Source organism: Novosphingobium sp. PhB55 (assembly GCF_004368805.1).
GTDB lineage: Bacteria > Pseudomonadota > Alphaproteobacteria > Sphingomonadales > Sphingomonadaceae > Novosphingobium.
In genome coordinates, this window is record NZ_SODQ01000006.1 from 1 (window position 1) to 115,343 (window position 115,343).

General features: G+C 63.6%; 86 protein-coding genes, 4 tRNA genes and 5 pseudogenes (1 of these 95 running past the window's edge). 30 read left to right on the plus strand and 65 right to left on the minus strand.

Features of this window, described 5'->3' with window-relative positions; genetic code table 11:
• Positions 1–377: 377 nt before the first annotated feature.
• Complete coding sequence (locus tag EDF57_RS15425) at positions 378–647, minus strand: short-chain fatty acyl-CoA regulator family protein (RefSeq protein ID WP_243841086.1); 270 nt, start codon at positions 645–647, stop codon at positions 378–380.
• Positions 648–649: 2 nt separating this feature from the next.
• On the opposite strand from EDF57_RS15425, the pseudogene EDF57_RS15430 reads away from it, so the two are divergent.
• The 7 genes and pseudogenes from EDF57_RS15430 to EDF57_RS15470 all read left to right on the plus strand — a co-directional run.
• Positions 650–1,018, plus strand: a pseudogene (locus EDF57_RS15430) (integrase core domain-containing protein); the annotation flags it as partial.
• A gap of 204 nt (positions 1,019–1,222) precedes the next feature.
• Entirely contained in the window at positions 1,223–2,830 is a 1,608-nt protein-coding gene (locus EDF57_RS15435; RefSeq protein WP_134094918.1) for a catalase, read from the plus strand.
• A gap of 195 nt (positions 2,831–3,025) precedes the next feature.
• Positions 3,026–3,662 (plus strand): annotated as a pseudogene (locus EDF57_RS26020) (integrase core domain-containing protein); the annotation flags it as partial.
• A 116-nt stretch (positions 3,663–3,778) separates the two neighbouring features.
• The gene (locus EDF57_RS15455; RefSeq protein ID WP_134094921.1) at positions 3,779–5,113 is read left to right on the plus strand and encodes an IS1380 family transposase; all 1,335 of its coding nucleotides are present in this window, start codon (positions 3,779–3,781) and stop codon (positions 5,111–5,113) included.
• A gap of 163 nt (positions 5,114–5,276) precedes the next feature.
• Positions 5,277–5,534 (plus strand): hypothetical protein, encoded by a 258-nt coding sequence (locus EDF57_RS15460; protein WP_134094922.1) that lies wholly within the window; start codon positions 5,277–5,279, stop codon positions 5,532–5,534.
• The gene (locus tag EDF57_RS15465; RefSeq protein WP_134094923.1) at positions 5,531–5,737 is read left to right on the plus strand and encodes a hypothetical protein; all 207 of its coding nucleotides are present in this window, start codon (positions 5,531–5,533) and stop codon (positions 5,735–5,737) included. The genes EDF57_RS15460 and EDF57_RS15465 overlap by 4 nt, the downstream gene beginning before the upstream one ends.
• A 58-nt stretch (positions 5,738–5,795) precedes the next feature.
• The gene (locus EDF57_RS15470; RefSeq protein WP_134094924.1) at positions 5,796–6,062 is read left to right on the plus strand and encodes a GlsB/YeaQ/YmgE family stress response membrane protein; all 267 of its coding nucleotides are present in this window, start codon (positions 5,796–5,798) and stop codon (positions 6,060–6,062) included.
• Between the two features lie 185 nt (positions 6,063–6,247).
• Here the strand turns inward: EDF57_RS15470 and EDF57_RS15475 are convergent, their stop codons facing one another.
• Positions 6,248–6,880 (minus strand): plasmid pRiA4b ORF-3 family protein, encoded by a 633-nt coding sequence (locus EDF57_RS15475; RefSeq protein ID WP_208324882.1) that lies wholly within the window; start codon positions 6,878–6,880, stop codon positions 6,248–6,250.
• Between the two features lie 136 nt (positions 6,881–7,016).
• Between EDF57_RS15475 and EDF57_RS15480 the strand changes: the two are divergent.
• Positions 7,017–7,901 (plus strand): annotated as a pseudogene (locus tag EDF57_RS15480) (DUF4113 domain-containing protein); the annotation flags it as partial.
• Positions 7,902–7,996: 95 nt separating this feature from the next.
• Positions 7,997–8,164 (plus strand): hypothetical protein, encoded by a 168-nt coding sequence (locus EDF57_RS25520; protein WP_166675286.1) that lies wholly within the window; start codon positions 7,997–7,999, stop codon positions 8,162–8,164.
• Positions 8,165–8,209: 45 nt separating this feature from the next.
• Here the strand turns inward: EDF57_RS25520 and EDF57_RS15485 are convergent, their stop codons facing one another.
• Entirely contained in the window at positions 8,210–8,392 is a 183-nt protein-coding gene (locus tag EDF57_RS15485; RefSeq protein WP_134094927.1) for a hypothetical protein, read from the minus strand.
• 158 nt (positions 8,393–8,550) lie between these two features.
• Between EDF57_RS15485 and EDF57_RS15490 the strand changes: the two are divergent.
• Positions 8,551–9,030 (plus strand): annotated as a pseudogene (locus tag EDF57_RS15490) (IS5 family transposase); the annotation flags it as partial.
• A 692-nt stretch (positions 9,031–9,722) separates the two neighbouring features.
• On the opposite strand, the gene EDF57_RS15495 reads toward EDF57_RS15490, so the two are convergent.
• The 9 genes from EDF57_RS15495 to thyA all read right to left on the minus strand — a co-directional run bounded on the left by EDF57_RS15495 (position 9,723) and on the right by thyA (position 20,035).
• Positions 9,723–11,963 carry a prolyl oligopeptidase family serine peptidase gene (locus EDF57_RS15495; RefSeq protein ID WP_166675287.1) on the minus strand — a complete coding sequence of 747 codons (2,241 nt, stop codon included), beginning with the start codon at positions 11,961–11,963 and terminating at the stop codon, positions 9,723–9,725.
• A gap of 315 nt (positions 11,964–12,278) precedes the next feature.
• Entirely contained in the window at positions 12,279–13,613 is a 1,335-nt protein-coding gene (locus tag EDF57_RS15500; RefSeq protein ID WP_134094929.1) for a tyrosine-type recombinase/integrase, read from the minus strand.
• A 316-nt stretch (positions 13,614–13,929) separates the two neighbouring features.
• Positions 13,930–14,006, minus strand: a tRNA-Asp gene (locus tag EDF57_RS15505).
• An 88-nt stretch (positions 14,007–14,094) separates the two neighbouring features.
• Positions 14,095–14,171 (minus strand) — tRNA-Asp (locus tag EDF57_RS15510).
• Positions 14,172–14,563: 392 nt separating this feature from the next.
• Positions 14,564–15,148 (minus strand): YdeI/OmpD-associated family protein, encoded by a 585-nt coding sequence (locus tag EDF57_RS15515; RefSeq protein WP_134094930.1) that lies wholly within the window; start codon positions 15,146–15,148, stop codon positions 14,564–14,566.
• Between the two features lie 23 nt (positions 15,149–15,171).
• On the minus strand, positions 15,172–16,515 hold the full coding sequence (locus tag EDF57_RS15520; protein ID WP_134094931.1) for a dihydrolipoamide acetyltransferase family protein: 1,344 nt from the start codon (positions 16,513–16,515) through the stop codon (positions 15,172–15,174).
• A 4-nt stretch (positions 16,516–16,519) separates the two neighbouring features.
• Positions 16,520–17,572, minus strand: a complete 1,053-nt coding sequence (locus tag EDF57_RS15525) for an alpha-ketoacid dehydrogenase subunit beta (protein ID WP_134094932.1) — start codon at positions 17,570–17,572, stop codon at positions 16,520–16,522.
• 5 nt (positions 17,573–17,577) lie between these two features.
• Positions 17,578–18,876, minus strand: coding sequence for a thiamine pyrophosphate-dependent enzyme (locus EDF57_RS15530; RefSeq protein WP_132262135.1), 1,299 nt, complete (start codon positions 18,874–18,876; stop codon positions 17,578–17,580).
• 154 nt (positions 18,877–19,030) lie between these two features.
• Complete coding sequence (gene thyA / locus EDF57_RS15535; protein WP_134094933.1) at positions 19,031–20,035, minus strand: thymidylate synthase; 1,005 nt, start codon at positions 20,033–20,035, stop codon at positions 19,031–19,033.
• A gap of 199 nt (positions 20,036–20,234) precedes the next feature.
• On the opposite strand from thyA, the gene EDF57_RS15540 reads away from it, so the two are divergent.
• Positions 20,235–22,367 carry a TonB-dependent siderophore receptor gene (locus tag EDF57_RS15540; protein ID WP_134094934.1) on the plus strand — a complete coding sequence of 711 codons (2,133 nt, stop codon included), beginning with the start codon at positions 20,235–20,237 and terminating at the stop codon, positions 22,365–22,367.
• 144 nt (positions 22,368–22,511) lie between these two features.
• On the opposite strand, the gene EDF57_RS15545 is transcribed toward EDF57_RS15540, so the two are convergent.
• From EDF57_RS15545 to EDF57_RS15570, 7 genes are all read right to left on the minus strand, one after another.
• Positions 22,512–23,399 carry an OmpA family protein gene (locus tag EDF57_RS15545; RefSeq protein ID WP_132262130.1) on the minus strand — a complete coding sequence of 296 codons (888 nt, stop codon included), beginning with the start codon at positions 23,397–23,399 and terminating at the stop codon, positions 22,512–22,514.
• 591 nt (positions 23,400–23,990) lie between these two features.
• Positions 23,991–24,773: a hypothetical protein gene (locus tag EDF57_RS15550; protein WP_134094935.1), complete on the minus strand. Its 783-nt coding sequence runs from the start codon at positions 24,771–24,773 to the stop codon at positions 23,991–23,993.
• Between the two features lie 97 nt (positions 24,774–24,870).
• The gene (locus EDF57_RS26025) at positions 24,871–26,247 is read right to left on the minus strand and encodes a TonB-dependent receptor (protein WP_243841087.1); all 1,377 of its coding nucleotides are present in this window, start codon (positions 26,245–26,247) and stop codon (positions 24,871–24,873) included.
• On the minus strand, positions 26,142–27,158 hold the full coding sequence (locus tag EDF57_RS26030; protein WP_243841088.1) for a TonB-dependent receptor plug domain-containing protein: 1,017 nt from the start codon (positions 27,156–27,158) through the stop codon (positions 26,142–26,144). Before EDF57_RS26030 ends, EDF57_RS26025 begins: the two co-directional genes overlap by 106 nt.
• Before the next feature lie 101 nt (positions 27,159–27,259).
• Positions 27,260–28,459 carry a helix-turn-helix domain-containing protein gene (locus tag EDF57_RS15560; RefSeq protein WP_134094936.1) on the minus strand — a complete coding sequence of 400 codons (1,200 nt, stop codon included), beginning with the start codon at positions 28,457–28,459 and terminating at the stop codon, positions 27,260–27,262.
• Between the two features lie 112 nt (positions 28,460–28,571).
• Entirely contained in the window at positions 28,572–30,761 is a 2,190-nt protein-coding gene (locus EDF57_RS15565; protein WP_134094937.1) for a TonB-dependent receptor, read from the minus strand.
• 273 nt (positions 30,762–31,034) lie between these two features.
• A tRNA-Pro gene (locus tag EDF57_RS15570) sits at positions 31,035–31,111 on the minus strand.
• A 354-nt stretch (positions 31,112–31,465) separates the two neighbouring features.
• Here EDF57_RS15570 and EDF57_RS15575 point away from each other — a divergent pair.
• Positions 31,466–32,044: a hypothetical protein gene (locus EDF57_RS15575; protein WP_134094938.1), complete on the plus strand. Its 579-nt coding sequence runs from the start codon at positions 31,466–31,468 to the stop codon at positions 32,042–32,044.
• A gap of 66 nt (positions 32,045–32,110) precedes the next feature.
• On the opposite strand, the gene recG is transcribed toward EDF57_RS15575, so the two are convergent.
• Positions 32,111–34,168 (minus strand): ATP-dependent DNA helicase RecG, encoded by a 2,058-nt coding sequence (recG, locus tag EDF57_RS15580; protein ID WP_134094939.1) that lies wholly within the window; start codon positions 34,166–34,168, stop codon positions 32,111–32,113.
• A gap of 110 nt (positions 34,169–34,278) precedes the next feature.
• Between recG and EDF57_RS15585 the strand changes: the two genes are divergently transcribed.
• The 3 genes from EDF57_RS15585 to mfd all read left to right on the plus strand — a co-directional run bounded on the left by EDF57_RS15585 (position 34,279) and on the right by mfd (position 38,707).
• Positions 34,279–34,701 carry a host attachment protein gene (locus tag EDF57_RS15585; protein ID WP_132262118.1) on the plus strand — a complete coding sequence of 141 codons (423 nt, stop codon included), beginning with the start codon at positions 34,279–34,281 and terminating at the stop codon, positions 34,699–34,701.
• Positions 34,702–34,836: 135 nt separating this feature from the next.
• Entirely contained in the window at positions 34,837–35,118 is a 282-nt protein-coding gene (locus tag EDF57_RS15590) for a succinate dehydrogenase assembly factor 2 (RefSeq protein ID WP_132262116.1), read from the plus strand.
• A gap of 103 nt (positions 35,119–35,221) precedes the next feature.
• Positions 35,222–38,707: a transcription-repair coupling factor gene (gene mfd, locus EDF57_RS15595; RefSeq protein ID WP_134094940.1), complete on the plus strand. Its 3,486-nt coding sequence runs from the start codon at positions 35,222–35,224 to the stop codon at positions 38,705–38,707.
• Between the two features lie 106 nt (positions 38,708–38,813).
• Here the strand turns inward: mfd and EDF57_RS15600 are convergent, their stop codons facing one another.
• Complete coding sequence (locus EDF57_RS15600) at positions 38,814–40,106, minus strand: HAMP domain-containing sensor histidine kinase (protein ID WP_243841089.1); 1,293 nt, start codon at positions 40,104–40,106, stop codon at positions 38,814–38,816.
• Between the two features lie 845 nt (positions 40,107–40,951).
• Between EDF57_RS15600 and EDF57_RS15605 the strand changes: the two genes are divergently transcribed.
• Positions 40,952–42,520 carry an arylsulfatase gene (locus EDF57_RS15605; protein WP_134094942.1) on the plus strand — a complete coding sequence of 523 codons (1,569 nt, stop codon included), beginning with the start codon at positions 40,952–40,954 and terminating at the stop codon, positions 42,518–42,520.
• Between the two features lie 68 nt (positions 42,521–42,588).
• Positions 42,589–43,452: a phosphatase PAP2 family protein gene (locus tag EDF57_RS15610; RefSeq protein WP_243841090.1), complete on the plus strand. Its 864-nt coding sequence runs from the start codon at positions 42,589–42,591 to the stop codon at positions 43,450–43,452.
• A 1,363-nt stretch (positions 43,453–44,815) separates the two neighbouring features.
• Here the strand turns inward: EDF57_RS15610 and EDF57_RS15615 are convergent.
• From EDF57_RS15615 to EDF57_RS15630, 5 genes are all read right to left on the minus strand, one after another.
• Positions 44,816–45,949 carry a GIY-YIG nuclease family protein gene (locus EDF57_RS15615; protein ID WP_134094943.1) on the minus strand — a complete coding sequence of 378 codons (1,134 nt, stop codon included), beginning with the start codon at positions 45,947–45,949 and terminating at the stop codon, positions 44,816–44,818.
• A gap of 607 nt (positions 45,950–46,556) precedes the next feature.
• A complete protein-coding gene (locus EDF57_RS15620; protein ID WP_134094944.1) occupies positions 46,557–46,925 on the minus strand; it encodes a hypothetical protein in 369 nt (122 codons plus the stop codon).
• The gene (locus tag EDF57_RS15625; RefSeq protein WP_243841091.1) at positions 46,922–47,482 is read right to left on the minus strand and encodes a glycosyl hydrolase 108 family protein; all 561 of its coding nucleotides are present in this window, start codon (positions 47,480–47,482) and stop codon (positions 46,922–46,924) included. The genes EDF57_RS15620 and EDF57_RS15625 overlap by 4 nt, the downstream gene beginning before the upstream one ends.
• On the minus strand, positions 47,479–47,628 hold the full coding sequence (locus EDF57_RS25525) for a hypothetical protein (protein WP_166675289.1): 150 nt from the start codon (positions 47,626–47,628) through the stop codon (positions 47,479–47,481). The genes EDF57_RS15625 and EDF57_RS25525 overlap by 4 nt, the downstream gene beginning before the upstream one ends.
• On the minus strand, positions 47,621–47,986 hold the full coding sequence (locus tag EDF57_RS15630) for a hypothetical protein (protein ID WP_134094945.1): 366 nt from the start codon (positions 47,984–47,986) through the stop codon (positions 47,621–47,623). The genes EDF57_RS25525 and EDF57_RS15630 overlap by 8 nt, the downstream gene beginning before the upstream one ends.
• Before the next feature lie 259 nt (positions 47,987–48,245).
• Between EDF57_RS15630 and EDF57_RS15635 the strand changes: the two genes are divergently transcribed.
• Positions 48,246–48,458 carry a DUF4287 domain-containing protein gene (locus EDF57_RS15635; protein ID WP_134094946.1) on the plus strand — a complete coding sequence of 71 codons (213 nt, stop codon included), beginning with the start codon at positions 48,246–48,248 and terminating at the stop codon, positions 48,456–48,458.
• Between the two features lie 602 nt (positions 48,459–49,060).
• Here EDF57_RS15635 and EDF57_RS15640 read toward each other — a convergent pair.
• The 32 genes and pseudogenes from EDF57_RS15640 to EDF57_RS15780 all read right to left on the minus strand — a co-directional run bounded on the left by EDF57_RS15640 (position 49,061) and on the right by EDF57_RS15780 (position 98,821).
• Entirely contained in the window at positions 49,061–65,740 is a 16,680-nt protein-coding gene (locus EDF57_RS15640; protein ID WP_134094947.1) for a PLxRFG domain-containing protein, read from the minus strand.
• 26 nt (positions 65,741–65,766) lie between these two features.
• Positions 65,767–66,894: a hypothetical protein gene (locus EDF57_RS15645; RefSeq protein ID WP_134094948.1), complete on the minus strand. Its 1,128-nt coding sequence runs from the start codon at positions 66,892–66,894 to the stop codon at positions 65,767–65,769.
• Between the two features lie 11 nt (positions 66,895–66,905).
• Positions 66,906–68,054 carry a tail fiber domain-containing protein gene (locus EDF57_RS15650; RefSeq protein WP_134094949.1) on the minus strand — a complete coding sequence of 383 codons (1,149 nt, stop codon included), beginning with the start codon at positions 68,052–68,054 and terminating at the stop codon, positions 66,906–66,908.
• Positions 68,055–68,056: 2 nt separating this feature from the next.
• Positions 68,057–68,488 carry an N-acetyltransferase gene (locus EDF57_RS15655; protein ID WP_134094950.1) on the minus strand — a complete coding sequence of 144 codons (432 nt, stop codon included), beginning with the start codon at positions 68,486–68,488 and terminating at the stop codon, positions 68,057–68,059.
• A gap of 63 nt (positions 68,489–68,551) precedes the next feature.
• On the minus strand, positions 68,552–68,830 hold the full coding sequence (locus tag EDF57_RS15660) for a hypothetical protein (protein ID WP_134094951.1): 279 nt from the start codon (positions 68,828–68,830) through the stop codon (positions 68,552–68,554).
• Positions 68,827–70,569, minus strand: a complete 1,743-nt coding sequence (locus EDF57_RS15665; protein WP_134094952.1) for a hypothetical protein — start codon at positions 70,567–70,569, stop codon at positions 68,827–68,829. Before EDF57_RS15665 ends, EDF57_RS15660 begins: the two co-directional genes overlap by 4 nt.
• Complete coding sequence (locus tag EDF57_RS15670) at positions 70,569–70,937, minus strand: hypothetical protein (protein WP_208324883.1); 369 nt, start codon at positions 70,935–70,937, stop codon at positions 70,569–70,571. The genes EDF57_RS15665 and EDF57_RS15670 overlap by 1 nt, the downstream gene beginning before the upstream one ends.
• Positions 70,938–70,940: 3 nt before the next feature.
• A complete protein-coding gene (locus tag EDF57_RS15675) occupies positions 70,941–71,234 on the minus strand; it encodes a hypothetical protein (RefSeq protein ID WP_134094953.1) in 294 nt (97 codons plus the stop codon).
• Entirely contained in the window at positions 71,234–74,338 is a 3,105-nt protein-coding gene (locus EDF57_RS15680; protein ID WP_134094954.1) for a Calx-beta domain-containing protein, read from the minus strand. The genes EDF57_RS15675 and EDF57_RS15680 overlap by 1 nt, the downstream gene beginning before the upstream one ends.
• Positions 74,338–76,758, minus strand: coding sequence for a glycoside hydrolase family 48 protein (locus EDF57_RS15685; protein WP_134094955.1), 2,421 nt, complete (start codon positions 76,756–76,758; stop codon positions 74,338–74,340). Before EDF57_RS15685 ends, EDF57_RS15680 begins: the two co-directional genes overlap by 1 nt.
• 9 nt (positions 76,759–76,767) lie before the next feature.
• On the minus strand, positions 76,768–78,918 hold the full coding sequence (locus EDF57_RS15690) for a Calx-beta domain-containing protein (RefSeq protein WP_134094956.1): 2,151 nt from the start codon (positions 78,916–78,918) through the stop codon (positions 76,768–76,770).
• A 10-nt stretch (positions 78,919–78,928) separates the two neighbouring features.
• Entirely contained in the window at positions 78,929–80,956 is a 2,028-nt protein-coding gene (locus EDF57_RS25805; RefSeq protein WP_208324884.1) for a cellulase family glycosylhydrolase, read from the minus strand.
• Entirely contained in the window at positions 80,922–81,518 is a 597-nt protein-coding gene (locus EDF57_RS25530) for a hypothetical protein (RefSeq protein WP_166675290.1), read from the minus strand. Before EDF57_RS25530 ends, EDF57_RS25805 begins: the two co-directional genes overlap by 35 nt.
• Entirely contained in the window at positions 81,518–82,246 is a 729-nt protein-coding gene (locus EDF57_RS15700; protein ID WP_134094957.1) for a DUF6682 family protein, read from the minus strand. The genes EDF57_RS25530 and EDF57_RS15700 overlap by 1 nt, the downstream gene beginning before the upstream one ends.
• Entirely contained in the window at positions 82,246–83,055 is an 810-nt protein-coding gene (locus EDF57_RS15705; protein ID WP_134094958.1) for a hypothetical protein, read from the minus strand. Before EDF57_RS15705 ends, EDF57_RS15700 begins: the two co-directional genes overlap by 1 nt.
• Before the next feature lie 71 nt (positions 83,056–83,126).
• Complete coding sequence (locus EDF57_RS15710; protein WP_134094959.1) at positions 83,127–83,570, minus strand: hypothetical protein; 444 nt, start codon at positions 83,568–83,570, stop codon at positions 83,127–83,129.
• Between the two features lie 12 nt (positions 83,571–83,582).
• Complete coding sequence (locus EDF57_RS15715) at positions 83,583–84,686, minus strand: N4-gp56 family major capsid protein (protein WP_134094960.1); 1,104 nt, start codon at positions 84,684–84,686, stop codon at positions 83,583–83,585.
• Positions 84,687–84,860: 174 nt separating this feature from the next.
• Entirely contained in the window at positions 84,861–87,419 is a 2,559-nt protein-coding gene (locus EDF57_RS15720; RefSeq protein ID WP_166675291.1) for an NB-ARC domain-containing protein, read from the minus strand.
• A 174-nt stretch (positions 87,420–87,593) separates the two neighbouring features.
• Positions 87,594–87,761: a carbon storage regulator gene (locus EDF57_RS15725; protein ID WP_134094962.1), complete on the minus strand. Its 168-nt coding sequence runs from the start codon at positions 87,759–87,761 to the stop codon at positions 87,594–87,596.
• 33 nt (positions 87,762–87,794) lie between these two features.
• Positions 87,795–88,757, minus strand: coding sequence for a hypothetical protein (locus EDF57_RS25810; RefSeq protein ID WP_208324885.1), 963 nt, complete (start codon positions 88,755–88,757; stop codon positions 87,795–87,797).
• A gap of 24 nt (positions 88,758–88,781) precedes the next feature.
• Positions 88,782–91,061, minus strand: coding sequence for a hypothetical protein (locus tag EDF57_RS15735; RefSeq protein ID WP_134094963.1), 2,280 nt, complete (start codon positions 91,059–91,061; stop codon positions 88,782–88,784).
• Between the two features lie 16 nt (positions 91,062–91,077).
• Positions 91,078–91,503, minus strand: coding sequence for a hypothetical protein (locus EDF57_RS15740; protein ID WP_134094964.1), 426 nt, complete (start codon positions 91,501–91,503; stop codon positions 91,078–91,080).
• Position 91,504: 1 nt separating this feature from the next.
• Complete coding sequence (locus EDF57_RS15745) at positions 91,505–93,082, minus strand: terminase (protein ID WP_134094965.1); 1,578 nt, start codon at positions 93,080–93,082, stop codon at positions 91,505–91,507.
• Positions 93,082–93,840, minus strand: a complete 759-nt coding sequence (locus EDF57_RS15750) for a terminase small subunit (RefSeq protein WP_134094966.1) — start codon at positions 93,838–93,840, stop codon at positions 93,082–93,084. Before EDF57_RS15750 ends, EDF57_RS15745 begins: the two co-directional genes overlap by 1 nt.
• Positions 93,841–94,844: 1,004 nt before the next feature.
• On the minus strand, positions 94,845–95,177 hold the full coding sequence (locus tag EDF57_RS15755; RefSeq protein WP_134094967.1) for a hypothetical protein: 333 nt from the start codon (positions 95,175–95,177) through the stop codon (positions 94,845–94,847).
• A 40-nt stretch (positions 95,178–95,217) separates the two neighbouring features.
• Complete coding sequence (locus tag EDF57_RS15760; RefSeq protein WP_166675292.1) at positions 95,218–96,345, minus strand: helix-turn-helix domain-containing protein; 1,128 nt, start codon at positions 96,343–96,345, stop codon at positions 95,218–95,220.
• A 2-nt stretch (positions 96,346–96,347) separates the two neighbouring features.
• Positions 96,348–96,836: a hypothetical protein gene (locus EDF57_RS25815; protein ID WP_208324886.1), complete on the minus strand. Its 489-nt coding sequence runs from the start codon at positions 96,834–96,836 to the stop codon at positions 96,348–96,350.
• The gene (locus EDF57_RS26035; RefSeq protein WP_347876956.1) at positions 96,833–97,210 is read right to left on the minus strand and encodes a DNA translocase FtsK; all 378 of its coding nucleotides are present in this window, start codon (positions 97,208–97,210) and stop codon (positions 96,833–96,835) included. Before EDF57_RS26035 ends, EDF57_RS25815 begins: the two co-directional genes overlap by 4 nt.
• Before the next feature lie 18 nt (positions 97,211–97,228).
• Positions 97,229–97,462: pseudogene (locus EDF57_RS26040) on the minus strand (DUF2312 domain-containing protein); the annotation flags it as partial.
• 13 nt (positions 97,463–97,475) lie between these two features.
• Complete coding sequence (locus EDF57_RS25535) at positions 97,476–97,640, minus strand: hypothetical protein (protein ID WP_166675293.1); 165 nt, start codon at positions 97,638–97,640, stop codon at positions 97,476–97,478.
• The gene (locus EDF57_RS15775) at positions 97,625–98,374 is read right to left on the minus strand and encodes a site-specific DNA-methyltransferase (protein WP_134094970.1); all 750 of its coding nucleotides are present in this window, start codon (positions 98,372–98,374) and stop codon (positions 97,625–97,627) included. The genes EDF57_RS25535 and EDF57_RS15775 overlap by 16 nt, the downstream gene beginning before the upstream one ends.
• Positions 98,375–98,626: 252 nt before the next feature.
• Entirely contained in the window at positions 98,627–98,821 is a 195-nt protein-coding gene (locus EDF57_RS15780; RefSeq protein ID WP_134094971.1) for a helix-turn-helix transcriptional regulator, read from the minus strand.
• A gap of 95 nt (positions 98,822–98,916) precedes the next feature.
• Between EDF57_RS15780 and EDF57_RS15785 the strand changes: the two genes are divergently transcribed.
• From EDF57_RS15785 to EDF57_RS15820, 8 genes are all read left to right on the plus strand, one after another.
• Positions 98,917–99,330: a helix-turn-helix transcriptional regulator gene (locus tag EDF57_RS15785; protein WP_166675294.1), complete on the plus strand. Its 414-nt coding sequence runs from the start codon at positions 98,917–98,919 to the stop codon at positions 99,328–99,330.
• 679 nt (positions 99,331–100,009) lie between these two features.
• Entirely contained in the window at positions 100,010–100,792 is a 783-nt protein-coding gene (locus EDF57_RS15790; RefSeq protein ID WP_166675295.1) for a Rad52/Rad22 family DNA repair protein, read from the plus strand.
• Complete coding sequence (locus EDF57_RS15795; protein ID WP_134094974.1) at positions 100,789–101,073, plus strand: hypothetical protein; 285 nt, start codon at positions 100,789–100,791, stop codon at positions 101,071–101,073. Before EDF57_RS15790 ends, EDF57_RS15795 begins: the two co-directional genes overlap by 4 nt.
• 28 nt (positions 101,074–101,101) lie before the next feature.
• Positions 101,102–101,380, plus strand: coding sequence for a hypothetical protein (locus tag EDF57_RS15800; RefSeq protein WP_134094975.1), 279 nt, complete (start codon positions 101,102–101,104; stop codon positions 101,378–101,380).
• Complete coding sequence (locus EDF57_RS15805) at positions 101,377–101,598, plus strand: hypothetical protein (RefSeq protein WP_134094976.1); 222 nt, start codon at positions 101,377–101,379, stop codon at positions 101,596–101,598. Before EDF57_RS15800 ends, EDF57_RS15805 begins: the two co-directional genes overlap by 4 nt.
• Positions 101,595–102,167, plus strand: coding sequence for a hypothetical protein (locus EDF57_RS15810; protein WP_134094977.1), 573 nt, complete (start codon positions 101,595–101,597; stop codon positions 102,165–102,167). Before EDF57_RS15805 ends, EDF57_RS15810 begins: the two co-directional genes overlap by 4 nt.
• Entirely contained in the window at positions 102,164–102,343 is a 180-nt protein-coding gene (locus EDF57_RS15815; protein ID WP_134094978.1) for a hypothetical protein, read from the plus strand. The genes EDF57_RS15810 and EDF57_RS15815 overlap by 4 nt, the downstream gene beginning before the upstream one ends.
• Before the next feature lie 20 nt (positions 102,344–102,363).
• Positions 102,364–103,494 carry a tyrosine-type recombinase/integrase gene (locus tag EDF57_RS15820; RefSeq protein ID WP_243841092.1) on the plus strand — a complete coding sequence of 377 codons (1,131 nt, stop codon included), beginning with the start codon at positions 102,364–102,366 and terminating at the stop codon, positions 103,492–103,494.
• 75 nt (positions 103,495–103,569) lie between these two features.
• Here the strand turns inward: EDF57_RS15820 and EDF57_RS15825 are convergent.
• Both EDF57_RS15825 and EDF57_RS15830 read right to left on the minus strand, forming a co-directional pair.
• Positions 103,570–103,644: transfer RNA gene (locus EDF57_RS15825), tRNA-Asn, on the minus strand.
• Positions 103,645–103,764: 120 nt separating this feature from the next.
• Positions 103,765–104,544 (minus strand): NAD kinase, encoded by a 780-nt coding sequence (locus tag EDF57_RS15830; protein ID WP_134094980.1) that lies wholly within the window; start codon positions 104,542–104,544, stop codon positions 103,765–103,767.
• Positions 104,545–104,695: 151 nt separating this feature from the next.
• Here EDF57_RS15830 and EDF57_RS15835 point away from each other — a divergent pair, with 151 nt between their 5' ends.
• Positions 104,696–106,039 (plus strand): GGDEF domain-containing phosphodiesterase, encoded by a 1,344-nt coding sequence (locus tag EDF57_RS15835; RefSeq protein WP_132264038.1) that lies wholly within the window; start codon positions 104,696–104,698, stop codon positions 106,037–106,039.
• A gap of 363 nt (positions 106,040–106,402) precedes the next feature.
• On the opposite strand, the gene secA is transcribed toward EDF57_RS15835, so the two are convergent.
• Positions 106,403–109,141 carry a preprotein translocase subunit SecA gene (secA, locus tag EDF57_RS15840; RefSeq protein WP_134094981.1) on the minus strand — a complete coding sequence of 913 codons (2,739 nt, stop codon included), beginning with the start codon at positions 109,139–109,141 and terminating at the stop codon, positions 106,403–106,405.
• Between the two features lie 103 nt (positions 109,142–109,244).
• The gene (locus EDF57_RS15845) at positions 109,245–109,523 is read right to left on the minus strand and encodes a hypothetical protein (RefSeq protein WP_132262108.1); all 279 of its coding nucleotides are present in this window, start codon (positions 109,521–109,523) and stop codon (positions 109,245–109,247) included.
• A gap of 150 nt (positions 109,524–109,673) precedes the next feature.
• Between EDF57_RS15845 and argJ the strand changes: the two genes are divergently transcribed.
• The 3 genes from argJ to EDF57_RS15860 are packed head-to-tail and all read left to right on the plus strand — an operon-like array spanning position 109,674 to position 112,375.
• A complete protein-coding gene (gene argJ, locus EDF57_RS15850) occupies positions 109,674–110,900 on the plus strand; it encodes a bifunctional glutamate N-acetyltransferase/amino-acid acetyltransferase ArgJ (protein WP_134094982.1) in 1,227 nt (408 codons plus the stop codon).
• A gap of 2 nt (positions 110,901–110,902) precedes the next feature.
• The gene (locus tag EDF57_RS15855) at positions 110,903–111,541 is read left to right on the plus strand and encodes a glutathione S-transferase family protein (RefSeq protein ID WP_134094983.1); all 639 of its coding nucleotides are present in this window, start codon (positions 110,903–110,905) and stop codon (positions 111,539–111,541) included.
• Between the two features lie 21 nt (positions 111,542–111,562).
• Entirely contained in the window at positions 111,563–112,375 is an 813-nt protein-coding gene (locus EDF57_RS15860; RefSeq protein ID WP_134094984.1) for an inositol monophosphatase family protein, read from the plus strand.
• 13 nt (positions 112,376–112,388) lie between these two features.
• Here EDF57_RS15860 and EDF57_RS15865 read toward each other — a convergent pair whose 3' ends face one another.
• The 3 genes from EDF57_RS15865 to addA all read right to left on the minus strand — a co-directional run.
• Entirely contained in the window at positions 112,389–112,991 is a 603-nt protein-coding gene (locus EDF57_RS15865; protein ID WP_134094985.1) for a DUF3617 family protein, read from the minus strand.
• A gap of 204 nt (positions 112,992–113,195) precedes the next feature.
• Entirely contained in the window at positions 113,196–113,516 is a 321-nt protein-coding gene (gene trxA / locus EDF57_RS15870) for a thioredoxin (protein ID WP_021235408.1), read from the minus strand.
• A gap of 81 nt (positions 113,517–113,597) precedes the next feature.
• On the minus strand, positions 113,598–115,343 hold the end of the coding sequence (gene addA / locus EDF57_RS15875; RefSeq protein ID WP_134094986.1) for a double-strand break repair helicase AddA. 1,809 nt of this gene lie beyond the right edge of the window; the window shows 1,746 of its 3,555 coding nt (coding positions 1,810–3,555); its start codon lies off the right edge, out of view — the gene reads right to left on this strand; its stop codon occupies positions 113,598–113,600.

The window sequence follows — 115,343 nt, forward strand, 5'->3', positions numbered from 1 at the left end:
AATGCTGAAGATGGGCAGCCGGTGCCGGGGCATGCCCCGGCACCGGCTTAACCGTCCCGACCCGAATGAATTTCCAGACCTGTGGTTACACAACCACGTCAAGTCGGCCGAGCCTGTGTCACATGCTTAGATGGCGTGATGTGCATCGAGTAATGACCGACTCTGATAACTTCCGTCGTTCGCGCTTACGGGGGGAACGACCGTTTTGTCCCACGATCTGGCGTTCGTTTCCTGCGGCAGTCGACCAAAATGCGTCGTTCTGATGCCTGCGCGGCAATGACCGCTCATACCGAAACCTGTCATTGCCGGTGGGTTTCAACACGCCTCAAGTTCGATTGGTAAGGCCCGACCGACAAGTTTACTTTGAATATCTCACTTCAATCCACCGGATAGGGCGCTGCTGAACTGCGGTTCTCGTTCACCATCACCGGGCGACCGATCGGCGGGAACGCGCGCTGCAGACAATTGGGCCGCTCGCAGACCTTGCAGCCGGCACCGATCGGGGTCGCCATGGCGGGGTCGGCAAGGTCCAGCCCGCGCGAATAGACCAGACGGGAGGCATGGCGGATGTCGCAGCCCAAGCCAACCGCGAAGGTCTTGCCCGGCTCACCATAACCCGCGTTACCACTGCCAACGGTGCGGGCCACCGGAACAAGCAATCCATGCCCGCAGACCCGGTCCCGATGATGGCCTGATCCATCATAGCGACAGGGGTGTTCAATGTTTGGCCATGAATTACACCCAGCGCCTGGCCGAGGCCAATCTTGTTCCCTCGGTCGGCAGCGTCGGGGACTCGTACGACAACGCCTTGGCCGAGACGATCAATGGCCTCTACAAAGCAGAGGTCATCTGGAGGCAGCGCTCATGACCGAGTGTTTCCGCAGTCGAGATGGCCACCCTGCGCTGGGTCCACTGGTACAACGAACATCGTCTTTTCGGACCCATCGGCTATATTCCACCTGCCGAAGCAGAGGCTAACTACTATGCAGCCATAGAGACCCTCGATATGGTTGCCTGACTCAAACCATACGGCCTCCGGAAAACCCGGGACGCTTCAGGTGGTGGTCACGACATGATGGATGACCTGCTGCGATAAGCAGAAAAAGCTGACCGGAAGTAGAAGCGTTTCCATGAAAAGGCGAGCGGATCGCGGCGCGGAACGTAGAACCGAATTTGCCGTTACATAATTGTTCCGCTGACAGGCAAGCCAAAGGTATCCACCATGACCGACAAGAAATCCGCTCCGCGCACCACCACCGATGCCGGCATTCCCGTCCAGAGTGACGAACATTCGCTTTCTATCGGGCGCGATGGTCCGATCGTCCTTAACGATCACTACCTGATCGAGCAGATGGCGAATTTCAATCGTGAACGTATTCCGGAACGCCAGCCCCATGCCAAGGGAAGCGGCGCCTTCGGCCATTTCGAGGTCACGGCCGACCTCACCAAATACACCAAGGCAAAGTTCCTTCAGCCCGGCGCAAAAGTGGAAACCGCTGTGCGCTTTTCCACCGTTGCGGGCGAGCGCGGCAGTCCCGACACGTGGCGTGATCCACGCGGCTTCTCAGTCAAGTTCTACACCGAAGACGGCAACTTCGACATGGTGGGAAATAACACGCCTATCTTCTTCATTCGCGATCCGCTGAAATTCCAGCATTTCATCCGTAGCCAGAAGCGCCGGGCCGACAATGGCTTGCGCGACCATGACATGCAGTGGGATTTCTGGACGCTGAGCCCTGAAAGCGCGCATCAGGTGACCTACCTGATGGGCGATCGCGGCGTTCCCAAAAACTGGCGCGAGATGAACGGCTATTCCAGCCACACTTACATGCTCATCAACGAGGCCGGCGAGAAGTTCTGGGTGAAATGGCACTTTCATACCGATCTGGGTGACGGGAATGCCCACCTGACGCAGGACGAAGCGGACAACATGGCCGGGCAGGATGGCGACTACCATCGTCGTGACCTGTTCAATCACATTGCCAAGGGCGAGTTTCCCACCTGGACGCTGAAGTTCCAGATCATGCCATTCGAAGATGCCAAGACGTACCGGATAAATCCGTTCGATCTGACCAAGACATGGCCGCACGCCGATTATCCACTGATCGAAGTCGGCAGGCTGATGCTCGATATCAACCCGGTGGATTGGGACACCCAGATCGAGCAACTGGCGTTCGAGCCGAACAACATGGTACCCGGTATCGGCCTCAGCCCGGACAAGATGCTGTTGGCACGGGGCTTTTCATATTCAGATGCCCATCGCGCCCGGTTGGGTGTGAATTACAAGCAGATTCCCGTCAATCAGGCCAAGGCGGCTGACGTGCATTCCTACTCGCGCGCAGGCCAGGGGCGGACGGTCAATGCGCTCGATCCAGTCTATGCTCCCAATTCCTACGGCGGCGCCGGCGCCCAGCCGGAGGTCGGGGGCGAAGCAACTTGGATGGCGGACGGTGAGATGGTTCGTGCGGCCTACACCCTGCGCCAGGACGACGATGATTGGAGCCAGCCGGGCGCGCTTGTGCGCGAGGTGATGGACGATGCGCAGCGCGAGCGCTTCGTCGATAATGTGGCCGGACATCTCGCCGACGGCGTTAGCGAACCGATCCTGAAACGCGCCTTTGATTACTGGCGCAACGTGGACAAGGACATCGGCGATCGGATCGAAAAGGCCACGCGCGATCTGATCGGTGGGACGTCGAGCGCTCCCGGCATGGCAAGTGCGCAGTCCATTTCCGGCTATCAGGGTATTCCCGCCACTGCATCTATCGCCAGGGGTGAAGGGCAAAAGAACGCTGTTTCCGGCGACTATGTGTCAGAGCCTGCCAAGTAACAAGGCCCTCCAGGGTTTCGGGTTGGAGGCACAATCGTCACCGACTGGTGACGGCTGTGCCTCTGCCTTTGCAAAAGATTCATGCGTTTCCGAGCCAGACCGGCCATTGATGCAGCGAGCGGCGAGGCGAAAGCGGGAGTTAACTCCGCCAAGGGTGATCCGACAACCGCGACATCCACTTGACGTCCCCCGGGTCTGAGGCCTGCTCGGCCGCGCCTTATCGTCCGGTATGTCCAGTTGAGCCATGCGGTCAGTGAGCAGCGCGGTTGCGCGGTGCTGACGTTTGATTGTCAACGGCGGAGCGCAAGATACCAGTCGGTTCGAGCTGATCAGACGCTGCTGATCATGCGCATCCGGGACATCGCGCAGATCCGGATGCGATACGGCTACTTCAGGATATACATCCTGCTTCGCCGGGAAGGCTGGATCGTCGATGCCTGCATCCGCGAAACTCTGGCGATCTACGTCGACCAAGGCATCAAGGGGAAGTAGGTGGTTGATGAGGCCATGGACCGGATCGAATCGATACCCGGTGCCCTGCGCACCATACGGGTGGACAATGGCCCGGAGTTTATCTCCAATGCGTTGGATCGCCGGGCTTATGAAAACGGCGTAACGCTAGACCTCTCGCGGCTGGCAAACCGGCCGACAACGCCTTCGTTAAATCCTTCAATGGCCGGTTCCGCAAGGAATGCCTGAACGCCCATCGGTTCTTGTCACTGGCGGATGCCAGGAGCAGGATCGACGCGTGGAGACGGACTATAACGAGTGCCGTCCTCGCACCTCCCTGGGCTGGCTAACACCCGCAAAATTTCTTCATCTGCTGGGGTGAACCCCTCTAGCCCGGAAAATTCACGTGGGTTGGCGGATGTAGCGTAACGTACTGATTTAACGTATGATTTAGATGCCTAGTCCGATCAACGTCATTTCAGGAAAGCTACACCCGCCATGGATGGTTCTACTCTGCCGCTGCCCGGTTTGTCACCCGTTTCTGGCAAGCGGATAGACGCAAGGTTCGATGGTGGTTTGCTCTCTTCGGATGGCGGTATTTTATTATTGCGCGAGGTTGAGCAGCGCCTTGGGGTCGCCGATCGTATGGCTGCCTGCATCAACGATCCGCGTGCGCCGGATCATATCACGCACTCCCTTGCCGACATTATCCGGTTCCGACTGATGATGATCGCGGCAGGCTATGAAGATGGCAATGACGCCTCCAGCCTACGCATCGATCCGGTGTTCAAGATGGCGCTCGACCTGGCTCCATCTGACCGTGCACTTTGCTCACAGCCGACAATCTCACGCCTGGAAAACCTGCCCGACACGCGTGCGCTCTTGCGCATGGGCCGAGCGATGGTTGATCTGTACTGCGAGAGTTTCCGCACCGTACCCAGGCGCATTGTCCTCGACATCGATGACACCTTCGATGCCGTGCACGGAGGCCAGCAGTTGCGATTGTTCAATGCCCATCATGACGAATATGGATTCCAGCCCATTGTGGTGTTCGATGGCGAGGGCCGGTCTGCCGTCCTGCGCCCGGCCAAACGGCGCGGCGGCAAGGAGATCAGGGCTTTCCTGCGTCGCTTGATGCGGGCGATCCGCGCCAACTGGCCAAAGACGCAAATCCTGCTGCGCGGCGATAGTCACTATTGCTGCCCCGAAGTCATCGACTGGTGCCGGGCCGGCGGGCACGAATTTATCCTGGGTGTCGCGCCGACGTCGACATTGCGCCGTCACATCGCCGATCTCGAGGCCAGCACCAAAGCCCGCTTCGAGGCGGCACCTGAAGCCGGCAAGGCGCGTCGCTTCAAGTCCTTCCACGACGGCGCCAAAAGCTGGAGCCGCGTCGAGCGGATTATCGCGCGCGTCGAGGTCGGCGATCAGGGCGCGGACACCCGCTTCGTCGTCACAAATCTCAAGAAGGGCTCGCCCCGCCGGCTCTACGAGCAGGTCTATTGCCGGCGAGGCCAGGCGGAAAATCACATCAAGTCCTGGAAAACCCACCTCGCCGCCGATCGCACATCCTGCACCAGGGCCGCCGCCAACCAGTTGCGCCTGTTTCTCCATGCCGGTGCCTACTGGCTGATGTGGGGGCTGCGTAGCGCCATGCCCAAGCGTTCGACCTGGCGCACCGTCCAGTTCGATACTTTACGCCTGCGCCTCATCAAGGTGGCGGCCCGCATCACCGAGTTGAAGACCCTGATCCGTATCCAATGGCCCACCGCCTGTCCCGACCAGAAAATCTTCCGCCTCGCCCTCGAGCGGGTTCCTCGCCTCATCACCTGAACCACGGGGCCGCGCCCTCTCAAATCAAACCCCGCCCTCCAACCCGCAAACCTTGGTCGCCCAGAAATCCGGACCATCCCGGCAATGAAGCTACGCGTCGGCAAGCTTCCCAAAATCCAAATCGTGGCCTGCACCGACCGAGCAGATGAATTTTACGGGCTAGATGAAGGCCGGAGACTCACATTTCACCCGGCCGAAACCGGGAGACCCATTATCAGGGCAGAACCTGATCAAGCTTGGAGGAAAAAACGAGGGCGACGTCAACGTGAATGAAAATCGAAAACCCTTAACGAAGTTCATTCGTGCTTTCCGTCAAGGGATCAAACCCGAAGAAGCCGATCCCTTTTTCCGATTAGACGGCAGCTATCGGAACAATCGAGCGGCCTCCGGCTTCTTCTGCCAGCAAAGGAGACGGGTATGATCGGGAAAGTTATCGGCGCGATCGCAGGCAAGCGCGTTTCAAGTGACGTAAGCGGCGTTGGCGGCACCGGCGGTGCCTTGTTGGGCGTAGGCGCGGCCACGATCCTGCGCCGCCTCGGGCCAGTCGGCATGGTGGCAGCAGCTGTGGGCGGATACGCGCTCAAGAAGCACCTCGAAAAGCGCGAAGCCGACAGGCTCCGCTGACCATTGCCGGGTCGTGCCCGGCAATTTCCAGGCACATTCTATTTAATTGGAGACGAACATGGGTTGGATCATCGCGCTTATTGTTGGCGGCATCGCAGGCTGGTTGGCGAGCATGGTAATGAAGCGGGATGCCTCAATGGGCATATTCCTCAATATCGTCATCGGCTGCGTTGGCTCAGTGATCGGTAATGCCCTGTCGGGTCCGTTGTTCGGTATCCGTGGCAGCGTGCAGCAGTTTTCGCTGACCGGTTTGATCATCGCCTTTGTTGGCGCCGTGATCCTGCTCGCAATCGTCAACTTCTTCCAGGGTAACCGCGCACGGTAACCTGCTCCGGGGTTAGGTTCAGCGCCGCCTGCCGGTCTTCGGCGGGCGGCGTTTTGCGTATATATCTATATCGAGCCTCGCAAAGCCCAGGATATCGGCAAATATCCGGGATATGTTATGAGGTCTCCCCGTTTAATCGAGGCAGCTGTGCAACGACAATTACGGTACCCGGCTCGCGTCAATTATCATGGCCGGTCTTGGCGGAACCTGTAGTCTCCGCGTGCGCCGCGTATGGCCTTACCAATTGCTTTGTTGATGGCGTCCAGATTGCATAGCTCTGGTTGGAATTTCCGGCCGGCCCAGCGACGCATGGCTTTGTGGTCTTCATGATCGGGATCGAGCCAAGCTTCCAGGAAATCGGCGTAGCCGCCGGTTCCGCCGACGTCTTCGGGTGGACCTGAGCGTGCCCCGGCGATGCATCGCGGATATTTGACGCCTTCTTCACGGGGTAGCCGTTCGAGGCGAAGCAGGTGACGCCAGCTATCACCAAAGTCGTATTCGTAAATGATGGCGAGTGGCTGGCCGTCGGGATCGTAGGGGAAAACGAAATCGATGAGCCTTAGCTCTGTGGCTTCGAAAATCCGGTTGTCGAACAGCTCGTCTTCGTCGAACTCCGGTGCGCCGAATATGAGACCGCCGACATTGAATTGATGGAGATGGCTGTCGGTCCAGCCAAACGCGGCCTGAAGGACTTCATGGAGTTCGGCGAAGTTCAGTGCCATTGGCAGGTCGAGCGTGCGGGTGATCTTCGGTTCGATCTCCAGGATATGGATCTCGGCGCGCACGATGAAGCTATCGAATGCAAAGGGATCGAGCATGTGTCGGAGCATGCCGTGCGTAATTGACGCGGGCAACCGGTGATCGCGTCAATTACGCCTCCTCCGCGAGATTTGCGGCACTACGCTTGCGATAGCTCTCTGCGTTGAACTCAAGGATCGTTGCGCGGTGGACGAGGCGATCAAGCGCTCGGTGGGATTGCCCACGCGCATCGGTCTCGGGCCGACCCGGACCCTGAGCAAGGTGGCCAAAGCGCTTGCCAAGGCCTCGGAGAAGGTCTGGAACGGCGTCGTCGACCTGCACGATGAAGGCCTGCGCCGCCGGCTGTTCGCTGCCTGGCCGATCGAGGAGGTCTGGGGCATCGGTCCTGCCACGGCCAGGCGGCTGCGCCCGCTTGGAATCAGGACGACGGCGGATCTCGCCGCGCTGCCTCCCGAAGTCGCGCGCGATGTGGGGACCGTCGTGCTCGAGCGCCTGGTGCGCGAACTGGGCGGCACCGAATGCACAGGGTTCGAGCCCGAACCCGGTGCACTCAAGTCGACTGCCGTCACCCGGTGCTTCGGCGAGCCGGTGCGTGAGCGCGAAGCGCTGTGCGAGGCCATGGTTCGGCGCGCGGTCCGGGTTGCCGAGAAGATCCGAAGCCAGCAGCTGAAGGCAAGCCGGCTGATTGCTTTCGCGCATGGTAATCGCTTCAAGCCGGATGCGCCTTCCGCCATGCGGACCGGGCGCCTTTCTCCTGCCTCCAACGATCCGCGCGTGATTGCCGGCATGGCAGGGCGCATGGCAGAGGCCATGTTTGAGCCCAGTGCCGTCTATACCAAGTGCGGCGTGATGCTCGAGGGGCTCGAGGCAGAGGCAAGGGGTCAGTTCGACATGTTCGCTGCGATGGACACGAGGTCTCCCGCCTTGCTGGCCGCTCTTGACGAGATCAATGGGAAGTTCGGGCGGCAGACCCTGCACCTCGGTTCCGAAGGCATGGGCGTGAAAGCCTACGACACCCGGCGAACCTTCAAGAGCCCCTCGTGGACCACGCGGATCGATCAGGTGCCGATCGCGCGGTAATCCTGAAGAGGTCTGGAACTTCCAGACCTCGCATGCGATTATCGCCGCACTGGACCGCAGATGTCCAGGACACAGGGCCCATGAGGTGCATATCGATGCGTGAACGAAGGGCGCTGGCGCGCCGTAACCCGATGCCCAATCGCGCAGGACAAACGCTCCTGCGGGTCGCCGTCGTCTCCTTGACGATCCTGATCGCTGTCTACGCCGCGGCGAATGTCGTGCATATCGAAAAACACCCGAGCGTGGCTGCCGTCAAGCGGTAAGCCGGGACATCAGGTCTCGGGGGGCGGCGGCTGCCGTTTAATGGCTCAGTTGCGAAAGAACGGGATCGGACGCGACGTGCCGCGGCCTCCCGGCCTGCGCCGCAAACGGTCGGCATCGGCGGCCTTTTGCTGCGCTTTTGCCAGGCTGTGCGTCTCGCAGATCTCGTCCTCAAGCCGGCCCGGCGTCAAATCGTGGCGCATTCCATCACGGCTATGCGGCTCGCGCATCGATTTCTCCCGGTTGGCAAGCGGTATCACGCATTTATTCGCACCTATTTACTCTTGCCTTGCCTCTTCATAATTACACGGTTTTTCAGATTTTTGAAAGCCGTGTGGGAAGATTTTCCGGTTGCTATTATGGGGCATGGAAACCTATTGGCACTCGCGAGTGGGAGTTGGTGGCGCCGTTCATCCCGCCGGGCAAACGCGGAGGACCTCGGCGCCCGACGAACATGCGCGAAGTGGTGAACGCCTTGCTCTACATTGCAGCAACCGGCTGTGCCTGGAGGTTGCTCCCCAAGTGCTTCCCACCCGTCTCGACGGTGCAGCGCTATTTCTACGCCTGGCGCAATGCCGGCCTTTTCGATGCAATGAACGTGGTGCTGGTCATAAACCTACGAGAGATCGAGGGACGCGAAGCCTCACCAACCGCCGGTGTCATCGACAGCCAATCGGTGAAAACGACCGAAAGCGGCGGCGTTTGCGGCTACGATGCGGGCAAAAAGATAAAAGGCAGGAAGCGGCACATCCTGACTGACACTTGCGGATTCCTGGTTTTTATTCTGGTCCACGCCGCCGACATTCAAGACCGTGATGGTGCCGTCGGCCTCTACAAGGCCGAGGTCATCCATCGCCGTGGACCCTGGCGATCCTTTGAAGCGGTGGAGTACGCCACGCTCGAATGGGTCGACTGGTTCAACAACCGTCGGCAACTGGAGCCTATCGGCAACATCCCGCCTGCCGAAGCCGAACAACAATATTATGCTGCCGCTTACGACATCGATATGGCAGCGTGACTCACAACCAACGGCCTCCGGCAGACCCGGGGCGGTTCAGGTTGGCGATTACCATGGCTATTGGCAGGCTCGCGTCGACTGAAAGGCTGTCGCCACGAAGGTCCGCCTCCGCCAAATCCCACCGCTCCGGATGGCGCCATGAACGGCGGCTTCGTCCCAAGGGACGTCATAACTGAAGGTCAGCTTCCTGGCGCTGGAAAGTCGGAGCTGAACGGCGAGGATGGGCGCAAAATCGCCGGAAGATTGCGACCCTTTGTCGCCATTCAGGCACCAATTTCGCGTCCCCAGGTGCGGACTGTCCGGTAACCGGCAGATCGCGACCCAGCTTACGCCGCTACAGTAAAGCGCGGTGAACGTCGGCTATCGCTTTAACCGGTCATGTGACAGGGCGACAAACGGCTCAGCATCTTCGCTGGCGCCTACGTCACGCTATTATGGGGTCTACTCCGTCAAACGCGGCGGTCAGCTACTGGTGACCGGCCTCGTGCCAACCAAAAGCCGAAACGACCTATAGTTGGCAGAAACTGCGGTACTAACATAAATTACTTACCGTTTTTCAAATAGCGATCAAACCAAGCGCAGAGCTCTTCAAACAAATTGCGCACATTCGCGGGAGAAAGCGCAATCGCATGATTTTCCCCTTCATAGCGGAGGAGGCGGGCCCGCTTGCCTTGTTTATCCAGCAAAGTAAAAACCGTTTCTGCCTCTTCGATGCTGCCACGTACGTCCAGTGATCCGTGCGCCATGAGCAACGGGGTGTGGATGGCAGCCGTATGATTGACAGGCGAATTATTGGCGTAAACCTCAGGGTCTGCGTACGGGGGGATGTTCATACCCATCACGCTTGAGGAAATAATCGGATTGACCGACTTGTCTTGCGCAAGTCCTGACCATCCTGTCGCACCGCGATCAAAACTTCCATAATCTGCTACCAAGTTAGTCATGCCGGCGATTGCGGCCGCAGCGGCGAAACGATCCGTCTGCGTGACGAGTGCATAGGTCGCATAACCGCCAAAACTCTGGCCGAACAGCCCGATGCGATTCGGTTCTGCAAACCCTAATTGCAATAAACGGTCAACCGCGGGTATCACGCCGTTTCTCATCTGGATGTAAGGGCCGCTGGCAGATGCTCGCGAAAGCGGCATAGACGGTATCAGGACCGCGTAGCCCTTTGCTGCGTAGAGTTGCAGATTGTAGATGCCCGGGAGTCGTTTATCGGCCCAGTAGTCGTTCCCGCCCGTTATTTTCGTACCCGGATAGACCCAAACCAGCGTTGGATGTCGTTCTCCGGGTTGATGCCCCGGGGGAAGGATCAGGAGGGCTTTGAGCGCTTCTCCACTCTCGCTCGTATAATCGAGCGTGGAAACGCTACCCCAATCGATGTCACTGAGGTGACGATCAATTAGGAGCAAATTACGCGCATGTTCTCCTGAGGCGGGGGCTTCTTTTAGTGCTAGCCCGTCTTTTGTCGGCTCCTGCCAAAGCAATCCATTTTGATCCGATGCAAGGAACTCCCCGTCGGCAGGGATTTTCAAATCCTTGGAAGCGGGCGGATCCACACGCGCGGGCAGCCGGCCATCTTTGTTGATTTGCCACCAAATCTCGGGAGCTCGATCCGATGATGCCTCCCGACCGCGCACAAGCAACGCTCCGTCCTGGCTCCAACGAACAGACAGTTCGTGCGGCTCAGGCGCCGCATCCCCAGGATCTTGTACTATCCCCGGTGCAACAGTTTCTACAGCTCCAGATGCCGGACGAAAGCTAAAAACCCTCGCCACACGTTGGTCCCCAGTTTGACGCGCGCGAAAAAGCAAAGCCGAACTGTCCTCTGCCCAATCAAGCAGATCGAGTGGATACCGCCCCTCTGCTGGCATTCCGATTGGCCGGAGAGCGGATCTTCCCGAAATATTCACCATCAGCAGGATCTTGCTCGCGTGAGTTTCGACGTTGTTGAACGGCTTGGGACCGAGCTCCGAGGGCTTGATCACTCCACGGGGCGCGAGGACAGCAAGCGACTTGCGATCCGGTGACACGAGGAGTGAAAGCATACCGCGAAAAGGAAATGCGGGAACCCGTGCCAGTAATCGACGCTCGCTGGTTCTCGTGTCAATGACGACGATCTCGACTTGGTAGGAGCCAATGGCCTTCGCAAGACGGGTACGATCGCTGTCGGAAACGTCGACAGAGCTGATTTGTCCTTCGCGTAGCCGCCCTGCCGTATCACTCGCCGCGCCCAACGCGCGCGCGTGTTGGGTAAACAGCGCAGAGTTTTGACCTACCGGCATTTGCACCGCTAACAATCGATGGTCGTCAAGCCACAGGAAAGGAGCATTTTCTTGATCGCGACGGCACACGTGCGGCTTACGATCACTGTCTGCTCCCCCTCGTAGATCGAGGGAGTTCAGCGGTGAGCCGTAGCGCGTCATCGTCATCATTGGCTGCTGTAACAGGCGCTTAAAGGACTTCTGCTCGGGGCTCCATAGGTAGAGCCTGACAGCGTCGCCACCCTGCGGTTCTGCGCCTTCTGGCTGAGTAGAAAGGACAGCCAACTGCTGCCCGTCGGGGCTCCATTGAGCACACCAGTACCCCGCAGCGCTGTCATGACCAGAGGTTAGCTGGCGGCTTCCTGAGCCATCTCGAGCCACAAGCCAGATATCGGCGCGTGAAGGATCAATCTCATAAGGGGTGCGCCCGAACGCCTCTCCATCCTCAGCAGGACGCTGAACCACGACGGCAATATCACGACCCTTCGGATTGATAGCCACTTGGTCGATCGACGTCATCGTCATTACGTCATCGATTGCTAATGGTCTGCAATATGCCGAAGGCAACGAAGACGTAGCTGCGAGGAGCGTTATGGGGAGGCCGCACGAGCGGCCGCGGATCAGACGGCGAGGAAGCTGCATCACATCATTGCTCGACGCGCATCATGGCATGATTATGGCAAATTGGCTTCCAGTGGAAGGCCGGGCCCTCGTTCAAACTAAATGGCAGCAATCGGGGCCATAGCCGCCCTTCCGACGCTGACCTGCGAATGACGGCAATGTCCCAGAGTCAGTCCTTAGTCTCTAAAACTGCAAATAATTTTCAACGGTCAGTCAGTTTGCGGGCATCAGCGGAACAACAGCACGCGCCGCCATGTCATCCAAACCGTCAGCGATCCAGCGCCCATAGTGACGCTCAATCATCTCAACTGACGTGTCATGAAGTGCTGCCACCAATCGCAGCGGCAAGCCCGCTCGAATACCACGAACAATGCTCGAATGCCGCAAGGCATATGGGACGATATCCCGCTCAAGTTCCGCGATCTTCCGAATTGCCGCCCACGGCTCGACAAGACGGGCAGCCCGACCCCAAGGGCGCCGGCCGTTGGCCACCCACTTCAGTTGACCAGGAGCCCGTTCCATCCGACGCCGCGTCAGCAACAGCTCGCCCTTACCCCGATTTTCAATAGCTGGAGCCAAAACAGCCAGCACATCGGCACCAATTGGAACCGGCGTAGCTTCCGGCTTCCGCCCCTGCCCCTTGTAGCTCGGCGGTATCATCAACCGAGACCGCTCAATTTGTACGTCACGCACTGTAAGTCTGGCGGCTTGGGAAAACCGTGCCCCGGTAGCAGCCAGCACGGCAATCATCCGGTACAAATCGCCGCCCCATTCGGCCGCTTCGTCGACCTTTTTGGCAGCCGCAATGATCCGGCCAACTGTCGCAGCATCTAATATTTGATTCTCGCGCGCCACACTCTCGCCATCGGCCGGGTTAGTTCGTGATATGACCAGTGCGGCGGTCAGAACGCCGGGTAAAGTCGCGGGAAGCGTCGCCCGATTTGCGCGAAATGCTTTATTTATTGCGGCCTTCAGCGTGGCAGCGAGATGCCAAACCGAGGACGTTTTAAGGGTGTCCGGGAGAGACTTGCGCCATCCGATTAGTTGGCTTTCTGTCAACAGGTGCAGCGGCACGTCCGCGATGGGTGTTGGGGCGCGCGCCTCCATGTTGGCAGATGCCTCCCGCCCGATCACATATCGTTCCAGGCTGGAAGTTGCCGCCGTCCGACCAGTGTTGCCTGCGCCACGCGCACGGAAGCAAGCGTCACGCTCCGCGCAGTACGACACGACTGCCGTTCGCACGGTCTGGACTTGACCAGCGGATGCGGCCCGGTCTTCCAGACGCGCTCCCTCGACTCGCTCACGGGCTGCTCGAATCGCCGCATTATAGTTCAATGTGCCTTCGGATAATTCATCGTCTGCGGTGCCCAGCCGGTCCTGGCGATAACCAGTATCAATGCGCCACCGCACCAACCACACACCGCCGCGTACCCCCTTACGGTATCCCAGGTGGGTTTCAGGATCGATACCGCGCCAGTGCAGCCCGACGGGCAACTTCGCTCGCGCACTGCGAGTCGTCAGAGGGACTTCCTTGAGTGTCTTGGCCATACCCGTCGCGCCAAACCGTCTAATATCCGTCAAATATACACCCGCGTAAAACTGCAAACAACGACGAATGCTGGTCAGGCGTTCGCCCCAAAATGTCTCGGTTTTCTGCGGATTTCTGCGGTCACATACGGAAATGATCGGTCCCGGAAAACATCGATCAGCCATTAATCTGGATGGAGACCGGGCGCTGGGGATGATTCCCCGGCGCTTTTTTCTTGCCCCGCGCACGGCCCTGAAACGGAGCAGGCAAAAGAAAAGGCCGGGTGTTAACCCGGCCTGTTTCGTATCATTGCTTTACCACTTCCCGTGAAGGAAGTGGCGCGAGTGACGGGGCTCGAACCCGCGACCTCCGGCGTGACAGGCCGGCACTCTAACCAACTGAGCTACACCCGCGCAGCAATGTAAGTGAGGTTTTTAGACTACCTCAAGTCGCTGGTTTACCAGCATTTCCCCTGCCTGTCACAGGCAGGAAATTCCCAAGTGGCGCGAGTGACGGGGCTCGAACCCGCGACCTCCGGCGTGACAGGCCGGCACTCTAACCAACTGAGCTACACCCGCGTTCTTGCGGTTGCGTCCGCTTGGGAGGCCGCCCTCTATGTCAGCACCGGGTGCCTGTCAACGCACTATTCCAGGCCAGGGAAGATTTTTGCGACGACGCCGCGACTAGCCTGTGGACAGTTTCGACAGCCCGCGGATTTTCGTGAGGTTTAGGCCGGTTTCATGGCCCGAGGGCAAAGTCCGGTGCCTTTGGGCGAACAAAATGGCAGGAAAAAACTTTCCGGTAACGCCGGATCAGGCACGACAGAAGCGGAAGGCCGAGTTGGCCGAGAGGCGATTCCGCATCCTTGAGCCCCGCACTTCGGCAATCGGGCCCACGAACCCTGTCGGACTTGATATGGCACCGCTGCCTGAAGGGGCACGCCTGCCGATGCACCCCTCGCCCTTAGGCCTCACGCGCCCTTGCGCGGCTTCTCGTACTTCCAGTTGCGCGTCTTGCCTTCGGCGATCCATTCGGCCGCCTGGGCCATGCGCTTGTCCCGCGTTGCCGCCGTCTTCGCCTCGGTGATCCATTCGAGATAGTCGCGCCTCTGCGAGGGCGCGAATCGCTCGAACGCCGCCTGCGCCTGCGGCACCGCCGCGAGCAAGGCGGCGAATTCTGCGGGCATGGGGATTTCCGGCCGCGGCTTTCGTTCGGCTCGCGCCCCGGCAGGAGGGCGGCCGCCAAGAATACGATCCGCCGCTTCGTGCAACAGTGCCGACAATTCGGCTTCGCGGGGCATGTCCGCCTCGGATGTCACACGGATGAAACGGCGCGACATGGCATCGCCGTGGATACCGAAAGCGCAATGCGCCTTGAACGCGCTCATCCCGGCGACGTTCTTGCCCCGTACGGTAAAGTGGGGGACGCTCCACTTGATGGCCTCCTCGGCTTCAGGGAGCGCCCTGTGCGCCATGTCGCGGAGTTGTTCGAGCAAGGGGCGCAGCGGCTCGGCAGACCGGGCGATATAGTCATCGACACGCGGATCCCTGCCCATATGCGCTGCTCCAGCCCCTCAGCCTAACCCGCCAGAATAAGCGCCGGCGCCTCGATCAGCTTCTTGAGGTCCTGCGCGAAGCTGGCTGCATCCCACCCGTCTACCACGCGGTGATCGCAGGACATCGAGATATTCATGATCTTGCGCTTTTCGATGCGCTCCGCGCCGTCCGCGCCCTTCACGAACATCGGCCGCTCGACGATGCGGTTCGGACCGATGATCGCCACTTCGGGGCGATTGATGACCGGCGTGGTCGCCACGCCGCCCATCGGCCCGAGCGAGGTGACGGTGATGGTCGATCCCGAAAGCTCGGAAGACTTCGCGGACCCGTCCCGCGCCGCATTGGCGAGACGGCCGATCTCGGTGGCGAGTTGCCAGAGGTTGCGATCCTGTGCGTCGCGGATCACCGGGACCATCAGGCCCGCGGGGGTCTGCGCCGCCATGCCCAGGTGGACCGAGCCATAGCGCGTCACCACGCCTGCCTCGTCATCGTAATGGGCGTTGAGCATCGGATACTTCGGCAGCAGCTTGCAGATCGCAGCGATGAGGAACGGCAGCATCGTCAGCTTGGGGCGCCCGTCCACATTGGCGCCCCTCCCCGCATTGAGCTGCGCACGCGTTTCCTCCAGCGCCGTCACGTCGAATTCCTCGACATAGGCGAAATGCGGGATCTGGCGCTTGGATGCCGCCATGTTCTCGGCGATGCGGCGGCGCAATCCGATCACGCGGACCTGCTCGTCCTGGCCCTTTCGCCCGGCCGGCTGGAAACCGCCCGCGGCATTGTAGGACAGGAAAGCGTCGAGGTCCGCATGACGCAGGCGGCCGTCTTCGGCGGGGCGCACTTCGCCAAGGTCGATGCCGAGATCGGCCGCCCGCTTGCGGACCGCCGGGCTGGCCATGACTTTCGAATGAGCGGCCGGGCGCGGCTGCGGGGCCTTGGCACCGGCGGCAGCGGGAGCAGGTTCCGGAGCGGGCGCCGGAGCCGGTTCGCGCTTCGGCTCGCGAGCCGGCGCCGCCGCCTGCTCGACGCGCGCGACATCATCGGCATCGGGCGTTTCCGCCGCGATCCGCTGCTCGACCACAGCAGCCTTCGGCGCTGGCGCACGGTCGACCTCGTTGCCGGCGCCTTCGACCTCGATCACCACCAGCGGCGAGCCGATGGCGATCACGTCGCCCGCCTCGCCTGCCACTTCGATCACGGTGCCCGAAACCGGGCTTTCCATCTCGACCGTGGCCTTATCCGTCATCATGTCGGCCAGACGGCCGTCTTCCTCGACCGTGTCGCCGACCTTGACGTGCCAGGCGACGATCTCGGCTTCTGCGATGCCCTCGCCGATGTCCGGCAGGCGGAATGTGAAACGACCCATCGGATCAATCCTTCATGAGCCGATCGACCGCCTCGCCAATGCGGACGGGACCGGGGAAATAGGCCCACTCGAGGCTATGCGGATAAGGCGTGTCGAAACCCGTCACGCGCTCCACCGGCGCCTCGAGATGATAGAAGCAGCGTTCCTGCACGAGCGTCACCAGTTCCGCGCCGAAGCCGGACGTGCGGGTGGCCTCGTGTATCACCAGACATTTGCCCGTCTTCTCCACCGACTTTTCCACAGTGTCGATGTCGAGCGGGACCAGGCTGCGCAAGTCGATGATCTCGGCATCGATGCCCTTCTCGGCCAGGACTGCCTCGGCCACATGGACCATGGTGCCGTAAGTCACGACGGTCAGCGCCGCGCCCTCGCGAACCACGCGCGCCTTGCCGAGCGGAATGCGGTAATAGCCCTCCGGCACCTGGCTTCCCGGCAGCCCCTTCCACGGACGCGAAGGGCGGTCGTAATAGCCGTCGAACGGGCCGTTGTAGATCCGCTTGGGCTCGAAGAAGATGACCGGGTCGTTGTCCTCGATCGCCGCGATCAGCAGGCCCTTGGCGTCATGGGGGGTTGCCGGGATCACCGTCTTGAGACCGGCGACATGCGTGAACAGCGCCTCCGGGCTCTGGCTGTGGGTCTGGCCGCCGAAGATGCCGCCGCCGAACGGAGAGCGCACGGTGATCGGCGCGACGAATTCGCCGGCGGAGCGATAACGCAGGCGCGCCGCTTCGGAGACGAGCTGGTCCAGGCCCGGATAGATATAGTCCGCGAACTGGATTTCCGGCACCGGGCGCAGGCCATAGGCAGCCATGCCGACGGCGGCGCCGATGATGCCGCATTCGTTGATCGGTGTATCGAACACGCGGTTCCTGCCGAACTTCTTCTGCAGCCCTGCCGTCGCACGGAACACGCCGCCGAAGTAGCCGACATCCTCGCCCATGACGACGACATCGGGATCGCGCGCCATCATGATGTCGAGCGCGTCGTTGATCGCCTCGATCATGTTCATCGAACGGCTCGGCGCGTCGTGGAGACTGACGGGGTTTTCCTCGATCATGGTCCTCACTCCTTCCACTCCGGCCATTTGATCTGTCGCTCGCGAATGGCCTGCTCGGCCTGTTCCTGGAGATGCCACGGCAAATCCTCGAACACGTCTTCGAACATGGTGTGGAACGGATGGTGCAGACCGTGGCCGAGGATGCCGTTCTTCTCGGCCTCCTTGGTGGCCGCCTTGACCTGCTCGGCCAATTCGCGGTCCATCGCCTGGTGCTGTTCCTCGGACCATTCGCCCAGCGCGATCAGATGGCGCTTGAGGCGCATGATCGGATCGCCCAGCGGCCAGTCCTCCGCCTCGCGCGCGGAGCGGTAGGCGCTGGGATCGTCCGAAGTGGAGTGGCCTTCCGCGCGGTACGTGAAGTGCTCGATCAGCGTCGGGCCCTTGTTCGCGCGGGCCCGGTTGGCAGCCCATTCCATCGCTGCGTAGACCGCCAGGATGTCGTTGCCGTCCACACGCAGGCCGGCGATGCCATAGCCCGCCGCCCGTGCCGCGAAGGTCGTGCGCTCCGCGCCGGCGAAGCCGGAGAAGCTGGAGATCGCCCACTGGTTGTTGACCACGTTGAGCACGACCGGTGCGTTGTAGACCGCCGCGAAGGTCATGGCCGCGTGGAAGTCGCCTTCCGCGCTGGAGCCTTCGCCCACGAAGCTGGTGGCGATGCGGGTGTCGCCCTTGATCGCGCTGGCCATGGCCCAGCCCACCGCCTGCGGGAACTGCGTGGCGAGATTGCCGGAGATCGTGAAGAAGCCGTAGTCCTTGGCCGAATACATGATCGGCAACTGGCGGCCCTTCAGCGGATCGGCGCGGTTGGAGTAGATCTGGTTGATCATCTCCACCAGCGGATAGCCGCGGGCGATGAGGATGCCCTGCTGGCGGTAGCTGGGAAACACCATGTCATCCGCCGCAAGCGCATGGGCGCAGGCGATCGAGATCGCCTCCTCTCCAGTGCACTTCATGTAGAAGCTGGTCTTGCCCTGCCGCTGGCCGCGATACATGCGATCGTCGAAGGCGCGGGTAAGCGCCATCGTCGCGAGCATGCGGCGCAATGTCTCGGCATCGAGACCGGGATTCCACGGACCGACCGCGCGGTCGTCGTCGCCCAGCACGCGGATCATGTCCAGCGTCAGGGGCCAGGTATCCTGTGCCTCGCAGGCCTCGTCCGGCCGGGCCAGAAGGCCCGGTTCGGGGATTTCCAGGTGCGTATAATCTACCGTATCGCCGGGCCGATACTTCGGCTCGGGGACATAGAGATCGAGTGGCGGCAAATTGCCGCGTGGCTTGCCTGTGCGAACCGGGCCTTCGGCCATTCTGGTTATCCTCTCCCGATGTTACGGGCCGCGAAAACCTGAACTGCGCAAGGAAAAAGGGACGAACCTGGCGCGTTTCAAAATTCCACGGTCAGGTCATATTATTTCAACCTCCAGCAATGTCAATCCATAGTGAGAGGCATCGAAACCAGCCTCAAACCGCCACGGGAGCGGCGATATGGGCCTGCGGCGCGTAGCCCGAGACCACGAAATCCTCGATGCGGTAATCGAAGATCGAATCGGGCTTGCGGGCGATATCCAGATGGGCCTCTCCTTGCGGGACCCGCGAAAGCTGCTCTTCGACCAGCGCCGCGTGATTGAGGTAGAGATGGACATCGCCGCCCATCCAAACGGCCTCGCCCGGCTCAAGGTTGCATTGCTGTGCGAACATCCGCGTCAGGAGCGCCAGGGACCACATGTTGAAGGCGAAGCCCAGGCCCAGGTCGCAGCTTCGCTGGTAGAGCGCGCAGGAGAGCCGGCCATTGGCGACGTGGAACTGGTAGGTCTTGTGGCAGGGCGGCAGGGCCATGGCATCGAGTTCGGCGACGTTCCAGCCCTCGATGATGTGGCGGCGGCTGCCGGGATTGGCCTTCAGGCTCTCCACCACTTGCGCCACCTGGTTCACGCCGTCCGCACGCTTGCGGAACATGCCCTCGCCCGCATCCTCGTAGACCGGCCAGTCGACCCATTGCTTGCCATAGACCGGGCCGAGATCGCCCCATTCCGCGGCAAAGGCGGCATCCTCGACGATGCGGCGCGAGAAATCGGCGCGCGCGATCGCCTCGCCGGTTTCGCGGCGATAGCGGTCCAGGGGCCAGTCGGTCCAGATTTCGACGCCTTGTGCGCAGAGCGGGCGGATATTGGTCTCTCCGGTCAGGAACCAGAGCAGTTCGCGGGTGGCCGTCTTCCAGTAGACCCGCTTGGTGGTGAGCAGCGGCATCGCCCCGCCGGACAAGTCGAACCGCACGGTCGCCCCGAAAACCGAGCGCGTGCCGACGCCGGTGCGATCCACGCGCTCGTCGCCCTCCTCCCAGATGCGGCGCATGAGATCGAGGTATTGCCACTCCCAGTGGCGCGCGGCCTTCGGGGCGGCGCCAGTATCGGGGCCGGAGTCAGGGCCGGAGTGAGAGGCAGAATCAGCGGTCAGTGTCTCGGTCATGCCGGGGAGCCTAGCCCAATGCCGACGCCAAGGAAAATAGCGGCGAGGCTTGCGGAGAGAAGGAAAGGAACAAGGCGGCCTTCCCTCCACTGTTGCATCCGGGACACAGTTTCCGGCGAATGATCCTCGCGCATTGATAGTCATTCCTATTAGCGTTAACGGCGCAGTTATTGAGAATGACTTGCATGAGGGAAAGTCTATGAAATCCGCCCGCTCGCTCGCCCTTTGTGGCGTTGCGCTCCTTGCCGTATCGACCGCCGCCACTGCCCGTGCAGAGGATCAGGCCCCGAGCGTTGCTGGCGAAACCGGCGTGGAAGATGGCAGCATCGTCGTCACGGCCGGCGTTACCGGTACCAAGACGGAAACGCCGCTGATCCAGGTCCCGCAGCCGCTCACCGTCATCACGTCCGACACGTTCACCTCGCAGGGCGCCATCTCGATCAGCGACACGGTGAAATATGCCGCCGGCGTCCTGGCCAATCCCTACGGCCGCGATACCCGCGTGGACGGCTTCAACATCCGCGGCATCGATGCGCTGCAGTTCCGCGACGGCATGCGCGACATCTTCAGCTATTACGCCAGCATCACGGCCGATCCCTACAACTTCTCCCGCGTGGAAATCGTGCGCGGCCCGGCATCGGTGCTGTTCGGCCAGGGCTCGATCGGCGGCCTCGTGAACCTGGTCTCCAAGACCCCGGAGTTCAAGACCGGCGGTGAAGTGAACCTCGTCTATGGCAGCTTCGACCGCAAGGAAGCCATGGGCGACGTCAACCTGGCCCTGGCGGACAACCTGGCGATCCGCGCCGTCGGCCGCGTGCGCGATGCCGATACTTACGTCGATCACGTCCCCGACGACCGCGTGATGTTCGCCCCGTCGATCCGCTGGCAGCCCACCCCCGACACCGACATCGTGCTGACCGGCCTCTACCAGGAGGACGATACCGGTTCGACTTCGCAGTTCCTGCCCATCGTCGGCACGTTCAGCCCCAATCCGGCAAACCCCACTGGCCGCCTCGGTCGATATACGTTCGTGGGCAAGGCGGGCTGGGATCGCTACGCTGGCCGCACGCTGCAGGGCGGCGGCGCGATCACTCACAAGTTTTCCGACGCTGTCCGCCTCAGCGTCAAGGCCCGCTACATCGACAGCGACCTCGAATACAAGACGCACTACGCCGACAGCTATTCCTATCCGCTCGATCCGTACTCGGTCTATGGCACCGATGGCCGCACCATCGGCCTGACCGCCGATGCCAGCGACGCGCGGATGAACGTCTTCTCGACCGACAACAACCTGCAGTTCACCTTCAACACCGGCGCCAACATCGAACACAAGCTGCTGCTCGGCCTCGACTACAGCTGGAACAAGGTCGGCAAGCGCAATGCCAGCGGCAACGAAGTGGTCGATCTCTACGACATCGACTACGATGCCTTGCTGACTTACGAGCCCACCGGGCCCTTCGCCAATGTCAGCCAGAAGCAGCTTGGCGTCTACGTTCAGGATCAGATCCGCTTCTACGACCGCGTCTCCGTCGTGGTGGGCGCCCGCCGCGACCACGTGACGTCGTCCGCAGGAACCGAGGACAACGCCACGACATTCCGCGCCGGGATCATCGGCGAGATCGGCGCCGGCTTCTCACCCTTCTTCAGCTATACGGAAAGCTTCCTGCCGCTGGCCGGCACGCTGGCCGACAGCACCGGCACGCCCGGCGCGCCCTTCAAGCCCCAGACCGGCAAGCAGTTCGAAGCGGGCGTGAAATGGCAGCCGGAGCCGAGCACGCTCGTGACGATCACGGCCTTCCACATCAAGCAGCGCAACCGCGTCATCTACGGCCCCGGCTCGGCCATCGACCAGTCCGGCGAACTGACCACGAAGGGCGTGGAATTCGAAGCCAGCCATACCCTGCCGGGCAACTTCGAACTGCTGGTGAACTACGGTTACAACCAGCTCAAATCCGAAGTGAACAGCAGCCTCGACTATATGCCCCGCCACACGGCGTCGGTATGGTCGACCAAGACCTTCGGCGTTACCGACGACGCCCAGCTGCGCCTCGGCGCCGGCGTGGTCTACAGCGGCAAGAGCATTTCGACCGGACTGATGGACCCTTACGGCCTGAACCCCAGCGTCATTCCTGCCGGTTCGCTCTATTCGGTCGTCACGCCTTCGCGCACCACCGTCGACGCTCTGGCGGAGATCAACTGGGATAGCTGGCGCCTCGCACTCAACGCGACGAACCTGCTCAACAACAAGTACTTCGCCTCCTGCCTGGCGCGTGGCGACTGCTTCGTGGGCGCGCCGCGCAACGTCATGGCGACCCTGGGATATCGTTTCTGATAGGCTGAGCGCAAAAAACCCGTGCTTCCGCATGATCGGAAGCACGGGGCTTGCAGGATCCGGCGAGTGGCTGCGACTTGAGAGTCGAACATGCCGTTCGCCGAACCTGGACCAGCGGGGCGGGCCATGCCCGCCCCGTTTTCCTTACAGGCCGTCGAGGCCCTTGCTGACCAGGATGTTCACCGCAACGCGGCGGTTCTGGGCCTTGCCTTCGGCAGTGGTGTTGTCCGCCAGGGGATCGGCTTCGGACATGCCGGTCGGCGTCAGCATGCGATAGGGCTTCCAGCCGCAAGCCTGCTGCAGGTAGTTGACGACCTTGCCGGCGCGCTTCTCGCTGAGAGCCTGGTTGAAATCGGGGCTGCCCGTGGAGTCGGTGTAGCCGACGACCAGCAGCAGCGCGTTATCCATGCCCTCGGCCGAGCTGGCGGCTGCGCAAAGCTCCTGCTGCGCCTGGGGCGACAGGACGGCCTTGCCGGTGTCGAAGTTCACGTTGGTCGTGCTCTTGACGTTGTACTGGTCGATATCGCCCATGCGGCCGCGCAGGGCTTCGGTGGCAGCCGTCTGCTCGGCAAAGCGCTGGTCGGTGCCGTTATGGATCATCGAGGCGGTCTTCAGATCCTTGTTCTGAAGATTGATCTGGCTGGCGACCAGACCCGCGCCCGACTGCATCGTCTTCACCGTCACCGGCAGGCCGTTGAGCAGCTGGGTGGCGGGCAGCTTGTTGCTCGCCATGCCGAGGAAGCCGCCGCTGGCCTTGATCTTGGTGGCATCGTTGATGGTGATGACCGAATTGGCGCCATCCGCGCTGGTCACCTGCATGCGGGCGCCGCTGCGCGCGGAAATGATGCCCTTTACTTCGGGGCCTTCGGTCATTTCGCCCGCGTCAACCGGGCGATCGCCGTAAACGGTTGCCGAAACGTCGGCCGCAGGCGGTTCCTGTTCCTGCGCCTGGACAGACAGGCTGACCGAGGCAGCGCCGGTCAGCGTGGCGAGCAGCAAGAGAACTTTGGGGCTTTTGGACATGATAGACATCGCGCTACTCCTTCAAACTCGACCAATCGGGCCTGCGTACAGCAGCTTTTCGTCCGACTGCCGGCGGGGCCAAAATGCGCCCTCGGCTGTCGAAGCCCGTCCCTTTAGCTTCGTATGATATGCGGCACGGAGCCTCACCTGAACGCTATGGATCTTCTGGGTGTTCAGATTAACCTTGCGGGCGCATGAACACCCCCGGCATGCCGGGTGGTTGTGCAGGTAATTCGGGCGCGCCGTGCGACGAACCGTTGTCTACAGGGTCGCGCGGGGCATCATGTCTTGTTGAATGCGCGCAATATAGAACCCGGCGCGGTGATGATCCCTCGCCGTCAATACACAAAGCAATCGGCTGAGTTCACGGGCAAATTTGCCGCAGCGCTGCGAGGGAGCGGCCTTAGCTGTTCGTCCGGGCCTGCGAATCTGTTGCGGCGCTGTCTGCGACGACTTCGAGCCCGAGCGCCCTCCTCTGCCGTCGGCTTTCAGGTATGGCACACATGCCGTTGAATAGGCGTGGTTTTTCAAGAGACCAACGCCCGATGACCGGAGTAGCAAGAATGCTGCCGGTCATCGGGTGCGTTCGGGAGCGGGAGTTCAGGCCGAGGCTTCGGTGATGAGCCGGGCCTGCGCCATCGTCAGCTGGGCGATCACGTCGCTCAGCAGATAGACTTCGCGGCCGCGCGTCCAGGGCTGCGCGGAGCGGGGATCGTAGTGCACGGGCAGCGGCACTTCGCGCGCGGCGGCGGCGGCGGTCATGCCGTTCTTGCGCGACACCAGGATGCAGCGCTTCACATGGTCGCGGTGGCCCACGACGGCCACTTTGCCCAGAGCCTGCGCCGTACCCGCCCGGGCGACGGCGGCCTGGGCCACTCCGTCCGTGCTGAGGTAGGTCTTGCGCCCATCCGCGCCCTTCACCGGAAAGATCGCGAAGACATCCTTCATCCGGTACTTCTCGGCCAGGATCTGCGCGATTTCCCACTGCGCGTAGACAGGCACGTCCCGCACTTGCCTGATGGCATGAACGGCATCGGCCAGCATGGCGTTGATCGGACCCGGCTCCGGCGTTTCCTCGCCGTCCGAAAGGCCGGTCCTGGGATCGACCTTGCCCGTGGCCGAGCGGTAGCCGAAGCTGTAGGCGACGACGCTCTCTGCCTCGCGCACGGGAAAGCTCGGATATTCCCAGCGAAATCCGGCGTCGGCAATATGCGATGCGAGCTGGCGCGCGGTGGCCTCGTCGCCCAGCTCGCCCTGCAGGGTCTGCGCCATCAGCTGTTCGAGGGAGCCGAGATCCGCCCCCCGTGCCCTGCCGGGATCGAGCGCCTGCGCCAATGCGGATGGTGCGGCCAGGAGAGTCGTCGGCGCACCGACAAGAAGCATTCGCCGTGTGGTCATGGCATGGTCCGTGATGGAAGGTGCAAGGAATTCCCGCCGCCATGTCGGTGGCGGCGGGACAGGTCTGCTTGCCGGGTTGGCGTCAGAATTCGAAGTTGACGAAGCCGCCCACCGTGCGCCGGGCATTGGGCGAGGTGTAGTGGAGCAGGCCCAGCACGCCGTACTGCTGCCAGCCCGTGGAGAAGTACTTGTCGAAGAGGTTGCGGGCATAGACGCCCACTTCCACGCGGCTGTTCGGCAAGGTGACGCTGACCCGGCCATTGACGAGGCCATATCCCGGCACGTTCGAATAGGCAGGCTGGCCGACGACGGTCCAGTACTCGCTGCGATAGGCGTAGTCCGCGTGAGCGCGCAGCCCCATGCCCGAGCCGAATTCGTGGTCGTAGTCGATCGAAGCGGTGCCCGACCATTCGGGCGAGTTGGTCAGGCGCGTGCCGGTGTAGTTGGTCGTCGCGTTGTAGACGTAGTCGGTGAACTTGGCGTCGGTATACGTCACCGCGCCGGAAAGCTGCAGGCCGCGCATCGGCTGCACGACCAGGCTGCCTTCGACGCCCTGGGTGCGCAGGCCACCGGCATTGCCGATCACCGTGGCGTTGATCAGCCCCCCCGAACCGTCCGGGATCTGCGTCAGGATCGTCGCCTGGAAGTCCTTGAAATCGGACCGGAAGGCATCGAGGTTGAAGCGCAGCCGGCGGCCGAACCATTCGGACTTGATACCCGCTTCCCAGGCCTTGACCGTCTCGTCCGCATAAGGCGCGTACTTGTTGCCGACGAAGGCGATGCCGGCCGGCTTGTAGCCGGTGGAATAGCTGGCATAGACCATGACATTGTCGGCAAGCTGGTACTGCGGCGCGATGCGGAACGAGAAGTTGTCACCCTTCACGCGGCCGAAGTCGAAGGCCGGCGCGGCGCTGGAGGCCACGAAGTTGGGCGTATAGCCCGCGACCGATACCGGGTTGATGGTGACGTAGTCCAGGCTCTGCGAATTGTTGTCATGCGTGTAGCGCGCGCCCAGCGCCAGGCTCAGGCGCGGCGTGAAGTTGAACTTCAGCTGGCCGAAGGCCGCCATGGTCTCGTTCACGGCATCGAACAGCGAGGCATTGCCGTCCTCGCCAATGGCGCCGGTCAGCGCGATCAGCGTGGGCAGCGGCGTGCCGGCGGCATTGTAGAGCGGCTGGCCGCCGGTCGACCACTGGAGCTGGGTCTGGCGGGCATGAAGGCGGTTGTAGAAGGCGCCGACGAGATATTCCACGAAGCCGCCCGTCGGCGAGGCGAGGTGGATTTCCTGGCTGAACTTGTCGGTATCGAGCTGGCCCAGGTTGAAGGGAATATAGGCGTAGCGGTCGTAAGGCGTCAGGCTGGCCGGGGTCGAATTGTCGTAGCCGGTGACGCGGTAGGCCGTGATCGAGGTAAGGTCGTGATCGCCGATCTTGGCTTGGCGCGCAGCGAAGCGCCCCATTCCTCCGTGGTGATCTCACCGAACGAGGAATCCGCCGTGTCCGCGCTCCGGGGGCCGGGGTAAACGCCCAGTTCGTTGAGGATCGCCGTGACTTCGGCCGGCTGGCCCGAGACCGGAGTACGCACGCTGCTGTCCCAGTGATAGGCATAGTCGCCGGAGACCGTCAGGTTGAAGCTGTCCGAAGGCTCCAGGTAAAGGCGCGCGCGGCCGCCATATTCGTGCTGCGAGCCGACCTTGCGGTTCAGCGTCACGTTGCGGCCGAAGCCGTCGAAGGCCTGGTCGAAGCCCGAGACGCGCAGCGCCGCGATCGGGCCGAGCGGGACGTTGACCGTGCTGTTGAGGATGCGTTCGTCATGCTCGCCGAAGCTGGCGCTGCCGCGCAGGGACCATTCCCCGATCTGCGGCTTGGTGGTCGTCACCGCGATCACGCCCGAAGTGGCGTTCTTGCCGAACAGCGTGCCCTGCGGGCCCATCAGCACGTCGACGCGGGCGATGTCCACCAGGCCGGTCAGGCCGTTGGCGCGCTGCCCGTCCATCACCACGTCGTCGACGACCACGCTGACCGACTTGGCGTTCGAGAAGTCGAACGAGGTGCTGCCCACGCCGCGGATCTGGAAGGCCGCGCCCTGGGTCGGGTCATACTGCACGCCGGGCATCGTGTACTGAAGATCGGTGACCGACGTGTAGCCGGTCCTGGCCAAGGCCTCGCCGTCGATCGACTGGATCGCCAGTGGCACTTTCTGGCTGCTTTCGGCGCGGCGCTCGGCCGTCACCGTGATTTCGGGAAGGGCGTCGTCCGCGTTCGGGCTCGCCTCTTCGGCATGCGCGGCCAGGGACCAGCACGGCGCCAGTGCGCCGGCGAGAATCGTCGAGAGAAGGTGGATGGTACGCTTGCGCGGGAAAGCAGACATGGGGGCTCCGTCCTGTTGACCGTGGGTCTCAGGACGCGCCTCTAGAACGGCATCATGACTCTTTCAGGACAGCCGTATTGTCTTTTTTTCGATATTTTACGTCATATCAAAACACCCGTACCGCCCTTCGTGAGAAGCCGGACCATATCCGGCCCCGGCAACCAATCCGCTTCCGTGGCCAGGCTGCGCAGGCCGTTGCCGATCGAGGCCACGACCAGCGCCTGGACCCGCGCACGGTCCGAATCCACCGGAACACCCAGCCACCCGGCATATTGGGCATGGACGTTTTCGGCGCGGCGACGGCGCATATCGATGGCGAAGGGCCGAAATCCCGGATCGGTCAGCGCCGCAAGCGCGCACTCGTGCGTCAGGCGGATGATGTCGCCGCTGCCCAGCCTGGCACCGGTGTCCCGGATCTGGCCGCGCAGCCGCAAGTAGACCGCCTCCACCCCCGCGAAGAGAATGTCGCGATGGGTGGGGAAATGGTGGGCCACGCTTGACGTCGCCACGCCCGCGACTTGCGCCACCGCACGGTGGGAAAGCACGCCCACGCCCTGCCCCACGATCAGGTCCGCGATATGCTCGGCTATGGTGCTCTTGGTTCCCTGCTGCGGCAGCGCGCTCTCGTCGAGCGCGGCGGCAGCGGGCACGGCCAGCCGCTCCACGAGGGCCATGTGCCACCGCGACCCGGCCGGGTCGCCGCTGCCCTGCCCGCCGCGCAACATGCCGCGCACCGTGGAATGGCGCAGCAGCCGGTAATCGGTCTCGTCGGACAGGACGATCGAGAAGACCTGCTCATCCAGGCAATAGCAGGCGATGAAGCGCGCCACCCGCTCGCCCTCCGGCGTGGACGGCAGAATGTCGCGCCAGAGCCCCTCGGCCTCTTCGAACAGCAAGGCGATGGCCGGCAGCGCGCTCGGCTCCCGAGCCGCCAACAGGGCCAGTTCGCAAGTGACGATCGCGGAAGTGCGGCGGCCATGCGCGCCCTCGTCCAGCCATTCGCAGACGAGATCGGCCAGCAGGCCCGAGCCGAGCACATCGTGCCCCGCCACGCGCGCGCGCCATTCCCGCCGCGCGCGGGCCATGAGTTCGATCTCCCGGTCGAGCACGGCCGCGATCAGCGCGGCACGATCGCCGATGCGATAGCTGATCGACCCGACCGAAGTCTCGGCTTCCTCGGCAACGGTGCGCAGGCTCATGCCCGAGATCCCCCGCGCCGCCGCCACGCTGCGGGCGGCATCGACGAGGCTGGTGATGTCACGCGGGTTGGAGCGGGTTTTGCGGTCGCCTGGGGATGTCATCCCACCGTGCATATCGCCCGTGGCGGCGCAGTCCAGACGGCGCCGCGTATTTCCGCATGGCGCAAGTGCGAAGGCGGCCGGTCGCGATGTCCGGCCGCCTTCGCGAAGCGGATCAGAACTCGATCGAGGCCGAGGCCTTGAAAGTACGCGGTCCGCCCTGGAGCAGCTGGGTGCCGAACACGGCAAAGGCGGATGCCCAATACCGCTTGTTGGCCACGTTATCGACGTTGAAACGCAGCGTCAGCGGCCTGTCACCGCCCAGCAGCGCGACATAGCGCGCGCCGAGGTCGAAGCGCGTCCAATCGTTCAGCTCCAGCGTATTGGCCCGGTTCACCGCCTGCTTGCCGGTGTAGACCACGCGTCCGGTCAGGGTGAGCGCGGGAAGGAAGGGCATGTCCCATTCCACGTTGGCGTTCGCCAGCAGGTCCGGCACGCCCACTGCGTCATTGCCCTCATCCACGCCGCCATCGGTGCGGCGCAGCTTGGCATCGTTGTACGTGATGCCGCCGATGACGCGCAGGCCGTCGGTCGGCTCGCCGTCCATGGTGAATTCGATGCCGCGGTTCCGCTGCGTGCCGAAGTTGCCGAATTCATAGAGGCCGGGGTTGTCCGCATCGGGACGATAGAAACTGTTCGGCTTGTCGATCTGGAACACCGCCAGCCCGGCATTGAAGCGGCCCAGGTTCACCTTGCCGCCCACTTCGTACTGGACCGACTTGACCGGCGGCAGGACCTGCCCGCCGTTGGACACGGCCACATCGACGCCGTTGATGTTAATCAGGCTCGCAGCCGCAGCGCCCTGAGCGAGGCCTTCGATGCGGTTGCCGTAGAGCGACAGGCCTTCGGTAGGCTTGATGACAATGCCGACGACGGGCGTGATAGCATCCTTATTATACCCGCCCGACTTGGCGCCATCACTGTAGGCGTAGGATGTCGTCTTGATCTGCTGAAGCCGCAAGCCTCCGATGACCAGAATGCGGTCTTCCCAGAATCCAACCGTATCCGATGCAAAGACGCTGGACACGCGGGTCCTGCTGATCGGAAACGGATCGTCCAGATCGCCACCGGAAGAGGCTGATGCCGGACGGGCCACAACCGGCGTATCGTAAAGATTGGTGCTGTAGGACATGAGCGAGTCGTAAGCGTTGCGGTTGACCTGCCAGCTTGCGGCAATGCCTACATTGACCTCGTGACTGATGCCGGAGCCGTTCAGTTTGACGCGCAAACCACTCGTGGCCGACTCGTTGTTGTCCGTCCGTGGAGCGTGGAAACCACTGCCCGTAGCGGCGCCGGTGGCCGGATCAAGCAGGGTGATCCCGGCCGTGATCTGGTCTTCCTTGCCGTCGCGCGCGCCGAACTTGGCGTAGACCATGGCATTGTCGGACAAGTCGTATTCCGCGCTGAAGGTACCGAAGAAGTCCGTCGTCTGGATGAGGCTCCAGGGCTGGGAATAATTGGCATCGGCGCCCGGTACGCGCGGAATCACGTCGCCGATCGCGACTTTGGGGCGCCAGTTGGACTGGCGCAGGCGCTGGTAGTTGACGTTGAACATGGCACGCAGCGGGCCGCTGTCGTAATCGACCGTGGCGCCCACGACATAGCTCGAATGGAACTCGTCCTTGATCGCGATGTCGCCGCGGCGCGCCGATCCGTTGACGCGAATGCCCCACTCGCCGTTCTCACCGAAGCGGCGCGCGACATCCACGGCGCCCGAGAAATGGGAATCGGAAGTATAGCCCACCGTCGCGCGGATCATGTCCCGCTCGGCCTTCTTGGGCATCAGGTTGACGCTGCCGCCGATGCCGCTGCCGCCGGGAGCCGCACCGTTCAAGAAGGCGCTGGCACCATTGATGACCTGCACCGAAGAGAACAGCTCCGGCGCGACGAGCTGGCGCGGGGTGATGCCATAGAGGCCATCGAAGCCGATGTCGTCCGAATTGAGTTCGAAACCGCGGATGACGAACACTTCCCCGGCAATGCCGAAGCCCAGAGTGGTGCGGATCGTCGGATCGTTCTCCAGCACTTCGCCCAGGGTGTCCGGCTGCTGGTTCAGGATCAGCGCCTCGTTATAGGCGCGCAAGTTGAACGGGATGTCTTCCGCCGCCTTGTTCCCCAGCGCGCCGAGGCTGCCGCTGCCGCTGACCTGGGTCTGGTTCATGCGCTGCGCGGAAACGAGAATTTCCGCAGCGCTTTCCGGCGCGGGATCGGCCTCCTGCGCCAGCACCGCCATCGGCGCCAGGGCGCTCACGCCTGCCAGGAGAAGCGCGGAAAAACGAGAGGTCTCGCGATTGTTGATTGTCATGAATTCCACCCTGAATCTTGTTCCGGGGTGCATGACGCATGTGCGAATGAGTTGCAATAACTGAAATATGGCGGTCACACGAAGCGCGCCCGGATGCCTGCCCCGCAGTGCAGCATTGACCGGCAATCTCGATAATGAGGACAGGCTCCTGCGGGTTTTCCTTTCGAGGAACCCGGCTTCCGCCGCTGCCGGACACCTGGGTCCGACGCGAACCCCAGACAGCAAAAAACCCAGCGTTTCCGCTGGGTTTCTAAGCCTCACCCGAAGGTGAAATGGTCGGGGAAAGAGGATTCGAACCTCCGGCCCCTGCCTCCCGAAGACAGTGCTCTACCAGGCTGAGCTATTCCCCGACCGGGTGGGCGTTCCGAAGAGCGCCCGGGGCAGGAGCGCGCCTATATAGGGCGACTCCGGGGGTGGCAAGGGCCCAATCCGATTTTTGTGCGCCATGACCCCGAAAGAGCCCGCAAACACCCCTGCCCGCCACCCGAAAACCAAGGAAATTCCAACAAAAACAGAAATTTCCACAGGCTCGTTTTTCTTGATCCTACCCTGCCGAAGCCATGTGCTTGCGGGCCCTGCTCTCGGTGAAAGGGCACGAATCGCGTGGTTCGCACGGGCGGATACCTCTTTCGGCCAGCCCTCTTGTCGCACCTCCGGCGCTCGGGCAGAACGGCGATGAGGATGCGTGGTCGCCAGGAGTGACGATGCGAAACCTGCCTTTCCGCCTTATCCCGCTAGTTTGCGTCTCCGTCTGCTCGGCGCTGCCTGGCCCTGCCTTCGCATCCGGGCAGGAAGCCGTGCTGACGCCCCTAGCGCTCTCCCCCGGCCTCAACGCCGTGCCTGACATTGCCGGCACCGGACAGGAAGGCTCGATCGCGCAGCTCTGGCGGCAGAACAACAAAGTGCGCGGCCAGCACATCTTCCTGGTAAAGGTCGGCGAGATCGCCGCCACGCTGGAAGGCCGCGAGCAGATCATCGACATGCCCCATGTGGGTGACGACGTGATCCGGTCCGTCCGTTTCGCGCGCGGGAATTTTCGCGGGAAGTCCACACTCTATATGCTGATCGCCAGCCGCGATGTCGGCACTTCGCCCTATGAGGCGGCGACCACGCACATACAGTCCTTCGCTCTGGTGCAGGATCATGCGGCTTTCGACTTCGCGCCGGTGCGCAGTTTCGTGGCCGCGCAGAAGTATTGCCATGCCGACGCGGCGCTCCTGGCGGAGCTGAACTTCCCGCTCTCGCCCATTTACGCCGGGCGCGTCACGCCGACGGGATGCTGATGTCAGGCGCCGAGCGGTAGCCGATCCCCGTCAGCGGCCTTGCACGAGGCCCGCGGCGACGGGCATTCAGCCGCCGCGAAGCAGTTGCACGCCCCAGTCGCGTTCGAACAGGTAGAGCAACAGGCGCGCCGCCTCCCCGCGCGGCCCGGCCAGCCCGCCATCCCGCTCGATCAGCAGGCGCGCGTCGTCATGCGCCAGCGGCAACAGCTTGGTGATCTGCTCCAGACTGGCGATGCGGAACGGAGTGTCGCCCGACTGCCGCGTGCCGAGCAGTTCGCCGCCGCCGCGCAGCTCGAGGTCTTCCTCCGCCAGCCGGAAGCCGTCCTGAGTCTCGCGCATCAGCGCCAGGCGCTGGCGCGCGGTTTCGCTGAGTTGCTGCCCGCGCAGCAGCAGGCAGGTCGATTTCTCGCTGCCGCGCCCTACCCGTCCGCGCAGCTGGTGCAGCTGGGCAAGACCGAAGCGCTCGGCCTGCTCGATGACCATGAGCGTCGCATTCGGCACGTCGACGCCCACCTCGATCACGGTCGTCGCCACCAGCACCGATGCCGCGCCGCTGGCGAAGCGTTCCATGCCCGCGTCCTTCACATCGGGCCTGAGCTGGCCGTGAACCAGCACCACCTGTTCGCCGAAGCGCTCCTTGAGCACGGCGTAGCGGGCCTCGGCCGCGGCCAGGTCGTCGTTCTCGCTCTCGCTGACCATGGGGCAGACCCAGTAGGCCTGCTGCCCGGTTTCGATATGACGGGCGATGGCCCCGGCCACGTCATCCATCCGTTCTACGGAGACGACCCGGGTATCGATGGCCTGGCGCCCGGGCGGCAGTTCGTCGAGCTTGGAGACTTCCATCTCGCCATATTGCGCCAGGGTCAGCGTGCGGGGGATCGGCGTGGCCGTCATCGCCAGGGTATGCGGCGTGCGGCGGCCCTTGCGCGCGAGCATGAGCCGCTGGCCGACCCCGAAGCGGTGCTGCTCGTCGATCACCACCAGGGCGAGATTGCGGTAGGACACCGTGTCCTGGAAGATCGCATGAGTGCCGACGATGATGTCGATGGAGCCGCCGACCAGGCCCATGAGGATCGCCTCGCGCGCCTTGCCCTTGTCGCGCCCGGTGAGCAGCGCGATCTCGACGCCGGTGCCCTGGAGCATCCGCGCAAGAGTCTCGTAATGTTGCCGCGCCAGAATCTCGGTCGGCGCCAGCAGGGCCGCCTGCGCGCCCGCTTCCACCGCGATCAGCATGGCGTTGAGCGCCACCACCGTCTTGCCCGCGCCAACGTCCCCCTGAAGCAGGCGCAGCATCGGCGCGTTCTGGGCGATATCGCCCTCGATCTCGTCGATCGAGCGCTTCTGCGCGCCGGTCAGCGCAAAGGGCAGCTTCAGCCTGGCGCGCAGCGAGCCGTCGCCCTTCAGCGGCGTGCCGGATTGCTTCCGATTGCTCTCCCGCACCAGCATCAGCGCCAGCGCATTGGCCAGCAGTTCGTCATAAGCCAGGCGATCGCGGGCCGAGGCATGGACCCCGCGGTGCACTTCGCGCGCAGCGTCGTGCCAGGCCGGCCACTTCATCTTGTCGTAGAGGCTGGTCTCGATCCACTCGGGCAGTTCGGGCAAGACCTTGAGCGCCTGCTGGACAAGACCGGCGACGCGCCCCTGGGTCAGCCCTTCCGACAGCGGATAGACAGCCTCGCAAAGCTGGCCCACCGGCGCGGCACTGTCTTCCGAGACATGTTCGGGATGCACCATCTGGAGCATCTGGCCATACTGGTCGAGCCGGCCGGCCACCCAGCGCGTCTCGCCCACCGGCAACTGCTTGCGGGCGGTGAAGGACGCGCGGCCGAAATAAGTGATGGTGCAGACATTTCCCGCGGCATCCTCGGCCAGGACCCGGAACGGCCCGCGTCCGGCGGGGGAGCGATGCTCGCGCACCGTCAGCTGGACGATCACGTTCTCGCCCACGCTCGCGTCGTCGAGATTGGTGACCGCGCGCCGCTCCACGAAACGGTCGGGCAGATGGTAGATCAGGTCGCGAATACGCGTGAGCCCGAGCTTTTCGAGCGGACGCTTGAGCTTGGGTCCCACGCCGTCGAGGGCATCGGTCTCGGTGAACAGGCAATTCAGTGCTTCGGGCCGCATGGTCAGCCTCTTAGCGCGAGAACGGCTCCGTTCGCCAGACCGATGGGGAACGGATTTGCGGACAGCCACGTTGCTTTCGATGTCCCCCCCCACCAGCATAGGAGAAATGCATGCTTCTTCCGCACGGAACCGTGTTCGCGATCGTCGACGGTGAAAACTTCGAACTTTATCGCAACTCGGGGCGCGAAGCCGCACCCAGGCTCACCTCGCTGGAGACCCCGGACCTCGAACCGACCAACTTCAGCGCGGGGTTTCGCCGCCATGATGCCCAGAAGCGCCATCAGGCGCGTACCGGCGACGGCAGCAACGACGCCCTGGACGAAAGCGCCCACGCCGCCGCCGTGGCCGGCTGGCTCAACCAGCAGGTGCTGGACCGGGAGATCGATCAACTGGTGATCGTCGCCGATCCCCGCTCGCTGGGCGAGATGCGGCGCCATTATCACAAGGAACTGAAGGGCGCCCTGCTGACCGAAGTGCCCAAGACGATGACCGGCCGCCCGAGCGAAGAGATCATCAAGGTGTTCCAGCGCTAAACGCGCCGTCATACCCGACGGCGCCTGCCGGGAGGATCGCGAGAGATCCCGGCGGGCGCCGCTCGTTCGTCCTCAAGGCCAGGGTTGCCCCGCCGAACCTTGCCCCAACCGGCGCGGCGCGGTAACGGCGCGGATATGACCGAACTTTCGCCTCAAGCCGCAGCGCGTCTCGCCAAACTGAAGTTTCGCGCCTGGCATCGCGGCACGCGCGAGGCCGACTACATGATCGGCTGCTACTTCGACCGGTTTCACGCCGAATGGTCCGGAAGCGATCTCGACCTTTTCGAGAAGATGATCGAGGAAGAGGACGTGGACATCATGGCCTGGGCGCTCGGCACCCTGTCGATCCCCGAAGAATATCGCGGCCCGCTCATGGACCGCATGATGAAGCTCGATTACGTCGACATTCCGCGTTGATGCCGTGCCCCCTCGGCACGCTCGGAACGCGGCATGAGCAGAGAATGACGCAAACTCTCGGACCCGCTCAGCCTGAGCTTGTCGAAGGCCCAACAACGACCAGATGACCGACTTCCAACGTATTCTCGCGGCGACTTCGCCCCTGACCCTCGCCTCGGTGACGCGGGGGGCACAGCCGCTGGTCATGGCGGATCTTGCCCGCGCCGCGGCAAGCAAGGCCGGAAACGGCCGCGCGGTCTTCATCGCCGACAACGAAAGCGCCATGCGCGCCGTGGCCGATGCCGCGCAGTTCTTCGCGCCGGAACTGGACGTCGTCGAATTCCCGGCCTGGGACTGCCTGCCCTACGACCGCGCCAGCCCCGCGCTCTCGGTCAGCGCGCGCCGCCTGGCCGCGTTGCACCGGCTTCAGCAGAAGCGCTCCGGCCCGCAGCTGCTGGTCACGACCGCCAATGCCGTGCTGCAGCGGGTGCTCACGCCGTTCCGCATCCGCGAATCGGTGCGCCTGCTCAAGCCCAATCTCGACATCGGCCATGAGAGCCTGATCGCGTTGCTGCGCCGCCAGGGCTACCAGCGCAGCGATACCGCCATCGACGCCGGCGAATTCGCCGTGCGTGGCTCGATCTTCGACATCGTCCCTTCGGGTCTGGATGGCGGCCTGCGCCTCGACTTCTTCGGTGACGAGCTGGAAACGCTGCGCCTGTTCGACACCGGCACCCAGCGCACGACCGGATCGGTGCAGGAACATCTCCTGCTGCCCGCGAGCGAGGCGCTGATCGACGACGACAGCGTCAAGCGCTTCCGCGCCCGCTACCGCGAGATGTTCGGCGCCAATGCCACGGCCGACCCGCTCTACCAGGCCGTCAGCGACGGCCGCCGCCTTGCCGGCATGGAGCACTGGCTGCCGCTGTTCGAGGATCGCCTGGTCACGGTGTTCGATCACCTTGCGGACGATGACCTGCTGGTGATCGACAGCTCCGCCCTGGGCGCCACGGACGAGCGCTTCAACGACATCGCGGACTATCACAAGGCGCGCCTCGAAACCTCGGGGCAGAAGGCGGGATCCTACCGCCCGCTGGCGACCGACGCGCTCTATCTCGCGCGCGAGGAATTCGAGCAGGCCGTCGCTGCCTTCCCGGTCCACCGCGCCGATCCTTTCGCGCAGCCCGAATCGAAGACGGTCATCGACTTCGGCTTCGGCAATGCCCGCGACTTCACGCCCGAACGGGCGCGCGGCGACAATGCCTACGAAGCCGCCGCCAAGCACTTGCACGCCGTCGCCAAGACCGGCCGCAAGGCGATCCTGGCCGCCTATTCCACCGGCAGCCGCGCCCGCCTCGTCTCGATCCTGGGCGAAGCGCAGGGCCCGGAACCGCGGCTTGCCGACACCTGGCAGGAAGCGCTCGGCCTGGCGGTTCAGGGGCGCAGCGCCGCGCTGGTGCTGCCGCTGGAAACCGGCTTTTCCAACGATACCGTCGAAGTCGTCACCGAACAGGACATTCTCGGCGACCGCCTGGTCCGCCGGAAGAAAAAGAAGAAGGATTCGGACGCCTTCCTCGCCGAACTGGCGGCACTGACGCCGGGCGACCTGATCGTCCACATGGACCACGGCATCGGCCGCTACGAAGGGCTCCAGTCGATCCCGGTCGGCCAGTCGCCCCACGACTGCGTGATGCTGACTTACGCAGGCGGCGACAAGCTCTACATCCCGGTAGAGAACCTCGACGTTCTCTCGCGCTATGGCAGCGAGGCGGAAGGCGTCGCGCTGGACAAGCTGGGCGGCGAGGCATGGCAGAAGCGCCGCGCCAAGCTGAAGGAGCGCATCCGCGAGATCGCGGGCGAACTGATGAAGACCGCCGCCGAGCGCGCCCTTCGCGTCGCGCCCGCGCTGTTGCCCGAAAAGTCCTCCTACGACCAGTTCGTGGACCGGTTCCCCTGGCAGGAAACCGAGGACCAGGAACACGCCATCGACGACGTGCTGGGCGACCTTGCCGAAGGCAAGCCGATGGACCGCCTGGTCTGCGGCGATGTCGGCTTCGGCAAGACCGAAGTGGCCCTGCGCGCCGCTTTCGTCGCCGCCATGGCCGGCCAGCAGGTCGCGGTGGTCGCGCCGACCACCCTGCTCGCGCGCCAGCACTATTCGAGCTTTGCCGAGCGCTTCAACGGCTTCCCGCTGGAAGTGGGCCGTCTCTCGCGCCTCGTTCCCGAAAAGGAAGCCAAGGCCACGCGCGACGGGCTCTCCGCCGGCACCATGGATGTCGTCTGCGGCACGCATGCGATCCTGTCGAAAACGGTCAATTTCAAGCGCCTCGGCCTCGTCATCGTCGACGAGGAACAGCGCTTCGGCGTGAACCACAAGGAGCGGCTGAAGCAGCTTCGCACCGACGTTCACGTCCTGACGCTCACCGCCACGCCGATCCCGCGCACCTTGCAGATGGCGATGAGCGGCCTGCGCGAACTCTCGACCATCCAGACCCCGCCGGTCGACCGCCTGGCGGTGCGCACTTACGTGATGGAATGGGACGAGATGGTGATGCGCGAGGCCCTGCTGCGCGAACACCATCGCGGCGGCCAGAGCTTCATCGTCGTGCCCCGCATCACCGACATGGCCGAAGTCGAGGAATGGCTGGCCAAAAACGTGCCCGAGGTAAAGGTCATCTCCGCCCACGGCCAGATGAGCGCGGGTGAAGTGGAAGAGCGCATGAGCGCCTTCTACGAAGGCAAGTACGAGGTCCTGCTCTCGACCACCATCGTCGAGAGCGGCATCGACATTCCGCGCGCCAACACCATCATCATCCACCGCGCCGACCGCTTCGGCCTCGCCCAGCTCTACCAGCTGCGCGGCCGCGTCGGACGCTCCAAGCTCCGCGCTTATGCCTACCTGACGACCCCTGCCGGCAATGCCCTTTCCGAAGTGGCCGAAAAGCGGCTCAAGGTCCTGAGCGACCTCGATTCCCTGGGCGCCGGCTTCCAGCTGGCCAGCCACGACCTGGACATTCGCGGCGCCGGCAACCTCCTGGGCGACGAGCAGTCGGGCCATATCCGAGAGGTGGGCTTCGAACTCTACCAGTCGATGCTGGAAGACGCGATCCTGGCCGCCCGCGCAGGCGGGGTGGGCCTGGAGAAGGATACCTCCGGCCTGTCCCCGCAGATCACGGTGGAAGCGCCGATCATGATCCCCGAGGAATACGTGCCCGATCTGGCCGTCCGCATGGCGCTCTATCGCCGCCTCAACGATGCCGACAGCAAGGACGAGATCGAATCGCTCTCGGCCGAGATGATCGACCGCTTCGGCCCCCTGCCCTCGGCGACCTCGAACCTCATCAAGCTCATTCAGATCAAGCGTCAGGCGATCGAGGCGCATATCGCCAAGATCGACGTCGGCCCGCGCGGCACTCTCGTCAGCTTCCACAACGACAGCTTCCCGAACCCGGCTGGCCTCATCGCCTATGCCGAGCGCCTCCAGGGCACCGTCAAGCTCCGTCCGGACAACAAGCTGGTCCTGCAACGCGCCTGGGGCGATCCGAAAAGCCGCCTCAACGGCCTGCTGCAACTGACCAAGGGCCTGACCTCGGTCGCCCGCAAGGGCTGAACCGACGACGACGCCGCGCCTCCACGCCCGTCATCCTGAAACCAGTTCAGGATGACGGATGCGCGCGGATCCACCCCGGACAAGCCGAGGCCGCTGACGCGCCGAACTACATCAACGGCACCCTGATCCGCGCGATCAGCCCGCCGCAGGGCGACGTAGCGAAGGACAGGTCTCCCCCGAAACGCATCATCAGCCGGTGCGCGGTGGGGATGCCCAGGCCGAAGCCCGGCGTATCGCGGGTACGCGCCTCGTCGAGCCGGAAGAACGGCGTCAGCACGTCTTGGAAATGACCGGGCGGAATGCCGGGGCCGGTGTCCTCCACTTCGATGAGCCAGTCCGCGCCTTCGCGGCGGATCGCGACCTCGGCCCGGCCCCCGAAGTGGATCGCGTTCTCGACCAGCGCGCCTGTCGCCAGGGCCAGCGGCTGGGGGAAGCTCTCGACCACGACTTTGTCCGCGCCGGACAGTCGCGCACGATCTTCATAAGGCGCGATCACCGCCCGCACCAGTTCGCCCAGATCGAGCGGTTCGGCCTCGGCAGACATGTGCTGCGCCCTCAGGTATCCCTGGAGCGAGGCCAGAAGGCCTTCCATCTCATCAATGCTGGCCTGCATGATCTCGGAGATCTCGGGATCGTCGATGAGATCGGTGGCGATCTGCTGGCGTGAGAGCGGTGTGCGCAAGTCGTGGCTGATCGCTTCGAACGACCGCGCCTGGTCTTCGAGCAGGCGGGCGATCCGCTCCTGCATGACATTCATCGAATGGGCGAGATTGCGAAGGTCCTCCGGCCCGCTCTCGCGGATCTCCACCCGCTGGCCGTGGCCGATGGCGTCGGCGGCCTGCGTCAGGCGGCGCAGCGGATTGGTCAGGAGCCTGAGTGCGATCAGGCCGATGGCGATGCAGGCCAGCGCCGTGCAGAACATCAGCGCGCTGGCCCGCAGCGCTATGGGCCACATCGAAGTGATGTCGCGCGAGCGGAAATTCAGCCACTTGCCATCGTCGAGGCGGATCGACCCGATCAGATCGCTCTTGCCGCCGCTGGCATCGGCCGTGGCGAGATTGAGCGGACGCGAGGCGAGCGAGGGTTCCCATTCGATCACCTGCCCGGCGATCTTGTGCAGCGTATCCGAATCCATCATCGCGCGAACCGCCGGTTCGGGCGAGAACTCCGCCTTGAGATGTCCGGTCGTCATGATCGGCGCCGCCAGATTCGGTTCGAGCGAATGAATGCGGTCGCTGACGACGATGAGTTCCGCAATTCGCCGCGCATGGTCGGCGCGCAAGGTCTGCCGGTCGATCGCCTGGTAGAACAGCAGGCTGCCGATCAACTGGACGATGCCAAGCCCCAGAAAGACGACGGCAGCTAGGACCGCCAGGCGCGGGATGCTGATTCGGACCACGTTTCCTCTCGCAGGATGCCCGATTGTCATTCGCGATCTAGCGGGGGCGCCCATAACCAGCGCTCTCACCGGATGCGCCGTTCGTCAATGCGAAGTGGAGTTGGGAAACGTTTTGACACTTGCGGCCTTGCCGCAAACGCTTGCTCAAATGCATGTAAGGTGCAGAGCGACTTGCTTTCTTCCTCCGGTCCGGAGGGAAGAAAGAAGTGGCTCCCCGAGTAGGACCGCAACAAGCACGGTTTTCTGCGGAATTTCAATGTATCACCGCAAAAATCGCCCCCATGGATACCTGCCGCCTCCGAAGCCTGTTGTATCACTATTTCAAGTGCGTTTTCGGCATCCGTCCAACCCGAAATTAACGTTAATTCGCTTGCCTTCGGGTCGTGCCGGTGCGTGGCCGACGACGTGCCGAACGTCCGCGTCGGCCCCCTACCCTACTGCACGGATGAACCACGAAGCACCTTCACAATTGCTGCCCTACCTCGGAAACGGTTAATTGCAGGGCGTCGAAGATCGGTCGGCGAACTCCGATCGCGACAGGCCAATTTCGGCCGAAGCCTTATTTAGTTGCCCTTTTCTGCTTTCGCTTTCGAAACGGTTTCCAGTCGCCGCATGCAGCCCGCGAGCCTGACTGGGATTTTGATATTCTCCGAAAGTGATCTGGGCGCCAACGAACCCATAACATAGGGTAAACCCCGATTGGCGCGCCACAGCGACTAGCGAATAACTCATGGACGTCTGCTGCCGTGGTGCCTCCCGAGCGCCTGCAGGAGGCGCAATGGCCGTGCGAAAGCACTCGCGGTGCGGACGAGATATCTCGTCCAGGCTATCAGCAGGAGATCCTAATGGCAGACAAGCGCAAGCCCAACATCGTTCTGATCCTTTCCGACGATTTCGGATATGGTGATGCGGGTTGCTACGGGGGCGGCGAAAATCGCGGCATGCCTACTCCCAACCTTGATCGCATCGCGGCTGAGGGTATGCAGTTCCTTTCCTTCTACGCGCAGCCCAGTTGCACTCCGGGCCGCGCTGCTGTCATCACCGGGCGCATTCCCAATCGCAGCGGCATGACGACGGTCGCCTTCCAGGGCGACGGCGGAGGTCTGCCCGCAGCCGAATGGACGCTGGCTTCAGTCCTTAAGCAGGCGAACTACAAGACGTTCTTTGCTGGGAAGTGGCACCTGGGCGAGTCCGACTATGCAATGCCTACCGCCCACGGCTACGACCGCATGGAATATGTCGGCCTCTATCACCTGAACGCCTACACCTATGCAGACCCGGAGTGGTTCCCCGACATGGACGAGGAACTGCGCACGATGTTCGAAAAGGTGACAAAAGGTGCCTTGTCTGGAAACGCTGGCGAGGAACCGAAGGAAGTCTTCAAGGTCAACGGACAGTACGTTGACGACCCGGACAATGGTATCGTCGGCATTCCCTACTACGATTCGTATGTTGAAAAGGCTTCGCTTGACTATCTTGACAGCGTCAAGGATTCCGATGAACCCTTCTTCATGCATATCAACTTCATGAAGATGCATCAGCCCAGCATGCCGCACCCTGATTTCAAGGGAAAGTCGCTGTCCAAGTCTAAGTATTCGGATTCTCTCGTCGAGAATGATGCGCGAATAGGCGCGATCATGGACAAGATCCGCGAGCTGGGCCTTGACGACAACACTTACGTCTTCTGGACCACCGACAACGGCGCATGGCAAGATGTCTATCCTGATGCTGGCTATACGCCCTATCGCGGAACCAAAGGTACGGTCCGCGAAGGCGGCAACCGCGTACCTTCGCTGGCATGGGGCCCCGGCATTGAGGGGGGCACGAGGAACGCCGACATCGTGGGCGGCCTCGACTACATGGCAACGTTCGCATCCTTGGCCGGCATCAAGCTACCGGAGAAGGATCGTGAAGGCGAACCAATCATCTTCGACAGTTACGACATGTCTCCCGTCCTCCTCGGCAAAGGCAAGTCGGAACGCAGCAGTTGGTTCTATTTTACCGAAGACGAACTTACGCCCGGCGCCGCACGGGTGGGCAACTACAAAGCATGCTTTAACGTGCGCGGCGACAACGGTGCCTCAACGGGCGGCCTTGCCGTCGACACCAACTTGGGATGGAAAGGCCCCAACGCCTACGTCGCAACGGTGCCCCAGGTGTTCGATCTCTGGCAGGACCCACAGGAACGCTACGACATCTTCATGAACAACTACACCGAGCATACCTGGACGCTGGTGACGATCAACGCAGCGATCAAGGAACTTATGAAGACCTATCTCGAATACCCGCCCCGCAAGATGCAGGGCGAGGGCTATAGCGGTCCGATAACACTGACGCAGTATGAACGGTTCAAGCACGTCAAGGATCAACTCGCCGCCGAAGGTTTCCGGATCGGAATGCCGACGGGTAACTGACGAGAGATTCAAGAAGGCGCGTCGATCGCTGATCGACGCGCCTTTTCTTTGAGCTTGCGGCTCTTTGAATGAATTTACAGCGCGTCTTGCCAACAACGTTCATTTATACTTCCGCCGCTGAGGGAAACGGGTTTATGCTGGCCATGAAGCGAAGCGCAACGCTGCTATCCATTGCTTTACTGGCAGGGTGCGCGTCCACAACGCATACGACTTCCACTGCCGCCATTCAGCCACCGGTCACGCTGGAGGCAGTGGGCATGCTCAGCCCCACCATTCCCTTCCCGAAAGGCTTTCTCGACCCAAAGGTCTTGCCCGACAGTCTTGCCCTGCTTCCGCCGCCACCGGTTGAGGGATCGGCTGCTAAAGCCGCCGACCAGGAGGCGTTCAACGCGGGAATGGCCGTCAATGATGAACGGAAAGCCCTCGCTGCCTCGGATGCCGATCTTAGCAGTTGGGCGCACATCGTAAGTAGCTTCGAGCATATTGTCGGCACCTCTCTTTCCGACGGTTCGAAGCCTAATACCGAGATGCTGTTGCGCCGTGCGATCGCCGACGGAGCATTATCGACTTACGCAGCGAAAAATCACTATCAGCGCGTTCGTCCCTTCGTGCAGAATAAGACCAGCACGTGCCGTCCCGAGGATGAGTCCGCGCTCCGCAAAGATGGGTCGTATCCATCGGGTCACACGGCGATCGGATGGACTTTGGCGTTGGTGCTTACGGACCTCTTTCCTGACAGGGAGAACGCTATCCTGCAGCGAGGCTATGACTTCGGTCAGAGCCGGGTCGTATGCGGCGCCCATTGGATGAGCGACACGGTCTCAGGCCGAACCGTGGCTTCAGCCACTTACGCCAGGCTACAAGCCGACCCGAACTTTATCGCTCAACGGGACTTGGCAAGAAAGGAACTGGCAACGGCCAAGCCGAATTAACCCGCCAGAGCGGTCATCGAGGCCGACCCAGGCGCTTCGTTCGTGAGATGGCGAGCCAGTCCTTATCGAGCAAGTTTACCGTTGCGTCACCGGCTTGGCCGCTATTCAATGCCGTCGAAATTTCTTGCGATCGGCGGAGATCGAGTAGCCGTTTATTTTGGTCGTATCGAAGGGCCTTTGTTAAAGTACGGCTCGGCTTGTCAGTCCAACACAATTCAGAAATCGCCCTTGGCAGCCACGTGTGAACTGTGAAAATCGAAAAAACCGCGCCGTTCGGCTCACTTATGGATTCGACCGATCCGAGGAATCGCCCGCCCCTAAATGGAATAGCAAATCCGAGACCGGCCGTTTCCTCATCCACGTCCGAGCAATAATTTATAAAATTTTGTGAGAGCAGTTCTGACACGACAGGTTCTAGTGGTTGAATTGCACGCTCGAACAATCTCGCTATAGCATGTTTGTATATTATCATGCCGAGTGGAGTTTTGTGAAATCCCATGCGATCTGCTTGGCAAAATGGTTGAAAACCGGTGAGCGTAAGGCTCGACGTTGCGGAGGTTTCGTCTTTCTCGCCTACCAGCGTCCGTCGCCAGCCGACCAACATGTCAGATCGCCGCTCGATTACCTTCGCGTCCCTCACTGCCAGCGCAGCTCGTCTTAAACTGCGCGACGTGAACGCCCCGCTAAATCCGCTAGCCACGCGCCTTCCCACGCCTTCATGATCGAATGAGACCATGTCGAAGACGCGTGCCGCATTGTGCCGGGCCCAGATAGGAGGCGTTGCCATTCGTGACTGATACCACACACTCGCAAATCTTTACCCCGGGAAAAGCCGTGGTTCTCAACACGCGGGCCCTTGCACGAAGTCACGCTGTTGGCCCGCTGAATCGGGAGATCTCTCGTGCCACTTTACGAATTCATTGCGCGCAGCGCTCAAGCCTATTTGGCAGCGATCCACGATGATCCCGCCCAATTTCGGTGCCGAGAAGCCGGACCGATGACACCGGTTCACTGGCTAAGCGGCCAACAGGAATTTGACGCCACTGGGCAAGGATTCCTCATAGAGCAGCCATTCCCGTAATCGCACCGGAGCGGCGTAAGTTCATCGGAAATGGGCCGTTTCCGGACCGTCTGGTTCCGGCTGACAAGGCGCGGAGAGCAGACATACGGCTGCCGACCCCATTGCGGACAATCAATGAGCGGTGGGTTCGAAGCGGACCGTCACGCCGTCCACGCTTTCTTGGCGAGAAAATACGCGCGCGGTCTCATCGTATCGAACGAGTAGTTGAGTGGGGGTTGTCCAACTACTAACTTCGGCCCACGGACCTCCCCAACGTTTGTCCCTCGATCGACGACTAACACGTTACCTTTTCCCGTGACTCTTTCGCCCTTCGTGGGAGACCCATTCGTAGACCGGCCGCAGACGGGTGATGGCTTGGTCCATCGCGGCGTCCAGCCTATCGTCATTCCAGCCCGGCTCGGCGTCGACAAGCGTGTGGATGGTGAGATGCGGAGACACCCCGCCCATCGGCGGCGCAGCCAGCCGCTTTTCTCCAGTGTCAAGCACAGTAACGGTCCCCTTCGCCCTGGCGCGGAACTGCCGAGTCGGGTCGAGACAGCCTTTCGCCTGAGTTAGGATTTCATCCCAAAGCTGAGCATCGATCGCCGAAAGGAGATGAGGCCGCCCACCAATCAGTTGCTCGACGATGTCGTAACGCGAGGCGCCCTGCCACGCGTCGCACGCGAGCGTTAGCTGAATCCGGCCCGCGTCGACCTTCGCTTTGATCGACTCGATCGTGGGCCGAGCGAGTTCCGAAAAAATAAAATCAGTAATCAGCCAGTTGCCGCCGCCCTTGGCCGAGCCTTCGAGGTTTACGCCAAGTCGAATCTCTCCAGTGTTCCGGTCAACCGCAATGTTCCACTGCACGCCCTCCACGCCGTCGCTGTAGCCGAAGTAAGGATTCTTCCACTGCCCGAAAGGCTTGCCGCCGCCCTTGATCTCCAGCCGCCTTGCCCACGACATGAACAAGGGGAGGTAGGCCTCGTCGCCCTTCTTGACGACGCGCCCCGCGCCCCCGCCGCTCGACTTCGCGCGTCGGGCTTTCACGACCGGCGCGGGGACGGCGATGGGAATTTCATTGATGTCGGTCAGCTGAGACAGCATCTCGCTGGCGCGGGCGAAGGCATCGTCAGCCGGCAGGTGGAAAATCTCCCGCCGCTGCCCCGCTCCTTGGTTGCGGCAGGAAGCCAGCAGTTGGTGCACGAGGCGCTCGAGGCGGATATGGTCGTCGACCGTGATGACATGCCTGACGCCCCACAGGACATCACCGGTCGAGCTCTTGTTAATCTGAGCGCAGCGGGCCTCCGGGTCGTTCTTGGAGCGGCCGATCTTGCAGAACGCTGCGTTCTCGAAGTTCACTGGCGCGAGGAAGTAAACGTTGCCTGCCAAGTCGTGCCGGGCCTCGATGGCGGCATAGTCTAAAGCGTGCGTATTCATAAGTCAGGTTCATATTGCAGCTGAGCATAAACCGATAGACCCATGATTGCGCGAAGGGCGGCACCGCTATTCGGGCGAGGACGCAGGCTAGGCCACTCTGGCCTTGGTTCCCCTTCGGCGGCTGGATTGGGCGGTGGCCGACGGGAAGCTTTTTTCGGGCCTGATCGGCCAGTCCAACCTGAACGAATGACCGCTTTCATCAATGGAACCGAGCCGCTGGACGGCGACCACGGGCGCATTGCCGACCCGCCGTTTGGCGGGGCCCGACCGGCAGCTTCGACCAACTTACGCCAATCCCAATCAGCCTGCGGAGGATAATCGAATGGCCGGTTTCGGATAGCTCGAGAGAGTGCCTGAACGGCGAGAAAGGGGCGGGAGCCGACGCCCCCTCGACGCGGACCAAATGTCGGATTTCGGCCATCAGAAAATCTGGGAAAAATAGTCCTCGAGCCACAGGAGCTTGTCGTTCGCCCGGGTCAGCGCCGCGTCATAGGCGCGCAGGAGATCCGCGTTCTGCGAATCGGACAGGCAGCGTGCCTCCTGAGCCTTCCGGCATGGCGCGGCGCCTTCCGGGATTGTCGGGTAGGCTTCGGTCGCGGTGCGGCTCTTATCTGGCCGGGCGAACCTGTTTCCGGCGCAGCTCGTCAACGACAACGCGAGTAGCAGGGCCGACGCTGCCAGCCGCGCCGTCTGGATCTTCCGCCTCGGCGGTGCTCTGAACATCGGAAAGCTCTTCCTCTCTCTGGTGGGCCAACTCGCTCCTTTCGGCGGCGCGGGCGTTGGCGGTGCGCTCGGCCGTGAGGGCGCGCTTGGCCGTTTCGGCCTCTTGCTTGGCCTCGTGCTGATCGATCACCCGGGCGTCGTGCCATGCGACGAGGAGCTGCCACGAGCCGATCGCCATCATCACGACGATCACCAAGACCGCGAGCCCCTCGAGCTTATGATCGCCCAGCCGATCCCTCGTCGCCCGGATCATGCCGCCACCCGGGTTCGCATCCAGCCGAACGTGAAGTCCTCGATCGATTCCTTGGCGCGGGTGATCTTCTTGTAGTGCGCGGCCTGATCGGCATTGAGTGCGGCGAGCATGACCTTTTCCGCCGCGGCGCCGCGCTTCGCCAGATAGGCCCGGAACGCGGACAGGGTAGCCGGCCCAATCTGGCCGTCTTCCTTGATATCGGGATAGAGCCGGCCTTGCTGGTTGAAGGCGTTGAGCCATTCCTGAAACCAGATGGGCGGGCGGCCGACACCACAATTCACGCCGCTATCGAACAGCTCGGCACCAATCACAGCCGAGATTTCGGCGACAGCGGCAAACCCAGGCTTCACCGCATATTCCGTGTAGTAGATCCTGACGGCGAAATCCTGAGGAAGATCCTTCATCGGGCCGGTCCATCCGTTTGCGACGGCGGTGGTCTTTATGATGCCCCACTTGGTTTCTCCGCCGGGGTCGGATGGGTGGTTCACGTAGGCGCCTTCCTTGCCAACGGTGGTGTCCACCATCCCAAGAATGAGCGGGTTCATAGGTGCGGTCATTGGCGCTTTCCTTTTTCTGAGGAGACGTCGCCGGCGCCCCGGTAGAGGTGCTTTTCCAACCGGGTGCCGTGGTAGAGGGCCATGCCCAGCGCGGGCACAAGAAGGACGACGGAGGCGCCCAGGACGAACTGGATCGTGTCAGGCATCTTCCGCACTCCCATGGGGGGTGGGCATTCCCAGCCGCTTGCGGAACAGCCATTGCGCGCCGTCGAGGAACAGCGGGAAGCCGATCGCGCCCAGCGCCATGGCGATCAGCACGCCAAGGATGGGATTGAGGTCGCCGTAGGCTACGGCCGTCACGCCGATTGTGCCAAAGGCCGGCAGCGCCGACACCTCGGAATACGCCAGCCAGCGACGCCGGCGACGCCAGTGCATCGCGGCCGCTGGGTCGGCGGGCGGGTCGGGGGCGAGGCCCCAGACATACATGCCGATCTTGCCGCCAACGATCGTAGCTGACGCCAGAACTGACAGCACCCAGAGGGTGAAGTAATCGCGCGGCTCCATGGCTCAAGCCAGCCGTTTAGCAATGGGAGGGGGAATAGAGTGCGCCATGGGTAGTCCTATGGGACCGCACTCATGCGCGATATGTTGAGCACCGATTTGTAACGATTTTGTCGTTAGGTGCCAACCAACGAAGCGAATGGCATTGAATCTACGAAGGAAACTTTTGCTGGATACGTGCTTGAGCGCTTATCGCTCCTCCCAGGAGCGCCTTACCTTGGCTGCGTTGACAACGTGAATAGTTTCGTGATCTTTCGTCAGAATGAGCGACGAAAAGATCAAGGGCCCCGCCTCATACTTTCCTTCCATCGAGAAGAAGTATGGTCGCCCGATATCCGAATGGAAGGCACTGATTCGCGCAGCGCTCCCTGCCCAGCACATGGAGCTTGTTGGATTGTTGAAGGATAAGCATGGCTTGGGGCATGGTCATGCCAATGCGATTGTTGCTCATACGCTTGCCGAAGACCGCACCTGAATCCTGCGGCTATCCGGTATTCCCAAACGGCGAGATTTCTGAAAGGAAATTTAGCATCGCGCGAGAAGCGTAAAAAATGCTCGGCCCTATATCGATCGCTCTTTCAAGTATTCCGCTTGGTATGCTGCTTCGCGGGCAGTAAATTTCCGGCAGCCAAATAACCTACGATGCTGGTGCTCCTTGCCATTGAAACGCGCGACACGTTGAAGACAGTCTATATCTGAGCTCGCTCGAAATGAGTAAACGAGCGACGCATCGGCAAAAGCTGACGTACGCACAACGTCGTTTTCCAAGCTCACGGGTGCGACGAATTGGTTACCTTCGCAATCTTCCCACACTTCAATCACCAAGACCGGCATTGACACCCTGCATTTACGGAAGAGAAACTGGAAAATCGATTGCAGGATAAGTAGGCCATTAAGACATGTAAATAACCGTGTTGACAAAAGTTAAGCTATGGTTAACTTTGCTTTGTTGCGGTCACATTTCTAGGTTACCCCCCAGAATTCCGACGATTTCGTCAGTGGCCGCAACACCGCTCTCATCACCGTTTGCAACATGCACGAGAATGACGGCCGCTCCAGCCCTCTTCGATCTTATTTTCATTGCCCATAAATTAGCGGGGGTGCTTCCTCGTTCAAGCGTTCCGACAGCTTCGGGTTGAGCGACACGCCGCCGATCTTCCGGTCACGCATCTTCGCCCGCGATCGCATGGACTGCATCATCCCCCGGGGTGTGATGGGATAGTCGGGGTTCTCCTCGTTGAAGCGCTCGAGGCGTTCCTCGATCGCGGACGTGTCCTCGTCCGCTCGCTGGGCCTCGTCGTAGTCGGCCATGATCGACTTGCGATCGTCCAAGATCCGCTGCTCGTGGTTCTTCATCGAGCGATTGCGCTCGTAGCGCTCGGCCAGCTCGGCCGGGGTGAAGCCAAGGGCCTGCTTGAGCGCGGCCATGGGCGACATTTCTTCCATGATCGGATCGCCGGTAATCGTGGTGGCGCCTTCCGTTATGTAGCGCGCTGCCCGCATGAGATCCTTGGCGAACTTCGGCGCCATCGTCTCGATGCCGCGCTCGGTGTGGCCTTCCTTGATCTGGCTGGCGCCCAGCCAGCCGTTGCGGAGCATCCCCACGCCGGCGCCAAGGTTCTGCATGGCCCAATAATCGAACTCGGCCGCGCCCTCCATTTCGCGATCGGGGCTGCGGAACCAGAGATCCGGCATACCGATGCGGTTCGAGAGGTCGATGCCGAGGAGATCCCCCGGCACGCCGTTGAGCGCCATGCCGCCCAGGCGACGGCCGAGAGCGTCGATCATTCCCTTCTTGAACTTGTCCTCGGCATCGTCCCCGAACAGCAGCCCGGCGAGCATGATGGCGATGCCATAGAGCCACGTGCCCCGGACACCGGCCGACAGCATCATCATGCCGGTGGTTCCGGCGAGCTGGGTGATGGCTTCCTTGCGTGCCTTGGGGCTCGCCCCCTTCACCGACTGGTGGGCGTCGCGGAACAGGCGCCATAGCATGTTGGCCTGGAAGTTGCGGAAGACGAACAGCACCTTGGCCGTATCGGACTGCATGACGCGCGGGCGGCTGGTGTTCTGATAGTCGAAGTGGATCTTCCACGTGAGGCGCGCGGCCGTGTCGATCGCGGTTTCACGGCCTTCTCCCTTCTTCCGTGCCATGCGGTAGGCCGCAAGGAACGTGACTTCGCGGTTCATGCGTTCGGTGTGGTGGAACGCCCACGAGATCGCGCCCATCATCTTCGCCCGGACGGGGCTGTACTTCACGCCGGTTTCGCCGACGCCGGCAAGGTCATGCGATTGTGTGCGCTCGATCAGGCCGGTTTCGTAGGCTTCCTCGATCGCGTCACGCTCGTCGGCCGTCAGGGTGCCGCCCTTGGCGACGTGTCCCTTGCCGCTAGCGAAGTCCTTGAGCGCCTTCGCCAGCTCGGCCGAGGCCCGCGCGGCGCCGGCGCCCGCCTTGCCATGGTAGGCGGCCAGGATGGGCACGCCCATGATGGCCGTCTGCGCCGTGTTGACGATCGCGGCCGCCGGGCTGGTGGACAGGTAGTAGACGAACGCGGCCGAGGTCACGCCCTGGGCGATCGCGCCGCCGGTGGGGTTCATGATGAACTGGTGCCGGCGGCCCATCTCGTTGACCAGCAGGCCAGCCCGTACCGGGTCCGGCAGGGTCTTGGCCTGATCCCGCGCCACCGCAAGCGCCTCGTCCATGTCCAAGGCATATTTCAGGCGGGCGAGCTGGTGGGAGCCGTGGAACATGTGGTTGCCGAAGGCGCGCAGGGCATCCTTGTTGAAGCCGGCGCGGCCCTTGCGGTGGATGCGGTTCGTTCGCACCGACATATCGGGCATCGTCTCAAGCCAGAGCTGCCAGACCGAATCGCGCACGCTCTCCGGTGCGTCGGAATCCTCGAGGATGCCTTCCACGGCCGCCACGAAGCGCGGATCTACCTGCGCCCGGAGCGCGCCGCCGTCGTCGAGCACGCCGATTTCGACATTGTGCCCAGCGCTGCGCATTTCCTTGGCGAAATCGGCCTGTTCCCGGGGGCTTTCGAAGCGCGAGAACGTCACAACCTCGTCGTCCGCATTCTTGGCGGTGACGAAGAAATTGCCGAAGCGGGACAGCGGGAAGTACGGGCCCTGCAGCTTGTTCGTCTCGAACAGTGCGCGCAGACGCGACATGCGGGCGCCCTTGGTCCAGCCGTGCAGCTTTTTCGCCTCATCCAGCTCCGCGCCGGCCTGTTCCAGACGTTTCTGGGCGGCCGCAAAGGTCAGGTCCGACTTGGAAAGGCGGTCCATCTCCACGTTGTACTTTCGGTATGCCTGCTTGAGCTTGATATCGAGCGCCTTTGACAGGTTGTCCAAAAGGGTCTGCTCGAACTCGAGGCCCAGCGCCGTGTAGGTGTCGCGGACCTCGTTGTAGATCCGCTTCGCCTGCGCCGGCAGCGCGTCCCATTTCACGCCAAGCCGCTGGTGATCCTGCTCGCGGATCTTGTCGCCGGCCAGCTTCTTGGCCGCGACGTCGTACCCGGGCGTATCGGAACCCTGGGCAAGGATCTTCCGGTCCAGCTCGGTAAGCGACGAGACGAACGGCTTTGCCGGATCCACGTTGGCAAGCGTCGCCTCGTGCATCAGGTCCATGAGCTTCACGTTCTCCGCCTTGTGGAGCACGCGGAACTTCAGCCACGGCTGGGCGGTCTGATCGGCGCGGGCGTGCCACTTGTCGCGGTGTGCATCCATCGCCTGCTTGTGCTGCAGGTATTCCTGCGCGGCCGGGAGCCCGGCGCCCATTTCCGACAGCAGCGGGCGGAGCGGCACGACGGAAAGCACGCTGGCCTTGCTGTCCATGGCTTTCGTTACGAGGCTATGGATCAGCCCGGGCGTCGCAAGATCCACGTCCTCTTCGCTGGGAATGACGCGGCTGTAGAACGTGTCTTCTACGGCAGGCGAGAAAACGCTTTCGGGCCCGCCGAATACAGCTCGTTCCAGTAGTCGGGTCGCCTCGCCGCCTTCCTCGCGTAGAAGGGAATTGAGCAGCAAAGCTCTTTTAACCGTTCGGCTCCCTGTGCTCGATCTTCCAGCACTTCGGGCGTTTCCAGCCGCTCGCGCCACAGCATCATCAGCAAGGGGCTTGCCTGAACGAGTGCGGAAGGCTCGCGATCCCACGTCGTATCGGGCTGATTCGATGAGGGGGACGTAGGGGGCGAGAGACTCAAGGCTAGCTCCAATCAGGGCGCGGACGTTAGCATAGAAGTCCCCATCGCGCCACGCGAGCGGCGGCACCTTGAGCGACTTATCGCCCTCGAGCTGGCGCGGATGCGGCGCGATATGGTCCGTCGTCCTGTGCTTGAGCGCGATCGACAGCATCATATCCGTGCGACGGATCAGGGCATTGTCGCTCAGGCCCGCCGGGTCGCCGATGAACACTTTCCCAGCGTTCAAGGCATACTCGGCAGTCGCCATGTAAACCCGGCTCCCGTAGTCGCCCTGGGTGAACCGACTGACGTCGATCCACACCCGGTCGTTACGCTCGAACGCATAGAAGCGCTTGCCGCTCTCCGTTTCGAACACGCTCATGCGGTCGGGCTTGTGCTCCTCCCACATATCCTCGAACGGGCCGCCGGCCACCTCGTCGATATCGGTGAAAGAGCCGATCACGCGCACACCCGGCATCAGGTCGGTCATGGCCTGCTCGATCGTCGTGGCGTCGGAGCGTGGGTACGAGAACAGGTCATCGTTCTCGGCAAGCGCCAGCATCGCGTCGGCCACCGATTCGGGAACCCCGGCGGGGCCGGTGTCGATGCTCGATGCGCCAGCCGCCCGCGCTGTGTTGGAGCCCGATCGAAGCGCGGCGATCGCGAGGGCCTCAAGCTGGGCCGGCGAGATCTGGCCGAGCTGGCGGCCGAAGCGGCGCAGCGCCCACGCCTTCACGGCGCCGATGAGGCGATCCACCAAGGCACGCACGCCAGCCGGCGCGAGAGCCTGGTTCTCGACCGCGTAGGCGGCGAACTCTTCCACTTCCTGCCCTGGCAACGGCTGCGCCGCCTCCACGCGGCGCAGGGCCTTGGCCCAGAACGGGGCGTTGGCACGCTCGCCGCTGCCCTCACGCCCGGCGGCCGCGCGATACATCACGCCCAGCCGATCGAGGGTGCTCCGCCACGCAGTGTCACCGATCAGCCCGCGCACGCCCGAGTGGAACATTTCGTGCAGAAGCACGGGCAATGCGGTGCGGCTGGTGAGCTTGTCGGCGACGAGGTGGATCGTGCCGTCGGCCGTGGTCATACCTTGGACCGAATTAATAGGGGGAGTTTCTAATTGGGTAGTCGATTTCCTAGGTGATTGATTACCCGGGGCGTCGTCGCCGGCGGCTTCGTTGACCCTGAACACCTCCCGTAGTATGTTCGTGACGGTCCGGGAGCTGCCCCGAGATTGACCAGCTTCGGCTGGGACGGCGGTAATGATGGCGGCATCCCGGACCACCTCCTCAGTCACCCGCACCTCATGCACGTACAGACCAGTGCGGTTGTCCGTGCGCTTCACCACCATCGTCAGCACGTGATGGCGGCCGTCGATATCGACCGGGGCGGCCAGCACGAACCCGGATTGGCCGTCTTGCCTGGATTCTTCCGCCAAGACCCGGGCCTGTCTGAGCGCATCCGGCAGCAGGAACAGCCCCTGAGCCTTGGCAGCACCGAACCCATGGCCCAGCGAATCCTTGGCTGCGCGGCCATCCAGCTTGATTTCGCCCAGCTCGGGGTGCTCGACCACACTGCCGGTTTTATCGGCAAAGTAGCCGGCGGCCCACCGGCGCAGCTCGCCAGCGTTGCCCACCGGCACCTCATCACCCTTCATCGAAGCTACGACCGGGCCTGTCAGGAAGGCGCGCGCCAAAGGATCGTTGCGCAGGCTGTACCGCCCGATCGTCTTGCCCACGTTGCCCGGAAGCGTTGCCGCCGTGTCGTGGAGCACGATCTTGCCGGCGTCGATCAGCTTGGCGATCGCCTTCCCGAGGCGCGATTCCTCAAGGTGCTGGCGCAGCCCCTTGGCGCTGGTGAAACCGCCACCTGACGGGGTGCCGATGCTGTGCGCGGCCGGTTCGTCCTCGGGCGTGCCCTGCGCGGTATCCTCCTTGCCCGGCTTGACCAGCTCGGGCGTTTCGAAGTCGCGGGCCTCGTAGAGGTTGATGCCCTGTGCGTCCTTGGCTTCCTGATACGGAATCGTCAGCGAGCCGCGCTCGTCCTGTGCGACCACGAACCAGCCGTCGTCCGTCCAGCGGTGGCCGGTGACGGTGAACTCCTTGCCCTTCCAGAACACGCCCGTATCGATCGGAGCGCCGGCGCGCAGCCATGCCGGCGGCGGCACCGGGTTCGCGGCGATATCGTCCTCAAGGTCGCCCAGCGCCTTCTCGTAGCGCTCGAGATCCCCGGCCATGTGGAACGGCTCGTCGGCCACGGCCTTGAGGCGCCGCATGGTGGCTTCCATGTCCGCGATGCCGGTACGCTTGCGCTCGATATCGGCCGCGAACTTGCGCAGCGACGTTTCGAGGCCCTGCACGGTGGCGCCGTTGAACGGCTTGCCGTCGATAACCATGCGCAGGACGGGGCGTTCCTCGCGCGACGGCCAGCCGGCGAGCAAGTCGTGCCCGCCGAACGAACCGATCCGCTGGGGTTCGTCGCCGACGCGCAGGTTGAACGCGGCCCACTCTTGGATCGCCTCGTCGGCATCCTTGCGCGAATCGATCGTCTTGCCCTGGACGTCGATCGAGAACGACTTGCCGGCATTGTCGGAGATCAGCTTGCCGATCGTCTCGACCGTGCCGCGCTTGTCGATCTCGCCAAGCTCCGCCTGGGTTTCCCCGATCACGTTGCCGATCGAGCGGGCCTGACGCAGCGCGTTGGCGATGCCCTGGGTGTAAAGCCGCTCGCGCCGCTGCGCGCCCTCGAGCTGCTTGCGGAGCTTCTCGCGGATCAGGATGCGCGGATCGCCGGCCGCCTCGGCGAACGACGTCAGGATATCGCTCTGCTCGTCGGACGCGGCCTCGCCCTCGATGACGCGGGCGCTATCGTCCGCCTTGAGGAACGCGGTGATAAAGCGCTGCTTGATCGCCAGAACCTGCCAGCGGCGGCCGTCGAGGCGGTCGGTCAGGTAGCGATATTCGAGCACCGTATTCCACTGGTTCGCCTGCCGCTGGCCGCGCCCGTTGCGCTGCTCGAGGTCGCCCGGCATCCACGGGGCGTCCATGTGGTGCATCGCGCGCAGGTTCTTCTGCATGTTCACGCCCACGCCCAGCGTCGCCGTCGAGCCGATCACGACGCGGATCTTCGCCGCGTTCATGGCGCTCGCGATCTCCTTTCGGCGATCCTTCGACGTGCTGCCATCCACAAGGGCGATCTGCTCACGCGGGATGCCGGCGGCTTCCAGCCGCGCGACGATATCGCGGATCGTCGAGAACGATGGGATCGAGCGCGTCACCTTCTTGCCGTCGTCGTTCCGGCCCATGCTGCGGGTTACGCGCGTGGAGAAGCCTTGTTCGGCAAAGATAACCTGGGTGGCGAGCGGGTGGCTCTCGTAGATCTCCTTGACGTTCGCGACGATGCGGGATGCCTTGGAGCCTTCATCGTCGAAAGCCTGCCCCTCGCGGCCGGCCAGTGCCTCCCCATCGTACAGGCGCACGTCGAACGATGCCTTGGCGGCAAGGCCCTCGGTGATGATCGGCGATTCCGGCGAGCCGGCCGCCATCGCGTCCTTCCGCTCCTTGCCGGTCATTTGGCGCCAGCGGCGGGCGTACCCGCGCAGCTCCTCAAAAATCACCTTCTGTTGCGGGGTGAGATCCGACGTGACGTTGATGACCTTCTTGTACGGCCGATCCTTGGCGCCCTCAGTGCGGCCGTTCAGCAGCTCCGCGCGCTCGGCCTCGGTCAGCTCATCGGCCATGGTCTTGCCGCTCGCCGTGCGGCGGGGCTGCATTTCCGGCATGTCCTCGGCGAACACGACGTCCATGTACTGGCCGATCATGCGGCGCAGCTCAGGCACGTTGATGAACCCGGCCAGTCGCGTCACCGCCTCGTACTCGGCGGCCGCGTTCTGCTCGACGTCCATGACCTCGCGCGCGAAGCTGCCGAACCAGCCGTCCCACTGATCGACGCCGGCGGCCTGCATTTCCTCCTGCATGATGTAGCGCATCATGTGGAACACTTCCGTCAGCGTGTTCGTGACGGGGGTGCCGGTGAAGAGGTGGACGTTGCCGCCGGCATTGTTGGCGCGCACGTACCGGGTCAGGAACGAAAGCGCGATCGAGCGGTCGGACGTCTGGGTGTTGAGGCCCTTCATCTTCATGCGGGTGCTGATCGGCGGCTTCTTGAACTCGTGCGCCTCGTCCACCATCAGCATGTCCACGCCCAGCTCCTCGAAGGAGATGGCGCCTTCGCGCGAAGAGCGGTTCGACTGCTTGCGGATCGTCTCGATGATCCGCTGGCGCATTTTCACCAGTTCCTTGGCCGTGGGCGAGCGGAGGCGCTTGAGGGCCTCCGGGTCATCCCACATGTCCTTGTCGATCGTGGCGCCGTCCTCGTCGGCCGCCAGATAGGCTTCCTCCTCGAGCGCGGCGATCTCCTCGCGCGCCATCGCCATGAGCGTTTCCTCTTGGAACGAGAAGCGATCGATCAGGCTGTGCGGGACAACGATCGCGTCCCAATCGTCATTCGCGATCTGGCGCATCTTCACGTCGATCGTCTGCGGTGTGAGGTTGTCGATGTAGAGGAGCTTGGCCGCCGGATACATCATCTGGATCTCGGCCGCGACGCTCTTGCTGTTGGCGTTGTGGGCGAAAATCAGGGGCTTCTTGGCGATGCCGTAGCGGCGGCTCTCCACGGCGATGCCGCCCATGGTGAACGTCTTGCCGGTGCCGACCTCGTGGGCATTGAGCGATCGGCGCGACACAAGCGCGCGCCAGATGGCATCGGCTTGGTGCTGGCGGAGATCGAACGGGCCATTGCCCAGGCTAAGGGCCATGCCCTCGAACCGGAGGAAAGACCCGTCGAACTTGGGCGTGGCGAAGGCGTTGCGGGTTTCGTTGTACTCGGCTTCCACGGCGACGCGGCGTTCGGGGTCGCTCCAGAGCCACTCGCCGAACTTGGTCCGCATTTCGGCAATCTTGCCGTTCACCTCCTCGGTGGCGGCATTGTCCACGTACTGGTTGCCCTCGCTGTCGCGGCGGCGGATCGTGACGGACTGGTTGGAGAAGGCCGCGTTGACGAGACGCTGGAACGGGTATTCGCCCGTGCCGTACCCGGTGCGCGCTTCCGGCCGGTTCTTGGCGCGATCCTCGATGCGGACGGTCCAGCGGCCGTCATTATAGCGCACCTCCACCCCCTTCGCGTCGGGCAGGCCCAGCATTTCGACTACGAACTGGCCGTAAGTCTCGGGCGATACCCAGGTGGCGCCAAGCTGGGTTTCGATCTTGAAATAGGGGACGTCGGCTGGAACCACCTTCTCGAGCGCGGCGACGTTGCGGGCAAGGTGCTCCATCCCCTCGGCGACGGCGGCCTTCGCCTGTCGCAGCTTCTCGCGCACGTTCCCGGAGAGGTACATGTCGGAGGGGATCACGTCGCCATTCGGCAGCTCGAACACGGCGCCCGAATCGATCAGCTCCGCCTTGACCTCGGCCGCCGGCTTGTTGGCGCGCTCGGCGATCGCGGCGACGGAGGGGTTCACGCTGGCATTGCGCTCGAGCACGAACGCCTCGGCGATCGACGGGTTCTCGATCGACGGGGCGCCGCGCGTGGTGCTGCGCGAAAGGATGGTGGCCGGCTTCCCGTCGATTTCCAGCGCAGCGAGCGCGGGATAGAACGGATCGTCGATCTTCTCGAGATATCCGAGGCCGAAGCTGTCGGCGAGCTTGCCGTGATCCTTGGTGAAGCTGCTGTAGGCGCTGGCAAGGGCCTTGCGCGCGGCCGTGGCGTCGCCGGCGCGCTCGGCCTCGATCAGCGCCGCATACTTCTGGCGCATGTCCACCAGCCGCTCGAGCTGATCCACGCGCTGCTCGTTCTTCTTGGCGTCCTTCACGGTGAAGGCGCGGACCTGGGCGGCCGGCGCCAGATGCTCACCGCGCACGACGAACAGGCCATCCTTGGTGGACGTCAACGCGCCTTCGCGATCGGCGGTGTGGTTCGCCACGAAGCTGATGTGCTTGGCCTGGGCGTCAGCGGTGTAGATCCCCTGGGGAACGGCATCGATGACGCGCTTGAGGTGCTCGGCCATGTCGGCGGGGCGGTGGACTATCATGCCCGGCCGGCCGCGCGTGGTGCCGCTGCCGAAGTCGATCGTGCCGATGACGTGACTGGGGTTCGCCGCGAAATACTCGTTGATCGAGACTTCGCCGCCCGGCGTCACGTGCGGGACGCTGTTGATCCATCCCGCGCCATCGGCGAGGCTGCTCGGCTCGGCCCGCTTCTTCAGGATGATGATATCGGTGACGACGTTGGTGCCGGCATATTCGGCGAAGGCGCCGGACGGCAGGCGGAACGCGGCCACCAGCTCGGCTTTCTTCGCCAGCTCGCGGCGGATGCCGGTCGCCTTCTTGTCCATCGAGCCCGACGACGTGATGCCCATGACGATACCGCCGGCGCGCACCTGATCGAGGGTCTTGAGAAAGAAGTAATCATGCAGGAGCGGCGAGAGACGGTCATAGCGCCGATCGGCGATCACCGTGTTCTCGAACGGCCAGTTCCCGATCGTGAGGTCATAGAACCCGTCGGGGGTCTGCGACTTCTGGTAGGGCATGACGCGGATATTGGCGTCAGGATAGAGAAGCTGGGCCATGCCGCCGGTCAGGCTGTCCATTTCGATGCCGGCAAGCTGCGATCGCCCGGCCAGCTCAGCCGGCATCATGCCGAAGAAATTGCCGATCCCCATGGAGGGCTCGAGCACGCGGCCGCCTTTGAAGCCCATGCGCTGCATCATGGCCCACATCGCCATGACGGTCGGCGGATCGATGTAGTGGGCGTTGGTGATCGAGCGTTGGGCGCTCTCCCACTCCTCCTTGCCCATGTGGTCGCGCAGCCACTTGCCGCGTTCGTCCCAGCCGTCCTTGTGCATGGGGCGGTCCCACGTGCCCTGAAACAGCTCTTGCCCGAAGCTGCCCCAGCCGAGGTAGCCGGCGAGCGTGCGTTGCTCTTCGGCGGTCGCGGCGCGCCCGGCATCGCGGATCTCGTTGTAGACCTCGAGGGCCTTGCGGTTGCGATCGAAGCGCGCAACCGGGCCGCCGCCCACGATCTCGAGGGGGTTGGCGAGGTGGAAGTTGCCCGAGCCGGCGCGTGTCGGGCTCGGATCGGCCGGTAATGCTGGCGCGATCTGCGCCGGATCTACACGCGGCTTATCGGCTTGGGGTTTTTCGTCGTGGCCCGAAAATAGGTCTAGTCCGCTAGCATCGCGAGACGTTTCATCATCCGCCGCCAAAGATCCTGAGTATACGGGGAAGCTTCCTGCAGTTCGACCGGCAGATCGCTGTTCTCGACCTCCGACGTCTCTGCCTCCATGAATAGCTCCTCTCGCTCCGCGATCTCCCGAGCGTCCGTCACCGGATATCCGAGCTTCACCAGCCCGTGCTTCCGGCGCCACATGCGCTCCTGCACCACGAACGCCATCTTCTCCGTCAGTCCCAAGGCTTGAAGATTCGCCCACATCTTCGGACTGTCTTGTTCCCAGCTCGCCAAGATCCGGTCTCGCAGCGGTATCGTCTCGCTGACGTCCTCCGCTTTGTACCGACGATACTCGGCCTCGATTGATGCTACGTCCGCTTTCGTGAGGTGCTGGGACATGATCGCGTGCAAGCTCCTGGGCTCTGCCCCCGGCTTCCTTCGCGATCAGCTCGGAAAGGTCGGCGGCCGTAAGGTCGATAGGTGCCCAACGGTTTACACTGCCGGTGCCGTACTTGTCGCCGGCTTTGTTGGAGACGCGGTACATCAGCGAAACGCCGGCGCGGTTCGTCGGCACGGCGCCGCGCATCGCGCTTGCGCCCACGGTGACGTAGACGTTCGCGCCGGTGACGGGGTGCGTCATGGTCAGGAACACGTCGCCCGACACGGCCGGGCCCGCGTCATTGCGGGACACGGGGTTGCCAGCCTTGCCCTTGGCGCCCGCGTGGGCCTCGAAACCGAGCCCGGCTAGGGTGGAAGCGGTGGCGCGCAAATAGGCGACGGCATCGGACAAGAACGCGTCCTTGAGCCCGCCTTTCAGGCCGTAATCGGTAGGCTGGTTGGCGCCGCCCTCGATCGGGGTCCAGCCGTCGATATGGTCGGCCGGCCAATCGCTGCGCAAGATACGGGCGCCGCCAGCCTTCTCCGGCTTCGCCTTGGCCTTCGGAGCGGCTACCTCCGTTCCCAGGGCGTGCCGCTCCTCGGCGGGCAGGCCCTCAGCCACGAGCTGGGCGTGCTGCTGCGCAGCCTCGGCCGGCGACGTCATGCCCTTGTTGTCGAGGCCCGGGTAGTTGCGGGCGCCCTCCCAGAACGACAGGAGATAGGGCGTGATCTTCTTGCCGAAGTCGGAGCGCATGGCGCCGGCGAACTCGGCGAAGCTGCGCACGCCGGCCTCGATGTAGGCGCCGGCGATCGTCATGCCGTCAATCAGCACCTCGGGATCTACGCCGCTGTTGAGCTGGCTCATCTTGGCGCGCAGGCGGGCCCGGGCGGCCTCGACCTTATCGGCCGTGAACAGCTTGTTGCCGGCGAAGCGATCGGCCTGTGCGGTTTCGGCAGGCGTGGGCTCGGCCTGCGCGGGCTTCTTCGCCTTGGGCGCCACTTCCGTGCGCGGCTCCACGGTCAGGTGCCCGGCCGCGAGCGCGCGCTTCATCTCCCAATTCTGGAGGGACGAAGAGCCACCGGTGCGGTCGTTCTTGAAGAACGCCTGTTTCTTGCCGACGCTCTCGACGATGTAGGTGTCGGCCGGATCTCCGCCCAGGTAGCCCACCTTTTCGGCGAAACGCGCCTTGTCGCCGTTGCGGACGTAAGGGTTCGGGTTCTTCGCGTCCGGCTTGCGCGCGGACGGCGGGCTGGCCTGCGCGGCCGCCGCTTCCGCCTTCTGGGGGCCCACGGGAACCGCCTTCACGGTGCCGGCGCCGGGGTCCATGATGATCGCCACGGAACGGTCACGCGGTTTAGCCTTGTTTCCGCCCTTGGCGGCCACGGCCTTGAGGAGCGCGGAACGGGCCTCGTCGTACTCGTAATCGCCATAGGGGCGCTCAAGGACGGCTCGGATCTCGTCTTCGCTCATGCCCGCCTTGAATGCGGAACGCACGGCACCCGATGCCTCGGGGAAGTCGTCGGCCGTGCGCTCAACCGGGTCCGCATCGCCGAAGTTGTTCGCCATGAAGAACGCGTAGGCGAAGCCCTCGGGCGTCTCGCTGCGGGCGTTCTTGGTGGCCTGCGACTTGCCACCATAGAGGCGGTGCATCTTGGAGCCCTCGGTAGGCTCCACTGGCGCAAGCGGCAGCTCGCCGTTGAACTTGCCCCACAGCATCGTTTTCTTGGTGTAGGGAGCGCCGAAGCTCGACGGGTTGAACGTCATGCGGGCGCGCGGCAGGCCGGTCAGGCGCTCGATGCGGCCCACCGGGTTTTCGAGCACCCAGAACTTCGGGCGGAAATACTCGATCGTGCGGAGGGTCTGGAACACCAGCTCCTTGCTCGCTTCCGTGCGGCCGTCGGCATCCTTGCCGGCGAAGTGCCGGGCGCCGCTCGATGCGAAGTCCGTGCAGGGGCACGCGGCAAGGATGCCGTAGACCTCGCCGAAATCGTAGTTGTCGTTGAACCACTCCACGCTGAAGTCCATCACGTCCTGACCGTGCTGGATATCGAAGCGGATCACGTTGTAGCCGGCCTCCTCGTAGGGGCGGCTCCACTCGCCGGTATAGTCGAACAGCGACAGGATCGTCTTGTCGCTATTGGCCTGCCGGTGCTCTTCACCCTGGAGGCGGACGTGCTCTTTCCAGCCCTCGATGCGGGCGTGCGCTTCGTCCAGCGAGATCCGGCCCTCCTCGAGGGCGCGCTTGTCCGCCTGGGCGACCTTTTCCGGGTGGGCAAACAGGCTCGCCCACTCGTCCGTCACCTCCTTGAAGTCATCGACGGGCATCGTGAGATCGACGATCGCGGCCGGGTCGATATCGGCGAGATCCTCGGTGCGCTTGGTCTTGGAGATATCGGCAACCGGCTCGAAACGGTTCTCAGGATCGAGCGGCTTGCCCACGTTATGGACATGCTCGGGCGCGGTTTTCGCCTTCTTGCCTGCGGGCTTGTCGATTTTTCCGGCCGGTTTGGCGGTCGCTTCCGCGTCCTTCACCCAGCTCTGAAACTGGTCGAACGGCATCGGCGTGATATCGCCAAGGCCGGTCCATCCCTTCTCGTAGTTGGCGAGATAGCCGGCGCGCGCGTCTTCCTCGCTGTCAAAGCCGACCATCACCTTGTGCTCGTCGAAGGTATCGTCCTCGTTCACCTGATCGACGATGTAGACCGGCTTGCTGACGTCCTCCGCCTTGGGGCCAAGGAACACGTCCACGTGGTCGCCGTCGGCACCCTCGGAGCCCTTCACATAGCCGTATGTGTGCTTGAGCGGCGGCCATTCGGGGCGGCGGCTGGTGCCCGCCGGGTTCTCGATCGAGACGTCAAGGCCGCCGATGGCGACGTGGCCCTTCTTGTAATTGCCCGCTTCCTTCTGGGCGTCGGTGGGCTCGGGGCGATCGTTGTGCGGCGAAGTGGCCGCCTCGGCTTCCGCCTGTGCCAAGGTCGGCCGGCCGGGCTCCTCGGCAGCGGGGGCGGCCGGGCTGACCTCTGCCGGCGCCGACGTGGGCGGGATCAGGGCTTCGCGGAGTTTCGCCTCGTGTTTCTTGCTGACGATCCAGCCGCCGTCCTTCTCGCTCCACTGCGGCAGGGCCTTGTCGGGCAGCGCGGCACGAACCCGGGCCTCTTCGTCCTGGGCAACGCCTCGCACCACGATCGATTTGCCCGACGGCATGTCCGCGATGGCGACGGGCGCGGGCTCGCTATTCGTGCTTTCGGGTAGCAATTGCGGAATTTCGCTATTTGCCGTTTCGGCCACCGGCTGCGCGGTCAGCGCGTCGATCGCCGCGCTGACGCGCTTCTTCTCGGCCAGCATCGCCTTGGTCCAGCCGTTGCCGGATCGCGCCTGCGACGAGAGGGTCTTGAGCCGGTCGCGCAGCTCGGCCTGGCTCTTGCCGACAAGGCTGGCGCCGTCAGTGATAGGGGCCGGTGCAGGTTTGGGCGCTGGCTTTGGCGCTGGCGTTTCAACGGGCGCGGCCGGGGCTTCCTCGCTCAGAACCTCGCCGGTCTGCGGGTGGATCACTTCCGGGGCGTGCTTGGTCACGATCGCCCTGAGATCGGCCTGACGCTCGGCGCCGGTGCTGTTCACGGCATCGACGTCTCGGGCGATCGCCTCAATCTGCGCGCGGTCCAGCTCGGCGCCGCCAAGGCGCTGGCGGACCCGCTTGGCAACCTGCAAGATCGGGCTGGCAGCGCCCGCCGCATCCTTGACGTCGCCGGCGGCGGCGCGCTGGTGATACATATCGATCAGGCTGGCCGCCATGGCCCCGCCGATGGCCTTGAAGCCCTCTTGCAGGTCGGCGGCACTGTTCGGTTCCGAGGTGGCCGGCGCCGCTGCCGGCTGGCCCGGCTGGGCCACTCTGGCGTGCTCGCTGCCGGTCGCGGGATCGACAAGGCGGACGGAACCGCCGGGCGCAAGCTCCGCGTGCGGGATCGCCAGCTCTTCGCCGCTGGCGTTCTTCACCCACACGGCATCATCCGTCTCGCCCACCAGTTCCACCGGGTGCGAGGAATTGCCAACAACGAGATCCAGCTTCTTGGCGGCGACGCCCTCGGGCGCCGGCACGGGAACCGCGCCCGAACCAGCCGGGGCGACGGGCTGCGGCGCGCGCGCCATCGCGCGGCCGAGCGGGCCGGACGGCGGCGGGGTCGGCGTGGCGGGCCCATCGGAATCCGCTGCCGGCGCGGCGGGCGCGGCAGGATCAGCGGCAGCGTGCTCGTCCGTTTCGGCGCCGTGGTGGCCGCCATGGCCGGCGATGCCAAAGCCCGCGCCCATCAGGCCGCCCGCTGCCAGTCCGCCAAGGGCCTCGTTCGCCGCGCCGCGCGTTAGCGGCCGGTCGGGATCGACGGTCTGCATGGCCTTGTTCTCGGCCATCTTCGAAAGGGCGCTCTGGGGCAGCTCTTCCAGCAAGCCTTCGCCGACCGCGCCGCCCAGCGTCGCACCAATCCGGCTTTTGAACTCGCCGGAGAAGATCTTGAATAGAGCACGGTCGCCCATGCCGCCAAACGCGGCCGTGGCGGTGCCGGCAAGGACGAAGGCTTGCAGCGAGGTATCCTCGGCCAGGGCACGGCGCGCTTCGTCAGGCTTCATGCCCTGTTGCAGCAACACCTTGTAGGCGTCCGACTGCGCGAGATCCTCTGGCTTCATCGCAAGGATCTCGTCGCGCACCGACATTGCCGAATGGGCACCGCCGAACAGGCCCTCGGTCAGGCCGCCCGCGACCGTTGCCGCACGGGCGGCCCATTTGCTGGCGATCGCGCGGGTAGCGCCTCGGCTCATGAGAAACTCGAAGGTGCCCGTCGCGATCTTGCGGGCCGGGCCCATCGAGACGATCGTTTCCGGCAGCGATTCGACAATACCGGACGCGTATGAGCGCGGATCACCCCACGCTGGACCGAGCGCCCAGGATTTGGCTTTCTCGCCGTTGCCCAGGTCATCACCCGGCTCAACCACCCAGGCTTTCTTTCGAGCGGTCTGCATAGCGGGGGTGAGCGAACGCTCTGTCTGCGCCTTGTGCTCGTCGCTGAGCTGCTTGCTTCCTTTGCCACCGTGAGTGTAGCGGTCAGCGGCATCGACGGCCGCCGTGATGTGCTTCCCTACGCCGGGGATTTTATCAACGAGCCATGCCAGCGCGTCCCCAGCTCCGACAACGCCCGATTCCCAAAGCTGCTCAGCGTCGTAAGCGAAATCCACCACCGGATTGCCGGCACCGAAGTAGTCACCCTTCTTCCCGGCGGCTGGCGCCCTGCCGTTGGCCGCGTCCTCACGCGCACGCTGTTCCTCCACCGACTTGGGCAGTGGAACGGACATGATGCGCTCGAACGCATCGGACCCGGGCGCCGTGGCATTGCGCTTCGCATATTCGGGCGCCAGCTCCCCCTTGAGCCGGGCGGCGCGGCCGAGAACCTCGGTGCCGTAGGTGCGGGTCTTCGGGCCCCACAGCTTCCGATCGGGACCGGCATGGTGCTCCATGACGGCATCCCGCATGGAGTAGCCCTTATCGAGGCGCTGCTTGAGCTGCTTGGCGGCGGCGTCGATCGCCTGCGCGGGGTTGTAGGGGTTGATCCCCATGCCAGCCGCCGTGCTGTCGAGGTACTGCATGATACCCTTGGCAGTGCCCCATTGGGTGGGGGTGCCGATCGAACCGGGGTTGTAGTGCGATTCCTGCTCGGCCAGCGCCATGAGGATGTTCACCGGCACGTTGTACTTGCGCGACGCGGCCTCGAACATCGGCGTGAACTTCGCCGGGATATTGACGTGCGCGTTGACCTTGCCGCCGCCGCCGCTGCTGCCGCCGGGCGCCGTCGGGGCTTGGTATCGGGGCGCCGGCGGTGCCTTGAGCTGCGGGATCTGCGCTGCTGCGATGACGGGCGGCTGTTCCGCCTCAATTTCACCGAGCGCGACGTCGTAGGGATTCTGCGAAAAGATGCTTTTTGCCACGTGGGTTGTCTCGTCGATGAAAGGGGTCAGTAGAGCGAGGGGGCGCCGCCGACGGCGTTGCTGCCGCTGCCCATGAGGCCGCGCGCGCCGGTTTGCTGGCGCTCGTACTCCTGCACCACGCGTTCCGACTGTTCGTCGGGGCTCAGTTTCGAGAAGCTGAGGTCCGTCTCGCGCAGGCTCTTCGCGATGCTCTCGAGGCCCTTGCGCACGTCCTCCTCGGTGGGAGCCTTGGTGTCCTGACCGAAGGCGGCCTTGACCTGGGCGGAGTTGGCGTCCTCCTCCATCGTGTAGGTGTGCTTGATGGCATCGCGCGCCAGGGTGCGGACGTGCTCGTTGGCAGCGAGCCGATCATCGATGACGCCCTTGTTGTTCGCCTTGCCGATATCGTAGCCGTAGTCGCGGCGGGCCTTCGCGGCCTCGGCACGGGCGGCTTGGGCCGCCTTCACGTCGGCCATCCCGGACTGGAAGACGTTCTCGGGCGACATGACCATGACGCCATCGCGGTAGACGTCCTCCATGCCGTGATACTCCTGCGAGTACGCCTTTCCGTCTGCCCCCTTGAAGTTCATGCGGATGCCGGTGACGTTGCCGTCCTTATCCTTGATCTCTTCGCCGCCGGTCACATCGACGCCATCGTCATAGTAACCCTTGGTGTTGTAGGCGGCCGTCATGGACTTGATGAACTGGCTGGTGTCGCCCCGGTGCGCCGCCCGTGCTGCGGTGGCCCAATGCTTGAGCCCTTCCTTGGCGCCGGCGGTATCCATCCACGTCTGGTACTGTTGCGCCATCTGCGGCTTGCCCGCGCGCATGTAGCCATCCACGAGCTTTGGGACGGCCGTTTTCATGTAATAGTCGGTGAATGAGCCCACCTGTTTCGCGGCCGCATCGTGCGCGGCCGCCCCGTCGAACCCGTAATCGGCGTCACCGACCTTGTACGTGGGCTGGCCCGTCGCCGGATCGATCGCGGAGGTGATGCCCTTCGAAATGTCCGCCTCACGCGCGGCATCGGCTTCGGCCCGGCCGGCCTTCTCGACCTTGCGCATCTTCCGCTCGGTCAGGCCGTCCTCGATCGTGGTGCGGAGCCTGCTGGCGTTTTCGTAGCTCTGCTGGGCGCCTTGAAGGAACTGGCCCAGGCCAACACCGAAACTTACCATGTGGTGATTCCTTACGCTGCTTTGCGGATGACGGAGCGGCTGGCGCTCTTGGGCTTGGCCTCGCGGGATATCCCGCGCCCCTTGGGCAGGGCGGCGGAGAGCTGCTGCACCTTTGCGTCCAGCTCCTTGACCGCGCCCATGGTGACGCCAATGGCATCGACGATCGGGATGGAGTGGCCGTCGCCCTTGCCGGTCGCGCGCTTGAAGTCCTGCGCATAGGTGCCGATGTGGCGGCCTTCGTCGCCCACGCCGTCCTTGTAGGACCATTCCTCCACGGGCATTTCGCGGACGGCCGCGAGCACGCCTTTCGCCGGCGCTTTGTCCTCCTTGAGGTTCTCGTCGGAAATGATGGCGCCGGCGGCCGTGCCCGCGATCGAGCCCAGCGTGCCAAGGAAACTGCCGCTGTTCTGCTGGTTGAGCTGGTACGCCTGCAACTGCTGGCCGTAGAGGTTCGAGAGCGTCTGGGCTTGGCTCGCATAGCCAGACATGGCGGTGCCGTACCCGCTCTGAAGGATGCCCACCGAACTGTTGTAGGCGTTGTTGCTCGTGGCGGTGGTGCCCACGGCCGAGGAGCCAGCGCTTACGCCCAGGCCAAGCGAGGACGCGGCCTGCGACGGCAGACCGTTGCCCATGTTGATGGCATCGCTCTTGAGGGCCAGCGCTTCCTTGCGCGTGGTGCTGCGGGCGTTGTTCTCGGCGCCGGCGGCCGCCAGCGCGGTATTTGTGTCGGCGGCGCGCTCGACGCCCGCATAGCGGCCGCTGGTGGGGCTGACGCCCATCGCCGCCATCGAGCGGGAGCGCTGCGCGGAGGCGGCGGCCGCGTTGTTGATGACGTCCGCCTTGGCTTCGGCAGCAACGGTGTCCTGCCGCTCCTTGCTGTCCCAATTGTTCGCCGTCTCGATGAACTCGTCTTGCAACGGCTGGAACACGCCCTTGTAACGTGAGCGATCCTCCGCCGCCCACTGCTGCGCCTGCTTGGACGCGGCGAGCTGGTCGGCCGTTACTTCGGTGGTCAGCGCGTCGAGCTTGTCGTTGCGCTCGTTGGCGACGTCGAACTGTTCCTTGGCGATGGACAGCCAGTCCTCACCAAGCTGCGCCTGTTTCAGCGCGGCAATGCCGATATTCGGATCTGCGCTCGGTGCGCTGCTACCCTTGCCCACGATTATGCTCCTCGGTGCTCACGGGGGATGAAGCGACACTCCTCGCGCAGCATCCCTAGGATGATGATGTCTTCCCCATCGTCGCCGGCACGCCGCATCACGCCCTCGCGGACGAAGCCCATGTGCAGGTTCAGGCGCAGCGCAGCGGCATTCGATGCCGGCACAAGCCCGGTAAGCCGGCGCTTGCCGGCGGTGACGAAGGGGAAATGGTAGGCGGCGGCGAGAAAGCTGCGGGAGCCGAAGCGCCCGGTTCCATCGCTCGCCAGATGGATATGCACGTCCGCCTCTGTCCAGCAATCGTAGACCAAGACAGCGCGCAGGCGGCGTTCGTCGCCCCAGCCGATGGCCTGCGCGTCGGGGAAGAACCGGCATCCGATGACCGCTTGCGCCCAGGCAACGAGCCGCGGCTGATCTCTTGAGACGATTTCTAGCATTGTCCGATAGCGCATTGGAATTACGCGAAAGATTATCGCTGCTATCGGGGCAACCGCCTAGCGCTAAGTGCGGGTTTTCAGGATTTTCCCAAGGGCGTCGAACAGGGCGTGGACGTCGGCGACTAACTTATTGAAATCCTCGGAAGTTGGCGCGCCGGTCACGGTTTCGGATTGCGGATCTGGCAGCGAGATCCCGGTAACGCGCAGCTTTGCGATCTGCTCGAGGAGCTTATCCCCCTCCGACGCGCGCATGGCCTTGTTGCGGCCGTCCCCGCGATCGCCCCACAGCATTGCCACGCGTTCGCTCAGGATGCGCCATTCCTGGCCGGTCGGAGCCGTCACTGTTGCAGCTCCGAAGGCGAGCCCACGACGCTGATCGCCGTCACCATCTGGTTGCCCCGGATCTCGACTTCCCACATGCCGGCGAGGAAGCCGGACGGCAGGCGCACGGGCTCATTCAGCTTGTAGACCGTCGCCACCGCCTTGCCGTCGGCATAGACGGTCGCGGAAAAGCTCGGCTGGCCTTCCTCGATCGGCGTGAGGAGCGAGCCGGCGAACGTGACCCGGCCGATCGGCATGGCGTTGATGGCGCCCCCTGTGGCGTCGGTGTCGATCAGCTCGCGGTTGCGGGCCTTGGCCGCCTCCGTGCGGATGCGCGCCGTCTCGCGCTGCTCGGGCGTCGCAGTGTCCTCGCCCTCGATCAGGATGCACCCATAGTTGGTCGGTGCCGGCAAGACGAACTTCTTGGATCGCCACACTTGTTCGCCGAACGGCATCGCAAGCGCGTCCCACTCGTAAATGTCCTGCCCGCCGCGCAGCAGGTACAACGCTCCCGTTTTGGGATCAGTGAACATGCCGTCGGCATCGTCGCCGGCGCGGATCAGGAACGGCTGGGCGCCGGTAAGATCGACGATCAGGATGCCGCGCTGCTCGATGCCGCTGGAATCGGTGAAACCGTAGCTGCACAGGTATCGGCCGGCGAAAGACCCGGCGACGAACGAGAACGGGTTGAGGCGCTGCCAGTCATCGCGGGACAGCAGCTCGCGCGTCATGAGGTTCGCCCCGCTGGTGCTGACCACCACAAGGCCATCCGGTGACGGATAGGCGATCGTGTAGCCGAGATCGACGATGCCCTGGGCGCTGACGCACGGCAGGTTCACCTCGAGGCGCTCCATGGTCATGCTGTCCGGCGCCGTGCCGGCCACGATATACGGCTGGCCGGTGGTCATCACCGCCAACGCCGAGCCGAACACGCCGAGCCCGACAATCTCGAAATCCGTCGTCAGAATGTACTTTTCCGGCCACGCGTGCGGGCGCCACGGCTCGCAGAAGTACAGCCGCTTGCCGACGAACCCGGCCATCATGCCGTTCGGCATGGAGACGAGCCCGGTCAGATCCTCGGGCGGAACATTATACTCGAGGGACGGGAGCTGCTCTTGGATAGTGTTGTCATCCACCACGTCCACCCAGGGCGCCGTCTGGACCGGCATTTCCTTGATGAAGTAGAAGGCCGTGGCGCCGAGCGCACTCGTCTGCGAACGGTAGATCCGCATCCGGTTGAAGCGGCGGTTGATCGGCGGCAGCGCGAAGCCGGAAACGCTGACGTTCAGCCCGGCGCTCCACAGCAGCTCGTTGCTTGCCGGCGCGGGCTCGGATTCCTCGTCGAACTCCGTAACCCACGTGTAGGTGTAGAGGATCGTTGCCTCCAAGTCCGGGTCGGGTGTTTCGCTGCCTTCGATCGCGATCGTCAAGGCCCCGGTCGGCGCCGGCAAGGCAAGGTCGTAGACGTCGGTGCCCACCATGATCTTCGGGGCGCCGTCGCCGGTGTAGTACAGGCGATTGGCCGCGATCGGCGCCGGCTGCGCGTCCACGCGAAGCGGCCAGCTCAACCAGCGATCATTGAACTGGTAGATGGTCCGGGCGGGCTCCTCGAGGCGCTGGACGTAGCGGCCGCGCCGGATGGGGACGAGGCCGCCATTCTCGAGCTTCGTGTTCTGGGCAAGCTGGGCGTGGTTGTTCGGCAGCAGGCGCCCGAGGAGGCGCGGGATCTCGCCGCTGAACGAGGAAATGCGGATCGACATTAATCCTCCACGGTGACGATGACGGCCGGGGCCACGGACATGAGCGGCAGCGTGATCGCCCGGCCGGCCAGCTCGGCGGCGGCGGCGGCCGTCAGGCGCAGCTCGACAGCATCGCCGGCGGTGTAGGCGCGCGGCTGGCTCCCTTCCTGGCCGCGCCGCACGGCGAGCGCGTCGCCCGATCGGCCGGTGCAGCGCATGTACTCGATCTCGCCCAGCTCGTTCTCGAGCGCGATCGGGAACCAGTCGTCATCCTCCTCGATCGTCGGAAAGCGGGAGCCGTGCCCGGTCTGGACGCGAACGGTGGTGTCGATGGCGCTGATCGAGGTGGCAAGGAGCGATCGGGCATTGTTGTTGAGTTTCAAGGACATGACTTACACTCCGAAAAGGGCGCCGGCGGTCAGACGGATTTCAACGGGGGTGCCAGCCGGCCAAGCACGGGCGGCCGTGTCCTCCTCGCCGCGCGAGAGGGTGAGCTGACTGCCCGAGCGGGCGGTGCAACGGCAGATCTCGATGGCGTCCATCCCCGTGCCCAGGACGATGGGAAACCAGTCGTCGCCCGTGGGCGTGGGAAAGCCATCGCCGGATACGACATAAGCGGTCGTACCGGCGGCCGCGAGCGCCACGACAAGGGGCGAGCGGGCATTGTTGGCGAGGATGCTGGACATTACGACACCGTGTGCTGTTCAAGCCAAAGCTGGTGGAGAGTGATGAACTCCCGCGCCCGATCGAGATCGGCGCCTTCCGGCGCGCCGGCGGGGTTCTCGAGCATGTAGGCGAGCGTCGCGATGATCTCGAAAGCCCAGAAGCCGTAGTAGATCTCGCGGCTGGCGGCGCCCCGGTTGGCCCACGTGTAGCGCATGGTGTCCGATTCATCGTCGCGCCAGCGCAGCTCGAGGTAATCGAGCACGCGCTTGCCGATCGCGTTCACCGTGGCGAGCTGGGACGTGGACAGGATGCCCGAGGCCTTGAGCCAGATGCAGGCGCGCAGCACCAGCGCCGGCGCGTGTGGCTCCTCGGCGTTGGTCTGCGGCGCCGAGGTGCCCGGATGCGGGTAATCGGTCGGCGCGCCATAAAGCCGGGCCGGCTCGCCGGACGTGCCGGCGTTCGGGTTGAGCACCCCGTCTAGGTTTGGCCACAGCGTGTTGAACGCCGTCAGCCAATTCATCGCCAGCGAGAACGCGAGGTTGCGGGCATCGAGGAAGGCCGCGCTTCCCGTCGTGGCAAGCACAATACGGCTCAGGCTTTCGACGACGCGGCACTGGTAGCCGGCCCACCGCGTATTCGGGTCATCGTTCACATAGACCCACGTGTGCGGCTGGGGGTTGCCCAGCGTCATGCGCGCCGGCGTGTTCAGAACGAACGTGTGGGCGAACGGCCCGGTCACACCCCCGTCGGTCGCGTACTTCGCCTGGGCAGCGCTCAGGAACATGAGCTGTTGCTCCATGAGCAAGGCGTGCTTGGGCTTGGTGATCCCGGAGACAGTGGCCGCGCTGATCGGATAGGTGATCGCGCCCGAGGCATTGGCGACAGGAAGCGTGGCGGCCGTCAGGTTGGGATGGACGGCATTTGCGTCGGCCTCGAGATCCAGCCACAGGTCGGGGAGTTGGTAGCCGTGGAACGGAGAGCCGTTCCAGCCCACAAACTGCTGCTTGTTCACGTCGGCATTGATCGCGAACGGCATCGCGCCCGGGAAGAACGGCATGGCGCTGCCGGCGACGGCCTGCGCGAGGTTGTCGCGCACCCACTGCTCGGACGGGCCGCTGACCAGCCGCATCGCTACCAGCTTCATATTGACGTCGGCCGCGACTTCCACCGAAAGCCCGAAGTTCTCGAACGTGGTCCCAGCCGGCAGCACGGCGTTATCGCTGTCCTTCCGCACAAATGCCGTGCGGGGCACGAGGTAATAGCGGATGGCATCGGTGCCGGTGCCGCCCTGGGTGGTGTAGGCAAGGTCCGTCAGGTCGGCATACCAGCGCGTTTTCCCGTCATACGCCTTGGTGGAGGAGACGTAGACGTAGAGGTGATCCTTCGGGAAAACGTAGGTCAGCTTGCCCGAGGGCGTGTCGGCGAAGTCGTAGTTGATGGTCTGCGGCCCGGTGCGCAGGTTCCGGTTCACTTGGATCGCCACGAACAGGAATCGGTCGGCATCCTGCCATGCGGTTGCCGCGCGCCACTGATCGTTGATGCCCCGGCCGATCTGGATCTGCGCGGCGGAGAAGACGCGCACGGTGTTGGAGCTGTCGTTCTGGGTGGTGTTGGGCGTGAGCTGCTCGGCCGTGATCTGGATGGCGCCGTAAAAGATATCGCCGGTCCAGCTCCCCGGCGTCAGCATGTTCTGCGGGGTCCACGTGAAATCGCCCGGCGAGACGGCGCCGCCCTGGCCGCCCACGCGCGAGAAGAAGTTGAAGCCGATCCAGTCCGCATTGGCGCCGGCGGCGATCTCGGCGGCCGATGGCGGCTTGGCGTCCGGGTGGTTCGAATAGCAGAAGATGCCCGAGGGCTCGCCCTTCACGGGGATTGGCGCGAACTGCGGCAGCGGCTTGAACACGGTGCGGAGATCCGAAAGCGCCTGACCGCGCACGGCCGTCCGGTTGCCCGCCAGTCTGAGCTTCTCCCACTTCGCCGCCGCGCCCGCGCGATCGTCGTCGGCGGCCGCGAGCTTGAGCGCGTAGTTGAACCAGCGGAAGGTATCGGGCGCGCACGCGCTGTAGCCGGCCTCGATCGCCGTCCAGTTCGGATAGGCTTCCTGCGCGGATCCGCGCGTGATGGTGCCGGCGTTCTCGTAGGCATAGACCACGTGCCAACTGGCGATCGAGGGCGCGCCGGCCGGGATCGTCACCACGACGGTATCGTCTACGCGCTCCCAATGGGTAGACGGCTCCTCGAGCGCGCCGGCGAACCCGTCATCCAGCCGGATCGACGTATCGGCGCCGGGGCTCGTGGTGTCATAGGCCGGCGAATACGGGCTCGAGTACAGGAGGTAGCTCGTGCTCGGGTAGATCATCCAGACCCGGAAAACGTCAGCCGCGCCCTTGTGCTGCTGTCCCAACGATCCAACCGGCACGGTCGCGGGGATCACCAGCTTGTCGCCCGCGCGCGCCGCCACGAAATCGTAGTTGATCGCCTGCGCCGGGATATCGCCGCGCGCCGCGTAGAGCCAGTGCAGCAGCGTGATCGTGCCGGCATCGTCCGGTACCGGCTGGCGCAGCATGGGGGCGGTGTCGGACCCGTTGCCCAGGGCGTCGAGCAGCGATTGCCCCGTGGCCTTATACCAGTTCGCGGCCGATTGCTCCTCGGACGTGCCGCCGGCGAGCACCCGGGCAGCAAGAAAGCTGCCCTCGATCGCGATGGACTGGCCTTCCGACGTCCCCGAATAGGGATGGAAGTAGCCGCCACGCCCCAGCTCGTTGTGATAGGCGTTGGTGATGAGGCCATAGGCGATCATCGGACCGTTCTCGCCATCGCCTTCACCGCTGCCGGCGAACTCGCCGGCCGGGATGATCGCCAGCGCCGAGGCTTGCAGCAGCCCGCAATTGACCGGGTTCGCGAACTCCACCGTGAACCGGGCTTCCTCCGCGTAGGCGTCGTAATCCCGAATGGGCACGTCGATCGACTTGGATATCTCGCCCGGCGCGAACGTCAGCGTGCCGGACATGGCCGTGAAGTCGTCGGGCGCGATCGCTGTGCCGGCGAGGGTCGCGTATTCCACGCTGATTTCCTCGTCGCCGGCCTTGTCCAGCGTGACGGTGAAGATCGCGAACCGAGGCATCAGTCGCTTTCTCCGATCAGGTCGCCGAAGTAGTGGTGCATGGCCGCGCACGCGATCGCGTATTCGGCCTGGGCCCAGAAGCGGTGATAGGTGAACACGGGCGCGGGGTTTGCGACCGGATCAGCGGCATGGGCCTCGATCACCGGCCACATAGGGTCATCCTTGAGGAACGAGCGGATCGAAATGTACGTCGATGCGCTGTTCACGACGTCGCCATTGGGCATGGTGCCGTTGAAGATCGCCGGCACATAGACCGGATCGAGCATCCGCTTGTAGTCGCTGCGCGGCTCGGGCGTGCAGATGCCGATATCGTCGCGGTACGTCGTCCACACCCGGTCCAGCAGCTCGCGGGCGAGCATATAGGCATCCTCAGCCGTGTGGGCACCGCCCGGGATGGCATCGGTGAACTTGCCCATGCGCCGCTTCGCCTCGGCGTAGTTGATGAGGAGCACGGCAAGGCTCGAGGCAACGCCAAGGTCGGTGCTGTACTCGGTGATCTTGCAATGCAGGGTCGGGTTCGGGACCGTGGAGGCGTTCCAGAAGGCCGCGTAATCGCCGGTGCCGTCCCACTCGAGGGTGGGCAGATACTCGTACACGCCCTCGAGATTGGCCGTGGTCGCGGTCTGGCCCGCGATCGCGGTGCTGTTCACCCAGGACAGCGTGCCCGGGATTTTGAAATCGCCCGTGCCGATCAGCTCGGATTCGTCGAGGAACCAGTTCACCAGCCGATCGAGGATCACCTCGAGGTTCTTGCGGACCTCTACGGCCAGCGCCGTCGTCTTGTCGGAAACCTCAAGGAAGGCGTCAGCGGTGCGGGCCTGCCCCCACGGCTGGAAGCCTACCCAGTTGTTCGACGGCGGATCGTGCCAGACCGGCGCATAGGTGTAGTACATGCCGTAGAACTTGGCGTTCTGGCGGCCGTCGGTCGCGGTTTCGTACCGGGCGAACAGCGAGTTGGTGACGCCGCCGGCGATCGGGCCCTCGGGCGATTGCAGCCAGCGGATCATTTCGATCTGCCGGTAAAGGGAGCCCAGCCAGATATCGCCGGCGCTGGCCGACTGCGGAGTGAAGCCGCCGCCGCCGGTCGCCATGAAGTAGGCGGTGTCCACGCCCTGATAGCCCTGATGCGCCTCCGAACAGCCGATGCGGTAGCCCCACGATGCCTCGGCGCCGGCCGCCGGCACTTCGCCGCCCCATGCCGCGTACCAGTTGATGAGGTAGTGGCACGAAGAATAGGGCGCGGCCGATGTGCCGCCCTGGGCGCGGTTGGCCCCGATCTGGCGGAAATACTTGTCGAAGAGGTTGTAGCGCAGGTAGTCGCCCATCTTTTTCGCGCGGCTGGTGGAAGTGGCGATCGTCGCGCCCGCGCCCTGATCGGCGGCGAACTTGTTGGCCCAGAACGCCCACTGCACCGCGCGCACCTCGGCATCGGGCGCGTTGGTGTAGGACCATTTCTTGCCCCAATCGTACTGCGCGGCCGGGTAGAGCTGCTTGCCCTGGGTGAACAGCGGCTCATAGCCGTAGGCGCTACCGCCGTTGTTCCAGTCGTTCCAGCAGGGGTGCGTCACCGTCTCGAACGACGATTCCTGCAGGCCGCGCTCATAGGTGTTGATGTAGACGTTCTTCGTCGCGCCATCGCCGTTCTTGAAGCCGTAGGCGCCTTCCACGTCGATGATCCAGTGCATGAGGTACATGCGCTTGGAGCCGTAGGTGGTCAGCAGCTCCTGATAGAGCGGATCCACGCCCTTGGCCGCGTTCGGCTGCGACAGGCGCGGGTAGTCGCTCGGAAGGTTGCCCTCGGGCGTATAGTCCGCCGGCGACGCGGGATTGTAGGTGCCGGCCGGCTGGTTCGTGGTGTTGGGTACATAGATCGTGTCGATCTTGTTCCAGCAGTTGTTGTAGCCGGTCCAGTCGGCGTTTAGCGCGCCTTGCCACGCCTCGAGGCCCACCCAGAACGAGGCCGTTTCCGAGACGGTTTCACCGCCATAGTCGGGCGCCTCGTTGATGATGTTCTCGGGCACGTGGCGCGGCACCGCGAAGGCATTGGCGCCGGTCTGGGGGCCGAAATAGCCGTTCCGGGTGTCGTGGACGGCCGCATAGATCCAGTCGAACCGCTGGCGATAGCTAAGCAGGCCGTCCACGCCCGGGATGACGCCCGTGCCCGAAGGGACTTCGATCGTGCAGCCCTCGGGATTGGTGATTTGGAGCGAGAACACCTCGCGCGGCGCGCCGGCGAAGTCGTCGCGCACCGGCACGACGACGTGCTTGGTGATCTCGCCCGGGTCGAAGGTCAGCGTCCCGGCCGTGTGGGTGTAGTCGTCCGGCGCGGTCGCGGAGCCCGGCACGGTTGCATAATCGAGGGTTGCGGTTTCGGTGCTCGCTTCCGAGAGCGTGACCACGAACGTCATTTTGCGGGGCATGGGGGTTCCTTAGGAAGCGATGGTGCCGACGGGGGTGAGGATGCCGTGCGAGCCCTTCTGCGCGGCGGTGTAGTCGTAGAGGACGGCCGCCCCGATCTGGAACGTGAAGGTGCCGGTCGCGGTGGCGTAGAGCACGCCCTCCACGGTGATGACGTTATCGTCGCCGCCGACGGGCGAGCTGGTGAAGATCAGCGGGGTTGCCTTGGCCTTGCAGAACTTGCCGACCGGCGCGCCGGATGAATCGAAGCCGTTCACGCGCACGGCGAGCGACTGCACGCCGGCGGTGCCCCCGAAACCGACGCGGATGCCCTTGGAGACGTCCGTGGTGCGGTAAAGCAGGTTGATGCGGATATTGTAGATCGTGTTAACTTCGACGGGGAAGCTCAGGGCATCCACGAGCGTAATCTCGGTGACGCCCAGGTCGGTCGATCGCAGCGCGGTCACGGCCGAGGAACCGCCGCTCCCGCCGCTGCCCGCCGGGCCCTTGAGGTTGCCTACGGCCGAGCCCCAGCCGCCCGATGCCTTCGGCCCGTAGACGTCGCCGTTGGTCAGGTTCAGGTAGTAGTCGCCGACCGCGCCCGTGCCCGCTGCCGGCGCGCCGGCGCCCGAATACCATTTCGTGCCGGTGCCGCCGCTGGCCCCGGAAACGGCCTTCCACGCGCCCCACGTGCCGGCTTCCTGAAAGCGGGCGTGCATCAGGCCAGTGCCGTTTTCGATGCTGAGCTGGGTCACGTACTGATCGCCCGAGGGGATGCAGATGCCCCGGCCGTAGCTGCCCGCGAGCGGCGCGTTCTGGGTGGTGTCCGCCCAATTGAAGAACCCGCCCTTGACGATCGTGTTCAGGTCGGCCGGTGCCGTCGTGTAGGTGGACGTCAGGCCGAACTGCTCGAGGTACTCACGCACGCCGGCCGGCGTCGTCGCCACCGTCGCGAGCTGGGCGGACTTCGCCTGATCGCTGGTCGCCAGCGTGGCGCCGCCGCTGCCAGCCGCACCCTTGATGTTGCCCACGGCCGAGCCCCACGCGCCCGATGCCTTGGGGCCGTAGACGTCGCCGGTGGTGACGTTCAGGTAGTAATCGCAATTGGCGCCCGTCGCGGCCGCCGGCACGCCAGCAGCGGCATACCATTTGGAGCCGGCGGCGCCCGCGTCGCCCTTGATGGCGGTCAGCAGCACGAGATCCGTCCACGCGGTGTCCCCGACATAGCGCCACTGGATCGCGGTCGAGGACTTCTGAAACTCGACTTGGCGGCCGTCGGCGCCAGCATCGCCAGCCGGGCCGGCGGGTGCCTCGAACTCGATCCAGTGCGCCACGTCGCCGGCCGGTGCGGTCGAGGACACGTAATCAGCATCGCCGCGCAGGATCCACATGGAGGTGGCAGCGGTTGAGCCGGCCGCGAACACGTAGTCGCCGGCGTGATAGGTGCCAGCCGCCCAATCGCCGCGATTGGTCAGGCCCGTGCCCGCTTCGCCCTTGATATCGGCCAGTGCGACAAGGTTCTTCCATGCGGTGTCGCCGACGAGGCGCCATTGCAGGTAGGTGGTGCCGCGCTGGAACTCCACCGATCGGCCGTCGTCGCCCTTATCCCCGTCATCGCCCTTGTCGCCCGGCTCGCCCTTGAGCGAGGCCAGCCACTCGGCGCGCGTGCCAGCAAAGCCCGCCGCGACGGCCACGGCATAGGCGTCCGCGCCGTCATCGCCCTTGTCGCCGGGGTCGCCCGGTTCACCTTTGAGCGAGGCCAGCCATTCCGCCAGCGTGCCCGTGAAGCCCGCCGCCTGTGCCAAGGCGAACGCATCCTTGCCGTCGTCACCGGCCGGGCCGGCCGCCATGGTGACGGCCGCTATCGTGGCGCCGCTATCGTCCACCACGCGGATGATGCACTTCGCCATCTCTGCGCCCAGGATCACGCCCGGCGTGGGCGTCAGCTTGATCGAGAAGGTGCGCGGCGCGGTGTCGTTGCCGGTGCGGCCGTAGACGAGCACCTGAATGGTCTTTTCGGTTTCGCCCGGCGCGAAGGTCAGGCCGCCGGACGTCTCTTCGTAGTCGGTCCCGGGAACAGCGGTGCCGGCAACCGTTGCCCATTGGAGGAAGATGCTTTCCGTGGCCGCGCGCGAAAGCCGGACGACGTAGGAAGCGTAGGAGGAACCAGTCATGTTCGGCATGGTCAGACTTTCAGGCTAGAAACGGTGCGATGGTGGCGAGCTTGACGGCCTGCGGCGTGTTCCAGTCGTCTTGGAGGAGGCCGCCGGTGTCCCCGCTGTTCGGGTTGAAGGACCAGTAGGCGAACGATGCGCCCATCTTGCCGGCTGGGAGCGCGTTCACGCCCGAGCCGGTGAAGTCGCCGGCGAGGTACTTGCCCAGCTCGGTGGTCCACTGCTTTTCGTAGGTGCCGTGCGGCTTGGTCGCGGCGCCGGTGCCGTCCACGCCGTAGTGGCCGCCGAACTCGCCAATCCAGATCGGGGCGATGTTCTGTTCGAAGATGAAGCCCCAATGATCGTGCCACACCTGATAGAGGTTCGCCGGGTAGTTGGCGGGCAGCGAAGGGTTGCTGTCGTAGCGCAGCCACGTCTGGGTGCCGACCGACTGGCCGTATTCGTGCGGGCTGTAGGCGAGCTTGTTGGGAACGGTGAGCACGACGGGGCGCGTGGCAACGCCGGCGAGCTGGCCGCCCCACCAATAGAAGTCGTCCGCGACCGAACCCACGCCCTCCACGAAGATGATCCAGTGCGGCGCGATCGTGTGGATATGGTTGCCGCACGTCTCGGCGAGGCCCGCCCAGGTTGCCCAATCGAGATCGTGCGGCTCGTTGTGGACGTCGGCGCCGATGACGTTCGGCGCGCTCTTGTAGCGGTTGGCGACGAGTGCCCACGTGGCGAGCCAGTTGGCCTGGCTGTAGCTGCCGTCGGTCGGCGCGCCGTCGGCGCCGTCGCCAGCCGCGCGGCGGTGGTGGTCGAAGACGATGTAGAGGCCCTTCGTCTCCGCATAGGCGACGATGAGATCCATCGCTTCGAACGGGGTGACGTAGGTGTAGCCGGTGGCCGCCGTGCCGCTGACGATGAAGGCGAGGTTCTCGGCGAACTCGTCGGAGACGCCATTGATCTTGGAGCTGCTCTTGAACGTGTCGCCCGAGAACGGCACGCGGATGCAGTTGAAGCCCCAAGCCGCGATCTTGTCGATCAGGATCTTGTAGCCGTTCGCCCAGATCCCGTGCGGGAAGTTGTTGGTGCTCTCGGCGCCGAACCAGTTGATCGAGCGCAGGCGCACCACATCGCCGTTCGCCTTGACGAACTGGTTCCCCGACGTGCTGAGCGCCCCCAGCGCGGGCAGGACGGGCGCTGCCGTCCCGGTGCCGGCAAGAGTGCTGGTTACGTCGCCCACGTCGGTTTCGACGGTTAGCGTGCCGGCGGTGGAGCCCTCGGCCTTGGGGGCGTGCGTGACCGTGATCGAGCACGAGGCGCCGGGCTCGAGGCTGGCACCGCACGTATTGGTCTGGGTGAAGCCTGCCGAGACGGCGATAGCGTCGATCGCCAGCGCGGCCGTGCCGGTGTTGACGAGCGTCGCGACCTTAGCCGTGCTCTCGCCCACGGTGGCCGTGAGGGACAGCGCGGCGGGCGCAAGGCGGGCCACGCCCACGTCTTCGGCCGCTGACAGCTCGCCGTCGCTGACCGATGCACCCGGCACCGCGCCGGCGCTGAGCACACCGTCGCTGACCGACGCGCCGGGCAGCGCATTGGGGTTGATGCCCACGCCTACCTCGATCGGCTCGACCGTCACGTAGATCGGCGCGATGTAGTCGGCGATGCCGCGCGTCCGCATGATGAAGCGGAACAGCTTCAAGCGGCCCTGGCTGGTGGTGACGAGCGCTTGCAGGTCGTACCGCTCGTCTTCGCCGCCGTCGGTGATCCAGATGGCAACGCCCGTCGGCGCATAGCCGACCTTGGTGATAGTCAGCGGCGGGTCGGTGACAGGGCCGTAGGAGAGCTTCACGCCCGCCACGACTTCGCCCGGCTCGAGGAATCGGCCGAGCGGGATGCAGTAGTCTAGGTGATCCTCGGCACGCTGGAACAGCATCGGGGCCAGATGCGGCCCCATGTCGTGGATCTTGCGATCCTTGGCGAATGGCAGCTCGTCATCTTCGATCGGCTGGCCGAGGATGACAACGAGGCTAGAGGTATCGAGATCTTGATCTTCTGGGGGCACGCTGCTGGCCTCGAACGCTGGCGTTGAAATTGCGATCCTTGGCCGATTGGAAGATCCCGGCGTGGTAGCCGGCGAGCTGGGGATTGCTGAACGGCTGGTCTGGGATGACCAAGATCCGCGCCAGTGCTCCCGACGCGAGGGTTTCTCCCCACTGGTCGAAGAGGAAGTAGGGCAGCACGTCAGCATCCAGCGCGGGCTTGAGGAACATCGAAATGCTGAGCGTCCCCGGGCCGGCCGGCGCAAGGCGCACCGCGTTCGGCTGGGTCTGGGTGATCTGACGGGGCGGGCCGTCGCGATCGAAACGGGCATCGGCGAAGGACACGCGATCGAGGTCGCGGCCGTCGAAACTGGCCTTCTCGATCTCGAACAGCACGGCCGAGTGCGGCACGCATACGACTTCCACGTCGTGGCCCTTCACCTTGAAGCTGTCCGTCTCGCGCCAGCACCGCGTCGCTTCGCAGAACTCGCGAGCGGCCGACAACAGCGCGTCCTCTGCGGTCGGGTCCGGGCAGGCCGTCGCGTGCGGAAGGATGAAGCGCAGGAAGTCGGTTAGCTCGCGCATTATGCGTCGCCGCTCGCGGTGGCCTTAATGCCGGCCGTGAAGTTGGGCGATTTGAGCATTTCCATGTTCGCCTTAATGCCCAGGGCATTGGCAAACTGCTGGAAGTGAAGCTGCGCGCGCTGGGTGTTGCCCGCGTACTGCGCATCCTTGGCGTAGGCGCGGTAGCAGATCCAATCCACCATGGCGGTGACGTAGATATCGTCGAGCCCGATCGGCAGCGCATAGGAGCCAATGTCGTTTGGGTCGGCATCGGCGGCGATCGCAATGTCGCCGGGCGTGATCGCGACCACCACCTCCATCTGGCCGGTGCCGTCGTTGCCTGGGTAGACGTAGAAGCTCTTGCGATCGTCCTCGTCGAACGTCACGTGGCGCGCCTCTTTCTTGAAGCGGTTGGTGCGCCCGTCGTGCCAGTCGCGGTGCTGGGCATCGAGGATCGAGCGCGCCACGGGGCTGACAGCCTGACCGCCTACACGGCGGCCATCAGTGTCCACGGAACGGATATTGCGAACCACGCGAATAAGCGCGGTCGCGTCGCCGGGGATGGCCTGATAGGTGCCTTCCACCAGCGCAATGACGCGGTTGTCGCTCTTCGCGCTCGGCTTGTTGAGCACGATATCGCGCTGGGCGTCGATCAGCCAACGCAGCAGCTCAGGGAGCGGCCAGCGCACGCTGTCCTCGTCTTGGAGGAGCGTGCGTGCGCGTGCGATGACTTCCGACGCCAGCGCCATCAGCCCTTGGCCTTCTCTGCCGCGATCGCGTCGCGGATCTTCTCGGCCGACCATTTGCCGTTGGGCCGGTGGCCCATCAGCTCGTCGTACTCCTTGGCGAGGGCCTCACGGTCCAGCTCGCCGGCCGGCGGGGTGGCGTCCCCGCCGGCACCTTTGCCGTCATCGTCTTCGCCATCGGCATCGTCGCCGCCGTCGTCGGCCTCATCGCCAGCGCCCTCGGGCGGGGTGGCGCCGGCGCTTCCCGCAGCGCCGGCGCCGTCACCATGCGCGTCCGCCCCGCTGGCACGCTCAACAGCGGTGCCCGCGTCATGGTGATTCTCGGTCGGGAGGATGGTGTTGTCCGCCGGCGCCCGGGGAGAGAGAGCGGGCGCCGGCGGTGTCCCAAGGTGCGACCCGAGGGCAAACGGAGAGAACTCAGAGGGGAGCGCGTAGCCGTCCATGCTCGCCTCGCCAATTGCGATCTTGTCGATCAGCAGCACGTATTCCTCAACCTCGTCCTTGAGGTCGGGAATGGCGCTGGCCCAATGGGCGAAGGCTTGGAGATCCTGCGGGCCTCGCACGATGAAGAACGGGCCCTCGATCTCGTCTGCGATCGCGCTGGCGTCGCCGATCGTGGCAACGGCGGTGCCGTCGGCCGAGCGGAAGGCGTCGCGGTTGGCGAGAAGCAGCGCGGCATGGCCCTGATCGGTCACTTCGGCCACGTGGCGGCCTTCGCTGTCGGGCTGGAAATGGTAGGTCGCGGCGGACAGGCCGACGCCCAAGGTGATCTTCGTGCCTTTCGGGCGCTTGATGAGCGATTCAATGAGCAAGGGTGCTCTCCTCGTGCAGGTGCGGGAAATCAGCGGGAGGCAACCGGGCCGGCGCCCCCCGCTGGCGGGGCTCAGTGCCGGTAGAGCAAGATCAGCGTCAGCTTCTTCGTCGCGTCTGCGGCGATGGCTGCGCTGAACTTGAGGCCGATGCCCCTATCCTGATCGATCGCCTTCACGGCGTAGGCGGTCGCCTTGTCCGGGCGCGCGACGGCATTGAGTGCCGTGGCGGCCGCGAACAGCTCGGTGCCGGCATCGCGGGTGGCGTCGTCGCTGCCCATTTCGCCCGTCATGATGCCGCCCGAAGCGGTGACGGCCGCGAAGTCACCTTCGGGAATCAGCTTGTAATCGACGACTTCCGCGAACGCAGGCAGCACGCCCAGCTCGAGGATCGCGCCGGCGGCAATGCCGGCGGCGAGCACGTGCGTGAACTTCGCCGCGTGAACCGCGCCGGCAGTCTGCGGGCGCGGGGTTGCGACGGTGCCCAGGGCAGCGCGGGAGTGGAGGATGGTTGCCATTTCCGTTGCTCCTTACTGGCCGGCCGTGGGGTTGCGGGCGTAGGTGTCGAGAGCCATCGCGCCGAAGTCGCGGTTGTTGAACCGGGTCTTCTTCACGCCGATGATGGTGCCTGCGACAACGGTGGGTTCGTTGTCGTAGTCGTCCATCTCCTCCTTCCACGTGTAGCGGAGGCCGCCGGCGGTGCCGTAAGCCACGACACCGGCCTGTCGGCCGAGGAACATGGCACGGGCTGCGGGCAGATTGGCGCCGACGCCGTAGTCATTGAACCGGATCGCCGACTCGTGGCTGTGCAGCACCGCATTGTTGATCATGCCCAGGCCGCCCTTGAAGATGGGCGAATTGCGGCCCTCCGCCGTCGCGGCCGCCTTCTGGATCTCGAGCCAGCCGGCATTGCCCGTTTCGGTGCGGAGCGAGTGCTCCTGAAACGGCGACATGAGGACGACGTAGTGCTTCTCGCCGTTGATATCGACGGGCAGCATGTTCGCGGTCTTGGGGTCGAGGGCGCGCATCATGCGTGCCTGCACCGTGGCGCGTTCGATCAGGTCGCGCGACATGCCGTCGTCAGCCGTGATCGTGGCCTTGCTGATCGCATCGCCGCCGAACAGGATATGCTGCGCGTCGGGAGCCTGGATCGGATTGTTGGCGTGGCCCGTCCAATCCGCGTCTTCGATGAAGTCCTCGTTGATGCCGCGTGCGCCGGACAGGTAGATGAAGTTCATCTCGTCCACGTACTGCGACCAGTAGTCGGACAGACGATCCTTGGCGACGTTGCGCAGGTTGTGAACCGTGCGCTTGCGCGTCATGCGGCCGCCAGCCGACACGGCGTGACGGGTCTGATCGATCGCCACTTCGTCCGTGTAGAACTTGAGGTTCTCTTCCTTGCCCTTCACGCGGTTGTCGCCCTGGGTGGGCTTGCCACGGAGCTGGACCGAAAGGTCATAGCTGATGTTGTCGCCAGCATCGGAATCCAGCTCGGTCTTCTGCTGGATGATGTTGTTTTCGCCTTCGCCGACGAACTTGCGCGAGAAGTAGCTCTTCTTCGCGGTATCGAGAAAGAGCTTACCGCTCCATTTCTTCTGCGACTTCTTGTCGCCGAAGGGGATCACAGTTGGCATTTGAGTGTCCTCGTGGAGATGAATCCGCAAAGAGCACTCATGCGCTGATGCCGGGCGATTTTGCCCGATCGGTCAGCAGGTTGCAACCTGCTATCAGCCACCAAGGCAGCCTACACATTGAGCTACAACCGTAGCCCTGATGTGTAGGCTGCCCATTAAAGACTCACAGGGACGTCAGACAAGTTCAACTTTGTCGGCCCACGTGCGACCGTCGTGGCTTGACCAAATATCATATCTGACGGTCTTCCCGTCACACATGTCACGCCAAAGAGAAGTAGCTAGTCCGCTCCGGGCAACGTATGTATCGACATCGAACGTGTCTCTCAAAAAGCCGTAACGGTCCGTCCGCCCGCTTTCCTTCAAATGGCCAGACCGATCGTATAGTACGCCGTCATCGACGGAGCCCTCACCCTTATAAGAAACGAAAGCAGACCCTTCAACAAGACTACGACATGTCTTCAAAAGACTTTCTAGAAGGTTCTTATCTATCGCTACGCTAAAATTCCTCGCTGCCTCAATAGTGGGATAAACCTTAACAAGATGACTCGCGAAGGTATCGTCTATGAGTTCAGGTTCAATTTTGGCCAGAAATTCATGAAGGTTCGCGAGAGCTCGATAAGCTCCTTTCGGATCTCCAGAACTATTGAGGTAATCAGCCTTTCTGATAAAAAGCTGCGCCTGAAGATCGTGTACTATCACTTCATCTTTGAAAGTCGTCAGATCTGTGCCCCAAGCCCTGTCGATAAGTATTTGCGCGGCATCAAAATCGTAAAGGAAAAAGTTAGCCCTAGCTGCCTCTCGCAACACTGAATTGCTATTCGGATCGATTGCAAGAGCCTTGAGAAACTCGTCTCTTGCGGCCATGAAATCGCCGTAGCTTCGCAATAGAAAACCACCATAAAAATAATGCAATTGCGGCTGTCCATTCGCCAGATCGAAGGCAGCTTCGTATTCTTGGTTAGCGCCTAAAATGTCACCCTGACGGTAGGAAATAAATGCCGATATGCGGTATACCTCAAAATAATCAGGATTCGTTATCTTCAACTCGTTGATAACTTTCGATGCTTCGTCGAAGCGACGCTTGAAAGCTAATCCGATCGCGTGCCGTAGTCGTCTCACAGCAACCGCCTCCGTGGGAGATCGAACCGTAAAGACGTTGAGGTCATATTTGTTGCGAAACTCGCCGCCGCGTTCCGATTGATACGCTGACGCCACACCCCGGTAACGACCTAAGATTGCTTCAGAATCACGAGGAATTATTTTCAGAACTCTCGTGACATAGCTGCGAGCGAAAGGCTTGACCCTGTAAAGCCTCTCAAACTCACTTCCCTTCACACGCTCAATGATGCCAAATTTATTGATTTCTGCGATTGCTGCTTCAACTTCCGCTGGCTCAATTTGACCGATATGTTGAAGTATCATCACAGAGAGTGGCTGCGGAATCACAGCCATCACAGCAAGCACGTTTTTGCTCGTCGAAGTCAAACGCTCAAAGACATTTTCCATGCAGAAAGCGAGTGCAATTGACGGGTTCGCAGTGATCTTTGCCGGCTCTAGGCCCGTAGCCACACCGAGCGCGAACCACTTAATCAAAAGTGGCTTATGGGCAAGTCTACTAAGATGACGCTTGAGTACATCGTCCCCCTCCTTTCGCAAAGTGGACACGTCGTATGCTTCAATTAGACGACGAAGATACGCAAGCGCTTCCGCTTCTGAAAATTCCGGAACGTTAACCGACAAATCGCTCCCCAACGGAACACGAGACGTAAACAATATCTTGCTTTGCCCTGGAACTTCGGCAGCGAATTCTATTAATGCATCATCTAGAACCGTTTCCAGATTGTCTATAATTAGGAGCACCTTATTCTGCTCCAACAGATTCCGCACCCTGCTAATCGGATCCCCTTCGCCAGCTTGGAATTGCTCGGATACTTCTTCAAAAATACCCAGCGAAGAGGTTATTGCGCCTTCAATTCGCTTCACTTCCGACACAGTCAGTCGATTCGTTTTTGCCGACACCCAAACGAAAGCGTCGAAATCGTGATCGTTTGACTGTAGAAGCCCGTATAATGTCTGCAAAGTGAGAGCAGTTTTGCCATTCCCTCCGTCACCTAGAACAGTAACAACCGGGTGCCGCCCTTTAATTTTCCGTATAAGGTCTTGCTCGAGTTTAGAACGGGGCAAAAATCCGGTGTCGTCGTAGTCGGGCACCGGAAGATTGTGGAGAATTTCCCCAGAAATATCTTCGTCGAGGAGCTTCACCGTAAGGCTCAATAGGGCCTCCGGATCATTTCCATACTTTCTGTAAGTTGCGTTCAGACTCGGCCAGTAGGAGGGGGAATTTAAAAAATCTTGAGCTAGAGAAAATCCGAATGCGTACTGCTCGATTGTAAGAGGCCTACCATGCATCGTGGCGTTACGAACGGGAATGGCCTTCTCGAACATCGGCAGTTTCTTCGTAAAATATGTCTTGGCGCTTTGATCCAATCGTTCCTTATGACGCATCAAGACTGAATACTTTTCGCCGAGATCAAGGCCCATAAGCAGGTCAATATCTGCGGCTCGATTCATGTCCTCGTCACGACGCTGGAGGCGAGCACGGGCTTTGACCCGTTCTTCGTCGGAGAGAATATTTGGACAATCATAGCTACACGCAGCCGCGACTTTTGCTGCCAAGTCACGCTCAATCGCGTCGAAAAAAATGAAAAGCGCGACGCGCTGATAACTTGCCATTAAATCCCCCATTCGCTTGAGCCGTCTAGTTGCAACAACCCGTTGGAGGTTGCAACCAGACTAGCGTGCATAAACGTGAGGCTGAGATCTGCCTGGCATGAGAGCATCTGTACCGATGCCGACCGATCAAGGCGCCTTAACGAGCTGTTCCGATCAGCAAAAAAACCACCGAGCTCAGCGGATTTCAGCTGTTTTTGACACGGGCGGCAAGCGTTTGATCTTCAGTGTAGGATCAGCTCGGATCGCAATGCGCGCGAGCTGCCCTGATTTCTTCTCGAGGGACAACACGATGCCGTCGCCGATGGCGAAGCTCTCGCCTACGCGAATGTCGAGTTTGAGCATGATCCCCTGCTATTCCTTCAAATGGCGAACCGCTTACGGGCGGCTCAGATAGTCCTGCTGATCGGCTTCGGAGAGCTTGCTCAGGGCGGCCTCGAACTCGAGGTTCTTCCCCGCGTTCAACATCGCGTCGAGGTGCGAGAACTTGCTGTCGTCGCTGTCGCTCATGTCGGCGGCGGGGACATTGTGCAGCGTCGGCGGGATCTCCGCGCGCGGCTTGGGCATTAGCTTCGGCTTGGGGGTGTCGCCCTTGCCGGCTGGGTCTGCCGCCTTGCCTTGGGCAGGGATTCCCATGTCCTCACGCCAGAGGTCGCGAGCCTTTTCGAGCTGCTTGCGGTTGGAGAGCGTGGCATTCTCCGGGGCGCCGGTGACGCGGCGCACCACGGCGTCGAACGATTCCAAACGGGTCTGGTTGGCCTTCAGCTCCGGGTTGCGCTCGAGGAACTTGCCGACGTCGCCATACCACTTCTCGGTAACGGCCGTGTCGTCGGCGGTCTGGCGCTCGAGGGCGCCGGTCAGCTTGTGCTGTTCGGCCTCGAGCTTCTTGTTCGCCTCGAGGAACTCCTTGGTGGTGATCTCCCCGTCGTCGAGTTTCGCCGCCAGTTCCTCCTGCTCGGTGCCGATCGCGTCGATACGGGTCTGGCTCTGGGCCGCGTCGATGCGCTCGGCGGCACGAGCCGGCTGGGAGCCGGTATCGTCGTCGTCGTCGTCGTCGTCGTCGTCGTCACCGGCCGCACCATCGTCGCCAGCGCCAGCCGCACCGGCATCGCCGCTGCGGGCATCGCCAGCGGCGCCCGCGCCGTCGTCGCCATCATCGCCATCATCGCCGTCGCCGCCGTCGTCGCCATCATCGCCGTCGCCGGCACCGTCGTCGCCGACGCCGGCACCGTCTTCGCCGGCCTCGTCGTCGAACTCGCCGGATTCGAGGCCCGCGCGCTCTTCCTCGGTGAGCAATTCCAGCTCGCTCGCGCTTAAGCCGTGTCCCTGTCCGTCACTCATCGTACTGTGCCTTTCTGCTGAAAATCAGGCGCCGGGCTGCGGTGCCTGTTGGGGTTCTTCGGGGGGCTGCCCTGGCTGGGCCTGTTCCTGGGCTTGCTGTTCGGCGGCTTGTTCCTCGGCGGCGGCCTGCTGCTCGCCCTGCATGATGCCGGCCTGCCGGGCGTCCTCCTCCTGCTCGGTGCGCGACTGGAAGCCGGATTCGTGCAAGATCTGGTCGGCCACCGGCACGACGGAGGGGGCGCCGAGCATGACCATGGCGGCTTCCAGCGCATCGCGGGTCGCCTGCACGTTGCCGCTGGCGATCGCGGTCATGGCACGCTGCATTTCGGCGCTGGCGCGCTGGGCCTGCGCAGCCTTGAGCTGTGCGCCGGCCTGCTTGTCGGCGATCGTGGCCTCTAGCAGGGCGTCCTGCCGCTGCTGCTGAATCTGCTGGGCCTTGGCCTTCTCGACCTCTTCAGGCGTCAGCTCCTCGGCATCGGGGTCGCGCATACCCGTGATCTGGCGAATGCGCTTCACCAGCTCGTCGCGCTGGGGCACGTCCATGCCTTCCACCACGAGATCGATCATCACCAGGGCAACCTGCGGGTTGACCGGGGCAAGCTGGGTAAGGAGCTGCAACAGCTCCTCAGTCTGCGCTTGCCGGACTGACGCGCGCCAATCCTGCTCGCTGATGATGAAATCCGCCTTGGTGCGGATGATATCGTTCTCGGGCAGGCCGTCGTTGACGGTGACATACTCGGGCGTGCCGCGCATGTTGGTGATGCGGAACTCTTTCTGTTCCGGCATGTGCTGCTCGACATTGGCGAGCTGCTTTTCACCCTGGATCTGGGCCGCGAACCGCAGGTTGTCGAAGATGCCGGCCGTCGCCATCGCACCCTGTTCCTGCCGGCGCCCGATCGCGAGGCCAGACGTGGCATTGGTGGAGCGGCCAAGGTTCTCATCCGTCACACCCGACTGCTGCTGGATCATCATGATCGAGCGGCTCATGAAGTCGAGATGCGCCGGCGCAAGCTCGCGCTCGGCGTTGATGACCAGCTCCTTGCCGGGCTTCTTGACGATGATCGCGTCGGGGCGGGAGACTTCCTCGGCGAACTCGTCGAGATCCGGCACCGCGCCTTCGTCCATGATGGTCTTATTGGACGAGAGGATAGCCAGGGCCTTGGACGCGCGCTTGTTGATGTCGCGCTGAATGCCCTTCATCCCCCGGATCATGCCGTAGGGCATCCCGTCGGAGCCGCGCCGGTAGCACCAGATGGGCGTGAACGGGAAACGGTTGTGCCGGTAGGGGCTCGGTCCCACGTAGAGCAAGGCGTTCGCCGTCATGATCGCCACGTGCATCTGCATCATGACCTTCTCGACGATCAGCGCTTTGCCGGACTGCACCTGCTCTAGGTGCGGATCGAAGTTGGGATCGTAGATTTCGCCCTTGAACTCGCCGCCGCGCAGGCGCTTGACCTTCACCGGCTGGCGGAACCAGCATTCGATCGCCCGGAAGCGCTGCCGGTGCATCAGCACGGAATCGAGCGTGCCCTCCGAGAGGGCATCCTCGAGGCTGTCCATGGCCTCGTCGCCGTTGATCCAGTCGGCGCCGAAGCTGCCGGCGTCGCGGCACGCCTCTTGGAGCTGGGTCAGGCGATTGGCGAACATGGCGGAGCCGACGTCGAGGTCTAGCCACTTGGTGCGGAACACATATCGCGCGTCGGACAGATCCAGCTCGGTGCCGGCGCTGTCCCACAGCATGTTCCGCCAGCTCTCGTAGCGGGAATAGAGCGGCTCGCCGTCGTCCTCGTCCTGAATGCCGTCCTCAAGCCAGCCGATGCCGACCTTAGTGCAGTCCTCGAACGCGCGCGATCGGTGGAACGGGGTACGGTTGACGTCGGAGAGGTACTTGAGGATCTGGGTCTTGCGCTCGGCTGGCTTGGCGGCCTCCTTGCGGCGGGGCAACACGCGGAAGTCGGTGCGGCTGCGCTTTTCGGTGCCGATCACCCAATTGATGGTGGTCGAGACAACGTTGTAGATCAGCGCCTCTTGCCCGCGCTCCTCAAGGATCTGCTTTTCCTCGGCCGTCCAGTGCTCGTTGTCGTAGATCCGCTCGTCTTCGGCCATTTCGGCGCGGTTGGCGCCCTGGCGTTCCAGCTCGCGCTGATAGAACCCCATCAGCTTGCGGTGGAGCTGGATGCCGGTCACGCTGTCGAGGTCGCCCCCGGGCGTTCTCGTGCGGGGCACGGGCAGGATGTTGTTGCTGTCGGGATAGAGGCGCTCTTCGGGGTTGTGCTTGCGCACCGCCCCGAACTGGATGCCCATGGGTGGGGTACCATCATCAAACACGGTCAGTCACCTCGGTGTGGTGCTCTTTGCCGTTGCTATCGATGCGGATGGCATCCGCTACGACCTCACGTTCAAAGGGCGCTGGTGGGATTGAGAGGAGGTCGCCGATGTGGTCGCGGATGATCGACGTGATGCGGATGCACGTCATCGGGTCCGGCTCGAGGCGGAGGTGCTTGCAGAAAATGTGCGATGTGCGGGCGCAATGGGCGCCGTCGCCGATCGCTTCCGACCACATCCACGCGGTCGATTGCGGAACGACGCAAGGGGTCACGTTCTCGTGGCCTTCGATAAAGGCCGGCACGAGCACAAGCACAGGGTCCAGCCGATCGCCGAACCACGTCATGAACACGTCGAGGTCGCCGTGCCGCTGGCGAGAATGATAGCGGGTAAGGTCGAGGGCAAATTGCCGAGAGGCCATGTCAGGACACCATTGCTGAGCCGCGCCGCCCAGCGCGCTTGGGGCGGGAGCCGGAGGGAGTTGCGGGTTCGGACCATCCCTGCGCGAACTGGCGGAAGGCATCGGCGCCTTCGCTGTTGTCGTCGTGGCGGGGTGTGGGTTTCCAGACGCCAAGGCGCGCGTCGCGCTCCTTGCGGTAGTTTTGCAGGCGGGTGATGCCCTGGGCACAGGCCGTCTCGTCGAACCAGCACTGGCCGAACATGTTGCGCACGAGCTGGATGCCGTGGGTTATGTCGGCGACGCGGGGCACGATCTCGAACCGCCACGTTGGGCGCAGCTCCTCGAGCATGGTGATCGGCTTGGCGACGACGGTGCCGAGCTGGCGTTCATGGCCCGCGTCGTGCGGGAGGTAGTGGGTGCCCCAGAGCACGCCGAACTTTTCCAGCTCCTTGACGTACCACTCGAACGGCTCGCCCCAGCCTTCCACGAACCCCACGAACCGATGCTCGAGGCCGATGCGCTGGTGGAGCCAGATGGCGGTGCCGTCGCGGTTGCCGATATCCCAGAACGTGTTGACCGGCACATGGCTGACCAGCGGCACAGTGCCGATGCGGCCGGACTTGCGCGCGGCGGCGAGCTGCACGGCGTAGTAGGTGCCCTCGCTCGATTGCTGGAAGGCTTCCTTCGGCGTGGAGGGGTACTCCTGCCACATCTTCTCGGGATCGCCGGCGAAGTCGCTATCGCGCGTCGCGATGTACCAAGCCCGCTGATGCAGCGTGATCGTGGTCTTGGCGGCGGCCTCCACGGTATCGAAATACTCGTGATCCTTCGCCGTGATGATGACCCCAGCCGGGTCCATCTGGTACTCGAGGTTCTTCCACCACGCATAGAAGTGGAACCGCCACTCGCGCCGGGTCAGCGGCCGGTCGATCTGCGCACGGTTCTCCGCCCGGGTTGTCATGGCGTGGAACTCGCCGCCCTGGCCCTCGGCCGTGCTCTCGATGATGGCGATGCCAGTCTGCGGCACGGCTGGCAGCGAGCCGGTGACGACTTCCTTCGCCTTGTCCGGGTACTTGGCGCAGATCTTGCCGAACTCGGACACCAGCAGGCGGTGGATCGTGCCCGATCGCATGGACGTGGCGACGCGGATCGAGCTGTTGTTGTGCGCGAACAGCAGCTCCTTGGCACTGTCACGGCCCAGCGGCATCTCTGCGCGCAAAGCGTCGGGCAGATTGTCGTAGGCGAACCGCACCTTGTCGCGGAAAATGTTCTCCGCCGCATCCTTGTCGTGGGCGACAATGCCGCACCGCTGGTTGGCGTTGAACAGCGCGTGGTCGAGCCAGAGGATGGCGACGAGCGTGGTAAAGCCGAGCTGGCGGGCCTTGAGGATGAGGTTGCGGAACCAGAGCCGCCGGATCAGGCGGATCTGCGCCCGGTTCGGCCGGAACGGCAAGACCTGCATTTCGTCAGAGTCTTCGTCGTCCTCCTTGACCATGATCTTGTAGAGCTGGCCCGAACACACGCGCCACATCGGATCGTCGAGGCAAGCGGCAAGCTCCTCGTCCGTCGTGGGCACAAATGAAGGGTCAATGCCCGCCATCAGTCGTCGTCGTCGTCGGCTTCGGGCGTCTCAACGGGCGTGAGCGCGCTCTTGCGGCTGGCCATGTCGGCCAGCAGCATGTGAACCGGGTTCTCGGGGGTGCCGAGCGGGGTGGCGTCTTTGGCGTAGCCCATCATGCGGACGATCGAATCCAGCGCCGCGCGCTTGTCGCTCCACTTGATCTTGGTGGTTCGGCCGATCGCGATGCGCCGTTTCGCCCGGCGCTTGAGCTTGCCGCCGTGAGCCTGGGCCTCAAGCTCCTCCTCGGCCGGCAGATCCGCGTATTCCTCTTCCACCTCGAGCTGCACCAGCGCGGCGGCGGAGGAATCGTCCATTTCCTCGGGGTGCTTGAGCGATCCGTCTTCGCGGAAGAAGCGGCGCGGATCGGAGAACGCGATCTTGGCATACTCGGCCAGCACGCTTTCCTTGCTGACGGACAGCCGCGCGGCCTCGGCCTGCCGGTGCTCCTCGATCGCGGTCGCCACGGCTGGCTGCTTGAGGAGACGTGAGGCGGCCGTGCGTGCTGCCTGTCCGCTCGCCCGATAGCCGGCACGCTCATAGGCGGCCGTGGCGTTGCGGGGGAACACGCTCAGGTATTCGAGGACGAACCGTTCCTGTTGTTCCGATATCCGGGGCTTGCGGGCCTTTTTCGGGGCCCGTGCGCCCTTCGATCGGGAAGCCTTCGTAGGCTTTTTTCGATCCGCCATCTGTCCGTTCTGCGCTTGAGTGCCGCCCAATTTTCGCGCGGCGGTATGCACTTATGCAAGCAATAACAGAAGGTTGTGCAATATTTCGTGCAAATCACATGAGATTAAGACGTTAAGCTATTGATTTTGCTATACTCGCCACATCGATAACCGGCCGGATTGTGAACACGAATAACGCGTGATAGGCGCGGATGGCACGGCCAACCCATCGGGAGACGGGAGTGCATCAATTTATGTTGCGCGAATAACAGCCGGTTTGATGGAAGGATGGCTCAAGATGGTTCAGGCGATCATAATTAATTCAGAGGCTTGAAAAAGAGGATGTAGACTTAGTGAGTATGTTTAAAGGTGGTGCTTTCCGATAAAATTCCGCGTCATCCGCTGGGAGGTTCTTGGAAATGACGCCAATTCGTCCTGCTTCGATTGTGTTGTTAGCTGTTTTTTCTGTTTCATGCTCGAACAAGGCGCCTGAAAACGACAAACAGCCAACGTCGCATGATAGCCAATCCAAACCGTCGAGCATCCCAGCGCATGTGGCGACAGCAGGCACGGGTGATTCATACTCCAGCCGACCGTGCGTGACCTCGGACAATCCATCGATTCCAGACCGATCAATTACCTGCTCAATTTGTTACGGAGCGCCAGAGCACGGAGCCAAATACCAAAATATGATCTGCCGTGACGGCAAGATTCAGCGTGTCGGAGCGTGCAAATTCCCAACGTCTGGATCATGCGAACATCCACGACAGGTGATCTGCGATCCGTATCGTAGCAAGGATCATGACCCAGATGGTTCGCGGATCGCATTCCTCGGCGAGACAGTGTGCTTCGCTATCGGCGGCGGAAATTATCAACTAGCCAAATGTGTTGGCGATGGGAGCTTTGCAACACCGCCCGGGGTTGACGACGGAGATAGCATTGTGCGGGGCAATGACGGCCGTTGCAAAATTAAGTTCGGGCCCGCGCCGGAAGCTGGCAGAGATGATCTCTATCATTGATAATCTGATCGTGGAGACGATGTGAAAGCTGGCACGTCGCACCATTAGTGCGTCCGTTCACGTCACCCGGCGAATTACACCTTGGCTGGAGAGCGCTCTCGATTGCTCAAGAACGCTGGCAAGCTCGGCGGCCAACTCGTCGGTGAGCGTGACGAGCGGCCGCATGGCCTCCATGCGATCGGCCAGAGCCAGAAGCTCGTGATGCTTCTCCATGGCCGCATCGTACAGTGCGTTCGCCTTCTCGGCCACGCAACGGTGCGCTGTCGCGTCGGTAAGGGACCGCACGGCCAGCTTGCGCACTTCGTCAATGTCCGACTGCGGTTCGTCGTCCTGCGGCACGTTCAAGGCGATCGCGGCAAGGCTGCTCAGGGCATCAATATCGGAAGTCATCAGGTCTTTCTCGTCGAAATGGGAAGGCAACGGGGGAAGCTCAGTCGGCGCGGTCGATGCTCCATCGAAGGTCGGCGTCGGGGCCGAGCACGCTGTTCATCGCGCGATGCGCCTCAGTCTCGAACCCGTCGCGCAGGTAGTTGAACACGAACTCGGAGGGCGTCGCGATCGTCAGCGTGTCGCCGCGCACATCGAAGCGGCATCGATCGAAGAACCCGGTTCGCACGGATGCCTCGACGGTTTTAACCAGGCGCTTGCGGATCTCCTGCGCGGCCTTGCCCTCGGTGCTGGTGTCCAGCGATCGCAACGGCTCGGCCGGCGCGGCTGGCGTCGGCGCGGCTGGCGCATGCTTCACGCCGGCGCGGGCTTCGGCCATCACCCGCACCGTCGATCGGTTGATGTGGGAGATCCATGCCTCGGGCCAGTCGCGCTTGTAGCCGGCGCGGCCGCTCTCCGATCGCGCGGTGGCACGGAACGTCTCGGCTTCGGCGGCATAGGCGCCGGCCGGCCACAGGCTCGCCTTGGCCCGGGCGGCTGGTGGCAGTTCAGCGATCGGCACCGGCTCCCAATCGTCGGGAAGACGCGATTTCGTATCCCTTTTCGAAGAACCGGCATCCGCTCCCCCCTCGGGGGGGCTTAGGGGGGTTTTAGTAGATCCTTTTAAGATCTCTCCCCTGACATGAGTGTCATGCACCCCCTGACAATCCGGCGTGCCCGCCTGACAATCTGTCGTGGAGGGGTGACAATCTGTCATGGGGGTGGGTGTCAAATTGTCGTCCTCCCCCCGCGTCAATTTGTCATGGGGGACGTCGCCCCGATTTCGGCGGTTTCGCGGACCTTCCAGCGTAATTGGCGCGACCTTGCGTGCCGGTTCCGTGGTCGAAACGCCCGGCTGGCGATAGGTCGGGAAGCTGAACAGGTTCCAGCCGGTGCCGCCGTCGTCGCGCTTCGCTGCCTCCTTCACGACAAAGCCCATGCGCTCGAGCTGCTGCACGTGCCGCTGCGCCGTCCGCACTGAGATCTCCACCTCTTCGGCCAGCCGCCGCATCGATACGCGGCACGGCTCGCCCTCCGGGTTCATCCAGTTGGCAATGCCAACGAGCACGGCTTTCGTCACCGGATCTCCGGTGCGCTGCTGCCGCGCCCAATTCTCGGTTTCCCAGGACACGGCTAGATCTCCTCGATCTGCCATCCGTCGCCCTTGGGAAAGGCGAACTGGAAGGCGAACGGGAACAGGCCGGCGGCCACGCGCATCTTCACGGCCGCGTCGTCCTGCACGATCGCCTTCGCGCCTTTCACGTCGATCATCGTCAGGCACATCGTAGCGGCTGGCAGCACAGCGAAATCGACGGTCAGGAACGTCCGGGGCGCCAGCTTGAGCTTGATGCTCTCGAACGCATACCAGAGCACGTCGCCGGCGAGCTTGAGCATGTCGAGGTGCGCGGCGAACTTGGCCTCGGTCTTGTTCATGGCGCCGTCGGCCATGCGGCCGAGCGCGAAAAGGCGCTCGCGCGCCGCCAGTACGCCCGGCTGGAGCACGGACGCGGGCACTGATGCGGGTATCGGCGGCGGGGCGGTCTTGGGCGCGAACTGGTCATGCACGGCAAGGCCGCGCTGCCGCGCTCGATCAAGGAATGATTCGTCGATCGATCGGCTCACTGAGTGGCGCCTTCGTCGTCTGCAACCAGCGTCAGCCGTGGGCGGCCGTCCTCGGGGATCTCGATGGACATGGAGATACCCTTGGAGGCCAGATTCGCTTTCATCCTGGCTATGTCGCCTGCGACGCTGGGCACGAGCAGCTCGCGGCGGCCGACGTGGTTCGGCGCCGAGACGATCTCGTTCGCTTCCATGCGCTCAAGGATCTTAGACGCCATGTTCCAGCCGATCCCCAATTGCCGTTGCAGCCAACTGACCGACGGTGTTTTGTGCGTCGTCACCAGCTCGAGCGCTTTGACGTAGAGGTCATCGAACTTGTCCGACGGCGCCGCCGCCGGCATTTTCGGGTTCGGGCGGCCGTCGTGCTCGGCGAACATGTCCGCCTGGGTGTAGCTCTCGATGCCCAGCGCCGCTTTGTAGGTGTCGAGGAGCATATCCATTTCGCGCCGATCGTCGGGCTTCATCTTGAGCAGCTTGCGCAGCGCGCGCATGACCTCCACGTCGTAACCGACCGCTTTGGCCTCGGCGTAGACGGCGGAAACGTCTTGGCCGATCGCCTTCTTCTCATCTTCCAGCCGATCGATGCGCTCCATGAGGAGCCGTAGTCTGTCGTCCGTGCATTCTGCCATGTGGCCCTCCTGATTAGTTGCGGCGCCGGCCCTGTCTCAGCCGGCGCACGTCGATTTCGCTGATCCGGTACGCGCTGTTCGAGACGCGGCGCGCGATTTGCGCGTCATCCGGGTAGATCGGGATCATCTGGATCACCGCTTCGCGGGTGAACGGGCATTTGATCACGCTGCCGCGCACTCCGCTGCCAGCCGCTTGGCCTCGGCGTGCGCGGCCGTCAGACGCTCCACGGCGGTGGCGAAGTGCTTAGGGTTCTTCTCGATCCCGACGAACCGCTTGCCCGCCTTGATCGCCGCCACGCCGGTCGAGCCGGTGCCCATGAACGGATCGCAGATCGAGCGGCCCCCGCAGTTGGTGATGATCTTGGTCATCACGGCGTCCGGCTTCACCGTGGGATGGTCGAACGGGCTCTTGCCGACGGGCGTGGTGATGTGCCGTTTCTTCTCGCCCAGCGTGCCTTGCACCGGGAACTCGCTATTCCACGCGTGAATGTAGAACTCGGTATCGGGCTGGTACGACTTGTTCGCAACAGGCATCGCGTTTGACTTGTGCCACGTGCAAATCGCAAACTTCTCGAAACTGCCTGCCAAATAGGTACTCAGTTCCGGCACTTGATTATTGTGGCAGAACGAAACGACGGCGCCGCACAACAGCGCATTGATAATCGAGAGATCAAAGCCCTTGTGAAGCTCTTCCTCTTCGATTTGATCCAAATGCTTGCGCTCGGCGCGGAACTTGCCGCCACCGCTGGTTTCCATTTTGTACTGAGGGTCTAGCACCAGCACGTCGAACCAGCCGAGCGTGTGGAGGATCTTGTAGGCGTCGCCTTGGTAGAGCGTGGCGTCGCCGATTGTGACCATGCGGGTATAGAGCTTATCGGTGCGGCGGCTGGCCGAGCGGGTTGAGGCCGTCATGTGCTTCTCTCCCAAGCAATGCGGGGTGGAAGGGGATTTTGTGAAAAACGCTGTTAATCTGGCCGGAAACGGCGCCAGCATTAACTAATATGTCCGAAATCGAGACGTGAACGCCTCCAAACTGGCCGTAATTCCCATTGCTCAGGCGGATGATTTCAGAGAGAAATCGAAGCATCGGCGCTAAACGTGGCGCGATATGCCCGCCAGTGATTGGCCGGCTACCTCTCTTAGAAAGACCATCCCGTGTCGCGATCATGGAATCGTTTCCAGATAACTCCTCGGATGCACCCGGCGGCCCGTCGCTTTGTAGATGCGGTCCATCGTTCTGCGATTGGGCAAAGTCTCGCCTTTCGCAGCACGCGTGATTGTCGAGACGGAACAGCCGACTTCGGCCGCAAGTGCGGTCGCTGTCGCGCCGGGTGTCTGGAGGTATTCGGCGAGGTTCATGGATCGCGCTTTGCATCATTTGCAAGATGCAAGCAATATGCGTCTATCGATTCACGCCGTGGTCGTTTGCAAGACGCCGTGCAAGATACCGCGTCATGAGGACAAGACTTGCTGAGCACCGTCAGCGCCTGCGCCTGTCGCAGGAAGAGATGGCAGAGCGGCTTGGGTCATCGGTCAGTCAGCTTTCGCGATGGGAAACCGGAAAGAGTAATATCCCGAGCGGCAAGATGCTGGACGTAGCCAAAGCCTATAGGATTCACGTCGCGGAGATCTTCGATTTCAATGATGGCGGATACGAACTGACGCCCGACGGGCTGGAAGAGATGGTGCGGAACGCTCAGGCTGAAATGTCGGCTGGCACAACCTTTGCCGATTGGCCCAAGGCGGTTGCCAGCAGTTTGTGGGATCAGCTTAAGGCCATCGAGAGCGCTGGTGGCGTACGCTTAGAGCGCAAAGCAGATGACCAGCCGCTAAATCTCGACACCATGGGGCGCATCAAGCGCAAGTAGGCGACGGAAGAGCCTGGGTTCCCCACCGGGCTCTTTCCCCCCAAACTAACAGCTAGTTAATTATAGCTAGGGCCGCAGCAATGGCCCAATTTGATCGCAGAAGCTGAGCGAACATCGATTCATAGACGTTCTGTGCCGACGCAAGAAGAGCCATACGGTTCATTTCATGTTCGTCGTAGCACTCGCAGCCTTCCAGCCTTTCAATTTCATCTCGCCAAAACTTGATCCGCTTGGGTAGTACCGCACAACTGAGCGGGCAGACGTCGCATTGCGCCGGACAGGCCGGCTTTTTCAGAATCATCACTCTAACTTTCTCGAACGTGCGCCCCGTGGGTTAGGCCCCCTGCTTCGGGGCTCGCGATCATATTTTTGGGCCGCCCCACCGTGCATCGACGGCCGGTCAGCCATGTTTATTAACCTTCGTTTACATTCCCGTGCGGATTGGGCGAAGTTGAAGACTCGATGACAAACCCCGTTATTGCAGGATGTTAACGGAACCCGGAAAATTCGCGCAAATCGGTTGACGTGCCGGCGCCAGTGGCAGCGTCTTGCATTAGATGCAAATATTTTCCTTGCCACGTTTTGCATTAAATGAGAGATGGAGGTGCGCGCTGGGCGGTGCGCTTGCCGCAAGGCAATTCACCATGGCGCTACGGCGCCGGCAGCCAGGGGGAGAGCCATGGTTGATCTGATCTCTCTACAGGCGCCTTTCGCGTCACATGAACATAAGTGGCGTGCGCAATCGGTGGCCCGTAACGGCCGCCGCGCGCAGGCGCTTTGCTACATCGATGCCCGCACCGTGCAGACGCGCTTGGACGATGTTTGCGGCGTCGCCGGCTGGGAAAGCACGTTTAACGAGACGCCAAGCGGCCGCGTCATCGCATCTATCTCGATCGACATGGGCGCCCGCTGGGTGTCCAAGAGCGACGGCGCCGGCGCGACCGCCATGGAAGGCGAAAAGGGCGGCCTGTCGGACGCCTTCAAGCGCGCTGCCGTCATGTGGGGCATCGGGCGCTATCTCTACGCCATCCCCGCGACTTGGGCGGAATGCGACGTCGTGTGCGACGAGGCCGGCCAGCCGCGCCTGCGCAACGGCAAACCCGTATGGAAATGCTGGACGTCTCGCGGGCTCCGGGATCTCGATGCCGCTTTGCGACGTGCAATCGCGGAGGCCGGCGGCCAGCCGATCGGCGGCCGGGCGATCGCCGATCGGCGCCCCGCGCTGCTGCCTGCGCCTGATCCCACCCCCGAAGCATCGCTGCAGGCGTTCAAGGACGCGGCCGTGCTTCCCGAGAACCCGTGGCCCGAAGAGGTCGCGGCTCTGCTGCACGGCCTGCCTGACGCCATCCGGCGCGGCACCAGCATCGAATTTTGGTCCGAGCACTACAACGGCGTGCCGCGCGAGTGGCGTGCCTTCGCCTGTGCAGAAAAAGACCGCATGAAGAGGGATTTGCGCCGATGACCCAAGGCACTGCCGATCTAGAATTGATCCCGTGCGTCGTTGCGACGGACTGCGAGATCACCGCCGAGCTTTCGCCCGGCGAAGACTATCCCGCGATCGCGGCTGGCTCGACGGTTGGCCCTGACGGCCAGCCGTGGGTTATCGTCGCGATCCACAGTGCGAACGGCGGGCAGCGCCTTGCGCTCCTCAACGAGAGCGCGTGCCTCGCGTTTCTCGAAAGCATGACGACGGCGATCGCCGCGATCCGCGCCTGCGGGGACCGTTATGCGTCCGCTCACTGATTTTTCCCTCCCCCAGGGCGTGTACCCCATGCGCGCCCTCGGTCTGGTCCCGGGCGTCTACCCCATGCGCGCCGACCAATGCCCCGTGCTGGCTCTCGGGACCGAGCCAGCACACCCCCTCAAGGTGGAAACGGTGATGAAGCGTGAGTATCGCCCTGGCCTGTTGGCGCAGTGGCGCGAGATCTGTCGCGAAGCGCGCGAGGCGGGCGAACCGTCGTTCGTCGCCGGACTGGCGATCGTGCTCCTTGGCGCCGCCGCGTGGGCCGCGCTGTACGTGATGCTGCCGGGCGAGTGGATCGCACTGTGACCCAAGCCCACGCCGTCGATATCTGGACGATCACGTTCAACCCGCTCGACGTCCCCGGCAAGTATGTGGCGCGCAAGCACATGGTGCCCGGCGGCCCCGCGGACGAGCACCACATCGCCGACACCCTCGAGGCGGCGCGCGAGAAGATCCCCCCGTACATGGTCAACCTCGGCCGTGATCCGATGGATATTGCCTACATCGTGGAGGGCTGGATATGACCGCGCCCACGATCCTCGTGACCGGCCTTGGCCGCTGCGGCACGTCACTGGTGATGCAGATGCTCGACGCGGCCGGGGGGCCGACGATCGGCGCTTTCCCCGCGTTCGAGGAGCCCGCCGAGGTGGCCTTACGCGCCTATCCTGAGCGCTGGTCCAAGCTGGCGGCTGGCAAGGCGGTGAAGATCCTCAACCCGCACCTGAACCCGCCGCCCGCCCAGGGCAGCTATCGCACCATCTACCTGTCGCGCGACTTCGCCGAGCAGGCCAAGAGCACGCTCAAGTTCGCGGGCGCTGCTGCCAGCCGCGCCGATCGCCGCACCATGGAAGTGCAGCTACAGACGGAACACCGGCAGGCGCACAAGGCGCTTATCCAGCTCGGCACGGGCATGTACTTCAATCTGCCGTTCGAGGATCTCATCACGCGGCCGCTCGAATGCGCACGCGATATCGCCAGCTTCGTCTCGGCGCGCCGCGAAGTGCCGCTCGATCCGCACGTGATGGCCGCGTGCGTGAAGCCGCGTGATCCTGCCTGCCTCCCCTATTTGCTCGAGCTGGACCTTATCGCATGACCGCCCCCGCCCGCATTACCCAGGCTGACATGGACCGCGCCACCAAGGCCATCGCGACCGCCAAGATTGAGCGGGCGCGGATCATCATGGACTTGAAGGCCGGGTGCATTGAAATCATCATCGGCGAGACTGGCGGCCGCACACCCGTCGTCGCCAATCCGTGGGATAACGAGTAATGCCGCGCAAACGGATCTCGATGAACCGCTTCCTGCCGAAGTACGTAAGCCGTGGCATGAACCAGCACGGCACCGAACGCTTCGTCTTCCGCAAGAAGGGCCTGCCGACGAAATACTTCAAGTCGGCGCTCGGCAGCGAGGATTTCCTTGCCGAGTATCACCGCTTCCTCAATACAGAGGCGGAGGTCGTCGCGCCACCGATCACACGGGCGAAGCCGGGCACAGTGAACGAGCTGCTGGATCGCTACATGAGCGTCCCGGAGCGCTTGGGCCCCAGCGAAGTCACCCAGGGCAAGATCCGCGCAATCCTCGAGGATTTCCGTGAGGGCCGTGGCGAATACCCCGTCGCGATCGTCACGTTCGAAGCGATCGACAAGATCGTGGCGAAGAAGATGGTCAAGACCGGCACCGGCAATAAGACGAAAGGCGGCATCCACGCCGCTCGCAAGCTGCGCAAGGAGCTGATCCGCCTGTTCGACTTCGCTGTGAAGGCCAAGATGATCGATGCGAATCCTGTGCGCCTATCGGAGAAAGTGAAAACCCCAGCCGGCGAACGCTCGCATGGCTTCCACACGTGGACTGAGGAGGAGATCACGCGATATCGCGATCACCATCGCCTGGGCACGCGTGAACGCCTCGCGATGGAATTGATTCTCTGGACCGACCAGCGCCGCTCGGACGTCGTGAAGATGGGCAAGGCGCAGATCAAGGATGGCCGCCTGCCCGTCGAACAGGAGAAGACAGGCGAGACGCTCTGGCTTGCCGTACCGGGCCAGCTCTTAGAGGCGATCGTTGCGATGCCGCCGAAGCACACGAATCCGTTCTGCTTCCTCATCACCCTGCGCGGCAAGCCTTTCACCAAGGAGAGCTTCGGCAACTGGTTCAAGAAGGCATGTGTCGCGGCCGGACTTCCACATTGCTCCGCACACGGCCTGCGCAAGGCAACGCTGCGCCGCATGGCGGAGCTGCAAATGTCGAACAAGACGATGAAGTCGGTCAGCGGTCAGCGCAGCGATAAGACGCTGGCGAAGTACATCGAGAAGGCCGATCAGACCCGTCTCGCCGATTCGGCAATCTCGCAACTGGCCGCATGGGAGCGGTCCCTAGGCGATGGCGAAAAGAGCGATTTGATGGTGGGGGATGCGTCGTGAATGTATCACCCCGTTCCGGGGTGATACATTGGGGGGACGCTACCCCCAATGTTTCCGCCACTTCCGAGAAAGAAGTGGCTCCCCGAGTAGGATTCGAACCTACGGCCATTCGATTAACAGTCGAATGCTCTACCGCTGAGCTATCGGGGAGCAGCCTGTCAGTGTTACCACCGCCGGGCAGGAGTGCGCCTATAAAAGGGGTATTCGGGGTTGGCAAGCACTCTGTAATGAAAATGTCGAGAAAACTTTTCCACAGGCCGATGCCCGCGGTCAGACCTGGAACTGCTCCGCGAAGATGCGTTCTTCCAGCGTGAAGCCCGGGTCGAACAGCAGGGTCAGCTCCTTCTCCGCATTGGCAACGATGCGCACGGTCTTCACGTCGCGCACTTCCTTCTGGTCGGCCACGGCGGCGACGGGCCGCTTGCCGGGCTCGCGGATACGGAATTCCACTTCGGCGCTCTCGGGAAGGATCGCGCCTTTCCAGCGGCGGGGGCGGAAGGGGCTGAGCGGGGTCAACGCCAGCATCCGCGAACCCAGCGGCAGGATCGGCCCATTGGCCGACAGGTTGTAGGCCGTGGACCCGACCGGCGTGGCCACGAGCACGCCGTCGCCGACAAGCTCCTCCATCCGCACTTTGCCGTTGATCGTCACTTCCAGCTTCGCCGTCTGGCGCGTCTCGCGCAGCAGCGAGACCTCGTTGATCGCGTAATAGACGAAGCTGCGGCCATCGTGGCTGGTGGCATGCATCTGCAGCGGCCGCACCGGCACGGCATGCGCCTCGGCAATGCGATCGGCGATCGGCACCCCGTCGTGCGGGCCGTTCATCAGGAAACCCACGGTCCCGAGGTTCATGCCGTAGACGGGCTTTATCACGTCGCGGTCGAGCATTTCGTGCAGGACATGCAGCAGGAAGCCATCGCCGCCCACCACCACCAGCACCTCGGCCTCCGCCGGATCGACCCAGGCGTGCGCGCGCCGAAGCTCCGCCGCGCCATATTGGGCCTTGGCGCTGTCCGATACGATCAGTCCCAGCGTGGGTACGTCAGCCATTGAAATCCCCGGCGTAAAGCGGCGCTCGCACCGAAAGGGACGCCCGTTCCGAAGAATGCATCAGCGCCCGTCTCATTTTGAAGCCCTTTTCATGCCGCGGACCTTTCGAATTTTGCATCGTTTGGCAAGGCCTTTGGCTATAGCACTCGCGATGGGCGAACGACGCAAGGGGCTGCCGCGAGGCCATGCCCGCCGGCTTGAAGACAGACTGACCGGGATTCCCGGCCTCGAAGCCGTGCGCGAACGCATCGCCGGGTGGCGCAGCGATGCCGAAAGCGCGCCGCAACATGCCCATGTCCATGCCATGCTGGTGGCGCTGCGGCGGCTCGACACGATCAACATGGCCTACGGCGCCGAAGCGGGCGACGGCGCCCTTGAGGAAGTTGCCGGCCGCATTGCCCATTTCGCGGGCGAGGAACTCGACGGACCCTGGCTGGTAGCCCGCGCCGGGGGCGGCTCCTTCGTGCTCGTCGCCAACGAGGCCTGCAGCCGCGAGCGCTGGCACCTCGTGGCCGACCAGCTGGCCGACGCGATTGCCCGCCCGATCGCGCTGCCCACCGGCGTGCTGCGCCTTTCGCCGCGCATCGCCCTGATTCGCGCCCTCACCGGGGAAAGCGTCGATTCGATGCTGGACCGGCTCGGCCATGCGCTGACAGGCCTGCAGGACCAGTCCGCCACGCGGCTGGGCTGGGCGGACGGCGAAGTCACCGTGCCGGGCCGCTCGGCCGCGCAGCTCGAAGCGGACCTCCTGGGCGCCATCGACGGTGACGAGATCGAGATCCTGTTCCAGCCGCAGTTCAGCCTGGTGGACGAATCGCTCACCGGCGCCGAGGCCCTCGCCCGCTGGAATCACCCCGTCCTCGGCCGCATCGGCGCGGGCGCCCTCTTCGCGATTGCCGAGCGCGCCGACCACATCGGCCCGCTCTCGCGCCACATCGCCGCCAAGGCGATGGCGGCGGCGGGGCAGTGGCCGGGCGACTTGCGCCTTTCGATCAACGTCACCCCGGCCGACCTCGCCTTCGGCACGTATGTGCGCCAGATGCTGGACCTCGTGCGCGAGAGCGGTTTTCCGCCGCGCCGACTGACGCTGGAGATCACCGAGCAATCGCTCATCAGTGACATTACCCAGACCGCGCAGATGATGGCGGAATTCTCCTCGCAGGGCATTCGCATCGCCCTGGACGACTTCGGCGCGGGGTTCTGCAACTTCCGCTATCTCAAGGTCCTGCCGATCCACTATCTCAAGCTGGACCGCACGATGATCGAGGGCGTCGCCACCGACCGCCGCGACGTGGCGGTGCTGCGCGCGATCGTCGCCATGGCGCGGGCGCTGGACCTGGAAGTCATTGCCGAGGGCATCGAGGAAGAAGAACAGCGCGTCGTCGCCGCGCGCGAGGGCTGCGCCTATTACCAGGGCTTCCTGCGCGCCCAGCCGATGTCGGTGGCGATGTTCGCCAAGCTGGCGCGGGTCGGCGGCGAGAAGCCGAAGGACTGACGGGGGTCGGGGGGCGAGTTCGGCATTCCGCCCCCTCTCGTTCCTTAGCCGCCTTCCCCTCCTTTCGTCATTGCGAGCGTAGCGAAGCAATCCAGAGCGGCTCTGAGCGCCTCTGGATTGCTTCGCTACGCTCGCAATGACGAGGGGGATAACTGCGAAAGGGGTTTGGATAACCGCGAGCGGTTTGGATAACCGCGAGCGGCTGTTGCAACGGCGAGGATGACAAACCCATCGCGCTAAACCGAAGCCGCTAGATCAACCTTCACAGCAAAACGCGCGCTTTCAGCCTTTCTGAAAGCGCGCGTGGCTTTGCCCGTGGTCCCGGATCAAGTCCGGGACGACGGTTTCCTTTAACTCTACCCGTTACGCCAGGGCGCCGTGGCAGTGCTTGTACTTCTGGCCCGAACCGCAGGGGCACGGCGCGTTGCGGCTGATCGGCAGGTCCGCATAGGGGTTTTCTCCCGCGGCACCCGCACCGACATTGGCCTGCGGGCTTCCTGCCAGCGAGCCGAACAGTTCCGGCATGAAGGCCGAGCCATCGCCATCGTTCGAATTGTCGAGGCCGGTCAGCGGATCGATGTGGCCGGTCAGGAAGTCCGGGAGTTCCGGCAGCCCGGCAGGTTCCGGAATGCGCAGTTCGCTCACCGAGAGAATGCGCGTCACGTCTTCGCGGATCTGGTCGAGCAGGCGTTCGAACAGGCTGAAGGCCTCGGTCTTGTACTCGTTGATCGGGGTCTTCTGCGCATAGGCCCGCAGGAACACCACCTGGCGCAGCGCGTCGAGGGTGGAAAGGTGCTCCTTCCAGTAGTGATCGAGCCGGTCGAGCAGGATCGACTTCTCGACCTGGCGCCAGATCGCGGGATCGTCCTGCGACATCTTGGCGGCCATGTGCTCGTTGGCCATGGCGGCGATACGCTCTTCGACCACTTCGGGATCGATGCCGTTTTCCTCGATCCAATCCTCGATCGGCACGTCCACCGCCAGGATGTCCAGCGCCCGCGCCTTGAGTTCCGGCAGGTTCCAGTGCTCAGGATAGGAGCCGGCCGGGCAGGTGTCGGCGACGATGGCGTTGACGGTGTCGTTGCGCATGTCGACGACGACTTCGTCGACCGTTTCCGAATCCATGATGTCGGCGCGCTGCTCGTAGATGACCTTGCGCTGGTCGTTCATCACGTCATCGTATTCGACGACCTGCTTGCGCACTTCGTAGTTGCGCGCCTCGACCTTCTTCTGCGCGGTCTCGATCGCCTTGGACAGCCACTTCGAACCGATCGCCTCGCCATCGGCCAGGTTGCTGTTCATCATCTTGGCGAAGAGCGTGTCCGGGCCGAAGATGCGCAGGAGGTCGTCCTCCAGGCAGAGGTAGAACTTCGACAGGCCGGGATCGCCCTGACGGCCCGAACGGCCGCGCAGCTGGTTGTCGATGCGGCGGCTTTCGTGGCGCTCGGTGCCGATCACGCAGAGGCCGCCGGCTTCGAGCACCAGGCGCTTCTGCTCGGCCACTTCCAGCTTGATGCGCGCGATCGCCTCGTTGCGCTCCGGCCCCTCGGGCATGTCGCGCAGCTCGTCCTCGACGCGGAACTCGACGTTGCCGCCGAGCTGAATGTCGGTGCCGCGACCGGCCATGTTGGTGGCGATCGTCACGGCGCCCAGCGAACCCGCCTGTGCGACGATATGCGCTTCCATCTCGTGGAAACGCGCGTTCAACACCGAGTGCTTGACGCCTTCCTTGTTGAGGAAGTCCGACAGCAGTTCCGACTTCTCGATCGACACGGTGCCGACGAGCACTGGCTGGCCGGTCTCGTAGCGCTCGCGGATCAGCTTGGCGATGGCGCCGAACTTGTCGTGCGTGTTCTTGTAGAACTCGTCTTCCTCGTCGACGCGCTGCACTGGCACGTTGGTCGGGATGGTGACGACGTTCATCTTGTAGATGTCGTAGAATTCCGGGGCTTCGGTGGCGGCCGTGCCGGTCATGCCCGAAAGCTTGGGATACATGCGGAAGTAGTTCTGGAAAGTGATCGAGGCGAGCGTCTGGTTCTCGGGCTCGATGCGGACGCCTTCCTTGGCTTCCACGGCCTGGTGCAGGCCGTTCGACCAGCGGCGGCCGTCCATCATGCGCCCGGTGAACTCGTCGATGATGACGACTTTGCCGTCCTTGACGATGTAGTCGATGTCGCGCTTGAACATGACCACGCCCTTGAGGCTCTGGTCGAGGTGGTGGACCACCTGGGTATTCTCGACGTCGTAGAGGTTCGATCCCACCAGCAGGCCGGCGGCTTCGAGCATGCGCTCGGCCTTCTCGACGCCGTCCTCGGTCAGATTGATGTTCTTGGTCTTCTCGTCCATCTCGTAGTCTTCGGGGACGAACTGCTTAACGACCGCGTCGACCTGCATGTAGAGTTCCGACTTGTCGTCGGTCGGACCCGAGATGATGAGCGGAGTGCGCGCCTCGTCGATAAGGATGGAGTCCACTTCGTCGACGATCGCGAAGTTGAAGGGGCGCTGCACCATCTGGCTGCGCTCGTGCTTCATGTTGTCGCGCAGGTAATCGAAGCCGAATTCGTTGTTGGTGCCGTAGGTTATGTCGGCGCCATAGGCTTCGCGGCGTTCGTACTCGTTGAGGTTCGGCACGATCACGCCGATGGTGAGGCCGAGGAAATTGTGCAGCTTGCCCATCTGCTCGGCGTCGCGGCGGGCCAGGTAGTCGTTGACGGTGACGATGTGGACGCCCTTGCCCTCAAGCGCGTTGAGGTAGGTGGCGGTGGTGGCCACCAGGGTCTTCCCCTCACCCGTGCGCATTTCCGCGATCTCGCCGCGGTGGAGCACCATGCCGCCGATCATCTGCACGTCGAAATGGCGCATGCCGAACACGCGCTTCGAAGCCTCGCGCACGGTGGCGAATGCTTCGGGCATGATCTGGTCGAGCGTGCTTCCGCTGGCCAGCATTTCGCGGAACTTGCCGGTCTGCCCGGCCAGTTCCTCGTCGCTCATGGCCTCGAAAGCGGGTTCGAAAGCATTGATCTGGGCGACGATCTTGTCGAGCGACTTGACGTAGCGTTCGTTGGACGAACCGAAAATGGACTTGGCGATGGCGCCGAACATGGCGGAGATCCCTGTTTTTCGTGAATGCGTATGTCGGATGAGCGCGCCTGCGTAGCGCGCAGGCACGGGAAAGGTTTCGCAAAAGAGCGAATGGGCAGCGCGCTTATTCGCGCGCGCGGTCTATCCCGGTGAGAACCGCAGGAATCATGCGCGAAACCGGCGCGGCCACCAGCGGCGGCGCATGACGGCGGGTATTGCGCAATCCGGGTTCGGGAAGCTGGGCAAGGGCCACCGGGGCACGCGGCGCCTTGGCGGCGACGGCGGCTTCGGTCAGCACGACCTGCAGGCTCGCCACCTGCGAAGCGCGCGCTTCGGCAGGGCCGATCTGCGCGGCAAAGCCCGTCAACAGGGCCAGCAGGGTCAAGAGCAGGCGATTTGCCATGGCGGACCAGATAGGGGCCGCTTGTCCCCGTGTCCACACAAGAGAGCGCCGCGCCCCAAATTACGCACGGAAGATCGCCGCAAGGCTTCTCCGTTACTTCCCTGATGCAGCGACTCTTGACCTGTCACACCCACGCGCTACGCACCCGCCATGGCCTATCCCACCTCCCCGCTCGCCTCGCCCTTCCCCGCCATGCCGCCGATCGCCGGCGTCACGCCGCACGTCGTGCGCGCCGGGTACAAGGACTGGGGCCGATGCGACCTGACTTATGTGGAACTGGACGAAGGCACGGCCGTCGCCGGGGTGTTCACGAAGAACCTCTGCTGCTCCAGCGAAGTCGAACTTGGCCGTGACAACGTGAAGCAGGGCCAGGCCCGCGCGCTTGTCGTCAACGCGGGCAATTCCAACGCCTTCACCGGCTATCGCGGGCGCGAGGCCGTCGAGCAGATCATGGACCAGGTCGCGGCCCATATCGGCTGCCCGCGCGAACAGGTCTTCGTCTCCTCCACCGGCGTGATCGGCGTGCCGCTGCCCAAGGACAAGGCGCGCGAAGGCGTGGAGAAGGCCCTCACCGCCGGGCCCTGCTCGTGGGAGGACGTCGCCAACACGATCTCCACCACCGACACGTTCGCCAAGGGCGCGACGGCCACTGCGATGATCGGCGACACCAAGGTCACGCTTGCCGCGGTCATCAAGGGCTCGGGCATGATCGCGCCGGACATGGCGACGATGCTGGGCTATGTCTTCACCGACACCGCCGTGGAGCCCGCCTTCCTCCAGGAATGCCTCTCCGCCGCGAACTTCCGCACCTTCTCTTGCATCACGGTCGATTCGGATACGTCCACCAGCGACACCGTGCTCGCCTTCGCCACCGGCAAGGCCGGGAATGCGCCGCTTTCGACCATCGCCTCGCCCGGCGCCCATGCCTTTGCCGCCGCGATCCATGACGTCTGCCGCCAGCTTGCGCACCTTGTCGTGCGCGACGGCGAAGGCGCGCAGAAGTTCATCGAAGTGGCCGTTTCCGGCGCCGTATCGGACGAGAGCGCCCGGAAGGTCGGCATGGCCATCGCCAACTCGCCGCTGGTGAAGACCGCCATCGCGGGTGAGGATGCCAACTGGGGCCGCGTCGTCATGGCCGTGGGCAAGGCGGGCGAACCGGCCGACCGCGACAAGCTCTCGATCGGTTTCGGCGGCACCTGGGCCGCGCGCGAGGGCCTGCCGCTGGCCGAATACGACGAAGCCCCCGTCGCCGCCCACCTCAAGGGGCAGGACGTTACCATCGAGGTCGATCTCGGCCTTGGCGAAGGCGCCGCCACCGTGTGGACCTGCGACCTGACGCACGGCTACATCTCGATCAACGCCGACTACAGGAGCTGACGATGGCCGCTCCGCAGTTCACGATCTGGGGTCGCCTCAACTCCCACAACGTCAAGAAAGTCGCCTGGTTCGCCGAGGAACTGGGCCTGAACTACGTGCGCCACGATATCGGCGGCCAGTTCGGCTATACCGAGGAGTACCTCGCCAAGAACCCGAACCGGCTGGTGCCGATGATCGAGGACGGCAAGCTCTCGCTTTGGGAATCGAACGCGATCCTGCGCTACATGGCGGCCGAATATGGCGGCGAGCGCTGGTTTCCCCGCGATCCCATCGACCGGGCGCTGGCGGACCGCTGGATGGATTGGCAGATCACGTATGCCGACGCCCAGCGCGTGCCCTTCTTGGCCATGGCCCGCACACCGCGCGAACAGTGGGACATGCCCGCCATCGCGCGCGACGTGCAGGCGTGCATTGCCCACCTAACCGTGCTGGAGCGCGCCCTCTCCGAAAAGCCCTGGCTCTCCGGCGGCCAGTTCGGCCTGGGCGACATTCCCATGGGCGTCTACGCCTTTACCTGGTTCAGCCTGCCGCTCGACCAGTTCGGGCTGGAGCGCCCGGAATTCCCTGCGCTTACCGAATGGTACGCCCGCATCCGTGAGCGCAAGGGCTATGTCCAGCAGGTCATGATCCCGCTCACCTGATTCACGCAAAAGGCCTCCCGCATGATTACGCCCACACTCAACGCCGCCGTCGAAACGATCATGCGCGAGGTTTCGCGGGATGTGATCCTGCCGCATTACCAGTCGCTTACGGCTGCGCAGATCGTCAGCAAGGCGGTGAACGACGTGGTCACCGTGGCTGACCAGGAGAGCGAGGCGATCCTCACCGAGCGCCTCACCGCCCTGCTCCCCGACGCCTCGGTGGTGGGCGAGGAAGCCACTTTCGCAGACGAGAACGAGCTGCTGAAGCTGAAGGACCGGCTCTGCTGGATCGTCGACCCGCTCGACGGCACCAACAACTTCGCCTCCGGCAAGCCGCCCTTCGGCATGCTGATCGCGCTGGCCGACCGGGGCGAGACGCTGGGCGGCTGGATCCTCGATTGTCTCACCGGCCGCTTCTGCCGCGCCTCGCTGAACGGCGGCGCCTGGGTCAACGAGGAACGCCTCACCGTCCGCGCCACCGGGGAGCAGCCGCCCGTCGCCGCGATCTCGCTGATCTTCACCGAAGAATCGCGCCGCGAGCGCCTGCGCACCGAAGTCGCCCCGCACTACCGCATGGTCGACATCCCCCGCTGCGCCGCCGAACAATACCCCCGCCTCGCTCTCGGCCAGAACGATGTGGCGGTGTTCGAACGCACCCTGCCCTGGGACCACGCGGCGGGCGCCCTCTTCCTCAACGAAGCCGGCGGCAAATGCGCCCGCCCGGACGGCACCCCCTACCGCGTCGACCAGTTCGACCGCAAAGGCCTGATCGGCGCCGCCTCGCCCGGCCTGTTCGAAGCGCTCGCCAACCGCTTGTCCGCACTGGAAAATTGAGGGACACTCGCCGTCACCGCGTCCGGTCCGGCGAGCAATCGCCGATGCGCGCGCCGCGGACCGACCAGCGCATGAGGTCCGGCGCCGCTCCAGACGACGGGCCGACGAGAAGTTCTCGCTGATTCTCGAAGTCCAATGTCAGCTCGGAAGCGCCATATTCACCCGTGACATACATGGTCAGCCGTGTCTGCTGCGTGCTCACACGACCAGTGACCGCGTCCTTGATGGGCACCGATCCGCCCTGACATGTTTGCCGCGCCCGCAAGCGGCCCCCGCCGAGACGCATCTGCAAGGGCCGACAGATCGTGGTCCCCGCAGCCTGCGAACGGCCCTGCCCCACCAGCAGCCGAACGAACGATTCCACCTGGGTATCGGCAAGACAGAAGTGCCATTCCCGATCCTTGCCCGCGCCGAAGGACGTATCCTTATCGAGACTTTTGCCGAAGCGATACGTGCGGGTCAGCGAGACCGCCCATTCCCCGCCCGCCAAGACCGTGTTCTCGCGGGCGCCTTCCACGACGATATCGCCCGGATCGTCACCGCCTTGCGCCAGGTCCGCCCAAGACACCGCGCTCAGGGCAAAGGCGAATATCGCCCATTTCGTTCGCTGGCCCATTCGGCATCTCCAGTGTCGCCACCGGGACAGGTCCGGCCGGTTTCCGACACGCATGAAGATGCCGATCATGGCCGATAATCTCTAGAACACAATAGCTTGGGACTGGCGCGCCATCGACGTCTCCCGCCCAAAGGAAAACCCCTCCCGCCTCGCGGCGGAAGGGGTTTTGCTATCCGTCTTGGAACCGGCCGAAGCCGCGAACTCTTAGAGTTCGCCTTCGATCCAGCCCTTCAGCGCGCTCTTGGGAGCGGCGCCGAGCTTCTGGGCGACGGGCTTGCCGTCTTTGAACAGCACCATCAGCGGGATCGACTTCACGCCGATCTCGGCGGGGATGCCGGTGTTGGCCATGATGTCCATCTTGGCGATGGTCACCTGCTCGGAAAGCTCTTCGCTGATCTCTTCCAGAGCGGGGCCGATCATCTTGCACGGGCCGCACCAGTCCGCCCAGAAATCGACGAGCACGGGCTTGTCGGACTTGAGAACGTCTTGTTCGAAGCTGGCGTCGGTAACAGCGATGGTCGCCATGAATTGAAACTCCTCGGGTATCTCGGTTGAACGCAATCTAGGGACGAATTGCCATGAGGCAACGCTTGCACGGCCATAGGTTTACTGCGGCGGGGAAAAGTCCGGCTTGTGAGCGGCCAGAATGTCCGCGGGAACCGCGATCAGCCGCGGCACGGCGGTGTAGAGCAAGGCCACTTCCACGCGCTTTCCCGGGAAGGCCACTTCCAGCGCGGCAGCATAGGCGCCCATCTGGCGCAGCACCCCGCGCGGCACTTGTTCCAGACTTTCGGGCGGGCGGCGCGCGGTCTTGTAGTCGACCAGCCGGACGCGGTCTGGCTCGACCACCAGACGATCGATCGTGCCCGCCACCACCTGCCCGCCGACCACGGCGGCCACCGGGACTTCAGCAAGACTGGCCGGGCCGAATATCTCGGCCCACTCGGCATTGCCGAGCACCGCCATGGCGCTGGCCAACATGGCCTCGCGGGCGTCTTCGGGCAAATCGGCAGCGTTGCGCGCGAGCCATTGCCAGCCCGCTTCCTCGCGCAAGTCGGCAGCAACTTGCGGCAGGCGTTCGAGCAGCTTGTGCACCAGAGTGCCACGCCGCAAGGCATCGCGCCCGGCCCCCGGCGGGAACGGCGGATCGGGTGCGTCGTCCTCGCCCAGCGAAGACGGCGCCAGCGGACGGGGCGGGCGCGGCTCCGCAGGTGGCGCGCGCTCCAGCCAGCGCGGCAGAGGTTCGCGCAAGGGCAGTTCGACCGCGCGAACTTCCGCCGGGAGCGGCGCCGGCGGCTGCCCGTTCTCGCACCGCGTGCCCCAGATCGCGTCCTCGACGTCCGCCTCGGCGGGGAACAGGGCACGCAGCCGGGCGTACCAGCTCTTGTCGGCCGGGCCGTCCTTGTCGCGCCGCCCCAGCGCGCCGCCGATGAACAACGCCTCCTCGGCGCGGGTCATGGCGACGTAGAGCAGGCGCCAATGCTCCTGCTCGTCGCCCTCGCGGTTCTCCGCGATCCGGGCGGCGATACGGCCGACCTTCTCGTCCTTCGACAGGGGCGGCAGCGGCACCTTGCGCCGCTCGTCGCGCGGATCGGCCAGGTCGAAACCGCGTTCGCGCGCAGCTTCGGGGTTGCCGGTCGCGTCGGCCAGGATGACGATGGGCGCCTGCAGGCCCTTCGAGCCGTGGACGGTCATCACGCGCACCAGGCCCGAGGCGGCATCGGCCTCGCGCTTCAGTTCTCCGTCGCCGGCATCGAACCAGGCCAGGAACCCGGCGAGGCTGGGCGTATCGGTGGCGACGTAGGCCTGGGCGGCATTGACGAGTTCGTCGATGGGATCGTTGGCCTCGCTGCCGAGCCGGGCGACCAGCTTGCGCCGCCCCTGCCACGGCCCGACGAGCAGCCAGTGCAACATGGCCTGCGGCGGCGCGAAGTCGGCCAGGGCCAGCAGATCGCCGAGTTGCTGCAGCACCGCCGCGATCTCGGGACCGGAACCGGCGCGCAAGTGTTCCCAGAGATGCCTGTGCCGGTCGCGATAGGCGTGGCGCAGCAATTGCTCCTGGCTCCAACCGACCAGCGGGGATACCAGCAGCGCGGCGAGGTTGAGATCGTCAAGCGGCTGCACCGCGAAACGCAGCGCCGCAATCAGGTCCTTCACGGCCAGCGGCGCACCCAGGCGCAGACGGTCGACACCGGCCACCGGCACGCCGGCCGCGTGAAGCCGCGCAACGATGAGCCCCGCAAGTTCCTTGCGCTGGCGCACCAACACCATCACGTCGCCCGCACCCGCACGGCGCGGCTTGCCCTTGTTCAGCGTGAAGCCCGGCCCCGAGGGATCGAGCCATTCGCGGAC

Excerpts from the sequence above, each read along its gene's own strand:
- EDF57_RS15435 (WP_134094918.1), top strand. The coding sequence starts at position 1,223 with ATGACCGACAAGAAATCCGCTCCGCGCACCACCACCGATGCCGGCATT.
- EDF57_RS15455 (WP_134094921.1), top strand. The coding sequence starts at position 3,779 with ATGGATGGTTCTACTCTGCCGCTGCCCGGTTTGTCACCCGTTTCTGGC.
- EDF57_RS15460 (WP_134094922.1), top strand. The coding sequence starts at position 5,277 with ATGAAGGCCGGAGACTCACATTTCACCCGGCCGAAACCGGGAGACCCA.
- EDF57_RS15465 (WP_134094923.1), top strand. The coding sequence starts at position 5,531 with ATGATCGGGAAAGTTATCGGCGCGATCGCAGGCAAGCGCGTTTCAAGT.
- EDF57_RS15470 (WP_134094924.1), top strand. The coding sequence starts at position 5,796 with ATGGGTTGGATCATCGCGCTTATTGTTGGCGGCATCGCAGGCTGGTTG.
- EDF57_RS15475 (WP_208324882.1), bottom strand. The coding sequence starts at position 6,880 with ATGCTCGATCCCTTTGCATTCGATAGCTTCATCGTGCGCGCCGAGATC.
- EDF57_RS25520 (WP_166675286.1), top strand. The coding sequence starts at position 7,997 with ATGCGTGAACGAAGGGCGCTGGCGCGCCGTAACCCGATGCCCAATCGC.
- EDF57_RS15485 (WP_134094927.1), bottom strand. The coding sequence starts at position 8,392 with ATGCGCGAGCCGCATAGCCGTGATGGAATGCGCCACGATTTGACGCCG.
- EDF57_RS15495 (WP_166675287.1), bottom strand. The coding sequence starts at position 11,963 with ATGACGTCGATCGACCAAGTGGCTATCAATCCGAAGGGTCGTGATATT.
- EDF57_RS15500 (WP_134094929.1), bottom strand. The coding sequence starts at position 13,613 with ATGGCCAAGACACTCAAGGAAGTCCCTCTGACGACTCGCAGTGCGCGA.
- EDF57_RS15515 (WP_134094930.1), bottom strand. The coding sequence starts at position 15,148 with ATGGGCAGGGATCCGCGTGTCGATGACTATATCGCCCGGTCTGCCGAG.
- EDF57_RS15520 (WP_134094931.1), bottom strand. The coding sequence starts at position 16,515 with ATGGGTCGTTTCACATTCCGCCTGCCGGACATCGGCGAGGGCATCGCA.
- EDF57_RS15525 (WP_134094932.1), bottom strand. The coding sequence starts at position 17,572 with ATGATCGAGGAAAACCCCGTCAGTCTCCACGACGCGCCGAGCCGTTCG.
- EDF57_RS15530 (WP_132262135.1), bottom strand. The coding sequence starts at position 18,876 with ATGGCCGAAGGCCCGGTTCGCACAGGCAAGCCACGCGGCAATTTGCCG.
- thyA (WP_134094933.1), bottom strand. The coding sequence starts at position 20,035 with ATGACCGAGACACTGACCGCTGATTCTGCCTCTCACTCCGGCCCTGAC.
- EDF57_RS15540 (WP_134094934.1), top strand. The coding sequence starts at position 20,235 with ATGAAATCCGCCCGCTCGCTCGCCCTTTGTGGCGTTGCGCTCCTTGCC.
- EDF57_RS15545 (WP_132262130.1), bottom strand. The coding sequence starts at position 23,399 with ATGTCTATCATGTCCAAAAGCCCCAAAGTTCTCTTGCTGCTCGCCACG.
- EDF57_RS15550 (WP_134094935.1), bottom strand. The coding sequence starts at position 24,773 with ATGCTTCTTGTCGGTGCGCCGACGACTCTCCTGGCCGCACCATCCGCA.
- EDF57_RS26025 (WP_243841087.1), bottom strand. The coding sequence starts at position 26,247 with ATGGGGCGCTTCGCTGCGCGCCAAGCCAAGATCGGCGATCACGACCTT.
- EDF57_RS26030 (WP_243841088.1), bottom strand. The coding sequence starts at position 27,158 with ATGTCTGCTTTCCCGCGCAAGCGTACCATCCACCTTCTCTCGACGATT.
- EDF57_RS15560 (WP_134094936.1), bottom strand. The coding sequence starts at position 28,459 with ATGACATCCCCAGGCGACCGCAAAACCCGCTCCAACCCGCGTGACATC.
- EDF57_RS15565 (WP_134094937.1), bottom strand. The coding sequence starts at position 30,761 with ATGACAATCAACAATCGCGAGACCTCTCGTTTTTCCGCGCTTCTCCTG.
- EDF57_RS15575 (WP_134094938.1), top strand. The coding sequence starts at position 31,466 with ATGCGAAACCTGCCTTTCCGCCTTATCCCGCTAGTTTGCGTCTCCGTC.
- recG (WP_134094939.1), bottom strand. The coding sequence starts at position 34,168 with ATGCGGCCCGAAGCACTGAATTGCCTGTTCACCGAGACCGATGCCCTC.
- EDF57_RS15585 (WP_132262118.1), top strand. The coding sequence starts at position 34,279 with ATGCTTCTTCCGCACGGAACCGTGTTCGCGATCGTCGACGGTGAAAAC.
- EDF57_RS15590 (WP_132262116.1), top strand. The coding sequence starts at position 34,837 with ATGACCGAACTTTCGCCTCAAGCCGCAGCGCGTCTCGCCAAACTGAAG.
- mfd (WP_134094940.1), top strand. The coding sequence starts at position 35,222 with ATGACCGACTTCCAACGTATTCTCGCGGCGACTTCGCCCCTGACCCTC.
- EDF57_RS15605 (WP_134094942.1), top strand. The coding sequence starts at position 40,952 with ATGGCAGACAAGCGCAAGCCCAACATCGTTCTGATCCTTTCCGACGAT.
- EDF57_RS15610 (WP_243841090.1), top strand. The coding sequence starts at position 42,589 with ATGAATTTACAGCGCGTCTTGCCAACAACGTTCATTTATACTTCCGCC.
- EDF57_RS15615 (WP_134094943.1), bottom strand. The coding sequence starts at position 45,949 with ATGAATACGCACGCTTTAGACTATGCCGCCATCGAGGCCCGGCACGAC.
- EDF57_RS15620 (WP_134094944.1), bottom strand. The coding sequence starts at position 46,925 with ATGATCCGGGCGACGAGGGATCGGCTGGGCGATCATAAGCTCGAGGGG.
- EDF57_RS15625 (WP_243841091.1), bottom strand. The coding sequence starts at position 47,482 with ATGACCGCACCTATGAACCCGCTCATTCTTGGGATGGTGGACACCACC.
- EDF57_RS25525 (WP_166675289.1), bottom strand. The coding sequence starts at position 47,628 with ATGCCTGACACGATCCAGTTCGTCCTGGGCGCCTCCGTCGTCCTTCTT.
- EDF57_RS15630 (WP_134094945.1), bottom strand. The coding sequence starts at position 47,986 with ATGGAGCCGCGCGATTACTTCACCCTCTGGGTGCTGTCAGTTCTGGCG.
- EDF57_RS15635 (WP_134094946.1), top strand. The coding sequence starts at position 48,246 with ATGAGCGACGAAAAGATCAAGGGCCCCGCCTCATACTTTCCTTCCATC.
- EDF57_RS15645 (WP_134094948.1), bottom strand. The coding sequence starts at position 66,894 with ATGGTAAGTTTCGGTGTTGGCCTGGGCCAGTTCCTTCAAGGCGCCCAG.
- EDF57_RS15655 (WP_134094950.1), bottom strand. The coding sequence starts at position 68,488 with ATGCTAGAAATCGTCTCAAGAGATCAGCCGCGGCTCGTTGCCTGGGCG.
- EDF57_RS15665 (WP_134094952.1), bottom strand. The coding sequence starts at position 70,569 with ATGTCGATCCGCATTTCCTCGTTCAGCGGCGAGATCCCGCGCCTCCTC.
- EDF57_RS15670 (WP_208324883.1), bottom strand. The coding sequence starts at position 70,937 with ATGTCCTTGAAACTCAACAACAATGCCCGATCGCTCCTTGCCACCTCG.
- EDF57_RS15675 (WP_134094953.1), bottom strand. The coding sequence starts at position 71,234 with ATGTCCAGCATCCTCGCCAACAATGCCCGCTCGCCCCTTGTCGTGGCG.
- EDF57_RS15680 (WP_134094954.1), bottom strand. The coding sequence starts at position 74,338 with ATGCCTCGGTTCGCGATCTTCACCGTCACGCTGGACAAGGCCGGCGAC.
- EDF57_RS15685 (WP_134094955.1), bottom strand. The coding sequence starts at position 76,758 with ATGCCCCGCAAAATGACGTTCGTGGTCACGCTCTCGGAAGCGAGCACC.
- EDF57_RS15690 (WP_134094956.1), bottom strand. The coding sequence starts at position 78,918 with ATGCCGAACATGACTGGTTCCTCCTACGCTTCCTACGTCGTCCGGCTT.
- EDF57_RS25530 (WP_166675290.1), bottom strand. The coding sequence starts at position 81,518 with ATGCGCGAGCTAACCGACTTCCTGCGCTTCATCCTTCCGCACGCGACG.
- EDF57_RS15700 (WP_134094957.1), bottom strand. The coding sequence starts at position 82,246 with ATGGCGCTGGCGTCGGAAGTCATCGCACGCGCACGCACGCTCCTCCAA.
- EDF57_RS15710 (WP_134094959.1), bottom strand. The coding sequence starts at position 83,570 with ATGGCAACCATCCTCCACTCCCGCGCTGCCCTGGGCACCGTCGCAACC.
- EDF57_RS15715 (WP_134094960.1), bottom strand. The coding sequence starts at position 84,686 with ATGCCAACTGTGATCCCCTTCGGCGACAAGAAGTCGCAGAAGAAATGG.
- EDF57_RS15720 (WP_166675291.1), bottom strand. The coding sequence starts at position 87,419 with ATGGCAAGTTATCAGCGCGTCGCGCTTTTCATTTTTTTCGACGCGATT.
- EDF57_RS15725 (WP_134094962.1), bottom strand. The coding sequence starts at position 87,761 with ATGCTCAAACTCGACATTCGCGTAGGCGAGAGCTTCGCCATCGGCGAC.
- EDF57_RS25810 (WP_208324885.1), bottom strand. The coding sequence starts at position 88,757 with ATGAGTGACGGACAGGGACACGGCTTAAGCGCGAGCGAGCTGGAATTG.
- EDF57_RS15735 (WP_134094963.1), bottom strand. The coding sequence starts at position 91,061 with ATGGGCATCCAGTTCGGGGCGGTGCGCAAGCACAACCCCGAAGAGCGC.
- EDF57_RS15740 (WP_134094964.1), bottom strand. The coding sequence starts at position 91,503 with ATGGCCTCTCGGCAATTTGCCCTCGACCTTACCCGCTATCATTCTCGC.
- EDF57_RS15745 (WP_134094965.1), bottom strand. The coding sequence starts at position 93,082 with ATGGCGGGCATTGACCCTTCATTTGTGCCCACGACGGACGAGGAGCTT.
- EDF57_RS15755 (WP_134094967.1), bottom strand. The coding sequence starts at position 95,177 with ATGACTTCCGATATTGATGCCCTGAGCAGCCTTGCCGCGATCGCCTTG.
- EDF57_RS26035 (WP_347876956.1), bottom strand. The coding sequence starts at position 97,210 with ATGTTCGCCGAGCACGACGGCCGCCCGAACCCGAAAATGCCGGCGGCG.
- EDF57_RS15775 (WP_134094970.1), bottom strand. The coding sequence starts at position 98,374 with ATGACGGCCTCAACCCGCTCGGCCAGCCGCCGCACCGATAAGCTCTAT.
- EDF57_RS15780 (WP_134094971.1), bottom strand. The coding sequence starts at position 98,821 with ATGAACCTCGCCGAATACCTCCAGACACCCGGCGCGACAGCGACCGCA.
- EDF57_RS15785 (WP_166675294.1), top strand. The coding sequence starts at position 98,917 with ATGAGGACAAGACTTGCTGAGCACCGTCAGCGCCTGCGCCTGTCGCAG.
- EDF57_RS15790 (WP_166675295.1), top strand. The coding sequence starts at position 100,010 with ATGGTTGATCTGATCTCTCTACAGGCGCCTTTCGCGTCACATGAACAT.
- EDF57_RS15795 (WP_134094974.1), top strand. The coding sequence starts at position 100,789 with ATGACCCAAGGCACTGCCGATCTAGAATTGATCCCGTGCGTCGTTGCG.
- EDF57_RS15800 (WP_134094975.1), top strand. The coding sequence starts at position 101,102 with ATGCGCGCCCTCGGTCTGGTCCCGGGCGTCTACCCCATGCGCGCCGAC.
- EDF57_RS15810 (WP_134094977.1), top strand. The coding sequence starts at position 101,595 with ATGACCGCGCCCACGATCCTCGTGACCGGCCTTGGCCGCTGCGGCACG.
- EDF57_RS15815 (WP_134094978.1), top strand. The coding sequence starts at position 102,164 with ATGACCGCCCCCGCCCGCATTACCCAGGCTGACATGGACCGCGCCACC.
- EDF57_RS15820 (WP_243841092.1), top strand. The coding sequence starts at position 102,364 with ATGAACCGCTTCCTGCCGAAGTACGTAAGCCGTGGCATGAACCAGCAC.
- EDF57_RS15830 (WP_134094980.1), bottom strand. The coding sequence starts at position 104,544 with ATGGCTGACGTACCCACGCTGGGACTGATCGTATCGGACAGCGCCAAG.
- EDF57_RS15835 (WP_132264038.1), top strand. The coding sequence starts at position 104,696 with ATGGGCGAACGACGCAAGGGGCTGCCGCGAGGCCATGCCCGCCGGCTT.
- secA (WP_134094981.1), bottom strand. The coding sequence starts at position 109,141 with ATGTTCGGCGCCATCGCCAAGTCCATTTTCGGTTCGTCCAACGAACGC.
- EDF57_RS15845 (WP_132262108.1), bottom strand. The coding sequence starts at position 109,523 with ATGGCAAATCGCCTGCTCTTGACCCTGCTGGCCCTGTTGACGGGCTTT.
- argJ (WP_134094982.1), top strand. The coding sequence starts at position 109,674 with ATGGCCTATCCCACCTCCCCGCTCGCCTCGCCCTTCCCCGCCATGCCG.
- EDF57_RS15855 (WP_134094983.1), top strand. The coding sequence starts at position 110,903 with ATGGCCGCTCCGCAGTTCACGATCTGGGGTCGCCTCAACTCCCACAAC.
- EDF57_RS15860 (WP_134094984.1), top strand. The coding sequence starts at position 111,563 with ATGATTACGCCCACACTCAACGCCGCCGTCGAAACGATCATGCGCGAG.
- EDF57_RS15865 (WP_134094985.1), bottom strand. The coding sequence starts at position 112,991 with ATGGGCCAGCGAACGAAATGGGCGATATTCGCCTTTGCCCTGAGCGCG.
- trxA (WP_021235408.1), bottom strand. The coding sequence starts at position 113,516 with ATGGCGACCATCGCTGTTACCGACGCCAGCTTCGAACAAGACGTTCTC.